The sequence below is a fragment of the Microbacterium neimengense genome (assembly GCF_054782995.1).
Genome location: NZ_BAAGRK010000002.1, coordinates 1 through 115,343 on the forward strand (window position 1 = coordinate 1; position 115,343 = coordinate 115,343).

Here is a 115,343-nt window from a genome sequence, read left to right on the forward strand (position 1 = left end):
TCGGCCGCGTAATGCACCACCGCATCCACCTGGGAGAACAACTCATCGACCAGCGCCGCGTCGGCGATATCGCCCACGACCAGACGCACCCGATCCTCGGGAAGCCCCGCGAGAGATGCCTCGTTACCCGCGTAGGTGAGCTTGTCGAGCACGATCACCTCGTGATCCGTGTTCCCCACCACATGGTGCACGAAATTCGAACCAATGAACCCGGCACCACCGGTCACGAGGAGCTTGGACATCAACGTCCCCTTTCCAGGGTTTCGAGCAGGTAGGCGCCGTAGCCGGATTTGACGAGCTTTTCGGCTCGCTCCCGGAGTTCATCGTCGGTGAGAAAGCCTTGACGCCATGCCACCTCCTCGGGAACTCCGATGCGCAACCCGGTGCGACGTTCCATCGTGCGGACGTAATCGGCGGCGTCGGTCATCTGGTCGAATGTGCCGGTGTCGAGCCAGGCAGTGCCGCGGGGAAGGACTTCGACCTGCAGTTTGCCGCGTTCGAGGTACTCGCGGTTCACGTCGGTGATCTCATACTCGCCCCGTGGCGAGGGAACGAGGGAGCGCGCGATTTCGATCACGTCGTTGTCGTAGAAGTAGAGTCCGGGAACCGCGTAGTTGCTCTTCGGTTCGGCAGGCTTCTCTTCCAGTGATACGGCTTTGCCTTCAGAGTCGAATTCCACGACGCCGTACGCACGGGGCTCCGCGACCCAGTATGCGAACACAGCCCCGCCGTCGACATTCGTGTAGCGCTTCAACTGTGTGCCGAGACCCGGTCCGTAGAGCAGGTTGTCACCGAGGACGAGAGCAACCTTGTCGTCACCGATGAAGTCGGCGCCGATCGTGAACGCCTGTGCCAACCCGTCAGGAGACGGCTGCACGGCGAAGGTGATCGACACACCGAACTGCGACCCATCGCCCAGCAAGCGCTCGAAGAATGGAGCGTCATGCGGGGTCGTGACGATGAGAATGTCCGTGATACCAGCGAGCATCAACGTCGACAGCGGGTAATAGACCATCGGCTTGTCGTACACCGGGATCAACTGCTTGGACACTCCCAGCGTGATCGGGTGCAACCGCGTCCCCGATCCTCCGGCAAGGACTATTCCGCGCATGTGCTTACCCTCCCTGTCTGGGCCGCTGTGTCTCTCATCGGACGGAGCGGCCCAAACCGCTCTCCGAGTGCTGGCGTTTGCGTGAGCAGCTTTGGTCAGTCGAGAGAATTCCTCACGGGCGCCCCATACCCAGGTAGGTCCACCCGGCGGCTCGCCACGCAGCGGCGTCGAGGCCGTTGCGGCCATCAACAACGACCCGGCCTGCGGCGAGCGTCGACGCGTGCTCCGGGTCGAGCTCGCGGCGGTACTCGTCCCACTCGGTCACCATGATGACCGCATCGGCGCCGCGCAAGGCCTCGTCGCGGTCTTCGACGTAGTTCAGTTGCGGGTGTACACGACGTGCGTTCTCGATCGCCGCCGGGTCGGTCACCGTCACCCAGGCTCCGAGGCCGTGCAGGCGGACCGCGACGTCGAGGGCAGGAGAGTCGCGGATGTCGTCGGAATGCGGCTTGAAAGCCGCGCCCAGCACGGTGACGTTCTTCTTGAAGACGGAGCCGCCGAGACCCTCGACGACGAGCTGGACAGCACGCTCACGGCGGCGCAGGTTGATCTCATCCACCTGGCGGAGGAACGCCACCGATTCACCGCGGCCGAGTTCTTCGGCACGCGCGCTGAACGCGCGGATGTCCTTCGGGAGGCAGCCGCCGCCGAAGCCGATGCCGGCACCGAGGAAGCGACGTCCGATTCGGGCGTCGTGTCCGATGGCGTCCGCAAGCTGGGTCACGTCGGCACCTGTCACCTCGGCGATCTCCGCCATGGCGTTGATGAAGCTGATCTTGGTGGCGAGGAACGCGTTCGCCGACACCTTCACCAACTCGGCCGTCGCGTAATCGGTGACGATGAACGGCGTCCCCTTGGCGACGGAGGGGTGGTAGACCTCGCGCAGGACGGAAGCGGCGCGCTCGCCTTCGTCACCGGCCGGCACGCCTGCGACGAGGCGGTCGGGGTCGACCGTGTCCTGCACTGCGAAGCCCTCGCGGAGAAACTCGGGGTTCCACACCAGCGTCGCGCCCGTGGCTGTCACCCGCGGCGCGAGCCCAGTGGCCGTGCCTACCGGCACTGTGGACTTGCCCGCCACGATGTCGCCTTCGGAGAGATAGGGCAGCAGGCCGTCGACGGCGGCATTCACGTATGTGAGGTCGGCCGCGTAGCCGTCCTTCTGCTGAGGAGTTCCCACGCCGACGAAGTGAACCTTCGCCCCGTGCGCGGCCGCCATGTCTGTCGTGAAGCTCAGGTTTCCGGAGGCGATGCCCTCGGAGAGGATCTCTTGCAGTCCGGGCTCGAAGAACGGCGCCTCTCCCTTCGACAACGCGTCGATCTTGCGCTGGTCGACGTCGATTCCGACCACTTCGTGGCCGATCGACGCCATCGCCGCCGCATGAACGGCGCCGAGGTATCCACATCCGATGACAGACAGCTTCACGGTTCTCCCCAACTGAGCTCGTCGTTCTGGCTCATTGATGCTTACCAGATGCGTGTGTCACGCACATGACGCTCATGACAGTTCTCCGTAATCTCCGTTCGAGCCACGCGCTCTCCGGCTATTCGGTGTCAGGACCGGTGCGCAACCACGGAATGCTGTCGGGTAACATGCGTGCTACTGGCTCGGGCGCCGCTGCCCAGGAATGTAGGGGGAGTGGCATGCGAGTACTTGTTCTGTGGGCGGATGGGCGTTCGGCGAACCTGGGAGTGCGTGTTCTCGCCGAGGGTGCTGAGGCTCTGGCGCGCAATGTCTTTGGCCCCGGGACGGAGGTCGTCTTCCAGGATCTCGGCCCGAACCCAGAGGGATTCCGCGTTTCGTTGGACCTCGTGAAGAAGGACATCGGTAGACCGCGCGGGCCGATCAAGCAGTGGCTCCGCCAGTTCGATGCCGTCTTCGATACCGGCGCCGGGGATTCCTTCACGGACATCTACGGCCGCAATCGGCTGGCACGTATCACCTACACGCAGCTCACGGCGCGGCGGCTGGGGATCCCGCTCGTTCTCCTCCCACAGACCATTGGCCCCTTCACCGGGCGAGCTCACCGGATGCTGGCGAGCCGAGTGCTGCGCCGAGCGGACATTGTCATGTCACGTGACGGAGTGAGTACCAATCACGCTGCCGAGCTTGGGCGCCGCGATGTCGTGCGCGCCACCGATCTCGTCTTCTCGCTCCCTGTGGTCCAAGCGCAGAAGACGCGCGACGTGATGGTGAACGTCTCCGGGCTGTTGTGGCGCGAGAACTCGCATCTGGATGCGGCGAGCTACCGGCAGTCGGTCATCGATCTGATCGAAGGGCTCCGAGAGCGCGGCCGGACGGTATCGCTCCTGCCCCACGTCCTGGAGAACTCGACAGCGGACAACGACATGGTCCCGCTCGACGAGCTGACCCGGCGATTTTCCGATATCGAAACGATCGTGCCCCAGAGTCTCTCAGACGCCAGAACGGCGGTCGCGAGCGCTCACTGGGTGCTGGGCTCCCGGATGCATGCGTGTTTGAACGCATTGTCGGTGGGAACCCCGGCGATCCCGTGGGCGTACTCCCGCAAGTTCCAGCCGCTCCTGGAGGATGTCAAGTGGAGCGAGACCGTTGACCTTCGCACCGCCCCGCGGCCTGCGCAGTCAACGATCGAGCGGATTGCCGGCGGAGACCTCCCCCTCGATGAGTTGCAGAAGACACTTGGCGTCGCGGCGGACAAGCGAGCCACAGCCACCGAGGCGCTGAGATCGCTTCTGAAGGCGAGTTGACGTGAGCTCCCAGCGGCCGGCTGCGTTGATCGTGGTGAGTTACAACTCGGGGTCTCTCCTGGAAGAGAATCTCGCGGGCTCGGGTCTGTCGGGATTGGCTTCGATCGTCGTGGTGGACAACTCGACGGATCCTGAGGAGGCTGCACACATCAGTCGGCTCGCCGACGCCGAGGGATGGCGATTGATCGTCAGCGGGGCGAACATCGGGTTCGGCGCGGCTGTCAACAGGGGAGCCGAATTCGCGCTCGAAAACGGCGCCGAGGTGCTTCTGCTTCTCAATCCCGACGCTCTGCTTTCGCCGGACAGTGCACGCACGCTCATCGCGAGCGCATCACCGGATCGGATCATCGCCCCCAAGGTGCTCGACTCGCGGGGCGGAATCTGGTTCGGGGGTGGCTATCTGGACCCGGCGCGCGGGATCGTCCGCCACGCATTGGGTGCTCGTGACTGGCTGACTGGCGCCTGCTTGGCCATCGATGCGGATGCCTGGCGTTCACTCGGAGGCTTCGACGAGACGTACTTCCTCTATTGGGAGGACGTCGATCTGAGCGATCGGTGGAAGAAGCTCGGTGGACGGCTCGAGGTGCTCGACGATGCGGTCGCGGTCCATGCCGTCGGTGGGACGCAAACCGGAGCGCATGCCGGCAAGTCGCAGGCGTACCTCTACTACAACAGTCGCAATCGGCTCATCTTCGCGCTCAGCGGCCAACCGCCGCGGCGCTGGGCGACTGTCCTACTTCGTACCCCCGCGTACTCGTGGCGGCTGTGTCGGCGGTCCAACCCGCGGAGCGTCAGGGACTGGGCTCGGGCGACGAGCTCGGTGGTGAGGGGCGCCGTATCCGGCCTTCGCATCGCGAGGAGGCGTCGTTCAGCGGTGGGGAGCACGGGTGGCTGATCAGCTGGAGAACGCCGTTCGCCGCGTTGTCGACAACGACAACTGCAGCGGATGCGGTGGCTGCGCACTGGTGTCCGCGCGCGTGAGCATGCGAATCGACGGCGGATACGCGCGGCCGGTGGTGGGGCAGCGCGCCGACACGTCGCCCCGTGCCGAAGCGAAGCTCTTCGAGAAGGTGTGCCCGGGGGCACGTCTCGCGGCCCCGTCGTCTCGCGGCCTGCGGACGCATCCCACCTTCGGCGTGTACGTCGAGGCGTACGAGGGATTCGCGCTCGATCCCGAGATGCGTGATCGGGGCAGCAGCGGCGGTGTCCTGACCGCATTGTCGGCCTACCTCCTCGAAACGGGAGAGGTGAGGGCCGTGTCGGCGGTGCGCGCATCTGCCTCCAGCCCGTCGAGAGCCGTGCCTGTTCAGATCATGCGGCGCGAAGACGTCCTGTCTGCGGCGGGTTCGCGCTATTCGCCCGTGGCCGCCCTGGCGGGGCAGGCGCGGTTGGACCCCGCCACCGCGCTCGTGGGCAAGCCATGCGAGGTGTCGGCGGCCTCCCAGTGGCTGGATGCCAGCGGAGTCGAGGAACGGCCGGTGCTGCTGTCCTTCTTCTGTGCCGGCGTTCCCTCTCAGGACGCGACGACGGCGCTCATCGAGAAGCTCGGCGTCAACGTCGACCGCCTCGAGTCCCTTCGCTATCGCGGTGAGGGATGGCCCGGCAACTTCGTGGCCACCGACCGCGACGGCAACGTGGGAAGACTCTCGTACGAACAGTCCTGGGGTGCCCACTTGGGCAAGACCGTCCAATGGCGGTGCAAGCTATGCCCGGACGGTACCGGTGGGCACGCAGATATCGCCGTCGGCGACTACTGGAATGCCGATGAACGAGGCTTTCCTGTGTTCGAGAACGCGGACGGGAACAGCGTCGTGATTGCGCGGACCCCAAGGGGCGCGAAACTGCTGGAGGAGGCGGCGTTGGCGGGGATCGTCGCGCTCGCCCGACTGGATCTGGACCGCGTCGCCGCAATCCAGCCGCTGCAGGTCAAACGTAAGCAGCAACTCGCGGGGCGACTTCTGGGTCGTCTTCTCGCGGGCAAGAGGATCCCGACCTACCGGGGCTATCGGCTGCTCCGGCTTGCGGCGCCCTTCTGGCGTCAGAACCTCGCGGGCGCCGTCGGCGCTGCCAAGCGCAGCGCTCCGGCATGGGCGAAGAGGATCGCACGAGTTCGGCGCTCGGCAGTCAAACGATGACGACAGAGAGCCTGGGCGGCAGCGCATCACGCGGCGCGGCGGTCACCGCAGCCGGGCAGATCCTGCGGGTCGTTATCCAGATGGTCAGCCTTGTGGTCTTGGCGCGGCTGCTGGGACCCGCTGATTTCGGGTTGGTCGCCATGGTCACGGCCATCGTGGGTATCGGCGAGGTGTTCCGGGATTTCGGTCTTTCTTCCGCGTCGATCCAGGCCAAGAACATCTCGCTCGGCCAGCGCAGCAATCTGTTCTGGATCAACTCCTCGATCGGCCTCATCCTCGCTCTCGTCGCGGTCGCGTGCAGCCCTCTGGTCGCGAGCCTGTACGGAGACCCGGCGGTGTCCGCGGTGATGGCCGCGTGTGCTTCGACGTTCGTCATCAACGGCTTGGCGACGCAACACCGCGCGGATTTGAACCGCCGTCTCAAGTTCGGCGTCCTCGCCGTGGTGGATACGGCCGCGCAGGTCATCTCGGTCGCGGCGGCGATCGGCATCGCGGCCATCGGTGGAGGATATTGGGCGCTCGTCGTGATGACGGTGTCGCAGACCGTGTTGGGGCTCGTGGGTGTCGTGGCTGCTGGGCGATGGGTACCACGCTGGTACAGCAGGCATGTAGCGATGCGACAGTTCTTCCGATTCGGAGTCGGAGTCGCCGGCTCGCAGCTGCTCGGATACGCGAGCAAGAACGTCGATTCGGTCGTGCTGGGAGTGACGCTCGGGCCGGTCGCCGTCGGCTACTACAACCGCGCTTACCAGGTGTTGATGCTGCCCCTCAATCAGTTCCAGGCGCCGTCCACTCGAGTGGCGTTGCCGGTGCTGTCCCGCCTGAATGACGACGCGGATCGATACACGGCCTTCCTGCTTCGCGGTCAGACCATCCTCCTTCACGCCGTGGCGATCATTCTCTCGCTCACTGCTGCCCAGGCGATGCCCCTCTTCGAGCTCGTGCTGGGCCCGCAGTGGACGGATTCCGTCCCGATCTTCCAGTCGCTTGCAGCGGGTGGACTCGCCTCGATGGCAAACTACGCCTGCTACTGGGTCTTCCTGTCCAAGGGGCTCACAGTGAGCTACCTGTGGTTCTCGCTGATCACACGCCCGCTCGTCGTCGTCGCAGTGATCATCGGCGCACTCGTTGGCGGACCCACAGGCGTGGGGCTCGCATTCTCCGTGGTGAGCTTGCTCCTTTGGCCTGCGACTCTGTGGTGGCTTGCGCGAGTGTCGGATGCACCGGTGCTGGCCATGCTCACGAATGGTGCGCGCGCCTTCGCCATCTACGCCGTCGCAGGTGTGGTGTCCTGGCTGGGTGCCCTCCTTGTGCCGCAGGATGTGGCCCCCATCGTCCCGCTCGCTCTGGGCGTGCTCGCATTCGCTGCGGCAATGGCTGCCTGTTTCGTGCTCATACCGGCCTACCGGCGCGATGTCCGCGCCATCCTTGACACCGCGCGGTTCTTTCGTGGCGGGCGATCATGAGCGAGCTGCAGGCTACCGCGAGCCGCGAATCGCGAAATCGTAGGGTGGGGCTATGAGCGCATCGGTCACACGGACGCCCGTCGGCGCATGGGTGCTGGTGGGTGCGGTGCTTTCGCTGATCGTGGTCGCCCTGACGCTGCCAACGATGGCTGCCACTCCAACCCGCTACCTCATCGTGGTGCCGTTCGCGGCGCTGCTGGTGTTCGCGCTGCTGCGGATGCCGGTCCACGTCCTTCCCGCATTCGCCTTCGCGCTCTACGGCATCGGTATCGCGCAGTTCGTTCCGACGGGATTGCCGATCGGGACGGCGAGCATCATTCTCATCGTCTGGCTGCTCCGACGTGCGGCGAGCGGCCTGGGACACATTCAGCGAAGTGCCCGTCAGTCGGGAGTCGGCGAGCGTCCCGCTCGGGCTGCGCCGAGCGTTCCCGTGCTTGCGATCGCGCTGGCGATCTGGCTTCTCCTGCTGACGCAGATCGGCGACCTCGGAGTCAGCAGCACGGGGTGGCTGCTTGCGTTCCTTCCCGTCGTCGTCGTTCCGCTCCTCGTGTCAGACGTATCGAAAGAAGCGAAGACGCTCGAGGTGACCTGGATCGTCCTCGCCGGGGTGTTGGGTGTTTACGCCATCATCGAGTTCATTCTGCGTGCGAACTTCCTTTACTGGGCCCTGGGAGCGCAGTCTTCTCAGCACTGGTCGGTCTACCGATCCGAAGGCCCCTTCGGGCACCCGCTGCTGTTCGGTACCTTCCTCGCGGTCGGCACTCTCCTCGCGTTCGGCAGGTGGTTGGAAGGGCACCGATTGGCGACCTTGCTGACAGCGTTCATCGCCCTCGGCGGAGTGCTCGTCACGTCATCGCGAAGCTCACTCGTCGCGGTGGTCGTGGGGATCCTGCTCGCGTTGGCGATGGTCGTCATGCGTCCCGGGCGATCCCGTCGAGGGCGAGCATTGGGACTTGCGCTTCTGCTTTCCGCGGGAGCAGCGCTCCTCACGCTCACTCCGCTTCTCGATCGATGGGCATCCGATGAGGCCGATGGCTCCTCCGCCGCGAGGACTCAGGGGTTCGAGCTCGCATTTTCGCTTGCGGAGAAGTCCGGATTCCTGGGGAATGGTGCCGGTACGTCGTCCCTCGCCGCAACGCTCGCGGGCTCGACGCTGCCGATCGAGCTCTCCCCGCTTCAGGCGCTGGTAAGTGTGGGCGTCCCTGGCCTCGTGCTGATCGTGGCGCTCTTCGCAGTTGGGTTTGCGCGGGCGATCGCGTCGTACCGGGTGGCGGCTGTTGCCGGGCTCGCCGCTTTCCTGGTTGCGGTCAGCGGTTACAACTACTTCGACGACCGGCGGTCTGCGCTGATTCTGTGCGGCATGGTGCTGGTGATTGCGATCGGTAGCGGCGCTGCACGGGTCGGTAGCGGGACCACGGTCACGGCGGAGGAGAGGCAGCGGAAATGAGCCGCAAGGGGGGCGCGGTCATCGCGCACGTCGGAGTGCTCGGGGACAGACCCGGCGGAATCGCGCAGGTCGTCAACCAGTATCTGGGATGGCGGATCGAAGGGCACCAGACGATCGGCATCCTGTCGACGCGTGGTCGGAGGGACTGGGCGGCGCCGCTTCTGTGGGTGACGGCCGCCCTCCGACTGCTCCTTGTTCGAATGAGGTTCGGTCGGTCGGCCGTACTTGTGCACATGTCGGCGAAGGGCTCGTTCGTTCGTGAAGGCTCGCTGGTGGTCTGGTCCCGGTGGCTCGGGCACGGTGTGGGAATTCACCTTCACGGAAGCCAGTTCCCTGACTTCAGTCGCGGCTACCCGCGTCTCGTGAGAGCTGTGTGCGGGCGGGCCGATGTGATCTTCGTACTCACCGACGAGACCCGGCGAATTCTGCAGTCCGCGCTCGCAACAGCGTCCACGCGGATCGTTCAGCTTTCCAACGTTGTCGACCTGCCCCCGGCGTTCGGCCCGAAAGAGCGGACGGTGCTCTTCGGTGGCGAAATTGGCGAGCGCAAGGGCGCCGATGTTCTTCTCGCCGCCTGGGCGCAACTCGGTGAGGGGCGGGCTGACTGGGCGTTGGTTCTCGCTGGACCCCTTCACCCCGGATTCGCGCGTAGCGACATAGAGATCCCAGGTGTCGTCAGCATGGGTGCCATCCCTCACGCAGAACTACTCTCCTTGCAATCGCGAGCGGCAATCGCGGTGTTACCTTCGCGCAACGAAGCAATGCCAATGTTCCTCCTGGAGAGCATGGCGCGTGGTTGCGCGGTCGTCGCCACTCCGGTCGGCCAGATCGAAGAGCTCGTGGGGGGTGTGGGCACGTTGGTGGAGGTAGGAAACGTCGATGCGCTTGCCGCGGCGATTCAGGGGTTGATCGCGCAGCCGACCGTGCTGGAGGAGTCGGGGACGGCATCTCGCCGTCGCATCGAACAGAACTACTCGCCCGACAAGGTTCGGGAGCTCCTCGAGATCGAGTGGAGCCGCCTCGCGGGAAAGGTGCCCGGAAATGGCTGATTCGCCTCTGATTCCCGAGATCCACGGGGCACGAGCGATCCTCGTGGCGTCGACGGGAGGGCACCTCGCGCAACTTCACCGGCTCGCGCCGCAGCTCGGCCTGGCCGCCGACCCGTTGTGGGTGACCTTTGAATCGGAGCAGTCCAAGTCGCTGCTCAAGGGGCAGCGTGTCGTCTACCTGCCGTACATCGCTCCTCGCGACTTCCGCGCGGTCGCACGGTCAGGTCGCATCGCGCGCAGACTGCTCCGTGAGGAGGAGTTTGATGTCGCCATCAGCACCGGGGCGGCTGCCGCTTTGCCGATTCTGCCCCGTGCTCTCGTTCGCCGTAAGAAGGTCGTTTACATCGAGAGCGTGTCACGGTTCGAAGGTCCTTCACTCACGGGGCGCCTGATGTCGGCTCTGCCGGGAGTGCGGCTGTTCACGCAGCATCCGCAGTGGGCTTCTTCCCGATGGAAGCACGCGTTCTCCGTCCTCGACGACTTCGGGGCTGCGGCCGCCGAACGCACGTCCTCGGAGCCGTTGCGGGTGTTCGTCACCTTGGGGACGATCAAGCCCTATCGCTTCGATCAGCTGGTCGATCAGATGAAGCGAGTCGCGCCGGATGCGGAGTTCCACTGGCAGTTGGGTGAGACGACACGCGACGATCTGCCCGGTGACGTGCGCACGTACATGTCGGCGGACGACTTCGAGGCGGAAGCCGCAGCCGCAGACGTGGTCGTGACCCATGCCGGTGTGGGGACTGCCCTCAAACTCCTCGATATGGGCATCTTCCCGGTGCTCGTGCCTCGTCGTGCGCACCGCGGAGAGCACGTCGACGATCATCAGCTCCAGATCGCTCGAAACCTCGAGGAGAGGGGACTCGCCTTGGCCCCCGCGGCGGACCAGCTGAGCCAACAGGACCTCCTCGTCGCCGCCTCGCGTCGTGTCGAGCGGGCCGTGAGTACATGAGCGGCACGGCGAGCGCCCTGAGCGTGATCGCGCCGGTGCACAACTCGCGGGCGCATCTCTCTGAACTGCTTCAGAGAATCGCTCCGCTGGTGGACAGAGGATGCGAGGTGATCCTTGTCGACGACGGCTCCTCCGACGGCACGACAGATGTGCTCGCCGCCTTCGTGGCAGACTACCCGGCGCTTGTCTTCATCCCGTGCCCCACGGCGGGAGGCGTCGCCCGTGCGCGAAACCTGGGGCTGGCCGCCGCAACGCGCGACTACGTCTGGTTCGTCGATGATGACGATCTCTGGGATCCCGGGATCGTCGATCGTTTCCTCGAAGCGGTAGACCGCTCAGGCGCGGACATCGTGATCTGTCGAGCCGATCTGCGTTACGCGAAGGACAAGCCCGGCCGGATCATCGACGGCCTCGACGAGGAGCGCGTCGTCGATCGTGAGTCGGCATGGGATCTTCTGCTCGAGGGCGGGCTCAACGGCTATCTCTGGAACAAGCTGTTCCGCCGCACGGTGCTCGGCGAGGATCCCTTCGATCTGCTGTCTTCGCAGTCGGATTTCACGGGAGTGGCGCGGGCCGTTAGCCGCAGCCGAAGCATCCAGTTCATCCCCGACGTGCTCTACTTCCACGTGGTTCGAGAGGGGTCGATCACCAGGAAGAAAGATCCTAAGCTCGGCAACCTTGGAGACGCGCACGCGCTCGCACGCCGGATCCACTCCTCGGAGCTGGGCCGCGATCCCCGCTCCGCGCAGTTCGAACACTTCACCGCGTGGTTCCTTGTCGTCCCATCCGGACGCACTCCGACCCGTGTCCGCGCGGACTGGGCCGTTCGGGTCGACGGCATCAGGCGCGCTCGAGAAGCTGCGGGTGGGCTCGATCTCGCTGCGCTGCGCTCTCGTTCGCCGCGACTCCACCGTGATGTCTGGCTGATCACGAGGGTGGGCATCCCCTATCTTGTCGCACTGCACCTTGGCCAGATCGGTCGACGATGGATTCGGAAAGTTGGTTCCCGGTGAGAGTTCTCGTTCTCAGCGCCGCGCTGCATGGCGGTGGCGCGGAATACGTCGCCCGCACGTGGGCGGTCGGACTGGCGGCGCGGGGCCACGAGGTCACGATCGCCACGACGGGTCGCGACGGCGGCAGCATCCCCGACATCGAGGTCGAGACTCTCTCAGTGGCCGGTGGAGGCCTGGTCGCGACGATCGGCCGGCTCCGCAAGCTCGTTCGCAAGCGCCGATTCGACGTGGTGCTCTCCCTTCAGACTTTTCCTAACCTCGTCGCGATCCTGGCCACCATGACGCTCGCGAAGACCGTCAGACCCCGGGTGTTCGTCAGCGAGAGGAACCTGGTCTCCCTGGGAATCCCGGGCTCGAGCCTCTCGCATCGAGCCAAGATCAGGCTCGCGAGAACCGTCTACCGCAGGGCCTATGGGGTCATCGCAATCTCGCATCCCGTCGCAGCCGAGCTGGTGAGCTGGTTCGGTGTTCCCGGTGAGCGTTGCACGGTTGTCCCGAATCCCGCCACCGCGAAGGTTGCAGGGATGGAGCGACCCGTCATGCGCACGCTCGACATGGACAGCGAGATCACCGTCGTCATGCCGGCGCGTCAGGTCGTGCAGAAGCAGCCGTGGCTCGCCGTCGAGGCTGCTGCGGTGCTGCGCGATCGTGGCTACCGTGTGAACGTCGTCTCGTTCGGCAGCGGGCCTCTCTCTGATCAGACGACCGCGTTGGCAGCGAAGCTCGGAGTCGGCTACCGGCCTGCAGGCTGGGTGGAGAACTGGTGCGCGGATCTTCCGCAGAACTCGGTGGTGGTCCTGAGCTCGCTCCGCGAGGGGTTCGGAAACGTCCTCGTCGAGTGCGCGGCGGTGGGCGTTCCCGCGGTCGCCCTCTCCAGCGCTCTGGGCGTTGCGGACGCGATCGTGCCGGGAATCACGGGTGCGCTCGCCCTCACCGATTCGCCGCATGCGGTCGCGGATGCCGTGGAGAAGTGTCGCCACATCCTGCCCGTGGACGTCACGCCGTGGCTCGACAGGTTCGGTCCCTCGAACAGTCTCGACAGTCTGGAGCAGGTCTTGGCGGGTCGCGCGTGAAGAAGAGACTGAGAGTCATGCATTCCATGGCTCCTCGGGAGCCGGGGAAGACGCGCTTCATCGATCATCTCGTCGAGGGCGCGCCCAATGACGTCGAGGTGCAAACGTTCACATGGAAGGGCGCGTTGCGGGCGGACTTCGATGTCTTCCACATCCACTGGCCGGAACGGCTCCTGCGCAAGGGATGGGGCAAGACGCTCACCCTCCTCGCCGTCCTGTGGGTGCGGGGGATCCCCATCGCCCGCACTCTGCATAACATCGATCCGCACGAAGCGGGCTCGCGGCTGGAGTCGCGGCTGCTGCGGCTCATCGACCGTCGCACGGCCCTGTTCATCAGGTTGAACGATCACACGCCCGTCCCCGGACGCGCCCCTGCCGTGACGGTGCCGCATCCGCATTATCTTCCGAGGACCGGTCATCGCACAGACATCGATGCGGTGAAGGGTCGTGTTCTCTACTTCGGCATCGTGCGCCCGTACAAGGGTGTGCAGACCCTCCTCGACGCGTTCCTCAGCGCACCAGAAGCGGACGCGACATTACGCATTGTCGGGAGCGCGACGGGTGATCGCGGTGATGGAGTGCGTGCGGCGGTCGCGTCGGACGATCGAATCAGCGCACGACTTCAGTACGTCACCGATGCCGAGCTCGACGACGAGATCCTCGCGGCGGAGATCATCGTTCTCCCGTACCGGCGCATGCACAATTCCGGAGCCCTCTTCTTGGCTCTGAGCCACAACCGCCCGGTGCTGGTGCCCAGGAGTGCGGTCAACGAGGACATATCGCGCGAGGTGGGAGCGGGGTGGGTGTATCAGTTCGACGGAGACCTCGACGGCCCACAGCTGATCCAGACGCTTCACGACGTCCAGCGGTCGGCGCCTTCCGGGCCCCCCGACCTCGGGGCACGCGATTGGGATGTGATCGGCAAACAGCTGCACGAGGCCTACCGCCTCGTGGTCAGCCGCGGGTAGCTGCCGCTTCCGCAGCCGACTTCTCCAGCATCTCGCCGACGTCCGCCACGTAGCGCGAGTACGGCCGCTGGCGCGCGAACTCCCGGACTTCGCGCATCCGCGCTTCGAGCGCAGCGGGATCCGACATCAGCGCGTTCACGGATGCCCGGAGCGCCGCAGGATTCGCGGGTGCGACGAGCGATGCGGCGAGCGATTCGTAACCGCGGACCCCCTTGATGGCGGACAGCACCACGGGAGTACCATGCGTCGCCGCAGTCATGAGCCGGACATGGCCGGCGCTGACGGACTTCTCCTTGAGCGCCACGATGAGCAACGCGGAGGTGGCCAGCATCTCGTCGTGCTCACCCCTGGGAACATCGGCCCGGACCGCGACTCCGGCGCTCGCGGCCCGCTCCTCGATGGCATCCGCCTCCGCCCGCTTCGACACGATCGTCAGCGGCCAGTGTTGATCTGCTGCCGCCTCGATCAGCGTCGTCCAGTCACAGGCGTTCTTTCCCGTGGAGAGGTACCCGCTTCGGTGGGACGGTCGCCACTCGGCAGGCTCGTCCACGACGCGGTCGTCGAAGTAGTAGAACGGGATAACGTGGAGACGCTCGAGGGGGATGCGATAGCGCGCAGCGTAGTCGTCCCGCTCCCAGTCGGTCATCACCTGTGCAGCGAGCAGGACGCGGGGGAGCAGGAATCCGTATACCGCTGTCACGACTCCTCCCTTGACCCCGCCGCGCGTTCCTGGGAGGAACTCTGATAATACGAGCTTCCGCTGCCGGGTCAACCACAGCAGGAGCGCCAGGAGGACGAGGCCCGGCGGAGTCTGTTTGCCTTCATTTGTAAAGACGACGTCCGCCAAGCGTGCGCGCCGAAACAGCTGCCACGACCGAACGAGAGGTGAGCGAGACTCTCCCGAACTCGCGTCGACAGCTCCGAAGAGCTTCCCGTAGGCGATGTCGCTCACTAGTTGCACCGTCGTCTCCTCTTTCTCCGGCAGTATCGCGGCCCGCAGATTCTGCACCGGGCCGCGGCGCCCTGCGTGTTGTGCCTAGCTGTCGTGCAGGGAGGAGGCCATCTCTGGGCGATGCTGCGTCTCGGCGATGGAATCGATCCGTGCTCGGAGCGAGGCGCCCTTTTGATCATCGCGAGCCGGCCATTGCAGGACGCGTGCGTCGAACACCGCCCGAGTCGAGATGACGCGAGCCGGGTTGCCCGCGACCACGGTGCCCGCGGGGACGGACCGCGTCAGGACGGAGCCCGCCCCGACGATCGCGCCGTCTCCGATACGCACGCCGGGCAGGATCACAGTGTTCTGTCCGACGAAAACGTCGTTTCCGATGGTGATCGGCGCGTAACGATAGCGTCGACCGCGGTCGTCGCGCACGTGGTAGCCACTGCCGTCGTGTGTCGCGAACACGACTCCACCCGTGATCGTCACACGGTCACCGATACTCACGAGCCACGGCTCGCTCGTCGCGATGCTCGAGAGGATTCGACACTCCTTGCCGATCACGACGCCTGCCGCGCGCGCGGCTTCCTCGGGGCCCCGCAGCAGCTCGAACAGCCGGTGTCGCACTCGTCGAAGCTTCATGAGTCTTCCTTCACGGACGGCCCCGGGTGCCCGGGCGTACTGGCAGATGTAGGTGTTCTCAGTGCGCCGTCTCGCCGGGGGCGAGTGCGGCCTTGGCGGTCTTGGTGAGGATGACGAAGTCGCCGAGCAGCGACCAGTTCTCGACGTAGGAGAGGTCGAGACGCACGGTCTCCTCCCACGAGAGACTGGAGCGCCCGCTCACCTGCCAGAGGCCCGTGATGCCGGGCTTCACGAGGAAGCGGCGGTGCACGTGCGTGGAGTACTGCTCGACCTCGTTCGGCAGCGGCGGGCGGGGGCCGACCAGCGACATCGAGCCGCCGATCACGTTGAACAGCTGCGGCAGTTCGTCGAGGCTGAACTTGCGCATGATGCGCCCGGTGGGCGTCACGCGCGGGTCGTTCTTCATCTTGAACAGCACTTCGTTGCCCGAGTCCATGCCCTCCTCGCGCCGCTGGCGCTGCAGATTCTCGAGCAGCTCCTCGGCGTTGGTGACCATCGAACGGAACTTGAGCATCGTGAACTCGCGACCCCCGCGTCCGATGCGCGTCTGACGGAAGAGCACGGGCCCCTCCGACGACAGGCGGATGCTCATGGCGAGGAAGGCGAGAACAGGACTGAGCAGGACCACGCCGATCGTGCTCGCGAGGATGTCGACCGCGCGCTTCAGGAAGAGCTGGCCCTTGCTGAAGCGCGGCGTCTCGACGTGGATCAGGGGGAGTCCGGCGACGGGGCGGGTGTGCAGGCGCGGGCCTGCGATATCGACGATGCTCGGCGCGAGCACCAGGTGCTGGCGGCCGGCTTGCAGCCCCCAGGAGATCTCTTTGACTTTCGTGGGCGGCAGCTCATCGGTGCTGGTGACCGCGACCGTGTCGGCGCCGGCGCGCTCCATCGCTCGATCGACCGCGTTGACGCTGCCCATCATCGGGATTTCGGTTCCCGGCACGAGGGCCCCGACCTTGCCTGTGGGCGTGCACGCGCCGACCACCTTGTAGCCGGCGCTCGGCGTGCGAGCGAGCTCACGAGCGATGTTCGCCACGGACTCGACCGAGCCGACCAGCAGCACCCGGGCCGCGTACTCGCCCACAGACCGCTGCGCGATCAGCCACTGCCGCCAGAGCCAGCGCACCGTGAGCAGCACGAGGATGCCGAGCGGAAGGCTGATGAGCAGGAATCCGCGCGCCAGGTCGATCTGGAAGAGGAAGGCCACGATCGCGACCGCGCCGAACAGGCGCAGGCTCGAATCCGCGACGCGCACGTACTCGGCCGAGCCCGTGCCGAACACGCGGGGGCTGCGGGAATCGCTCCACGAGAGGGCTCCCATCCACGCGATGACGAGGACCGCCGAGAACACCCAGTAGGAGAGGTCGCTCCAGCGGTGGTCGAGCGCGATGGTGACCTGGGCGTTGCCGAGGCCGAACCACGCGATCTGAGTGCCGTAGACCACCCAGATGACCGCGAGCAGATCGCTGACCCAGAGGCGGCGCTGATAGCCGCGGCGCCAGTTCTTCGGCGTGCGGTCGTGGGTCTGAACCGGGCCGGTTGTGAGGGCTCGGCGATCGGCATCCGAAATGATTGGCTGAGGTGAGGTGGCAGGAGTCTTGGGCTGCAGGAAATGGTCGGGAAGAGACGGTGACGCGTTCTTCGCTATCCGCGACTCCGTCGTCGCGTCGACCTCGAAATCGGTCGACACATCTTCCCCCTTCATCAGTCGTGCCTTGCTGACGGGCCGCACGTTATCAGGTGAATGTGACGGTGATGTGTCGGGTGATTCATCTGGATTCATGGGGCGCGTCTCTGCGTGCGATGTTACGGTGATCGGTTCGTTGGACACAGTCCACCGAATGGGGGACAAGCACATACTGTCCTGATCCCGCGCGGAATGGGGACGTGTTGCAATCTGGCGCGGGGTGAGTAGTTCTGCGTGCTTCAGGGGGCGTTGGGGGGCGTTGCGGGGCGGTGGGGGCGTTTCGTCTCGCTGCGCTCGCTCAACGAACGTTGGGGGCGTTTCGTCTCGCTGCGCTCGCTCAACGAACGGCGGGTTGGGGCTCGCTCAACGAACGGGGGGTGGGAGGGACTCGGCGAGGTGGGTGAGTTGAGTGGTGATCCACGCCGCGTACTGCTCGTCGGACCATCCGCGTGCGTGCGTGAAGTGGAGGTACGTCGCCGGCCCCGTCAGGTGCCCCAGCACATCCGCGGCCACATCCATCGACGCCTCCGGGACGCGGCCGCGGGACGCGAACCAGCCCGCGCTCAACCGCATGTCGCGTTGGCGGCGTTCCTCGAGCTCGAGGTACGCCGCGCGGGCCGCTGCATCCGCATCCGCCGCCGCCATCATCGCCTGCACGATCGCGGCCGAGCGCCGGTTCGCCTCGGTGAGGAACGCGACATAGCGCTCGAGTGCGGTCTCGAACTCCGGCTCTGCCATGATTTCGGCGATGAGGGGACGCTCGGTGAGCGAGTGCGCCCCCTCGTCGCCGGCGAATGAGGTCTCGAACGCAGCGACGAGCAGGGCGTGCTTGGGGCCGTGCAGCTGCACTGTCTGCGCCGAGACGCCCGCCTCCGCGGCGATCGCCTTCATCGACGTCGCCGCGTAGCCGTCACGGATGAACAGCCTCGCCGCCGCCGCCACGATGCCGGCCCGCGTCGCCGCCGCCTCGGCCTCGCGGCGGGGGGAGTGGTACGCGCGGGGCATCCTCAGACCGTACCGCCGCTCGCGGCCGGACGCGCAGCGAGGAACACCACGCCGACGACGATCTGCGCCACGCACGACGACAGAAGCGCGATCGTGACGGTCGCCACGTCGTCGCTCGCCGCCGCGAGCCCGCCCGCCACCGCGACGACCGCGGCCAGCGCCAGCAGCGCCCACCGCGCAGCTCCCGTCGCGATCCCGGCGCGCACGGCACCCACGGCGCCGACGATCAGCAGCACGAGCTGCACGATCCCGAGCGCGAGCGGAAGCCATCCGAGGGATGCGTCCGCGCCGCCCGGCGTGCCGTAGCTCATCACGTAGTAGACGAGCTGGTTCGCGAAGAACACGGCGCCGAAGCCGAGCAGCGCGAAGGTTCCCCGCACCCGGCTCCCCGTGATGCCGTTCGCCGCCATCGTGCCCAGCGCGAGGGGCAGCATCGCCGCGGCGAGGATCGCCGCGCTCGACAGGAACAGCACCGCGAACAGAGGGAGGGTCGGGCCGGTCGACTCGGTGCGGAGTGCGACTTCCACCACGGTCGCCGCAGCCAGGAGCGCGCCGCCCGCCGCGATCAGGCCGCCGCCCCATCGAGCCCACGCCCTCGCATCCGTCTCGGCGAACGCGGGGTGCTTCGTGGCGGCCTGCGTGGTTACTGTGCTCATGATCGGTCCTCCCCGGATCTATTGGTGTGCCTCAATATCCATTAGTGTGGCGAACATGTCAATTACGAATCGGTCCGCGCTGCTCTGCGCGATGCCCGCCGTGGGCCACGTCGACCCGATGCTCGTCGTCGGACGGGAACTGTTGCGGCGCGGGTGGCGCGTGCGGATGCTGACCGGTTCGCGCTACGCAGACCGCGTGCGGGCCGCGGGCGTCGACTTCGTCGCCCTCCCCGCCGAGGCGGACACGCTCGACTCCGTCGGTGCCTCCGGGCGCAACCGCGGCATCGCGACCATCAACGCCGGCGTGGAGGAGGCCTTCGTGCGCCCGGCGCTGTCCGCCGCGCAGAAGCTCGACGCCCTCCTCGCGGAAGATCCCGTCGACGTCGTCTTCCACGACATGACGTTCCTCGGCGTGCAGGGGTTGCTCGCGCGCCCCGCATCCGAACGGCCGCTCGTCGTCATGTGCGGCGTCGGCCCCGCCGGCTTCTCCAGCCGCGACTGCCCGCCCTACGGGCTCGGCATCGTCCCGGCGCGCTGGCGCGCCCTCGGACGGATGCGGGATGCGGTGCTCAACCGCTCCGCCCGCTGGGTGCTGTCGGGTGCCCACCGCGCGCTCGACGACCTGCTCGCCCGGCTCGACGCCCCGGGGCTCGACGGCGCCTTCTTCATGGACGTGCTCGCGCGTAGCGACCTGCTCGCCCAGTTCACCGTCGCCGAGTTCGAGTACCCGCGCAGCGATGCTCCCGCGCACCTCCGCTTCTACGGGCCGATGGCGGCGCCCGCCGCATCCAGCGGATCAGCCGGGGAGCTCATCGACCGGCTCGACCCCGACCTGCCGGTCGTGCACGTGACACAGGGGACCGTCGCGAACACCGACTTCTCCGAGCTCATCGGCCCCTCGCTGCGCGCCCTCGCCGACCGTCCCGTGCAGGTGGTGCTCACCGCCGGCGGACGGGCCGCATCCGAGCTTCCGCCGCTACCGCGCAACGCGTTCGCCGCCGACTACCTGCCCTACGACCGCCTGCTGCCGCGCACGAACGCCTTCGTCACGAACGGCGGATACGGGGGCCTGCACCACGCCATGCGCCACGGAGTACCGATCGTCGTAGCCGGAGACAGCGAGGACAAGGCGGAGACGTCGGCGCGCGTGCAGTTCTCCGGCGCCGGAATCAGCGTCGGCACCGGTCGGCCGTCGCCGTCGCAGATCGCCCGCGCCGTGGACCGTGTGCTGGCCGATCCACGGTACGCCGCCGCATCCCGTCGGATCGGGGAGCGGATCGCGATGGCGGGCGGTGCGCCGGCGCTCGTGGACGACGTGGAGGCGATGCTCTGGGGGTGAGGGCGCGTTTCGTCTCGCCTTCGGCTCGCTCAACGACCGGGGGGAGTGGGCTCGCGGGGCGACCGGGGGCGGGGTGTGGATGGGGTCGAGGCGCGGCGGCGATGTTGGTTAGGCTGTGCTTACCTGCATGTCGCCACGCGACGGCGGGGTCCCGAACGCACCACCCGAAAGGCGGCCGCATGCCCGCTCGCTCCCGTTCCCTCGCAGCCCTGGCGCTCGCCGCCGTCGCGGCCCTCGGCCTGGCCGGCTGTTCGGCCGCATCCGCCGAGCCCGCCGCATCCACGCCGGCCGCCGCCTCCAGCCACGAGGTGACGCACGCCCGGGGCACGACCGAGGTCCCCGCCGACCCGCAGCGGGTCGTGACCCTCGAGCCGCTCGAGCTCGACACCGCCGTCGCCCTCGGCATCACCCCCGTCGGAGCGGCCGTCGCGAGCAACGTCTCGGGCATCCCCGCCTACCTCGACGCGTCCGGCGTGGAGCCGGTCGGCACCGTACCCGAGCCCGACCTCGAGGCGATCGCCGCCCTCAAGCCCGACCTCATCCTGGGCACCGAGGCGCGTCACTCGAAGCTGTACGACCAGCTCAGCGCCATCGCACCGACCGTCTTCATCGCGACGCAGGCCGACCCGTGGCGCGACAACGCGTTGCTCATCGGCGATGCACTCGGCCACAAGGACGAGGTGCAGACGCTCCTGGGCGACGTGGACGCGCGCTGCGACGAGATCGGCAAGGAGCATGCCGTCGACGGACAGACGGCCCAGCTGATCCGTCCCCGCGACGAGACGACGCTGAGCCTGTACGGCCCCACATCCTTCGCCGGCAGCCTGCTCGAGTGCGTCGGCTTCACCATTCCCGACCAGGACTGGGCAGACGGTATCCAGGCCGACATCTCGCCGGAGAACATCCTGCAGGCGAAGGCCGACCACGTGTTCGTGACCGCGACCGATGTCGACGACGCCTCCCTCATCCCCGCCGCCATCGCGCAGAACGCCGCGGAGTTCCCGAACGTCACCCTCGTCGACACCAGCTACTGGGTCTCCGGGGTCGGTCCCAAGGGCGCGATGAAGGTGCTCGACGACATCGAGAAGTACCTCTCGAACGCTCGGTGACCCTCACTCTCGCAGCCCGCTCACGGCGGCGCGCGCGGCCTCGAAGCCTGCGCGTCGCCGTGGGCGCGTTCGCGCTCGTGGGCGCCCTCGTCGTCGCCATCGGGCTGTCGCTGGCACTCGGGGCGAACCCGCTGTCGCCCCGCGCCGTCATCGACACCCTCGCCGGCGGCGGCACCCCCGAATCGCAGTACATCGTGTGGCAGCTGCGGATACCCCGCACGCTCGCCGGCATCGCCGCAGGCGCGGCTCTCGGCGTGGCAGGTGCCCTGATCCAGGCATTCACGCGCAACCCGCTCGCCGACCCCGGCATCCTCGGGGTCAACGCGGGAGCGGCCTTCGCCGTCGCACTCGGCGTCGCGTTCCTCGGGATGCGGGATCCCGCATCCTTCGTCTGGCTCGCCTTCGCCGGGGCGCTCGTCGTGACGCTCGGCGTGTACCTCATCGGGTCGTCGGGGCGCGGGGGCGCCGACCCCATCCGCCTCACCCTCGCCGGCGTCGCGCTCGGCGCCGTGTTCTCGGGACTGGTGACCGGGATGACGCTCAGCAACCCCGACGCCTTCGACGCCATGCGCAGCTGGCACGCCGGGAGCCTGCTGGGCGCCGGTGTCGACGCGCTCGTCGCGATCGTCCCGTTCATCGGTGTGGGCCTGATCATCGCGTTCGCCGTCGCGCCGGGACTCAACGCGCTGGCCCTCGGTGATGACGTGGCCCGATCGCACGGGGCGAACGTGCGCCTCATCCGCATCTTCGTCGTGGTCGCGGTCACCCTCCTCGCGGGCGCGGCCACGGCGCTCGTCGGCCCGATCGCGTTCGTCGGGCTCATGGTGCCGCACGTCGCACGGTGGGTGTTCGGCGTCGACCAGCGCGTCATCCTCGGCGTCTCGGTCGTGCTCGCCCCGGTCGTCGTTCTGGCCGCCGACGTGCTCGGGCGCGTGCTGATCGCCCCTGCCGAGATGCCCGCCGGCATCGTCACCGCCTTCGTCGGTGCGCCCGTGCTCATCGCTCTGGCGATGCGCCGTCGCGTGAGCGGGCTCGGATGAGTGCGCTCGTGGATGCCGGCTACCGCCGGCTCGACGTCGGGTTCGGCGGATACCGCATCCGCCTGCGCGCGCGGAGTCTGGTCGTGGGGATCGCGCTCGCCGCGGCCGTGGCCGTGCTCGCCGTCGTCTCGCTCGGTCTCGGCTCGTACGCGCTCGATCCCGCGCAGGTGCTCACCGCGTTCGCCGGCGGCGGGACCGACCTCGATCGCACCGTCGTGCTCGAGTGGCGCCTGCCGCGCACGCTCGCGGCCGTGGCCCTGGGCGCTCTGCTCGCCGTCAGCGGCGCGCTCTTCCAGACCGTCACGCGCAACCCGCTCGCGAGCCCCGACATCCTGGGTCTGTCCAACGGCGCCTTCGCCGGCATGCTGCTCACCCTCACGCTCGTCTCGAGCAGCTGGCCCGCTCTGACGATCGGGGCCGTCGTCGGCGGTGTGAGCGTCGCCCTCGTGATCGGCGCGCTCGCCCGACGCGGCGGCGTGCAGGGTTTCCGGCTCATCGTGATCGGCATCGGCATCTCCGCCATGCTCGCCTCGCTCAACACGTGGATGCTGCTGCAGGTCGAGCTCGAGACCGCGATGTTCGCCTCCGCCTGGGGTGCCGGGTCGCTCAACGGCATCACGGCCGCGCCGCTCGGCGGTGCGCTCGCCTGCGCCCTGCCGCTGCTCATCGGCGTCGCGGTGCTCGTGCCGCGCCTGCGCCAGCTCGACCTCGGCGACGACGTCGCCGCCGCGACCGGGGCCCGCCCCGCCCTCGTGCGCAGTGCGGCACTGCTGCTCGGTGTCGGCCTCGTCTCGATCGCCACCGCCGTGGTCGGTCCCATCGCCTTCGTCGCGCTCGCGGCGCCGCAGATCGCGCGGCGTCTCGCACGCACGCCGTACCTCTCTCTTATGCTCGCCGCCCTCGTCGGTGCGTTGCTGCTGCTCGCCTCCGACGTGATCGCGCAGCATCTGCTTCCCGTCGTGCTGCCCGCCGGTGTCGTCACCGTCACCCTCGGCGGCATCTACCTCGTCGTCACGATCATCCAGGAGATCCGTCGCCGTGCCTGAGTTCCCGCATCCGTCCGCCCCGCGCCTCGCCGCCGACGGGGTGAGCCTCGCGTACGACCGCCGGATGGTGGTGTCCGATCTCACGGTGAGCGTGCCCGACGGCTCGTTCACGGTGATCATCGGCCCCAACGCGTGCGGCAAGTCGACGCTGCTGCGGGGGCTGTCACGCCTGCTCGCGCCGCAGTCCGGAAGCGTCGTGCTCGACGGGCGCGCGATCTCCGCCTACCCCGCGAAGGAAGTCGCCCGGCGGCTGGGGCTGCTGCCGCAGACCGCGATCGCCCCGGAGGGGATCACGGTCGCCGACCTCGTCGCCCGCGGACGCTACCCGCATCAGGGCCTCATCCGGCGGTGGTCGGATGCGGACGAGCGCGCGGTCGACGAGGCGCTCGACGCGACGGGCACCCGCGAGCTCGCGTCGCGTCCGGTCGACGAGCTCTCGGGCGGGCAGCGGCAGCGCGTCTGGGTGGCGATGGTGCTCGCTCAGCAGACCGACCTGCTGCTGCTCGACGAGCCGACCACCTTCCTCGACATCGCGCACCAGGTGGAGCTCATGGAGCTCTTCGGCAGGCTCAACCGCGCAGGGCGCACCATCGTCGCCGTGCTGCACGACCTGAACCACGCCGCCAGATACGCCAGCCACATCATCGCGATGCGCGACGGCGCGATCGTCGCCGAGGGGACACCCGCCGATGTCGTCACCAGCGAGCGGGTGGAGCAGGTCTTCGGCCTGCCCAACATGGTGATCGCAGACCCGGTGACCGGCGGCCCCCTCGTCGTGCCGCTCGGGGGTGCATGATGCGGCCCTGGGAGTACAGCGCCTTCGCTGTGACCGTGGCCGACGCGCGCGCCATCGCACCGGGATGGCGACGGCTCACCCTCGCCGCGCCCGAGCTTCGCGACTTCGCGCCGTGGGGCCTGGACCAACGGATCAAGCTCGTGCTGCCGCTTCCGGACGGGGGCCTCGCCGACTTCGGACTCATGGCGGAGCCCACCCCGCATCCGTCCGAGTGGTACGCACGGTGGAAGGCGCTGCCGGAGACCGAGCGCAACGTGCTGCGCACGTACACGCCGTCGGCGATCCGGCCCGAGCAGGGCGAGATCGACGTGGACGTGCTGCTGCACGACCCGCCCGGCCCCGCATCCGCGTGGGCTGCGGGAGCGACGCCGGGGGAGCGTCTGTGGATCACCGGACCCGACCGGCGCAACGGATGGACCGGCTACGGGCTGCACTGGCAGGCGCCTGCCGGGGCCACACGGTGGCTGCTCGTGGGCGACGAGACCGCCTTCCCGGCGATCGCCAACATCCTGCGCACCCTGCCGGAGGGCGGCCGTGCGGAGGTGCTGCTGGAGGCGGGGGACGCGCGCGACGACATCGTGAGCCCCGAGGCGCCGGCGGGCGCACGCGTGCGGCTCGTGGCGCGCGCGGCCGTCGCCGGGGAGGCGCTCGAGGCGGCCGTGCGCGAGTTGCCCGTGGCGGATGCCGAATACGTGTGGCTGGCGGGCGAGGCGGGGGCTGTCACCCGCATCCGTCGCCACCTGACCGCCGAGCGCGGGGTGTCGAAGGACCGCGTGTCGTTCCTCGGGTACTGGAAGCTCGGCGGCCCCCTCGTCGGGTGAGTCCGCGGCCTCTGGCACGGCCGGGTGCCCGAGTCGCGTCGGGGTGTTGCGTGCCGTGTTCGGGTGGGCGCGTTGGGGTGGAGTTGCGTGCGACGTCTGCACGATCCTTGGGGCTGGTGTCACGGGATGTGGCTGGCGGGTCGACCGGCGGGCGACCGGTCGTGCAGACGTCGCGCCGGGTGCCGCGGTCGCCGTCGCGCCGGGTGCCGGGTGCCTCGGTGAATGCCGGGGTGCCCGAGTCGCGTCGCGCGGGTGCGCAGATGCGACACCTCTGCGCAGCTGCGCCAGGAGATGACTGCGGCGGATGCGGAAAGGTGTGGCGCTTCGAGGGCGCCGTGCGCTGTCCGGTGTTCGGATTCGTCTGGATCTTCCGAATCCGGAAGCTCGGACGGCCGTTGTGCTGCCGCGCGATTCCGGGCGTCGTCAGGATTCCCGGGCCGGTGAGGGTGCGCGGCGCGCCGTGTCGCCGAGTTGACGCGTCTTCGCCGCGTACAGGATCATGCTCGCGAGGGCTGCCGGGGGGTTGCCCGAAGGGGGAGAGATGACCCGTCGTCATCGTTCATCGTCGCGCCTGCAGGCAACGCTCGCGGCCATCGGCGTCAGTGTGTGCCTGGTGCTGTCAGGGTCTTCGCTCGCCTGGGGTGCGACTGCGGCTCCGGAGCCCGTGGTCAGCGCGCCGCCCGTCACCGAGACGGCACCCGCCGACACGGTGAGCCCGGATGCGGCGCCGAGCCAGGCCGCACCGTCGCCGGATGTGGCCCCCGTGGATGAGACGCCCGACGCCTCCGCGCCCCCGCAGCCGACCGACCCGCCGTCCGCCGGCGACGTCACGGACCCCGTTCCCGGAACGGAGCAGCCGCCCGCATCCGACGCGCCGCCGCAGGGCGGCGAGGACTCCGGGCCCGCACCGCAGGAGGGTTCGTCGGCACGTGCCGACACCGACACCTCGGATCTCCCCGGCACCGGCACGGGCGACCACCTCAGCATCTGGTGGGGAGGTTCACCCCAGGACGTGCCCGCGACGCCCGGCGTCGAGGGGATCATCACCCTCACGGGCGTGCTGACCGATTCCGTGAGCGCCCAACCGATCCCCGGGTTCCGGATCGCCGCTGCCGGCGGGTCCGGCGACGGCGAGGAGGTGCTGGCCGACACGACCACATCCTCCGACGGCTCGTTCTCCCTCGCCGTCTCGACGTCGGATTCGTTCTTCCGCCTGCTGCTCGAGTCGGGGGCGTCGCAGCTGTATGTGACCTCGACGGCGGAAGTGGACGGCGCACGCGAGGGCTTCGCCTACGACCTGGGCGCGGTCACGCTCGATCCGGGTGCCGCCGTGTCGGGTGTGGTGACGCTCCCGACGGCGCCGGCAGGGATGTTCCCTGTGAGCGTGCAGGTGGTCGGCGTCGGGGAACCGTACGGGTTCAGTACCTACGAGTTCGCCGCGCCCGGGAGCACGGTGCCCTGGCGCGTCGTCGTGCCGGCCGGGACGTACGACATCGGCTTCTCCGACGGCTCCGCCTTCCTCGAGCAGTGGTGGCAGGGGGCGGCGACCCGGGATGCGGCGACCGCCGTCACCCTGACGGCCGGTCAGAGCGTCGATGGCCTCGACGCGATTCTCGCCCTCGGCACGAACTCCATCTCCGGGCGCGTGGTCACCGCGCAGGGCGCGCCGTTGTCCGGCGTCGGCGTCTCCGCGACACCGGTCTCGACGGTCCCGGGCGCTCCGACGCGGTACTACTCGACCGTCACCGACAGCACCGGACGCTATACGTTCGGCAACGTCCAGCCCGGCGCGTACCGGCTGCAGTTCTCCCCGGCGCGCGGACAGGGGTTGTCCACCTTCTACGGAGGCGCCACCTACGACACGGCGACCATCCTCTCGATCGCGAACGAGGGGTCGACGAACCTCACCGGGATCGACGTCACCATCGTGGCCGGAGCGACCGTCATCGGCACGCTGCCGCAGGCCGCCGCATCCCGCGTGACCAACGTCGCCGCCCGGGCGAACGGGGCCATGGGGTCGACGTACGGCTGGTCGACGGTCGCCCGGGACGGCACGTTCCGACTCACCGATCTTCCGGCCGGTACCTATCGGCTGCAGTTGACGGCCGGATCCTTCAACGAGGTGTGGGGAGATCCTTTCACCGTCGCGGCCGGCGACCAGCTGACGCTCGACGTCTCGGCGTACAGCCTCGAGCTCGGCACCATCGCGGTGACGCTGGACGAGGCGCTCTCGGCCCGGCCCGGCTACATCGACGTCCTCGATGCCCAGACGCGCACCGTCGCGGCCACGATGGGCACGTACACCTCGACGCTCGATGTGCGGGTGCGCCCCGGCGACTACCTCGTGCGCTACACCTCGTACACGGGCGGCCAGCCGGTGTACTACGGCGGCGATTCGCCGGCCACCGCCACGGTGCTGACCGTGCGCGCCGACGACCGAGTGCCCGTGTTCTTGAGCGGTGGCACCGGCACGATCTCCGGCATCATCACGGATGCGGACACCGGCGCTCCGCTCGATGACCTCACCGTTCGCCTCTACCGGGCGAACGACACCGGCGCGCCCGAATCCGCCATCGGCACAGCGAAGACGGATGAGGACGGCGTCTACACGTTCGCTGCACTGAGCGTCGACAACTACGCCGTGCAGGCCGTCGGAGACACGCAGCTCTACGTGAACCGTTGGTTCGGTCCGGCGGGCTCGCGCGAGGACGCCACCGCGATCTCGCTCGGCGCGGGTGACGCGTACGACGGCGCGGATCTCGCCCTGACCCTCGGCGGCTCCATCGCAGGGACCTTCCCCGAGGCGGTCGGTGCGGGATACACCTACCTGTCGTTGTGGGTACAGCCCACACAGGGCGGCTCCAGCCTAAGTTTCTCGGGCAGTGCGTCGACCATGCTCGATGACGGCGCCTTCGACCTGCGGGGCATCCCCGCCGGCGAATACACGATCTCGGGGAGCCTCGGCGGCAACAGCATCGCTCCCACATCGGCGATCGTGGTGATCGCCGGTCAGACGACGTCGGGGATCACCCTCGCCCTGCCTCCCGCGCAGATCACCGGCACCGTCACCTCGGCGCTCACCGGGCAGCCGGTCGGTGCGTACGTGAGGGCGACCTGGCAGTACGAGACCGAGTGGGGCACCTGGCAGAACTCCCAGAGCGCCACCGCCGACGTCACGACCGGGGTCTACCGGCTCTCCGGGATTCCCGCCGGGGCATCCGTCATCCTCAAGTTCGAGCGGAACTATGCGTCCGGCACGCTCTCATCCCAGTGGTGGCAGGGTGCGCAGACGGAGGATGCCGCGACACCGATCGAGATCGGTCCGGACGGGTCCGACCCGTTCGTCGCCAATGCGGTCCTTCAGCCCGGTCTGCGGGTGACGGGTCGGCTCGTCGACGCGCTGACGGGGGCGGGGGTCGCGGGCGTCTCCGTCGGCGACGGCAGCACCAGCGGCACGAGCGGCTCCGACGGTCGGTTCACGGCGGTGTTCGACCGCGTCGGCAGCACCGTGCTGCACACCTGGGCCACGCAGGACTACGTCCCCTCGACGACACCGCTCGTCATCCCGGACGCAGGCCTCGACGGCGTCGAGATCTCGCTGCAGCGCGGATACGGCATCTCGGGCACGGTGGTCGCCGCCAACAACGGCGTGCCTCTCTCCGACGTCTCCGTCTCGATCACCGGTGCGGACGATGAGTACGACTACCGGCAGAGCGTGCGAACGAACTCCGACGGCACCTTCACGGTTCCCGCCCTCATTCCCGGTCGATACAAGGTGGAGCTCGTCAACTACGACGGTCTGTACGTGTCGCAGTGGTACGACGGATCCGCCTCGTTCGACGGTGCCCGAGTGATCGACATCGTCGACGCATCCGTGACGGACATCGACGCGCGTCTGGGCCTCGGCGGCACGGTCTCCGGCCGCATCGTCGACACGAACGGTCAGCCGCTCGCCGGTGCCACGGTGGGCGTGGCGACGGCACCCACGAATGGCATCGCCGGGTTCTTCCAGCGCGTCGTGTCCTTCTTCGCCGGTCCCGCCACGACGAGTCCGATCCTGGGGATCGAGACGACGACGGATGCGGACGGGCACTTCGTCCTCCCGCCGCTGGAGCCCGGGGACTACACGCTCTACGTCTACTCTCCGAGCACCGGTACGACGTGGTACGACGGCAAGTCGACGCGGGCGGAAGCCGACGTCATCCACGTCGGTGCCGGCCAGCGCGTCGCGCTCACGAACGACGTCGAGATCCTGCCGATCGATGAGGGCGAGACGCCGCGTTCGCCGGAGGAGACGCTGAGCGACGCCTTCGACATCGTCGCCGGCCCGAGCTCGCAGAGCGTCGAAGAGGGGCAGACCGTGACGTTCTCGGCGCTCGCATCCGGCACCCCCGTCCCATCGGTCCAGTGGCAGCGGCGCGCCGCCGACAGCGACAGCTGGGTGAACATGGAGGGCGAGAGCTCCCGCAGTCTCACGTTCTCCGCCGCCCTCGCCGACGACGGTGCCGCCTTCCGCGCCGTGTTCACCCTCGGCGACCAGACGCGTGAGACGGATGCGGCCACCCTGACGGTCGTCCCGGCGCCGACCGCGCCCGCGGCGCCGGCAGCCCCGACGGTGAGCCAGGTGAGCACCGCGAGTGCGACGGTGACCTGGGGTGCGCCGGCGGATGGAGGTCGTGCGATCGAGGGGTACGAGGTGGCGGTCTACGCGGCCGGTGCCCAGGTGCCGCTGCGCACGATCACGCTCGGTACCGTCACCACGGCGACCCTCGGGCTGGACGCCGGAACCTCCTACGAGGTCGCGGTCGCCGCGAGGAACGCGGTCGGGACCGGCGCGTGGTCACCCCGAGCGGCCGTGACCACAGCATCCTTCACCGCACCCGCGGCACCCACCGACATCGTGGCGACCTCCGTGACGGCGAGCTCGTTCGTCGTCCAATGGAAGGGCGCTTCCGCGACGCCGAGCGCGCCGGTCACCGGACACCGCGTCGTCGTCACCCACGGCGGCGATGTGGTGAAGGACGTGACCCTGGCGACGGGCACGACGAGTCTGCTGGTCGACGAGCTGCAGCCGCAGACCCTCTACGTGGTCAGCGTCGCCTCCGTGAACGGCGTCGGCCAGACGATCGGTGCCTTCATCGACGCAACGACGGCGGCACTGCCGCCGGCGGCGACCGTGCCCGGTGCGCCCACGGCCCTCGCGCAGCGCTCGGCCACGCCCACCGGCATCTCGATCGGGTGGTTGGCTCTCGCATCCGACGGCGGCGCACAGCTGACGGGGTACCTGGTGCGGGTGGCTCTGGGCGACGCGGTGACCACGTTCACCGTCGGCGCATCGGTCACGGAGATCTCGGTGGGTGATCTCGCGCCGGCGACCGACTACTCGATCACGGTCACGGCGGTGAACAGCGTCGGTGCCGGCCCCGCCTCCTCGGCGTTGATCGCCCGGACGGCGGACGCTCCGGTGGTGCTGCCGGGAGTCCCGCGGCAGGTGAGCGCGGTCGCCACATCCGCGACCGCCGCGCAGGTGAGCTGGCTGGCGCCCGCATCCGACGGCGGCGCGGCGATCAGCTCGTACGACGTCGTGATCACACGCGGCGGCCAGTCGGCTCCCGCGCAGGTCGTCGTCACCGGCACGACGGCGGTCGTCTCCGGCCTGCTGCCCGACACGTCGTACGCCGTCACGGTCGCCGCGCGCAACAGCGCGGGGGCGGGTGAGGCCTCCCCGCAGGTGGCCTTCACGACCCCGGCCACGGTTCCCGCGGCGACCGCGCCGTCGGCACCGTCCGCGCCGCGGCTGGTCGCGAGCACGGCACGCACGGTCTCGTTGACCTGGGACGCACCGAGTTCCGACGGCGGTTCACCGGTCACCGGGTACCGGGTCCGCGTGTTCGGAGGGACGCAGGAGGGTGCGGTCGTGTCCGCCGACTCGACCGCGCTGACCGTGACCAACCTCATCCCGGACACGGAGTACGTGTTCACCGTCGAGGCGATCAATGGCGTGGGCGTGTCGCCCGCATCCGGATTCAGCGAGGTCATCACGACCGCCGCCGACGATGTCGCCGTTCCCCCGACGGAGGGCAACCCCGGTGCGGGTGGAGCGTCCGCGCCCGCGGAGAGCTCCCTGACCGCACAGAACCGGGGCTCCGTCACGCTCGCCGCGGATCGCGTGGCCGCCGGAAGTCGCGTGGGAGTGGCGGGGCTCGAAGCAGGCGGCACGTACGAGGTGTGGTTCTTCTCCACGCCGGCGTCCGGAGGATCCGTGACGGCGGATGCGGCGGGGCAAGCGACGGTGACCGTGCCGGCATCGCTGCCCGCCGGAGCCCACCGCGTGGTGTTCGTCGACTCGCAGAGCGGATCCATCGTCGGATGGGCGTCGTTCACCGTGGCGGGCCTGCCCGCGACGGGGGCGTCGGCGCCCACGATGCTGGCGACGACGGCGGGCGCTCTGATGCTGCTGGGCGCGCTGCTGGTGGTCGACGCCCGCCGCCGACGCCGCACCACGACGCGCTGACTCGCGGAGGCCGGGCGGCGGCGCCGTCGCCCGGCCGCGCCCGGCTGCCCGAGGTGCGGGGATGCGGAACTCCTGCAGAAGTGGGGGTGGAGCGGCTGGTGCGTGGGGGTAGTGGCTGACGTGCAGGAGTTCGGCCGCGCCTCAGCCAGAACCGGGCGTGGGAGGGTGAGGGTGCGGCCCGTGCGGCACGGCCGGTCAGGGGAGGGAACGGACGGTGTCGCCGGCCCAGAGCCACAGTGCGTCGGGTGCCACGGCGAGGGCGGCGGGTCCGGCGGGGGCGTCCGCGAGGCAGGCGTCGCCGACGATCAGGCCGGGGCAGGAGGGGTCCGTGCGCGCCGCGCGCGCACCGTCGGCGGTCCAAGCGACGGCGACTGCGCGCTCCGCGACGGCTTGCCACGCGCCCCCGTTCCACTGCTGCGCGACGCCCTCACAGACGAGGGTCAGCGCGTCGGCATCTCCCTGAGCGCCCCACGGTGACGGGCACGGCGCCTCGACGCGGCCCGAGGGGGTCACGACAACGGCGGGCGCCGCAGGGTCGACATAGGTCGCCGCGGCGAGGGTCGCCGCATCCTGTTCCCAGAATCGTCCCTGCGTGAAGGTGCGCAGTCCCTGCGTCGCGCAGGTGTCGCCCACGCGTGCGACGATGCGCGCCTCCGTCCCGACGAACGCCTCCACGTGCAGGATCTCGCCGATGCCGAGATAGCGCGGCGTGACGTCGCTCCAGGTCTGACCGCCGTCGGTGGATCGCTCCAGCAGGGGTGCAACCGTCCCGCAGTCGCCGGCGGACGCCCGCCACATCGCCTGTGCACCCACAGCGAGGAACCGCTCCTGGGCGCCGGGTGCCGCGACCGGCGCGATCGGCGGGGACGAGGAGGATGCGGTCGGGGACGGTGAGGGGGATGGGGAAGCGGACGGCGTGAAGGAGGGCGCTGTCGTGTGAGGCGGACGAGTCTCGGGCGGGGTGCGCGGGGTCAGCGCCAACACCGCGAGCGCGATGGCGGCGACCGCCAGGACGGAAACGAGAACCCCCGTCAGCGCGCGTCTGACGGGGGTGGAGCGATGAATCGGGCGACGACGTGAGGACATCGCACGAACGCCTCTCTGCTCAGGAGCCCTTCACGAGCTCGTCGAGGCCGGCGTCATCCTCCGGCGCCCGCTTGCGTGAGTTCTTCTTCGGCGCCGGCTCCGGCGGGGTGCCGTACGTGCCATAGCCGCCGTACCCGTAGCCATAGCCGTACCCGTAAGCATCCGGTCCGCGGGTCGGGACCATGCTCATGACGATGCCGCCCACCTTCGCGTCGACCGTCTCGAGAGCCGTGAGGGCCGCGGTGAGCTGACCCGTCGTCGTGCGACCGGCGGCGACGACGAGAATGGCCGCGGTGGTCTCACGCGAGAGGATCGCCGCATCCGTCACGGGCAGCAGCGGCGGAGCATCGAGCAGGACGACGTCGAAGTCGCGGCTGATCGCCTCGAGCAGCTGCGCCATCTGACGCGAGCCGAGCAGCTCGCTGGGGTTCGGCGGCACCTTGCCGGCAGGCAGGACGAACAGTGGACGCTTGCCCCAGGGGAGCATCACGTCGCCGACCTTCGCGCGGCCGATCAGTACATCCGTGAGACCCGCGCCGCCCTCGATGCCGAGGTACTCGGCCACCTTCGGCTTTCGGAGGTCGGTGTCGATGAGGGCGACGCGCTTTCCCGCATCCGCCAGTGCGATCGCGAGGTTCACGGTCGTGGTGGACTTGCCCTCGCTCGGGATGGAGGAGGTGATCACGAAGGAGTGACCGCCGTCCATCTCGATGAACTGCAGGTTCGTGCGCAGGGCCCGGAAGGACTCCGACCGCGTGTTGTACGGATCGGCCTGGATGATGATGGGTCGCTCCGCCGCCTTCGCGTCGAAGGGGATCGCACCGAGGATCGGGCGGTCGGTGATCTGGTTGACGTCGCGGATGGTGCGGATGCGGGTGTCGAGGACGGTCCGCAGCACCGCGATGCCGATGCCGACCGCCAGGCCGATGAGCGCCCCGAGCGCGAGGTTCAGGGGGACGTTCGGACTGACCGGCACGTTCGTGGGGATCGCCGTGCTCGCCGTCGTGAGGCGGACCGGGCTCTCGCCGCCGGTGGACGGCTCGATCTCCTCAACCGCGAGCGGTAGCTGCGCCGCCACGGCATTGGCGATGTCGGCGGCCTGGACGGGGTCGGCGTCGGTCACGGCGATCGTGATGAAGGTGGTGTTGAGCACGCTGCTGACGCTGACGCTCTTGGCGAGGGTGCCCGCACTCACGTCGAGTCCGAGATCGCGGATCACGGGATCGAGCACGAGCTGCTTCGTGGCGACGTTGACGTAGGTCGCCACGCGCTGCTGGGTGAAGTTCGAGCCCTGCGAGATCTCCTGCACGCTGCCGCTGGACTGGGTCGAGACGACCACCGAGGCCTGCGACTCATAGAGGGGCGTGCGGGTCAGCGAGTATCCGGCGGCCGCCCCCAGCCCGACGAGAGTTGCGACGACGATGATCAGCCAGTTCTTCCGCAGAACCCGGATGTAGTCGCTGAGTTCCATGGTGCCTCTCAGATCGGGAGTATCGCGCACCATCCTGCCACAGCCCTTATTTCGGGCCGGTGAACGATAACGCTCATCGGACTTCCCGGCCGTCGGCGGCGCCGGGGGAAACTACTCAGTCTCACGAGTGCGGCGACCACGCCGGGGCTAGGTTCGTCACGGCGGTCTCCTGGGGGAGCCGCCTGTCTGGGGAAGGGCGTGCGATGTCTCTCGCGAATGCTGCCGCGTGGGCGGCGACGGCGACACAGGGTCTGCCGTGGGTGTGGGGGGCGTTGGGTCTGGTCGGATTCGCCGCCCTGGTGACCATCGTCGTGCGCGGGCGTCGCGAACGAGAGTGATCGCCCCCACCTCCGACCGATGGATCCGCCGTGCCCGCCGCGCCGGATCGATGACCGTCTCCCCGGTGGCACGGGCGGCCGCATCCGAGGAGCGCGCGCTCTCGCGCATCATGGTCGGGGCCACCGCGCTGGTGGCGGGTCTGGGTGCGGTGCTCGCGAGCGTGCAGGCCGTGCTCGTGCTCGGAGTGGTCTCCGACGACATGCGCCAGCTCGCCCCCGACCCGTTCTCCGAGATCGTGCTGCGCTGGGCGTACAACTTCAGCGCCGTCGCGATCGTGGTCGGCGGTGCGTCGCTGCTGCGCCCCGAGCGGCGGGGGACGCGCGCGCGAATAGCCGTCGTGCTCTCGCTCGCCGTCACAGCCGCTGTCATCCGATCTCTCTTGCAGGTGCTCAGCGGAGTGGTGGATGCGGCGTCGGCGGGCGCCGTGCGCGTGGTCTGCCTGGAGACGGCGATGACCTTCCTGCTGGCTCTGCTCGCGCTCGGCAGCGGACTCCAGTTCGCCGACGTCTGGCGTCGCGCCAGAGAGGCGGATCTGACCCGCATCGAGGCGCAGGAGCGGGCGCTGACCCTCATGGACGATGTGCGCGCCGAGGAGCTGCGGGTGCGCAAGGACGTGGCCGCCACGATCCACGGGTCCGTGCAGGGGACGTTCGTCGTGCTCGAGGCGGAGCTGCGCGACATCGCCGCGGGGAGCCCGACGTCGCAGCGCATCACCGAGGTGGCAGACACGCTCGCCCGCCTGCGCGAGCACGAACTGCGCGCCCTGAGTGAGCGGCTGTACCCCGTCGATCTCGACCGGGGCCTGGCGCCCGCGGTGCGTGCGCTCGCGGCCCGTACTCCTGCGCACGTCGAGATCGTCGACGACGCGTCGCCGCTGCTCGCCGTGCTCGGCGCCCGCATCGACAAACGGATGCGGATCGTCGTGGTCCGGGTGTTGGAGGAGGGGCAGACGAACGCGCTGCGCCACGGCGGCGCGCGCCGCATCCGACTCGCCGCGCGTGTGAGCCGTGGCGTGCTGCTGCTCGAGGTCGTCAGCGACGGAGCCTCGCCCGCCGGCGACGTCCGGATGTCGGGACTGGCTCGTCTGCGCCAGCAGCTCGATGTCGTCGGGGGGACCCTCGAACTCGCCGCGGGTACTGCAGGCGGTGCGGTTCTGCGCGCGCGACTGCCGCTGATCTGAGCGGGGCGACACCCTATCCGATCTGATCGGACGGATGCGCGGCGTCTTCCCAGATGGGAAGACGCTATGCGATCCCTAAGCTGAGGATGTGCGTCGTCGCATCGGCGCCGGTGATCCTATGGGGGAATCATGGTTCGTTCACGCCTGCTCGCCATCGCGCCGCTCACCGTCGTGGCGGCACTCGCCCTGGCCGCGTGCTCGCCGGCCGACGCAGACAAGGGCGATGACCGCCCCGAGTCGCCGCTGTCGGCCTATCTCTCCTCGATCTGGGGCGGTGACCTGTCGACCGAGGAGCAGGAGGCGCGCTTCACCGAGCAGCAGAAGAAATCCGAGGAGCTCGTGGCGCAGTGCATGTCGGAGGAAGGCTTCGACTACACGCCCAACATCCAGTCGGTGTCCTTCAGCAGCAGCAGCGACATCGAGTGGAAGCCGGACGACCGCGACTGGGTGACCCAGTACGGCTACGGGATGGTCAACTACCCCGGCCGCGATGAGACGCCCACCGACCAGCAGGAGTACGTCGACCCGAACCAGGACTACGTCTCGAGCCTGTCGGAGTCGGAGCAGGCCGCGTTCTACGAGGCGCTGTACGGTCCGTCACCCTCCGAGGAGGAGCTCGGCGAGGACGGCTCGTACGAGTACGACTGGACGAAGGCCGGCTGCCAGGGCTGGGCGCAGCACGAGTCCGGCGCCAACCCGATGATGGACGAGGAGTTCCAGGCCATCAACGACGCCATCAACGACTTCTACACGAAGATGGCCGAGGACCCGGGCTTCGCGAAGATCGACGCCGAATGGGCCTCCTGCATGGCCGACGCCGGCCAGTCCGGCTTCGCCAAGCAGGGCGATGCACAGACGAGCATGTCCGACAAGCTGAACGAGTACTACAGCGGACAGACCGCGTATGTCGAGGACGACCCGAAGCTCAAGGAGCTCGGCGAAGAGGAGATCACCCTCGCCCTCGCCGACCTGGATTGCCGCGAGAAGACGAACTATCGCGACCAGTACGAGAAGGTGCAGTTCGCGCTCGAGGAGCAGTTCATCGCCGACAACAAGGCCGACCTCGACGCCCTCAAGGCGGCCGCCGAGCAGGCGAGCTGACCGAGGTGGCACGAAAGGACCTCGATCCCGCCCCCGATGACCCCTCGGGCGATTCCGCGCTCACGCGCGAGCTGCTCGGCGAGGACGCGGCTGCTGCCGCGACCGACGCGGAGGATGCGGGAGCACCCCGCGGACGCTTCGCCGCCCTGCGCGGGTGGGGACGCGTGTTCCACGGCAACCGCCCACTGTGGATCACCTCCGCGATCGCGGTGGCGAGCCTCGTGATCGGGCTGCTCGTGGGGACGTTCGTCGTCTCGCCGGTGGAGGCGGCATCCCGCGCCGACGCGCCGGAGCCGGGACTCATCACGGTTCCGGTGGAGTTCGGCGAGCTCAGCAACGACGTGACGATCCGCGCCGATGTCGGCTACGCGGATGCGGTCGAGGTGACGATCGACACGGCCACCCTGTCGGGGCCGGCTGTGGTCACCGGTCAGGTGCCCGAGGTCGGCGCCGAGCTGAACACGCTGTCGATCGCGCTGGAGGTCGCCGGACGCCCCGTGATCGTGCTGCCGGGCGATCTGCCCGCGTACCGGAGCCTGCGCTTCGGCGTCTCCGGGCCGGATGTGGTGCAGCTCAAGAACGCGCTGCGCAGCGTCGGCATCGACGGGGGAGACCCCGCCTCGAACGTGTTCGACGCCCAGACGGCCGCGGGGATCACGGCGCTCTACGCCGCCGTCGGCTATCCCGCACCCTCCGGGGACGAGGGGGCCGCCCAGGCCGTGACCGCCGCCGAGGCCGGCGTGCGTTCGGCCCAGCAGGCGGTCGCCGCGGCCCGGGCCGACCTGGACAAGGCGCGGTCGGGAGCCGACGTCGTCGCCGTCAAGGCCGCCGACAACGCGGTCGCGGCAGCCCAGCGCGCGGTGAACGATGCGATCTCGGCGAACCGACCCGCATCCGAGATCGCCGATCTGCAGGACACCCTCGCGCTCCGCCAGCTCGAGCGTCAGCAGTTGGACGCGCCCGCCGACACCTCCGCGCAGCGTGCCGCCGTCGACGCCGCCAACGCGCAGGTCCAGCAGGCTCAGCAGGACCTGCAGCGTGCCCGCGAGGGGTCCATGGCCTTCCTGCCCTCATCCGAGGTGCTGTACCTGACGGGCCTGCCGCGCCGCGTCGACACCGTCAACGTCACCCGCGGCGCGGTGCTGCAGGGTGCCGCCATGACGGTCTCGGGAGCCACCGTGCGCCTCACCGGATCGGCGGGCGAAGCGGATGCGGCCCTGCTGCAGGTGGGCGGCGAGGCGAGCTTCGAGCTGCCCGACGGGACGCCCCATCGCGCCGTCATCACCGCGCTCGCTCCCAGCACGAGCAAGGATTCGACGGGACGGTGGTCGATCGAGCTGGAGCCCGACCCGCTGACGCCCGAACAGATCCAGCAGATGCAGGGATCCAACGTGCGCGTCGCCATCCCCGTGGGCGCGACCCAGGGCGAGGTCCTGTCGGTCCCGGTCGCCGCGCTCACCGCGGGTCCCGGCGGCGAGGCGCGGGTCGAGATCGTCGAGGGCGACCCCCGCGATCCCGACGCGAAGACCCGCCTGGTCACGGTGAAGACGGGACTCGCCGCCAGCGGCGCGGTGGAGATCACCCCGCTCGAAGGCGCCGTCGACGAGGGCGACCTGGTCGTGGTCGGACGATGACGCAGACCGCGGCCGTGACGGATGCGGCCGGGATCGATGCGGTGCCGGCGGCGCCGCTCGTGCAGCTGCGCGATGTCACCCGGTCCTTCCCCGGACCTCCCGAGGTGCAGGCGCTCAAGGGGATCAACCTCACGGTCGAGCGGGGCGACTACGTCTCCATCGTCGGTCCCAGCGGTTCCGGCAAGTCCACGATGCTGAGCATCCTGGGTCTGCTCGACCGACCGAGCGTCGGGGAATATCACCTCGACGGCGTTCTCACCTCATCCCTCGACGAGGACAGCAGGGCCGCCGTCCGGGCACGCCGCATCGGGTTCGTGTTCCAGGCCTTCCACCTCATGTCGCGACGCACCGTGCTCGACAACGTGCTGATGCCGATGCTCTACAGCGGCGTGCCGCGCAGCGAGCGCGAGGACCGTGCGCGCGCGGCGCTCGAACGGGTGGGGCTCGGCGGACGCACCGGCTTCCTGCCGGGGCTGCTCTCCGGCGGTGAGCGCCAGCGCGTCGCCGTGGCGCGCGCGGTCGTCAGCCGGCCGAGCCTGCTGCTCGCCGACGAGCCCACGGGCAACCTCGACCGCCGCACCTCCGACGAGGTCATGGACCTGTTCGATGAGCTGCGCGCCGACGGGCTCACCCTCATCGTCATCACGCACGACGACGCCGTCGCCGCGCGAGCGAGCCGCCGCGTGCGGATCGCCGACGGCCGCCTGAGCGAGGTGGCATGAGACGCCGCCGTGCCGCCGCCCGCGAGGGCGTGGACCTCAGCGCACTGGTGCCGCCGACGCCCCGCGCCGACCGGTTCACCTCGCAGGACCTCGTCGCCGAGGCGACCGCCGACATCGGTTCGCGGCCCGCGCGGCTGATCATGACCATCGCCGGAACCGTGCTCGGCATCGGTGCCCTCGTCGCGACTCTCGGATTCGCGCAGACGGCCGCGGGTCAGATCGCCCGTCAGTTCGATCAGGCGGCGGCCACACGCGTCGAGATCACGCCGGCCGAGGCGCGCACGCAGTCCGGCGCCTCCGTCGCCACCGCGCGCCTGCCCTGGGACGGCGCCGAGCGCGTCGAGCGGCTCGCGGGCGTGGTCGCCGCGGCGACCCTCGCCGAGGTGACGCTGCCCACAGGCTCCGCGATCACCGCGGTGCCCGTGTACGACCCCTCGGCCGCATCCGCAGCTCCCGCTCCGGTCGTTGCCTCATCCGAGGGTCTGCTCGACGCGCTCGGCGGACGGGTCACCCAGGGGCGGATGTTCGATGCCGGGCACGATGCACGCGGCGACCGCGTCGCGGTGCTCGGAGCCCGCGAGGCCGATCGGCTCGCCATCAATCGCGTCGACAGCCAACCCTCGATCTTCATCGACGGACTGGCGTACGCGGTCATCGGCATCGTGGACTCCTTCGAGAGGCGCGCCGACCTGCAGGATGCGGTCATCATCCCGGTGGGCACCGCGCGCGCCGACTTCGCGTTGGCCGCTCCCGGCAGCATCCAGGCACGCGTCGACGTGGGGGCGGGGCCGCAGATCGGCGAGCAGGCTCCTCTCGCGCTGGCGCCCGATGCTCCGGATCAGATCAAGGTCGCCGCTCCCCGTGGACGCAGCGACCTGAGCCAGAACGTGCAGGCCGACGTCAACGTCGTGTTCATCGCGCTCGGTGTGATCGTGCTGCTGGCAGGAGGACTCGGCATCGCCAACGTCACCCTGCTCTCGGTGATGGAGCGCACACCCGAGATCGGGCTGCGTCGGGCGCTCGGGGCGACACCGCGGCAGATCGCGGGCCAGTTCATCGCGGAGTCGGCGATCATCGGGATGCTCGGCGGCATCATGGGTTCGGCGGTGGCCGTGCTCTCGGTCGTCCTCGTGTCGGTGATCGCGGGGTGGAGCCCGGTGATCAACCCGCTGGTCGCCGTGGGGGGAGCCTTCCTCGGCGCCGTCGTGGGACTCGCGGCCGGATGGCTGCCCGCACGGCGCGCCGCCCGCATCGAACCCATCGCCGCCCTCCGGGGATGAGCCGGGCGGCCGGGCTGGGGCGCGCGGTCAGCGCTGTGGCGGCCGTGCCCCAGCCGTCGCCGGATCCCACGGTGCCGCCGCCGCTCACCGCAGACGCGGCTCGCGCCGAGATACGGTCGCTCATCGAACGCAGCGTTGCGGCGGCGGGCGGAACACCCCTGGACGCCGACGGCGCGGAGCTCGCCGCATCCGACATCCCGTTCGACGCGGCGCCCTGCGGAGACACCGGTACGCGGTTGAGCGCACAGTTCTCGATCCGCGCCGACGATCCCGACGACGCCGTGGCGCGGCTGCTGTGCGTCTGGGACGATGCGGGGTACGCCCCCGACCGGGCGATGCAGCAGGACATCCGCTACAGCGACACCCTGCCGGTGGAACGCCTCGTCGTGCGGGCCGCGAATCCCATCCGCGTGTGGGTCGAGAGCGCCTGCGCCATCCCCTGACCGGGTGGCCGCGAAACCGGGGCGACACACGCGCGGCGTAGCCTCCGGACATGCCCGCAGACACGTACCTCGCTCAGGTCGGCAGCCAGCAGATCACGCTGCCGATCATCCCCGTCTCCGACGACCTGTCGATCGCGCTGATGATGGTGATCGATCACGGGGTGCGCTTCGCCGAGACGGCCGGGCGCGAACTGGCGGAGCGCTTCGCGGATGCGGGCGTCGACGTCGTCGTGGCGCCGGCGACGCTCGGCATCCCCGTCGCCATCGAGGTCACTCGCGCCCTCGGCCTCGACGACTATGTGATCCTGCAGAAGACCCGCAAGGTGCACCTCGGGGACGCGCTGGAGGAATCCGTGCACGCCATCACCAGCACCACGGGCGCAGCTCTGCTGCTGGATCGGGCGCGTCTGTCGGCGGTCGCCGGCAAACGCGTGCTGTTCGTCGACGACGTGATCTCCAGCGGCTCGTCGTCCGGTGCCGCGCTGCGCCTGCTCGAGAGGGCCGGCGCCGACATCGTCGGGATCGGTGCGCTGCTGGCGGAGGGGGAGGGGTGGCCGGCGGCGCTCGCACCGTACGCGGATCGCGTCGCGGTGCTGGGGCGCATCCCGGTGTTCCCGCGCGCGTGAGCGTCGTCGACCTCGTCATCGACGACGCCGTCGTCGTCACGATGGACGCGGCACGTCGTGTCGTGCGGGGATGGATCGCGATCCGTGACGGCGCCGTGGCGGCCGTGGGCGAGGGGCCCGCGCCCGCAGCGAACGAGCGGATCGACGCGCGCGGGGGCATCGTGCACCCGGGATTCGTGAGCGCGCACACCCACTCCATGGATGCGGCCGCCGCAGGCTCGTTGGATGAGTCCGTGCCGTTCTTCGACTGGCTCTTCGGCACGTACTACCGCACCGTCCTGGCCCTCACCCCGGCGGATGCGGCGCAGGCGGTGCGCAGCCTCGCGACGGATGCGGCGCGTGCCGGCATCACGACGGTGCTCGACTGCTGGGGAGTCGGCGACGTCGGCACGCGTCGCGCCGACGAGGCCTTCTCCGCGAGCGCGACGGCCGCGCGGACGTCAGGGATCCGGTGGATCCTCGCGCCGATGGTCTCCGATCGCCTGCCCGGGCAGTGGAGCCCATGGCTCGACGCTGCCGAACGTGCGGGCGGCTTCCGGCGCGAGGCTCTCACCGCTCCCACCGGGACCGCTCTGCGTTTTGCCGCGTCCGCGCTGGATGCCGCCGCGGGCCGGCTGTCGGTGTTCGCCTGCACGGAGCTTCCCGAGATGGCGTCGGACGAGCTCTTCGTGGGGCTGGGCGCTCTCGACGCCCCGGGCATGACGACCCATCTGTGCGCCTCCGACGCCGGGGCCGCCGGCATCCTCGGTCCCGACGGGCGCCCCGAGCGGGCAGTGGCCCGCCTGGAGCGGCTCGGAGTGCTCAGCCCGCGTCTGGTGGGCGCGCATCTGAGCGCGACCGACGCGGACGACAGGGAGCGGCTCGCGGCCCACGGATGCGGCGGGGTGCACTGCGCGGCGTCGTCGATGTTCGCCGGCTCTGGCCGGAGCGCCTTGGGGGAGTTGCGGGAGTCCGGCATCGGTATCGGACTCGGCCTCGACAACCGCAGCCTGAACACCCCCGCGGACATGGTCGCCGAGATGCGCCACGCGCTCGCCTTCGATCGTGCTGTCGGCACCGGGGCCCGGCGGGTGACCGCATCCGATCTGCTGGCGCATGCCACGATCGACGCGGCGCGGGTGCTGGGGATGGCGGAGGTCATCGGCTCCCTCGAGCCGGGCAAGCATGCCGACCTGGTGCTCCGAGCCGCACCGGACTCTGCGTCGATGCCGCCGGAGGCGCAGATCGTGCTGGCCTCTCGTCCGGACGACGTGCGACTGGTGCTCGTGGACGGGGCGCCCGTCTTCACCCGGTGATCGCGCCCGGACCGCCGAAGGCCCGGGCGCGAGGCGTCAGAGCTCGACGGTCTCGTTCTCACCCTCGACGCGGTGGCCGGTGAGGGCGGCGACGGCGCGGACGATCTTGCCGCCGGGCGCGGTCCAGTACTCCGCGCTGTCGGCGTGGAAACGCAGCAGGCCCGCGGCGGGGTCCTCCGGGCCGCCCTCGAACCAGGCGTCGACGGCCGGGCTCCACAGCTGTTCGAGCTTGGCGTGGTCGTCGACCATCGTCGCCGTCCCCGACAACGACACCCAGGCGTCGTCGCCGCTGAGCGACACGTTCACGCGGGGTTCGCGCGCGACGTTGACGGCAGCGGAGGTCCCCGTGCCGACGATGAACCACAGGTCGCCGTCGAACTCCGCCTCCTGCACGGTGAGCGGGTGCGCGACGAGCTTGCCGTCCGCCTCGACGGTGGTGACCATGGCGAACCGGAACTTCTTGATCAGACCGGCGAGCTCTTCGTGTGTGTTCTCGGACATGTCCGTTCCTCCTCTGCGGATGCGTGCCGCCATCGTCGCTCTGTGGCAGAGCCGGGTCGAGCACCCCCCTCCCGTCACGCGGATGTGCTACACACGTGAGCGGATGCGGCGGGGCCGCGTTTGCGGCAGAATCCAGATGACGCGTACCCGACGCCTCGATCCGACGAGCGATGAACTGATCGACGTCCCGATGGGAGCCGACATCTCCGAGCCCGATTCCTCCGCCGCGCCGTCGTCCGAGGAGACGCCGGTCGCCGCCGCGCCCGCATCCGGCGTCGGACTGCCGATTCCTGTCGGCGCCGTTCCGGCAGACGCCCCGACGGGCGCGCTCGTGCAGGATTGGACCGCGCAGGTGACCTCGGTGGCCATCGTGCACCTCGACATCGAGGGTCGGGTCGTGGGGTGGAACCCGGGCGCCGCGAAGCTGAAGGGCTACGCCGCCGACGAGATCCTCGGCTCTTCCTTCACACGCTTCTACCGGGAGGAGGACCGGCTGCGCGGTCTCCCGCTGCGGCTGCTCGCGATCGCCGCGACGCGAGGGTCGGTCGAGGACAACGGATGGCGGGTGCGCGCCGACGGTTCGCTGTTCTGGGCGCACGTGATCATCACGGCGTTGCGTGACGACGCCGGCGAGGTCTCCGGGTTCGTGAAGATCGTGTCGGATCTCACCGCCTCCAAGCAGCGAGAGGATGCGGAGCTCGACTTCCTGCGCGCCTTCGCCCATGACTTCCTCTCGCCCATCACCGCGCTGCGCGGCTACGTCGACCTGATGGCCGAGCCCGGCGGCAACACGACCGCCGCCGTCGAACGCATCTCCGCCGTCACCGATCACCTCGCCACGATGATCCAGGACCTCTCCGCGCGCCTCGTGCCCACCCGTGCGCGCCAGGCGCGGAGCCGGGCGGATGCCTCCGCCACGGTGCGCGAGGCGGCCGAGCTCGTGCTCCCCGGCGACGCGTACGGGCGCATCCGCTATCGCTCACCGCGTTCGGTCGCGGTGCAGGCGGACCCGGTGGCCCTGCGACGGGCGATCGCGAATCTCGTCGACAACGCGGCGAAGTACAGCGAGGGGCCCATCGATATCTCGGTCGAGGTCGACGGAGCCCAGGCGCGCATCGCGATCTCCGACCGAGGTCGCGGCATCGCGCCCGAGGACCTCGAGCGCATCTTCGACCCCCTCGAGCGCGGGCGGCTGTCGAACCCGGACGACGGTGGAACCGGAATCGGGCTGGCGAGCACGAAGGCGCTCATCGAACGACAGGGCGGCGAGGTGCTGCTGTGCAGCACGGTCGGGAAAGGAACGACCGTGACGATCACACTCCCCGTCGACGACGACGGCGGGCTCGCGTCGGACGACGCATCCAGTTCGGCCGTTCGCGACATCCGAGCAGCCGGCGACCGGCGTGCCCCCGACGGTGGCACCGTGCGCGACTGCGTGACGCGTCCCGCTGCGTAACGATAGCTGTCGGTAATCGACTGATCGCCGTCAGGCATCTTCACTCCCGCGTAAAGCCCGCGTAACACCGGCTTCGTAGCGTGGCGGTGCACCCGCGGACTGCGCTGACGGGTGCGAAGGAGAGCCGCAATGACCTGGAACCACCCGTGGGCCGAGATCGTCCCCGGCCCCGACGGGATCGCCCGTACCGTCCTGCCCGCCGCTCCGACGGACGCGGATGCGGTGCGCGACATGTTCGCGCAGCATCCCACGGGCATCGCGGCGATCTGCGCGCTCACGCCGGAGGGGCCGCAGGCGATGGTGGCGACCTCGTTCGCGCTCGGCATCTCGTTCGCCCCGCCGCTCGTGCTCTTCTCGGCGCAGCAGTCGTCTCGCACGTGGCCGCTGATCGCCGGCGCCTCACGCATCGGCGTCTCGGTGCTCGGGGAGGAGAACGCGGCGGCGGTGCGTACGCTCGCGTCGCGCTCGGGCGACCGGTTCGCCGGTCTCGTCACCGCGCAGACCGACGGCGGCGCCATCCTCATCGACGGCGCGCGCATGTGGCTCGAGTGCCGGGTGCACAGCGACGAGCCGCTCGGCGATCACCGTCTGGTCGTGCTGGAGGTGCTCGGCGGATCGAGTCATCGCGGCACGGCGCCGCTGATCTACCACGACGGGGGAGTGGGGAGCCTGGCCGCATCCTGAGGCGGCCTGCGGGCCGGCCGTCTCGCGGTGAGGGGGGCGATCGGCATCCCGAGCCCCGCCCGCCCCACCGCGACACGACCGGCTCGACGTCGAACCACTCGGACCGCTGCGCCAGCGTCGAAACGCGGCGCAGCGGTCCGAGTGCGGCCGCAGATCGTGGTCGGCCCCGACGTCTGCGCTTGTGCGGGAACCGACGAACACGTCACGACACGGAAGGCGTGTCGGGGAGAGAGACCGCCAACCCACCGCAGGGGTCTGTCTCCACCGGCACCCGTGTCGCATTCTCTGCGTCCACGTGCTTACTCAACTCCCTTTCGACCCGGAGATCCGCGCCCGAGACCGTGAATAACACACGACGGATGCGGGCATCCTCCGCCGCTGGGCGCGAACGACGAGGGGCCGCATCCGACCGGATGCGGCCCCTCGCCTCGCGGGATCTCAGTAGCTGTTCATGTTCACCGCGGCGACGCCGGCAGCGATGGCGATGATCCAGATGATGACACCCAAGGCGAACAACACGGCGCCGATGATGATGCCGACGAGGGCGGGCGTGTTCTTGTAGCCGGCCTTCTTCGACTGGTTGAAGGCGATGGCCGAGATGATGAGGCCGATGACGTTGAAGAAGATCGCGACGACCAGGCCGACGACCCCGAGAGTCTTGCCCGGGTAGTCGACGCCGGGAGCGGGCTGCTGAGTCATGAGGAGTCCTTTTGCTCGAGACGGGTTGACCGCCCCACTCTGGCAGAAGTCTGGGAGTGAGCGCAGAGCTCTTGACGCAAACGGTTGAAAACTCTAATGAAGCGTCACGGGCGCGCGGCGATGGCGAGCAGCCGGACCGTCTCGCCCAGAGCGGGCATCAGCTCGGACGCCATCTGCTCGTACACGTCCCATTCCCGGCGATACGGGTCGACCACGTCGTCGAGCGAGGGATCGACCGGCGCCTCGATCTCGCCGCGCACCGAGACGAGGTGTGCCAGCAGCGCGTCCAGCCGGGCGCGCGGATCGGAGCCCGCCGCGCCGGCCACCGATCGGGCATCGTCGTCAGACACGTGGGCGGCCAGGCGAGCGAGCTCGCGCACGGTGAAGGTGCGCCGTGTCGCCGCGGGCGCGAGTTCGACGACCGCGCGACGGTGCTCGCGCGTCATCGCCAGCACGAGCGCGGGCGTGCGCAGATGGTTCTCGTCGAGCCATCGCGCGCGGTGCGCGCCGATCAGGTCGTCCGGAACGCCGTAGGCGTGCGCGAGCGCAGCCGCCTCGGGGGTCATGGGCTGGTCGACGAGTGCCTTCACCCCGGCGCTCCCCGCCGTGACGCCCTTCCGGCCGAGTTCGTCTCGGAGGATCACCTCGGCGAACGGTGAGCGGCAGATGTTGCCGGTGCACACCGTCAGAACCTCGAGCATCGCCGGTGTCTCCTGTCCGCCGGGCCCTGCCCGGTAACCTGGCCCCTGTGAGCGAGTCTACCGAGCCCGGCAGCGGCGAGTCCGGCGCCTACCGTTCCTCGCGCTTCGAGCGCTCCGAGGACGGAGCCTGGACCGCTCGCCGGCAGGACGCGGCGGCCTCCGCGGAACGCTTCGGGAATCTCGGCCTCGTCGAGGCGGAGATCGACGAGCAGTCGGAGCCCGAGCGCCGCCGCCGCCGGCGTCCGCGCGCACCGCGCGTCTGGCTGCAGGGCGGCAGTACGACGCAGCGGTGGAGCTGGCTGCTGGTGGGCGGCGCGCTCATGAGCCTCGGAGCCGGTCTGCTGATCGCGACGGCGGCGTCGGCTCTGATCGGCGGCGCACTGGGCGGATGGGTCGGGAGCCTCGTGCTGTGGGCCTCGATGATCGTCCCTGTCGTGTTCGCCTACTCGCGTTCGGTGCCGCGCGGCCTCCTGCGATTCCGGGCGACGGACCTGCTCTTCGGGCTCTTCCTCGGACTCGGCCTGCGCGTCGTCAGCGGCCTGTTCGAACAGGCGGAGCGGGGCTCGGCGTTCTGGCCCGCGCTGTCCACGACCGACGGTCGCCTCTCTGGCGTGGATTGGCTCGCAGATGCGGTCGTACCCGTCGTCGTCTCACCCGTCGTGGAGGAGTTCTTCTTCCGCGGGTTCCTGCTCGTCGCGTTGTTCACCGTGTTCCGGCGCCTCACGCGGTCGCCGTCGGTCGCCGGCGCGGGGGCTGCCCTGATCAGCACGGGCATCTTCCTGCTGCTCCACCAGTTCACGGGGTCGCTGACCGCCGGCGCGGCGGGCGCCGCATCCATCGCGCTGTTCGGACTCGCCACGGCGGCGATCGTGCTGGTCACGGGACGATTCTGGGCGGCGCTCATCGCCCACGTCGTCTTCAACGGATCGTATGTCGTGCTCGCCGTCGTCGGGACCCTCGCGGGGCTCAACGGGGGGATCGTCGCGGCCTGAACCGCGCGGGGTGAAGCGGCGGGTGAAACCCGGCCCTGGGGTGCCCCCGCCTCCGCGCTGCGAGGTTAGCGTCTGTTCACCCGATCCCGTCTGTCGGAGCTCGACGCCGTGTCCTCGAGCTCCGACAGCACCGCACCCTCACCGCCCGGAGGCTCCCTTTGCCCCGCTCGTCCCGCGCCGCTGTGCGCCTGGCCATGCTCGGTCTCACCCTCGTCCTCGCCGCGAGCGTGCTGCTCGGCGCGATCGCCCTCATGCGCGGCACCCTGCCGCTCTGAGTCTCAGCGGCCGAGACTCGCGCCGAGGTCGCCGTCCGTGCGCCCCGGGACGATGAGGAAGGAGGCGGATGCGGTCGGTGTGGCGAACGTCATCAGATCGTCCGTCTCGTCGAGGCGATGCTGCGTGCGCACGAAATCGTCGAGCTCGCGCTGGAAGCACATGAACAGCAGCCCGTCGTCGGGAGCCTGGCCGGGACCTGCGGCATTGCTGTACGCGTAGCCCCGTCGGAGCATGAGCCGGCTGCCCGTGAACGAGGGGTGGGCCGCGCGCACATGGGAGCGGGAGGGCACGAGATAACTGCCGTCGGGACTTTTGGCCGTCAGATCCGCCTCGGCCGTGGGGCCGCCGCCCGACAGGGGATCGCCCGTGGCGCGCACGCGACCGACGACCGCATCCTGGCGCTCGCCGGGCAGCGCCTGGAACCCGGCGGTGTCGAGTCGGAGACGCCGGATCACCGCGATGGTTCCGCCCGCCGCGGGGCCGTCCGCGATCCAGACGTTCTCGTCGAGCTCGTCCTCGCCGTGGGGCACGATGATCCCGTCGTGGTAGCCGAGAGGATTGCGCACGACGGTGCCCTCGCCGGCGCCTCGCACACAGGGCTGCGTCCACCGGCGGACGGCGCCGCCGGCGGCGGCGAGGACGTCGGCGATGCTCGGGTGCAGCGCGGCCGCATCCGACGCGTACGCCGAGATCAGCAGGTCTCCGCCGCGCATGTCGTCGGCGAGCGACGCGTCGCTGGTGAAGCGCGGAAGCTCCGCTGCTCCAGGAAGCGAGGGGTCGATGACGGCCACGAGTCGAGGCCCGATGCCGACGGTGATCGTGAGGTCGCCGGGGCCGTCGGGCAGCACGATCCGCGCGGTCGCTGCGGGGTCGGTGAGCGCGTCGATACGCTCGCCGAGCGCCGCCAGCATCGCGATCACCGCCGCCGCCGTGGTGATCTCGGGTGTGTCTGCGACGACCACCAGCCCGTTGCGCTGCGGCGTGGCCGGACGAGCGATGCCCGCCTGCGTGCGCCCCCGCGAGGGAACGGTCGCAGTTCCGGTCGTCGGAGCAGTATCGGGAACGGACGCCGCGCCCTGCGCGAGCGCCCACCCGCCCGCGGCGCCGAGCGCTGCCCCGCCGAGTCCGATGCCGCCGCCCAGCAGCAGTGCGCGGCGGCTGATCCCGGATGCCGGTGTCTCGCTCACTGTGCCGCCCCTGTCGCCGCGGTGAACACGTCGGGGAGCGAGACGCCGTCGGCATCCGCGAACGTGACCGTGGTCCACTCCGCTCCGCCGCCCAGACGCACGTCGAGCCTGCGCAGGAGCGATGTGTCGTCGAGCCAGTAACGCACGGTCGCCGACGCGGGGTCGGGGGCGGGCGTCGCGGCGACCTCGTCGCTCTCGGGACCTGCGTACACCGTCAGCGTCTCGCCGTCGACGTCACGGGTTCCGAGCCAGAGCGCTCCGCTCTGCTGCAGCAGCAGCGGGTTGTCGGGGCGATCCGCCCCCAGCTGCGCGATGACCGACAACACCGCATCCCGGCGCGAACCGGCGGGGTTGAGCGCGTCACCCGCCCACGCCGTGTCGAGTTGATCGGCGTCGGGGATGGGGAGCGGCGCGGGGCCATCGCCGGCCTCCGGGGTCGCGGTCGAAGCCGGATGCGTGCCCGCGACCTGCGTGTTCCACAGCAGCAGCTGCGGATCGACGCTCTGCCACCGCCCATAGCCGATGACCGTGGCGTAGTCGTACCAGCCGTCGAAGTGCGACTCGCTGCCCTTCTCTGTGAGCGAGAACGAGATCGCGCGCGCGCCGGTGTCCTGGTTGCGCAGCCGCATCGTCGCGAGCTCCTGCGCCTCCTCGCTCGTGAGCGGGCGCGCATCGCCCGGGGCGAAGTCGTCGGAGGACGCCGCAGCACATCCGGTCAGGGCTGCGATCGCGACGGCGACGACCGCCAGCGAGGCGGCGACGCGGCGTCTCATCCGCGAGCACCGGCGGCGAGCAGGTCGGGCGCCGGAAGACGATAGCGGCTGAGGTCGGGGGCGCCGAGGGAGGCGGGGAGCGAGCGCGCGGGGGCGTCGGGGTCGGGAAGCTGAGGCTGCGGCGGGGGCGGCGGCACGGCGCGGAAGCTGACGCCGGGCGGAGCGACGGACGAGGGAAGCTCCGCCGACTCCGCGGCTGGCTGGTCGACGCCGGTCGCGCAGTCCGCGGCGAGGGTCGCGGGCAGCACTGTGACAGCGGCGGGATCCACGCAGTTTCCCTGCGCGGGCGCGCGCGGACCCGAGATGTTGGCGGTGTCGACGCCGTTGCCCTCGAAGGCGTTGCCTGTGAAGACGTTGCCCTGCGCGCGCAGATCCTCGGTGCCCGCCAGCAGGATGCCCGCGCGCGCGTTGCCGGTGATGCGGTTGTCGCGGATGTCGTTGTCCGTGCCGCCGCTGATGCCGATGCCGATCCCGAACCCGCCGTCCGCCTGCACGGGGGAGCTCGGTTCGACGTTGTCCGAGACGAGGTTGCCGACGACGGTGTTGCCGGACTGCGGGACGAAGGCCTCCTGGTAGTTGGAGATCAGCGTCAGACCCACGCGGTTGCGGCTGAAGCGATTGCCCACGATGTACACACTGTCGGAGGCGTTCGCGTTCTCGAACCCGACGGCGTTGTTCTCGGCGATGTTGTCTCTGACGGTGATGTCGCAGTCGCGGCACTGCCCGACGTAGATCCCGCTGTCGGCGGAGCCGGAGGCGTAGGAGTTCGCGATGACCCCGTGCTGGGCGTCGAAGGCGTAGAGCCCGTACAGGCCGTTGTTGTAGGCGGTGACGTGATCGATCGAGAAGCGCTGCACCGGCGGGAACTTCGCGGGGTCGAGATGCGTGTATCCGCCGCCGCCGTGCGCCGTGGGGCCGTTCTCGTCGTGGAGTCCTGTCACCAGCACGCCGTAGAAGGTCGCGCCCGTGACGGTGAGGTTCTCGACGCTCACCCCGTCGGCGATCGCGACGATCCCGTAGGGACGCTGCCCCTCGCCGTCGACGACGGTCTCGTTGCGATCGAGACCGCGCACGGTCACGCCCGGCTTGTCGACGAGGACCTGTTCCGGGTAGACGCCCGGCGAGACGAGGATGAGCCCGCCTTCGGCCACGCGAGCCACGGCCTCGGAGATCGTGGGCGCATCCGCCGGTACGGCGACCGTCTCGAGCGTCGCGGGTTCGGCGGCGCAGGCGGCGAGAGCGGACGCGGCCACGGCAAGGGCGGCGAGAGCAGCCGCGAGACGGCCCCTCGAGGAAGCAGGCATGACCGGATCCTAACCGCGGTCGGCGCGCCGGCACGTCACGGTGTCAGGCGAGGGTGAAACGGCGGGTGAAATATCCCTTTGTCGCGGCTCGGCGCGGGGCGCGGACGAGAGCCTGAACTGTCCTCCCTGCCCGACGGAGGACCACTCGCCCTGTTCTCGCGCGCTCGCCCGAGACTCTGCCGGAGGATCGTCATGCCCATTGCCCCTGCCCGCCCCAGACATGCCCGCCGGCGCCTGCTCGGCGCGGCGATGGCGTGGACGCTCGCCCTGACCGGCGCAGGTCTCGCTGCCGCGGCACCCGCATCCGCCGCGCCCGAGGACGAGGTGCGCGGCACCGTCTTCCGCGACTTCAACGGCAACGGCTTCTTCGACACGGGCAACGCGGCAGGAACCGGTCAGGCCAACGACCGTGGCCTCGCGGGCGTCACCGTCACGGTCGTCGACGGCGCCGGCACTCTGCTGGGGACGACGACCTCCGCTGCCGACGGCACCTACGCGATCGACGCCTCGGATGCACTGAGCTCCGACGTGCGCGTCGAGTTCTCCGACTGGCCCACGGCGTACGAGCCGAGCGGCACGAGCGCCGCGGGTTCTAACGGAACGAGCGTGCAGTTCGCGAAGGTCGGCCAGTCCGGTATCGACTTCGCCCTCAACCAGCCTGCCGACTACTCCCAGGCGCAAGCACCGATCGTCACCTCCATCCAGCGGGCGGGCGCCCCGACGGCGGCGCAGGGCGGCTCGCCGGCGGCGATCAACGGAGCGGCGATCACGGCACTGCCGTACGAGGCGAGCTACCGGGGCGCGCAGCCGTCCGGGTTCGCGAACCTGACCACGCTCGCCACGTTCGGCGAGGTCGGTGCCGTCTCGAGCGTGGTCTATCAGGCTCAGTCCAACAGCGTCTTCGCCTTCGCGACGTACAAGCGCCAGAGCGGACTCGGATCGCTCGGCATCGGCGGTGTCTACCGGGTCAGCGACGTGCTCGGCTCCGACGGCAAGCCCTCCGCTGCCGGCTCTGTCACGCCGTGGCTCGATCTGACCGACCTGGGGATCGATCTCGGCACGGCCGCGACGAACGCCTCCCGTGGGCTCACCTCGGGGACGACGGCGACCCACGACGTGGACGGTTTCGAGAAGGCCGGCAAGATCGGCGTCGGCGGCGTCACCCTCTCCGCCGACGGGTCGACCCTGTTCTTCATCAACCTCCACGACAAGAAGCTGTACTCGATCGACGTCTCCGACCCCTCCGTCACGCCGACCGGCTACACGTCCTGGGATCTGGGGCTCGGCGACGGCCAGCGTCCCTGGGCCGTCACGGTGCACAACGGCTCGATCTACGTCGGCTACGTCGACTCCGGTGAGACCGCAGCCGGCCCGCGACCGGGGCTCTCCGCCGCCGCCGCAGACATGTCGCTGCACGTGCTCTCCACGCCCGTCAATGCACCCGGCGCGTGGACCGAGGTGCTCTCCTCTTCGCTCGGTTACGCCAAGGGCGACGTCGCGCTCGGCGCGCTCAGCACCCAGGCCAAGCGCTGGAACAGCTGGACCGACACATGGACGTGGTCGGGCGGCTCGGTCAGCGAGACCAACGGCGGCTGGCACATCTACCCCCAGCCCATCCTGTCGAGCCTGTACTTCGACGACGAGGGCTACCTCAACCTCGGGCTGCTCGATCGCACGGCGGTCCAGGGCGGTAACCGCAACTGGGGCACCGTCAGCACCGGCTCCTACGAGACCGCATCCGGCGGTGACCTGCTGATCGCCGCTCCCAACGGCGCGGGCTTCGTCATGGAGAACAACGGTGTCGTGGGCACCCGCACCGCCGCCGTGGGCGCGACGCCCGAAGGGCCCGGCGGGCGCGAGTTCTACGACGACCGCCAGAACCTCGGCAGCGGAACCTATCACCGGGAGAACACCCTCGGTTCGGTCATCGGCATGCGGGGCACGGGTGAGGTCGTCGCGACGACCTATGACCCGCTCGGCGGCATCCGATTGGGCGGTCTGCAGTGGTTCAACCAGAACAACGGCCGCTCGCTCTCCGGCTATGAGCAGACGGCCGACGGCGGCGGCTCGCCCTCGGCCGACGGGACGTTCCAGAAAGGCGGCGGCCTCGGTGCCGTCGCGCTGGTCGCACGGGAGGCGCCGGTCGAGATCGGCAACCGCGTGTGGTTCGACGCCGACCAGGACGGCATCCAGGATGCCGATGAGCCTTCGATCGCGGGTGTGACGGTCGAACTGCGGGACAGCACCGGAACTGTGGTCGCCACCAAGGTGACCGACGAGAACGGCGAGTACTACTTCCGCTCCGACGCCGACGGCTTCGCGACCTCCGGCTCCTACACGGTGACGTTCGTGAAGCCCGCCTCGGGCACCATGGACCTGCGCGGACCCAACGCGACGAGCTTCGGTGCCGTGCGCTGGCAGGACGCGTCGTTCACGAAGACCGCCCAGGGCGGTGACCGGGCGATCGACTCCAACGCCGACGCATCCGGCCAAGCCTCGGTGACGATCGCAGGAGCCGGCTTCAACGACCACACGATCGACGCCGGATTCGTCGCGAACGTGCCGTTCACGGTCGAGAAGGACATCGACGCCTCGGGCGGTGCTGCCATCGACGGACAGGAGTTCACGATCGATCTCGCCGCACGCGACTTCCGCGGCGGATCCCTCTCGCCCCCGCTCACTCAGAACAGCGTGACCCTTGAAGCGGGTGAGGTCTCGGGCACGTTCACCGTGCCCGTCGGAACCCGCATCAAGCTCTCCGAGAGCGACGCCAAGGTCAAGTCCTACGTGGTGACCGGGGCCGGCGCGGCGGATGCCGACGGCTACCGTGCGCTCACGGGCACCGGGACGACCCTCGCGCTCGTCGTGACGAACACCCTGTTCGCGCCGGGAACGATCACGGTGACCAAGCAGGTCACGGGCGACTTCACGCTGGCCTCGGACCAGCTCGAGGACGCCGTCTTCACGGTCGCCTACTCCTCGGCCGCCGGCAGCGGAACGCTCGAGCTGAAGAGTGCAGCCTGGAAGGCGACGAGCCTTCCGCTGCCCTACGGCACGGTGGTGACACTGAGCGAGCCCACCATCACGGGCGCCGACCCGAGCGTCTCCTTCGCGACGCCCGTGTGGAGCTCCGGCGACAACGGCGACGGCACGGCCACCGTGACCGTCGGTGACGGCACCGACACCGCACTCACGCTCACCAACCCCTCGACACTGCTGACCGGTACGTTCTCGGTCACGAAGGACGTCACGGGGCCCGGACAATCGCGGGTGCCCGCGGCGACGGCGTTCGTCGCGCAATACTCCACCGACGGCGGCACGACCTGGATCGACCTCGCCGAGGTCACCGACGGCGAGACCGTCACGGGACCCGCGGCGCTGCCCACCGGATCGACGGTTCTGGTGCGCGAGAAGACACCGCCGACCCTGCCCGACGTGGCCTGGGGCGCGGTCGCCTTCTCCGGAACGGGTGTCGTGGACAACGGCGACGGCACCGCGACGGTGACCATCGGCAACGGCACGACCGTGCAGGTGACCATGCAGAACCCGACCACGCCGCTCAACGGCCAGTTCTCGGTGACGAAGGACGTGACGGGACCGGGTGCGACGCTCCTCGACCCCGACACCACGTTCGACATCGACTACACGTGGTCGGGCGGCGACGGAACTCTCACGGTGCGCAACGGTGAGACGGCCACCTCGCCGGCCCTGCCGACCGGGACCGTCGTGACCGTGACCGAGGTCGCGCCGACGACCGGACTGCCCTCGGGCGCCGCCTGGGGCACGCCCACGCTGACGATCGGCGGCGCCCCCGCTGCGAACGGGGCCACCCTCACGATCGGCGACGCCACGACGATCGCCGTCGGGGTCACCAACCCCACCACCGTCGCGCCCTCCGTCGAGATCCGCAAGGGTGACGGCGACCGGGCGACCGGCGCCATCGCCCACGAAGCCGACAGCGTCACGGACGGCCAGGTGTACAGCCCCGACGAGTCGCGCAGCGTCGTCTTCCGCGTCGTCAACACCGGTCCGGAGCCGCTGCGCAAGGTGGCACTCACCGACGCCACGGTCGCCGGAGGCGCCGTGACACAGCTGAGCTTCGCCTTCCCCGACGGATCGACGACGGCGGCGGACTACGACGCCGCCTCGGGAGTCTGGACGGCTGAGTGGGCGAACACGTTCGCGCCGGGAACCACCGAGTGGGCCGTCGGCGATGTGATCGTCGGAACGGCCGTGCTCACGCCCGGCGTCGGCGACGGCGCGCACCAGGACGTCGCCACGGTCTCGGCCGAGGGCGCGCTCTCCGGCCAGCCGGTCGACGACGAGAACGGGTACAACGCCTTCACGGGCGCGATCCAGGTGATCAAGTACGACGGCAACCTGCCCGACCCCGCTGTCAAGGACGCGACCGGCGAGTGGATCGTGCCCGGGAAGCCGCTGCTCTCGCCGGCGCAGGACGCGAACACCGAGGACACCGCGGTGACCTACCCGGTGCTCACGCCGCAGAAGGTGCGGTGGGTCGTGACCAACACGGGCGACACCTGGCTGACCGACCTCTCGCTGGTCGATCTCACCCAGAACGGCCCCGCCGTGGGCGACGACTGGACGGCGGATCTGTCCGGCGTCGGGGGCCCTGCGGACTATTCGTTCACGAAGGACGGCAACTGGCAGGGGCTCCTCGCGCCCGGCGCCTCGTTCTTCGCCGAGGGCACGCTGACGCTGCCGGCGTCGACCACGCACGCCGACCAGGTCACTGTCGTGGGTACCGTCGTGGTGCCGGCGACGGATGCGGACGGCACGCCGATCGATGAGCCCGCCACCTCCGGCGGCAGCCCGGTCACGGCGAAGCGCGATGACGGCACCCCCTTCACCGTGACCGACGAGGACCCGTTCCACGCCGAGACCGGTGTCGGTCCCATCGTCGACATCCAGAAGGGTGACGGATCGGGGACGACCATCGCCCACGAGGCCGACACGATGACCGACGGCGAGGCCTACACGCCCGGCGAGACGCGCACGATCGTGTTCCGTTCCACCAACACCGGCGACGAGCCGCTCGTCGAGGTGGAGCTCGGGGATGTCACCATCGCCGGCGGCGCCGTGGTCTCGATGAGCTGGACCCTGCCCGACGGCACGCCGCTGCCTGCGACGCAGGATCCCGCCACCGGTGCCTGGTCGGCGTCGTGGGCAGGGCCGTGGCAGCCCGGTGACGTGATCACCGGTACGGCGTCGCTCACCCTCGGCACGGCCTCAGAGGCCCATGTCGACCGTGCGAGCGTCGACGCGGTCGGTCAGCTCTCCGGCATCCCGGTCGCGGACTCGAACGACTACAACGCCTTCACGGGTGCCATCCAGGTGATCAAGTACGACGGCAACAAGCCCGACCCTGCCATCACCGACGACTCGGGGGCGTGGATCACTCCCGCCAAGCCGCTCGCGGATGCTGCGCAGGATGCGAACGACGCCGACCACGCCGTCGAGTATCCCGTCGGTGTGGCCGAGCCGGTGCGCTGGGTGGTCACCAACGCCGGGATGACGTGGATGACCGACATCACGTTGACGGACACGACGGATGCGGGGCCCGCGATCGGTGCCGACTGGACGGCCGATCTGTCGGCCTTCGGCGGCCCGGCCGACTACTCCTTCGCCGAGAGCGGACCGTGGCGCGGACTGCTGCCGCCCGGTGCGTCGTTCTTCGCGCAGGGAACGCTGACGCTGCCGGCCGAGCAGTCGCACGCGGACACGGTCGACATCGCCGGCACTGTCGTGGTGCCGGCGGTCGGAACCGACGGCGTGACCCCGAACGGTCAGCCGCTGACCGTGAACGGCGATGCCGTGCGCGCGACCGTGCCCGATGCGTCCGACCCGACCCAGCGCGTACCGTTCGTGCTGACCGACGACGACCCCTTCCACGCGCGTACCGGTGTCGGCCCCTACGTCGACATCGAGAAGGGCGACGGCGAGGGTACGACGATCGCGAACGACGCCGACACCATGGCCGACGGCCAGAACTACGAGAACGGCGAGACCCGCACGATCGTGCTGACGGTGACCAACACCGGTGACGAGGACCTGCATCGCGTCGTGCTGCATGACGAGAACCTCTCGGGTGCAGCCATCCGGTCGCTCGTGTGGACGCTGCCCGACGGTTCGACACTGCCGGCCACGCAGCAGGACTCCGTCTGGAGCGCGCGCTGGGAGCAGACGTTCTCCGGCGACGCCGTGTGGCGTCCGGGCGAGGTCATCACCGGATCCGCGACCCTCACGCTCGACGGGGGAGAGCCCCACGTCGACCGCGCGGTCGTCGAGGCTGAGGGCATCGCCAGCGGCATCCCGGTGACCGATCGCGACGACTACAACGCGTTCACGTCCGGCATCCAGGTGATCAAGTACGACGGCGACAAGGCCGACCCCGCGGTGACGGACGCCTCGGGCGCCTGGGTCGTTCCCACGAAGCCGCTCGTCGAGGCGGCCCAGGACGCCAACGACCGCGACCATGCCGTGAAGTACGAGGCGGGCAGCGTGCACAAGGTGCGCTGGGTCGTCACGAACACCGGCTCGACGTGGCTCACGGCGATCGACCTGACAGACGCCACCGCGAACGGGCCCGACGTGGAGCGCTGGAATGCCGACCTGTCGGCGTTCGGGGGACCTGCGGCGTACGACTTCGTCGCCAGCGGAACCTGGCACGGAATGATCCCGCCCGGTGCGTCCTTCTTCGCGGAGGGCACGCTGCGCCTCGGCGAGGGCATCAGCCATGCAGACACGGTCAGCGTCGGCGGCACCCCCGTCGTGCCGGCCACCGACAGCGACGGTGTGCCCACCGGGCAGCCGCAGGTCGACGGTTCGGGCACGCCCGTCCCGGTGACCGACGCGTCGGGAGCACCCGTGCGACTCACCGACAGCGACCCCTTCCACGCGTATGCGCCGGGAGCGCTGGCGGTCACCGGAATGACCCTGTCGATCACCGGAGCGGTGCTGGGTGCGCTCCTGCTGATGACGATCGGTCTGATGGCGTTGCTCGTGGCTCGTAGGCGGCGCACCGCCCGAGCCTGACCCGGTCGCCACCCCGCCCCGCGCGGGGTGGCGACGCCGAGCCGACATGTCACACCCGGTGAGTGAACGCCCGCCCCTGTCCGCTGACGCGGACGGGGGCGTCGGCGTGTGTTCGTCGCCCGCATCCGCCCTGCGCGCCCGCGTCGCCGTAGGGTGGAGCTGGAGGCGGGATGTCCGATACCCGGAACCGTCGCCGGAGACGACCCGATGAGCCTGTCCGCTGTGCCGCGTGCCGGCGTCGGCGTCCTTGCGCGATCCCGCCTGGCGGCCGTGCTCGATGACGCGGCGCCGCTGGTCGTCCTGCACGCCCCCATGGGCTATGGCAAGACCGTCGCGATGGCGCAGTGGGCGCGCAGCACCGGAAGCCGCGGCGTCTGGATGCGGGTGCGCGACGGCGGCGGGGAACCGCGCCCCTTCGTGCAGCAGCTCGCCGCGCAGCTCGCGGATGCGGGTCTGCTCGATGAGGGCAATCCGCTGCGCACCGCGGCGGAGACCCTCGCCGTCGACGACGACCCGTGGGGGCTGCTCGCCCGAGGACTCCGGCGTCAGCCGGGCCCCCTCGCGGTCGCCCTCGACGACGGCGACCGGCTCTCCGAGGCCACCGTGCGGGGCCTGCTCGAGGTCCTTGCCGACGTCCCCGAGCTCCTCGTGCGCGTGACGGTCCGTCGTGCGTCCCTCTTCACGGAACCGAGCCTCGCGGTCCTCGTCGACGCGGTCACGGTGGGCAGAGAGCAGCTCGCGCTCACCGCATCCGAGGCGCTCGAACTGGCCGGCGACCCCGCGGCCGCGGACCAGATCGTCGCGGCCGGCGGCGTGCCCGCCCTCGCCCGCATGGTCACGCTCGGCGACGTCGGCGCCTCGACGGGTGCGAGCGTGGAGCAGGCCGCCCGATCCCTGCTGCGACTGCGCGGCGGGAACTGGGACGACGCGTTCGTGAGGTTCCTCGAGACGGTGGCCATCGCCGACGCACTCGATGTCCGTCTGGCCGAGGCGATCTCGGGTCGATCCGATGCGCTGCGGTTCCTCGAGACGGCGGAGGCCGAGGGGCTCGGCTCCTGGGAGGCGCCGGGCGAGCGCGACTCGTCCGCCGTCTTCGTCTTCTCCCCCTTCCTGCGCCTCGCCGCGGAGGAGAGTCTGCGCCGCGAGCGCTCGCGGCCCGAGGTGCGCGAGATCATCCGCCGCGTGGCCCGCTGGGAACTCGAGCGGGGTCTGGCGTTCTCGGCGTTGCGGCGCGCCGCGGAGATCGACGACGCCCCCCTCGTCGACGAGGTCCTTCGCCGACACTGGAACGAGCTGCTCACCTACCGCGGTCGTCTGATGGAGCTGTTCGCCCATGTGCCGCTCCTGTCGCTGCGCACCCGGCCGCTCGTCGCCATGGTGCTCGCGATCGTCGCGAACGCCAGCGGCACCCAGCGGCTGCGCGCCCTCGAGTACTTCGGCCTCGCCGTCTACGGCGCCAGGATGCAGCGCGCCACCGCGTCCCCCGCCGACCGCGTGCTGCTGCGCGCGATCGAGACCACCTCCTACCGCGTCTCCGGTCGCTCCGGAGCGCTGGCCGCGGCGCGCGACGGCTACCGCGCACTGCAGGAGATGGATGCCGCCGAGCGCGATGGGCTCGGCCGCAACGAGCCGACCGTCTACAACCAGATCGGCACCTCGCTGTTCTACGGCGGACTCACGGCGGAAGCGCTCGACTGCTTCCGCCGCTCGACGGCGGTCAGTGACACGAAAGGTCTGTTCGCGGGTCTGCAGGGGCTCGCCCTCACGGCGGGCACGCTCGCCGTCGCGGGCGAGGTCGAGGAGGCGCGCGAGACCATCGAGGAGGCGCTCTCACGCACCTGGCCCGAGCGCTGGATCGACGGCTACCCGGGGAGCTTCCTTCAGCTCGCACGCGGCTTCTCGGCGCTCGAGGAGGGCGACCCGTATGCGGCGGACGCCGCCATCCGCCTTCTCGATCCGCATCGTGCGACGATCGAGCACTGGCCGCTGCTGACGCACGTCGACGTTCTCATCGCCCTCGCGCGCGGGCGGGTCGGCGCGGCCCATGCCCTCCTGGCCAATGCGTTGCGCACACAGCAGGCGCGCCACGCGACGAGCGAGCTGACTCTGAGCCGGCTGCGCCACACGCGCGCGCTCGTGCTGCTCGCGGCGGGAGATGCTGCCGGGGCCGAGCGGGCCGTGACGAAGGAGAAGGACCCCGTGCGGCGTGGGGTGAGCCTCGGGCGCATCGCGCTGGCCGCCGGCGACGTGGAGGGCGCCGTGCGCCTGCTGCAGGCGTCGGCGGGCATGGCCGCATCCCCGCGTATCGAGACCGAGCACCTCGCCCTCACCGTGGGCGCACTCGCTCTGGCGGGCGGCGACACGGACGCGACCAGGCGGATGCTGGAGCGCCTGACCGCGGTACTCGATCAGCGCGGTCTGCGGGTGCCGCTGGACATGGTGCCGACCAACGCGCTCGAGGCGATGGCCGAGATCGCGGTCGATCCGCACGCCCAGGAGCTGATCGCACGCGCGCAGCGGATCGGCATGATCCCGGCCACTCGTCGGCGTGTGCAGCTGACTCCTCGCGAGATCGCGGTGGCCGACGAACTGACCCGCAGCGAGTCGGTGGCCGAGATCGCGGCCGCACTGGTCGTCTCCCCGAACACCGTGAAGTCGCAGCTGCGCAGTCTCTACCGCAAGCTCGGTGTCAGCTCGCGCGCCGATGCCCTTCGTGCTCTCGCGGCGCTGGATCTTCTGGGCTCGCAGCAGTGAGCGGACGGCGGGCGTAGGGAGCGACGAGCCGCAGCAGCACGAGCGCGAGGACCGCCACCGCCGCGGCGGTCGCGTACAGCGCGACGTAGTCGCCGCCGCGGCCACCGAGCGGGTCGTCGCCCGTGGCCAGGAGCGCTGCGGCCGCGAGGGGACCGACGACCTGCGGGATCGTCTCCGTCGCGTTCAGGACCCCGAGGTAGGCGCCCGTGCGTTCGGCGGGGATCGTGCGCAGTGCGAGCGCTAAGTCGACCGCGAAGAAGGTGCCCATGGCGAGCCCGCCCACGAGCGCACTCGTCCACAGCTGGATCGGCTCCGCGGCGAACGCGCGCAGCAGAGCGGCCGCGATGAGCCCGACGATGGCGGCCGAGAGGAACGGCCGATAATCTCCGCGGCGACCGGCGAGCAGCCCCATCGTGACGGCGGCCACGACGATGGCGCCGCCGCCGAGCACGGTGGACAGCGAGGTCACGCTCGTGGCCGATGCCTGATCGCGCAGCATGCGGTCCATCACGAAGTAGAGGGTGAAGGCGGTGGTGAGCGAGAACGCCGACTGCAGCAGGAGCCGCTGCACCCAGACGACGGCGAAGCCGGGGGCGATGGCGAAGCGCGATGCCCGCATCGGACGCGCCTGCGCGTCGGCGCTGCCGACGACGGCATCCGGGACGAACAGGACGCACAGGACGACAGCGATGACCGCAGCGGCGGGCATGATCGCCGACGCGAGCACCAGCTGGGTCGGCAGGGTCGCGGCGATGACCAGCGGGGGGACCGTGCCGAGGAAGGCTGCAGCCGCGAAGATCCCGGACGCGCCCGCTCTCCAACGCTCCTGGACCGTGTCGGCGAGCTGGGCGGCCGCGGTGGCCAGCACGGCGTTGTAGCACACCTGCATCCCGACCCAGGCGAGCACGAGGGTGACCAGGTCGTTCGCGCTCAGCAGCCACCACGTCGCCAGCGGACCGGTGACCGCGCCCGCCAGCATCCAGGGACGCCGTCTGCCCCACCGGGCACGCGTGCGGTCCGAGAGGAACCCGACGAGCGGGTTCGCCGCGATCGCGGCGACGGCGCCCGCGGCGATGACCACTGCGAGCGTGCCGGCGCGCTCGGCGGCGGGCACGAGCGCGGCCACCCGCACCGGCAGACCGACGACCGCGGGTGCGGTCAGGGCTCCGAGGGCGGCGAGGTTGACGGCGGCGAGAAAGGGGACGGTGCGCAACCCGCGGGCGGGGGCGACGGCGTCGGATATCACAGCCTCACGTTACGGAATGCCCTCGGCCGCGGACCGCATCGGACCGATCTGTGGACGGATGGTCCACGACTCACGCGGGGTCCGCAGCACGCTCCGCCCGCCAGGCGGGCAGGTAGCAGAGTGCGCCGAACACGCTGAAGCCGCCCGCCACGGCGAAGGCGGCGCCGGTGCCGGTGTGCTCCGCCAGTGCGGTCATGACGAGCAGACCCGCGCTGTACACGCCGCCGGAGACCATCGAATTCGCGGAGAGCACGCTGGCGCGCGTGCTCGTGTCGGCCTGCCGGTGCAGCAGCGTGTTGTGCATGGGGCCGGCGGCGCCGTGCGACAGGTATGCGGCACCGTAGGCGGCGAGCAGGCCCACGGGGCCGGCGACGAGACCCATGACCACGACGAACGCCCCGTTCAGGATGCGGGCGAGCGCCGCCGTGACCGCCACGCCCCACCGTCTGGCCGCGCGCCCCGCGAGGAGGGAGCCGAGCGCGAAGAGTCCCCAGGCGGCGGCGGATGCGGGGCCGAACAGTGCGCCTGCCGCATCCTCGCCGCCGGCGAGCTCCGCCAGCCGCACCGGCGTGAGCGTCTCGAACGCGACCATGGCGACGGCCCAGAAGACCTCCACCGCCAGCAGCGCCCGCAGGATCGGGGAACGGCGGATCAGACGCAGTGCGCCACGCAACCCCGACGAGCCGGTTGCGAGAGCGTGCATCCCTCGGCGCGGGCGTGCGGGCTCGACGACCAGGATCGCCGTGATCACGACGCCCACCGCGGACAGCGTCAGGCTCACGAGGAACGGCAGGACCAGCGCCGAGGTGTCCGCCAGCGGTGCCCACGCCACGAGCAGGCCGCCCCCGAGCGCTCCCGCCGCGATCGAGACGCCGAGCACGGTGGCGGCGCGGGCGAGCCCCTGCTCCACGGGGGCGGCGGGGTCGTCGGCGTGGGCCGCGTCGACGTACCAGGCTTCGAGCGGGCCGGAGTCGAGCGTGCGGAACACGCCCTGCAGGAGCATCGCGACGGCGAACGCGGCGACATCCTGTGCGAGCACGAACAGCATGGTCGACGCGAGACCGATCAGGGCCGCGACCAGCAGCACGGGACGGCGCCCCAGAGCGTCCGCCAGCCCACCTGTGGGCAACTCCAGCACGAGCGCGACGATCCCCTGCACCGACAGGATGGCGCCGACCTCGACGAGGCTGAGCCCCCGCTCCAGCGGCAGGAGCGCGGTGAGTCCGAAAGTGACGCCGACCGGCAGCCAGCGCAACGCGGTCAGCCAGAGCAGGCGGCGCTCGGCGGCGGCAGCGGTGATCACGCCTCGTCCAGATCGAGGGGCCTCGCGAAGGCACTGACGTGGATGCGGCGTGCGCGCGGGTCTGCCGCGCCCGCATCGCGGTAGCGCGCCATGAGCTCGGCGAGCTCGGCGGAGAAGGCGGCGGTCTGCTCGGGCGTCACGGTCAGGAATCCGTCGGACAGGCCCAGGACGTCGACCCATTCCGCGGGCCAGTGTTCGGCCGCATCCAGCCAGCGCTCGGCGCCCGCCGCGAACTGGCGCACGTAGTCGCGACTCAGCCACGCCAGTGCCGTGCGGGCGTCCTCGTCGCCGGCGAAGTCGGAATCGACCCACGAGTGGCGCTCGCTCGCCGCACGCCACTCGCGCCGCCGTCCCTCGCCCTCGCCGGTGTCGGTCACGAGCCCCACGTCGCCGAGGGCGCGCAGGTGGTAACTCGTCGCACCCGAGTTCGTGCCGAGCGCGGCGGCGAGCTCGGTCGCGGTCGCCGGGCCGTGGGTGCGCAGGCGGCTGAGGATGCGCGAGCGCAGCGGGTGGGCGAGTGCGCGCACGGCCCGGCTGTCGAGGCGGATGGTGCTGTCGCGGCGGGGCTCTTCCATGCCGCGACTATAGTCATGCACAGTTTCTATGCACAAGTTCTATGCATCGTGATGGCAGTCGGGCTCGGGAAGCGGATGCGGGGTGAGGGGCCCCGGCGTGCTAGGCTTCTCGTTTGGTGCCGCATCCCTGCTGGTCGGTGCCACGAACGTGAGCCCTCCACTGGCGTCTTCTCTCGCGAGAAGCACCCCGGAGCGGGATTCACGAACCTCTCCGTTCGATCAAGAAAGCAGCACTAACGTGACGCGCACTTTCACCCCCAAGGCTGGCGAGATCCAGCGCGAGTGGCTGGTCATCGACGCGACCGACGTCGTCCTCGGACGCCTCGCCTCGCACGCGGCCACCCTTCTCCGCGGCAAGCACAAGCCCACCTTCGCCAACCATGTCGACACCGGTGACTTCGTCATCGTCATCAACGCCGACAAGGTGGCCCTCACCGGGCAGAAGCTCGAGCAGAAGAAGGCGTACCGCCACTCCGGTTACCCGGGCGGCCTCAAGTCGGTCACCTACTCGGAGCTGCTCGAGAAGAACCCCGTCCGCGCAGTGGAGAAGGCCGTCCGCGGCATGCTCCCCAAGAACAGCCTGGGTCGCCAGCAGCTCTCGAAGCTGAAGGTCTACCGCGGTGCGGAGCACCCGCACGCCGCGCAGCAGCCCACGGCTTACGCCTTCGACCAGGTCGCCCAGTAAGCGCCGCTCAGACTAAGGACACTCTCGTGGCGAACATCGAAGAAACCACCAACTACTCGACCGAGACCCCGGCCGACCTCGAGGCTGCGGCCATCGAGCGTCCCGTGCTCTCCGTCCCCGGCGCCGCCGTCGGTCGTCGCAAGCAGGCCATCGCCCGCGTGCGCATCGTCCCCGGCACCGGCAAGATCACGATCAACGGCCGCACGTTCGAGGACTACTTCCCGAACAAGCTGCACCAGCAGCTCGTGACCGACCCCTTCACGATCCTCAACCTCACCGACGCGTACGACGTGATCGCCCGCATCCACGGTGGTGGCCCGTCGGGTCAGGCCGGTGCGCTGCGTCTGGGCATCGCCCGCTCGCTCAACGGCATCGACGAGGAGAACAACCGCCCGACCCTCAAGAAGGCCGGCTTCCTCTCGCGCGACGCTCGCGTGAAGGAGCGCAAGAAGGCTGGTCTCAAGAAGGCCCGCAAGGCTCCTCAGTACTCGAAGCGCTGACACGCCGAATGGCGTTGTTCGGTACGGACGGCGTGCGGGGGCTGGCGAACGGCCCCCTCACCGCCGATCTGGCGCTTTCCCTGGCCCAGGCGACCGCTGTCGTCCTGGGCCAGGGCCGTTCCGCGGAGGCCCGGCGCGCGGCGGGCAAGCGGCCCACCGCGGTCGTCGCGCGCGACCCGCGGATCTCGGGAGAGTTCCTCGCTGCGGCGGTCGCCGCCGGCCTCGCCTCCTCGGGAGTCGACGTTCTGGACGCCGGTGTGCTCCCGACGCCTGCCGCAGCCTTCCTCATCGGCGACACCGACGCCGATTTCGGGGTGATGGTCTCCGCGTCGCACAATCCCGCTCCCGATAACGGGATCAAGATCTTCGCGCGCGGCGGCGTCAAGCTGCCCGACGCCGTCGAGCAGCGCATCGAGTTCGCGCTCGCCGGTCCGAAGCTCCAGCCCACGGGTGCCGAGGTCGGCCGCATCCGTCGCTTCGCCGACGCGGAGGACCGCTACGTCGTCCACCTGCTGCAGTCGCTGCCGCACCGCCTCGACGGCCTGCACGTGGTGCTCGACTGCGCCCACGGCGCGGCTGCCGGCGTCTCTCCCGAGACGTTCCGGGACGCCGGCGCGCGCGTCACCGTGATCGGTGCGGACCCCGACGGGCTCAACATCAACGACGGCGTCGGTTCCACGCATCTCGATCATCTGGCGGCCGAGGTGCTGCGCGTGGGAGCCGACCTCGGCATCGCTCACGACGGCGACGCCGACCGTTGCCTCGCCGTGGATGCGGCCGGGCGCGTGATCGACGGTGATCAGATCATGGCGATCCTGGCCGTGTCGATGCGTGATCGCGGCGTCCTGCGCGATGACACGCTCGTTGCCACGGTCATGAGCAACCTCGGGCTCCACCGGGCGATGGCCGCCAACGGCATCCGCGTTCTGCAGACGGCCGTCGGCGACCGCTATGTGCTGGAGGAGATGAACGCCGGCGGATACACCCTGGGCGGCGAGCAGTCGGGTCATGTGATCATGAGCGACTTCGCGACCACCGGCGACGGGTTGCTGACGGGGCTGCACCTGATGTCCGAGATGGCGCGTCAGGGACGCTCGCTGGCCGAGCTCGCCTCGGTGATGACCGTGTTCCCGCAGGTGCTCATCAACGTCAAGGACGTCGACCGTACCCGCGTCGCCGATTCGGGTGTCGCCGAGGCGGTCTCCGAGGCAGAAGCCGAGCTCGGATCGAGCGGGCGTGTGCTTCTGCGCGCCTCCGGGACGGAACAGCTCGTGCGCGTCATGGTCGAGGCGGAGAACGCCGAACAGGCCGAGCGGATCGCACAGCGACTGGCAGCCGCCGTGCGCGAGCGTCTCGCGCTCTGAGGCGTCTCACTTGCGCGGCACACGCGCGACGAGCTCTGCCCCCGACTCCGTCGGGAGGAGTTCGAGGCGTCCGCCCAGCCCGCCCAACCGGTCGGTGAGGCGGCGCAGTCCGCTGAGAACGGCGCTCGGGTCCACTCCGATGCCGTCGTCACGCACGCTGAGGGCGACCTCGTCGATCCCGACGTGCAGCACGGTGTCGATGCGCGCGGCGAGCCCGTGCCGCAGCGCGTTCGACACGCCCTCCTCCGCGACGCGCACGAGCGCGAGGCGGCGAGCCAGGTCGAGCTCGGGCTCGGCCCCCGAGGGGACCACGACGAAGGATGCGTCGATCGCGGCCGGGATGCGCGAGACCAGCGCCCTGAGCGCTGCGACGAGTCCTCGATCGATGCCTTCCGGGTAGAGGGTGGCGCTCACGGCACGCAGCTCGTTCTCGCGCAAGGCATCGAGCTCCTGGCCGATCCGATCGATTTGGGCGCGCTCGAGTCCGTCGAATCCGCGGGCCAACGCGCGCAGGTCGGCCTGCAGCATGACGACGCGTCCCTGCAAGGTGCCGTGGAGGGTGTCCGCGATCTCCCGCCGCATGTGGAGCTCTTCGTCCTGCAGGGCGGCCAGAGCCGCCGTCGCCTGCGCAGCCTGGGCGAGTCGTGCGCGCTCGGATTCCCGGGCGCGGCGCCGCGAGCCCACGCTCTGCAGGGCGAACACGAAGGTCACCGACATGAGCAGCGTCGCGATGGCCGCATCCGCGAGCGCGAGCATCACGGAGGGATAGATCCCGGCGAGGATCTGCGCGGCGGCACGGCACGCCGCCGCGAACCCCGCGCAGCCGACGACCACCGCGACGCGAACGATCCCCGCGCGGGAGATGAGGCGCGCGCGGGTCGCGAGGAGTGTTGCGATCGCGACGCCGCAGAGGTTGATCGTCACCCGGATGACGAGATCGACGAACGGCGATGCGTCGGTGCCGCGCAGCGACACCGCATTGATTCCGAGCAGGAGCACGGCCTGAGCGCTGATGGCCAGCGAGAGGGTGCCGCCCAGGCTCAGGGCGACGAAGGAGAACTGCCGCTGATCGGCGGCCCGATCCACAAGAGCGAAGTCGCTCGCGGGATCTGCGCTCACGCGCTCTCCTCGAGGAAGATGCGCACGGCGCTCACGCGGGGATTCCGCTCCGCATCCCCGCCGAGTCCGAGTGAGCTGTAGACGGCGTTGACATGGTTGTCGACGGAGCGGTCGGCGAGGTTGAGCCTGCGGGCGATGGCGGTGTTCGTCAGTCCCTCGGCCAGCAATGTCAGCACCTCGAACTGGCGGGCGCTGAGGGCGGCCAGGCGGCCTCGCGGACGTGCCCGGCGACGCTCCACGAGTTCGCGATCGAGCACGCTGCGCCCGCTCGCGCTGGCGCGCAGCGCCGAGACCAGCGAAGGCGCCGACAGCGCGGAGGTCTTGGAAAGGTAGCTCCACCGGCGGCGTTGCTCCTCCGGCACGTCGAGCAGAGTGTTCAGCCGGTCCACGGCCGACAGCAGCACGATCGACAGTGAGCTCTGCCGCTCCTGCAGGCGACGGCCCACCTCGATGCCGTCGCCGTCGGGAAGCGTGATGTCCAGCAGCGCGACGTCGAGATCGCGTGGGAAGCCGATGGTCTCCGCGGCGGAGCTCACGGCGACGACGAGCTCGAAGTCGGGGACGGCGCGCAGCAGACCCACGAGCATGTCACGGTAAAGAGGTTGATCCTCGACGAGTGCGATGCGCAGTCTCGCCACGGGGATTCCTTCGTAGACAGGGTGGATTGCGCGCCCGGATGGTGAGGGATGGGCGCCCCCGTATCCTATCGGCTCGCCCGGGCGGGCTCAGGCTGTGTGACGGGGTTCTCCGGCGGGCTGAGTCAGCCCCATGAGCAGCGACCAGAACGCCAGGGCCGGCAGCTCCCAGGGCACCTCTTCGCCGTCGATCCCTTCGCGCAGCACCACGTCGTCGATGCCTTCGATGCCGACGAGGCGCTTGCTGGCCATGCCCTCGATGAGCGAAGCCCCGGCCGCGGCGATCTGCAGCCAGGTCACGCCGGGGACCGGCTCGCGCTCGACTCGGGCGAGAACCCGCTGGTAGATCTCGGCGATCTCGGCCAGGAACCGCGTCTCGCTCGCCGCCAGCGCGCGACGCACCTCCGACTGCTGGTCGTCGGGGAGCGAACTCACCGACACCGAGAGCGCCATGTAGTTCTTCCACTCGGTGGAGGCCATCGTGTCGAGCACGTTCTGCCCGATGGCTCGGCGCACGGACTCTTGCAGCACCCGCTCGACGCCCACGGGGTCGGGTGCGCCGGCCGCGTCGACCAGATGGTCCGAGTACTGCTCGAAGACCGCGGTCGCGATCTGGATGGTGGCGGCGGAGTAGCCGATCGGATGGGGGCCGCGCGGCTCGAGCAGGCGCAGCATGAGGGCGGAGAGCAGTTGGTCCTTGCCCCCGAACGCCGCGAACGCGGAGCTTCGGGGCACACCGACGCGCCGGATGAGTTCCTCCATGTTGAGCTGGTGCAGCCCCACGCTCACGGCGCCGTCCGCGAGGAGGTCGGCCGCCGCATCCAGGACGCGACGGCGCAGCTCGTCACGAGGGATGCGTCTTGCGCGGCCCGTCTGTGACGAATCGTTATGGACTCTGCGTCCAGAGTCTTGTTGTTCGTCCTGAGTTGGCATATTTTCGTTCCTACCGACGGAAGGCCCTGCTCTCGAGATGGCGGCGGCCGCCAATGGGGGGACGTCGGTACCGTGATCCGCGGGTCGGGTGCAGATGACCCCCCCCGCGGATCACGGCGGTCAGTCTATGTTCGCCCCACCCCTGGGGGCTATGGGTCGTCAGCCCCAGGCCATGGCCTCGATGTAGCGCAGCAGCACGCCCTCACGCAGCGCCCACGGGCTGACCTCGAGCTCGTCGATGTCGAGTGCGCGCATCGCGGTGTGCAGCACGACGGCCCCCGCCACGATCTGGAAGGTGCGGTCGGGGGTGATTCCGGGCAGTTCCTGCCGGGCGCTGGCGGGAAGTCGTGCCAGACGAGGGATCCACGAGCCGAGCGCCTGTCGCGGCAGCAGCAGTCGTTCGCTCTGCGACCATCCCGGCACGGGGTACCCGGCGAGGCGGGCGAGCGAGCGGATGGCCTTCGACGAGCCGGCCACGTGGTCGGGCCGGGGCAGCGCCCCGAACCCGGCTGCCGCGGGGGAGAGCACCTCCTCGGCGTGCGCGCGCAGGCGCTCGACCGCATCCTCCCCGGGAGGATCGTCGGGGAGATAGCCCACCGTCATCCGGCCGGCGCCGAGGGGGACGGATGCAGCGAGCTGGGGCAGCTCGTCCGCGCCCGCGGCGATCTCCAGCGAGCCGCCGCCGATGTCGAAGAGCAGGATCTGGCCGGCCGACCAGCCGAGCCAGCGTCGGACCGCGAGGAAGGTGAAGCGCGCCTCGTCCTCCCCGCCGAGGACCTGGAGCGGCTGGCCAAGCGCCTCCTCGATCCTGGCGATGACGAGCTCCCCGTTGGTGGCATCGCGTACCGCGGAGGTCGCCGTCGCCAGCAGCTCGGCGACACCCTCGCGCCGTGCCGTCTCACGCGCCTCGGCGACCGCATCCTCGAGTGCGCGGACGCCCTCCTCGCTGATCGCACCCGTCGGCGTGAGGTAGCGCATGAGGCGCAGCACGGTGCGGTGGCTCGTCGTCGCGAGCGGCCTTCCGCCGGGGTGTGCATCCGCCACGAGCAGATGCACGGTGTTGGAACCGATGTCGAGAACTCCGAGCCGCACCCGATGAGAGTAGCGGCGCGGACCTTTCCGCGCGCTGCGAAGGGGGAACGCCACGCCGGTGCGCCGCCACTACGATGGGCGGGTGCCAGAGGAGACCACCCTGCCGGCGGCGTCAGCCGAGTCCCTGTACCGCGAGATCGACCGCGCCGACTGGGCCCGATTGGCCCGCGGCATGGATCAGCCGTTGACCGAGGGCGAGGTCGTGCAGCTGCGCGGGCTGGGCGACATGCTCGACGTCGCCGAGGTGCGCGAGGTCTACGTTCCCCTGAGCCGGCTGCTGTCGCTGCGGGCATCCGCCACGAAGCGCCTCGGCGCGGAGGAGAGCACCTTCCTCGGCGAACCCGACGAGACCACTCCGTTCGTGATCGGCGTGGCCGGCTCCGTCGCCGTCGGCAAGTCGACGATCGCCAGGCTGCTGCGCGAACTCCTGAGCCGCTGGCCCGGCACGCCCCGTGTGGAGCTCGTCACGACCGACGGCTTCCTCTACCCGAATACGGAGCTGGAGCGGCGCGGGCTGATGGACCGCAAGGGCTTCCCCGAGTCCTATGACCGCCGCGCGCTGATCGCGTTCCTCACGGCGGTCAAGTCGGGTGCCGCCGAGGTGCGCGCGCCGTACTACTCGCACATGCGGTACGACATCGTCCCCGACGCGCACACGAGCGTGCACCGGCCGGACGTCCTGATCGTCGAAGGTCTCAACGTGCTGCAGCCGCCGCCCGTTCCGCACGACGTCGCGGTGAGCGACCTGTTCGACTTCTCGGTCTACGTGGATGCCGAACCCGAGCACATCCAACGCTGGTACACCGACCGGTTCCTGGCGCTGCGCGATGCCGCGTTCAGCAACCCGAACTCCTTCTTCCGGGTGCTCGCGGACATCTCGGACGAGGAGGCGCGTGAGCGGGCCGCGTACTACTGGAACAGCATCAACCTGCCGAACCTCATCGAGAACGTGCTGCCCACGCGTCATCGCGCCTCGCTCGTGCTGCGCAAGGGAGCCTCCCACGCCGTCGAGACGGTGCTCCTGCGCAAGCTCTGACGCCCCCGCCCGCCCTGGCCGCCGTCGACTCGCGTGGCCCGAGCGGCGCCCACCCTCGCCACCCCCACGGATTGCACGGTCGGGCGTCGGGCGGGTTCACGGCTGCGCCCAACTACGATGGATCGCATGTGTGGCATCGTCGGATATGTCGGCCCTCGGCCGAGCCAGGACATCCTGATCTCGGGTCTGGCCCGTCTCGAGTACCGCGGATATGACTCGGCCGGCATCGCCGTGATCGACGCCGACGGCGACCTGGGGATGCGAAAGCGTGCCGGAAAGCTGAGCGTGCTGCGCGACGACCTCGCGCGCCTCCCCCTCGCGGACGGCACGACGGGGATCGGTCACACGCGGTGGGCGACCCACGGCGGTCCGACCGACGCGAACGCGCACCCGCACCTGGCCGACGACGACAAGCTCGCCGTCATCCACAACGGCATCATCGAGAACTTCGCCGAGCTGAAGGCCGAGCTGGTCAGCGAGGGCTACACCTTCCGCAGCGAGACCGACACCGAGGTCGCCGCTGTCCTGATCGGCCGCGAATACGCCGCATCCGGCGACCTGATCGCCGCCTTCCGCGCGACCGTCGGCCGCTTCGAGGGCGCGTACACGCTGCTGGCGATGCACAAGGACCACCCGGGACTCGTGGTCGCCGCACGCCGCAACTCGCCGCTGGTGATCGGCCTCGGCGAGGGCGAGAACTTCCTCGGTTCGGACGTGGCGGCGTTCGTCGAGCACACCCGCAACGCGCTCGCGATCGGCCAGGACGAGATCGTCGCCATCACCCCCGACGGCGTGGAGGTCACGGACTTCGCCGGCAACGTGGTGGAGCCCGAGCCGTTCGAAGTGACCTGGGATGCTGCCGCCGCCGAGAAGGGCGGATGGTCCTCGTTCATGGCGAAGGAGGTCTCGGAGGAGCCCGAGGCCGTCGCCAACACGATCCGCGGCCGCATCCGTGACGGTGTCGTCGTCGTCCCGGAGCTCGACGGACTCGACGAGCTCTTCGCCGATATCGATCGCGTCGTCATCATCGCGGCCGGCACCGCAGCGTACGCCGGGCAGACCGGCAAGTACGCGCTGGAGCTGTGGACCCGCATCCCGGTCGACGTCGAGCTCGCGCACGAGTTCCGCTACCGCGACCCGGTGATCGGCCCCCGCACGCTCGTCGTCTCGATCAGCCAGTCCGGCGAGACCATGGACACCCTCATGGCGGTCAAGTACGCCCGTGAGCGCGGCGCGCGCACGCTTTCCATCTGCAACACGCAGGGCGCCACCATCCCGCGCGAGTCGGATGCGATCGTCTACACGCACGCCGGCCCCGAGGTCGCTGTGGCCTCGACCAAGGCCTTCGTCGCGCAGATCACCGCGATCTACCTGCTCGCGCTGCACATCGCGCGCGTGCGCGGGTCGCTGACGGCAGCCGAGATCGCCGACCACGTGCGCGAGCTCGAGTCGGTGCCCGGCAAGATCAGCACCATCCTCGAGACGCAGCAGGAGCGCATCACGCAGCTCGCGCACTGGATGGCCGACACCCGGTCGGTGCTGTTCCTCGGCCGACACGTCGGCTACCCGATCGCGCTGGAGGGGGCCCTCAAGCTCAAGGAGATCTCCTACATCCACGCCGAGGGCTTCGCCGCCGGCGAGCTGAAGCACGGACCCATCGCGCTGATCGAGCCCGGCCAGCCCGTCTTCGTCATCGTGCCGTCCCCGCGCGAGTCCTCGGTGCTGCACGACAAGGTGGTCTCCAACATCCAGGAGATCCGTGCGCGCGGTGCCCGCGTCATCGTGATCGCGGAGGAGGGCGACGCGAGCGTCCTGCCGTTCTCCGACGAGGTGCTGCACATCCCGCTCGCCGGCCCCCTGTTCGAGGCGCTGCTCGCGGTCGTCCCGCTGCACATCTTCGCTATGGGTCTCGCCACGGCGAAGGGCCTGGATGTGGACCAGCCGCGCAACCTGGCCAAGTCGGTCACGGTCGAGTAAGGGCCACACTTCTGCGCGAGCGCGCCTGTGATGAACAGGCGCGCTCGCGCATTCCCGCGGCAGGCGGGCATATGCGACGCAACTCGGGCATCCGGGGCGCGGATAGGGTGGCGGATGCGGCGAGCCGCCGCATCCGGGAGGGCACATGATCGTCGGAATCGGCGTCGACCTGGTCGACGTGCCGCGGTTCGCGCGCACGCTCGCGCGCACGCCGGGCCTGCTGACCCGCCTCTTCTCGCCCGCCGAGCGCGTGCTGAAGCCGCGCTCGCTCGCCGCGCGCTACGCCGCCAAGGAGGCGCTGATCAAGGCGCTCGGCGGCTCGGACGGCGTGCACTGGGTGGAGATCGAGGTGGCCTCGGAGCCCTCCGGACGACCGATCTTCGCGCTGACCGGCTCCACGGCCGATGTCGTCGCGGCGCGCGGCATCGTGGCGCTGCACCTGTCGATGAGCCACGATGCGGGCCTTGCGACGGCGTACGTCGTCGCCGAGGCGGCACCCGTATGATCGCGCGCGTCGCCGTCTACACCGGCTCCGCCCTCGGCACCTCGCCGGCCTACGCGGAGGCCGCGGCCGCGGTGGGCCATGCCCTCGCCGGATCCGGCATCGGGCTCGTGTACGGCGGCGGGCGTGCCGGACTCATGGGTGTCGTGGCGGATGCGGCACTCGCCGCCGGCGGTGAGGTGCACGGAGTGATCCCGCAGACCCTGGTGGATGCGGAACTCGCCCATCCCGGCCTCACGCGGCTCGAGATCGTGGCGGACATGCACGAGCGCAAGACGCGGATGGCGGAGCTCGCCGATGCCTTCGTGGCCCTGCCCGGTGGGGCGGGCACCCTCGAGGAGCTCTTCGAAGCGTGGACCTGGCTGCAGCTGGGTCTGCACCGCAAGCCCGTCTCGCTCTACGACGTCGACGGCTACTGGACCCCCCTGGGGGCGATGCTGGACGGCATGGTCGAGGCCGGCTTCCTGACCGCGGCCTTCCGCGACACCCTCGGCGTCGCCGCCGACCCGGCAGCGCTGCTCGCGGGATTCGCGGCATGGGAGCCGCCCGCGCCCAAGTGGCGGCGCTGAGCGTCCTGCGTCACCCGGTACCGTGGATGCGGCGACGGGAGGTCCCATGAGTACGCTGCCGGCCGGGGTCATGCGAGAAGCGATCATCGACGTCGAGGCGATCGCCGACAACGTGCGTCAGCTGCGCCGATTGACGGGCGTCGAGGTCATCGCCGTCGTCAAGGCCGACGGATACGGGCACGGAGCCGCCAGGTCGGCCGCTGCAGCGCTCGCCGGCGGTGCGACGCGCATCGGTGTCGCCGACATCGCCGAGGCGCTGGCCCTGCGGCGCGCCGGGATCGACGCACCCATCCTCGCGTGGTTGCACGCTCCCGGCGCCTCCTTCGGCGAGGCGGTCGAGCGCGGCATCGAGCTGGGCGTGTCGAACATGGATCAGCTGAACGCGGCAGCCGCCGCCGGAAGCGGCGATCGCCCCGCCGTGCTGCACCTCAAGCTCGAGACCGGACTGGGGCGCAACGGCGCCTCGCCCGCCGACTATGCCGCACTGTTCGCGGAGGCGGCTCGCTGGGAGCGGCTGGGTCGGGTGCGTGTGATCGGCATCTTCAGTCACCTCTCCAACGCCTCCGCCGAGGACGACCTGGCGGCGCTCGCGCGCTTCGAGGACGCGGTCGCCGCCGCATCCGCCGCCGGCCTGACGCCGCGTCTGCGCCACATCGCCGCCACCCACGCCGCTATCGCCCTGCCGCAGACCCGCCTGAACTGCGTGCGCATCGGGATCGGCATCTACGGCTTGTCGCCCTTCGACGACCGTTCGTCCGCGGATCTGGGCCTGCGCCCGGCGATGACGCTGCGCGCTGCCGTCGCGGCCGTCAGGCGCGTCGGTGCGGGACAGGGGGTCTCGTACGGGTACGACTACCGCACGGACGGCGACACGACGCTGGCGCTCGTGCCGCTGGGGTACGCCGACGGGGTGCCGCGGCAGGCCTCCGGCGCGGGACCGGTGCGCATCGCGGGCGGGCGTCACACGGTGGCCGGGCGCATCGCGATGGATCAGTTCGTCGTGGACGTCGGCGATGCCGAGGTGCACGTGGGCGACGAGGTCGTCCTCTTCGGCGATCCGACCCTCGGCGTGCCCTCGGCGACCGACTGGGCGGATGCTGCCGGCACCATCAACTACGAGATCGTCACGCGGATCGGCGCGCGCGTGCCCCGGCACGATATCGAGCGATGAGCGGGCATGAATTCAGCACCGCCGATGTTCCACACCACATGACGAACGGTGTCGGTGAGCGGGCGATGGGCGAGTTGCTCGGCGAACGGGAGATCGTCTCGCCGCAGGACATGGAGCAGCTGGGCCGGCAGATCGGACAGCGCCTGCACGCGGGCGACGTCGTCGTGCTGACGGGGGCGCTCGGAGCGGGAAAGACCACCCTGACCCGCGGGATCGCGGCGGGTCTCGGTGTGCGCGGTCCGATCCAGAGCCCGACGTTCGTGATCGCCCGCACGCATCCCTCGCTCACCGGCGGAGCGCCGCTGGTCCACGTCGACGCCTATCGATTGGGTTCGGCGGCAGAGCTCGACGACCTCGACATCGACCTGCCGGGGTCGGTCGTGGTCGTGGAATGGGGCCACGGACTCATCGAGGCGATCGTGGACTCCTGGTGGGAGGTCGAGCTCGACCGCGAGTGGGACGGTCGCGGTGTCGACAGCGCCTGCGGCACGTATCAGCGCCACAACGACGACCTCGATGCCGAGACGCCGCGTCTGGTGACGATCACGCACCACACCGTCTGAGCGCGGCGGCGCCGCCGCATTACCCTGGAGGGGTGTTCCTCGGCATCGACACCTCGCTCGGAACGGCGCTCGCCGTCATCGACCCCGACGGCGTCGTGCGCGCCGAGGTCTCCAGCGACAACCCTCTCGGGCACGCCGAGGTCATCGGCGATCTGCTTCTCACCGTGACGGAGGCCGCGCGCACCACGGCCGCGCACGGCTCGGGACTGGGAGCCGACGACGACGCCCGCATCACGCACGTCGTCGCAGGCATGGGCCCCGGTCCCTTCACCGGGTTGCGGATCGGGATCGCGGCCGCGCGTGCGTTCGCGCTCGCCCGCGGTGTGCCCGTCGTTCCCGTCGCCAGCCACGATGCGGTCGCGTTGGGCGTGCTGCTCGCGTCGGCGATGGAGGATGCGGAGCCCGGCCCGTTCGCCGTCGTCACCGACGCGCGGCGTCGGGAGTTCGCCTACACGGTCTACCGCGGCCTCGACGACGACGGCCTACCCGAGCGGATCACCGGTCCCGCCCTGAGCCCGCGCGACGAGCTGGACGACCGCCTCGCGGCGCTCGGCGCTGCGCGCATGGACGCGAGTGCAATCCCCGCGACGGTCCTCGCGCTGTGCGGTGCCCGCGCCGTCGCTGCCGGCCGCATGATCGCCGCGGACGAACCGCTCTATCTGCGATCGCCCGATGTCACGAGCCCGCACGCGCCCAAGCGGGTGGGGTCGTGATCCGTGCGGCGACACCCGCCGATCTCGACGCCATCATGCGTCTGGAGCGGGCGAGCTTTCCCACGGACGCGTGGAGCGACGCCATGATGCGTGAAGAACTCGCCTCACCGCACGGGCACTACATCGCTCTCGAGCAGGGCGGTCGGCTGATCGGCTACGCAGGCTTGCGTGCGCCCGCGGGAGCGCGCGACGGCGACATCCAGACGATCGCTCTGGACGAGACGGCGCGCGGACGAGGCCTCGGACGGGCCCTGTTGCGCACGCTCCTCTCGAAGGCCCACGAACGTCGCGTGCGCGAAGTGTTCCTCGAGGTGCGCGACGACAACCCCGTCGCCCGCGGCTTGTACGCCTCGGAGGGCTTCGTCGAGGCCGGCCGGCGTCCGCGTTACTACCAGCCCGACGACGTCGACGCGATCGTCATGCGCGTGGACGTACCGGCGTGGGCGGCCGCCCGCGGCGAGGATGCGGCGGCATCCGGTGTGAACGGAGGATGGTGCTCGTGAGCGGACCTCTCGTGCTCGGCATCGAGACAAGTTGCGACGAGACCGGCATCGGCATCGTCCGCGGCCGTGAGCTGCTGACGAACACGATTGCCAGTTCCATGGACGAGCACGCCCGCTACGGCGGTGTCGTCCCCGAGGTCGCCGCGCGTGCGCACCTCGAGGCGCTGCAGCCCGCGATCCACGCGGCGCTCGCCGAGGCCGGGGTCGGCCTTCACGACCTGGACGCGGTCGCCGTCACGTCGGGTCCGGGGCTCGCCGGTGCGCTCATGGTGGGCGTGGGCGCCGCGAAGGCGCTCGCCGTGGGGCTTGGCAAGCCGCTCTATGCCGTCAACCACCTCGTCGGTCATATCGCGGCCGACATCCTCGATGCGGATGCGGCCCCGCTGGAGTACCCGACGGTCGCCCTGCTCGTCAGCGGCGGCCACACGTCGCTGCTGCTCGTGCGCGATCTCACGAGCGACGTGGAGCTGCTCGGTGAGACGGTCGACGACGCCGCGGGGGAGGCGTTCGACAAGGTCGCCCGCATCCTCGGCCTGCCCTACCCGGGAGGCCCGCAGATCGACCGCGCCGCCGCCGAGGGCGACCCCACCGCCATCCGTTTCCCCCGCGGGCTCTCCCGCGCCTCCGACATGGCGGAGCACCGCTACGATTTCTCGTTCTCGGGCCTGAAGACGGCCGTGGCGCGCTACCTCGAGCAGACCCCGGACGCCTCCGTGCCCGACGTCGCCGCATCCTTCCGCGAGGCGGTCGTGGACGTGCTCGTGACGAAGGCGCTGGATGCGTGCGAGCGCCACGGCGTGCCGCGCCTGCTGCTGGGCGGTGGGGTGATCGCCAACCGCAGGCTGCGCGACGTGGCTCTCGAGCGCGGCACCGCGGCCGGCGTCGCGGTCCGCATCCCGCCGCTGAGCCTGTGCACCGACAACGGGGCGATGATCGCGGCGCTGGCCGCCGAGCTGATCTGTGCAGGGCGTGCTCCGTCGACGCTCCGCTTCGGCGCCGACTCCACACTGCCGGTCACTGAGATCCAGGTGGCGGAGCAGCGGTGAATCGCGAACAGGGACATGACGCGCCGGAGGAGCAGGCGCGGCCGGCATTCGCGTACGGGCCGGACGACGCGGCCGCGCAGCCCCTGCTGGCGGCGGCCGCCGCTCTGGAACCTTCGCCGCACGAGCAGCCCGTCGACGACGTGCCGGTCGTCGCCCGCGTCGCGTCGCCCTCCGAAGACGTCATCGTCCCGACGCAGCCCGCCGAGCTCCCGGGCACGCACCGCGGCGGCTTCACCCGCCCGCCGACCGCGCCCGTGGACGTGCGGGAGCAGGTCGCCGAGCACGAGGAGCTCCCCGCGACGACCGCGACCCTGCCGACGACGGATTCCGGCGCACCCGCCAACTTCGCAACGCTCTCCCTCGGCTTCGCCGTGGTGGCCCTCATCGTCGCCATCGTGGTCGGATGGGGCTTCCCGATCGGGGTGGGCGCCGTCGTTCTGGGGGTCATGTCGTTGCGCGGCCGCGTGGAGAGTCGTCCGATCGCCGCGTGGGGGGTGGCGCTCGGTGCGCTCTCGCTGATCTACAGTGCGGGATGGCTCATGTATGCGGGCATCCAATCGGGGTGGATCGGCTGACTTTCCCCCCCGGGGGCGTGCTCCTGCCCGCCGGTGTGCTTGATAGGTTCGCAAGCATGGGGATCGAGTGGGGACGAATCAGCCCTGTCATCGTGGTCGCGGCCGGGGTTCTGGCCTGCATGCTGGTGCCGAGCGCGGTGTTCATCGCCGTCGCGGCCTTTCTCGAGGACAACGCGCTGCTGGGGGCGGCGGCAGCCGTCGCCGCCGGGGTGATCGTCATCGCGGCCGCGGCGGCCTTCGTGTATGCAGCGACCGTGTTCCGACGACGCAGGGTCATCGGCGAGGGCTGATCAGACGCGGTCCGCCAGGATCGCCGTACGCCTGTCGCCGATCCGCGTCAGCAGCAGCGTCGCCGAGGCCTCGCCCTTGAGCTTGAGCCGGGTGCGCAGCTGCGCCGGGTCCACGTCCACGCCGCGCTTCTTGATCTCGAGCGTGCCGATACCGCGTTCGCGAAGGGCGCGGGCGAGCTTCTTCTCGTCGGTGGGGAGCTGCTCCCGCACGCGGAAGCTCTGCACGAACGGGCTCGTCACCGCCTCGTCCGAGGTGAGGTAGGCGATGCGTTCGTCGAGCGTGCCCGCATCCAGCGATCGGGCCACGTCGCCGATCAGGCGGGCGCGGATCACGGCGCCGTCCGGCTCGTGCAGGAATGCGCCGAGCGGGCGCGGCTCGACGTCTTCGGCGTCGTGGGCGGAGGTGAGCTCGTGCACCTGGTCGCCGCGGACGACGAGCGCGGCACGCCGCACCCCGTCGCGAGCCAGCTCCCGGGAGAAGAGGACGAGTTCGATGGTCGATCCGTCCACACTGATCCACTGCGCTTCGACACCGTCGGGGATGCTGTCGCGATCGAAGCCGGGACCGAGCTTGATACCGGTCGGCATGCGTTCAGCGAGCTCGAACGCCCAGCCGAGCGCCGGGCTGTATTCGTCGGCCCTGAGGCGATCGTTGTGCGAGCCGCCGACCGGGCGTCTGGCGGGGTCGAGCCACACCGCATCCCTGTCGCCGAGATCCACATCCTCCGCGCGGGCGTGCGAGACCGTGACGGTATCGCCGAAGGGCGCCAGATTGTAGGCGGCGACGGCCGCGGTCGCCTCATCGGCGTCCACGGCGGCGACCTCGAGCCCGAGGGCTGCGAAGCCCAGCGCGTCGCCTCCGATGCCGCATCCGAGATCGGCGATCTGGCGGCGTCCCGCGTCGCGGAACCGGCCGGCATGGCGGGCGGCCACACTCAGGCGGGTGGCCTGCTCGAGCCCCGCCGGGGTGAAGAGCATCCGGCCGGCGAACGGTCCGAACTTAGCCGCCGCGCGGGAGCGGAGTCGCGCCTGGCCGACGACGGCCGAGACGAGGTCGGGCCCGTGTCCCGCAGCACGAAGCCTGCCCACGGCCGTCGCGACCGCCGCCGTCGACTCGATCGGTCCCGTCTCATCCAGCAGGCGCAGGCCTTCGGGGGTGAGAAGGGCGCGCAGCTCGCTCATCTCCATCGCTCCAGCCTAGGCGCGAGGTTGTGTTGGCACTCGCGTTGCACGAGTGCCAGGACGCCTCTAGACTTGCCATTAGCACTCTCGGTGTGAGGGTGCTAACTGAGTCTTCCGTTTCACGAAGCGAGAAAGAAGAGGTAGACCGTGTCGGTTTCCATCAAGCCGCTCGAGGACCGCATCGTCATCCAGCAGGTCGAGGCCGAGCAGACCACCGCTAGTGGCCTGGTCATCCCCGACACCGCCAAGGAGAAGCCCCAGGAGGGCGAGGTCGTGGCCGTGGGCCCCGGCCGCATCGACGACAACGGCAACCGTGTTCCGCTCGACGTCGCCGTCGGCGACCGCGTGATCTACAGCAAGTACGGCGGCACCGAGGTCAAGTTCGGCGCCGACGAGTACCTCGTGCTCTCCGCGCGCGACGTGCTCGCGGTCGTCGTTCGCTGACATCGACTGCTCGAAGCCCCCGGCCGTTCGGCCGGGGGCTTCGTTCGTTGCGGGCGCGCCCCGGTAGCGCCCGCGGTCCTAGGCTGGATCGGTGAACCCACGCACTTCCCCCGAGCAGGGCCTCGCCGGCGGCCTGTACGCCTTCTCCGCATATCTCCTGTGGGGCGTGTTGCCGCTGTACTTCCTGCTGCTGGCGCCGGTGGGCGCCTTCGAGATCGTGGCGTGGCGGATCCTGCTGTCGCTGGTCTTCTGCGCGCTCCTGATCGCGGTGACACGCTCGTGGCGGCGCCTCGCCGCCATCCTGCGTCAGGGTCGGCTCGTCGCTCTCACTGTGGTCGCGGGCATCCTGATCTACATCAACTGGCAGACCTATCTCATCGGCACCCTGAGCGGTCACGTCATCGAGACGAGCCTCGGCTACTTCATCAATCCGATCGTCACGGTCCTGCTGGGCGTGCTGGTGCTGCGAGAGCGGCTGCGCCCGACCCAGTGGGTGGCGATCGGGCTCGCGACCGCCGCGGTCGTGGTGATCGTGGTCGGCTACGGCGCCATGCCCTGGATCGCCCTCATCCTCGCGTTCTCGTTCGGTTTCTACGGACTCGTGAAGAAGAAGATCGGCCCGTCCGTGGATGCGGTCAGCGGGCTCACGCTGGAATCGCTTTGGCTCACCCCTCTCGCACTCGTGCAGCTCGTCGTCGTGGGTCTGACGACGGGGCTGGGCTTCGCCTCCGCCGGGGTCGGCACCACGGTGGCCCTCGCCCTGGCGGGCGTCGTGACGGCCGTTCCGCTGCTGCTGTTCGCAGCGGGTGCGCGCCGGGCGCCTCTGACGCTGCTCGGCATCATCCAGTTCGTCGCGCCCGTTCTGCAGTTCCTCATCGGATGGTGGGTGCTGGGCGAGCCGATGACGGCCGGACGGTGGGCGGGCTTCGCGCTCGTGTGGGCGGCGCTCATCCTGTTGAGCGCGGATTCGATCGTCGCCTCGCGCCGTGCGCGCAAGGGCGCAGGATTGCAGAACGCTCCGTCCGACGTGGCCGAATTGACGTAATGCGTCGAAAAGCGGCGCGATTCATAACGATTTCGTCGCGAAAGGGTGCGGAGACTGTGCGCGACGCGCGCCTACAACACACTCGTAACAATGCGCGGCTAGCTTCTGGCGCAACGCGGCGTCCAGGTCGCGCATTGAAGAGTGAAAGGACGGAACCAGATGGTTCACTCCAAGAAGGCGTGGTTTGCCGCGACCGCCCTCGCGGGCGTCTCGGCGCTTGCGCTCGTCGGGTGTGCCGGCGGGGGCGAAGCAGCGCCCTCCGGCAGCTCAGACGCAGGTGGCGACTACACGGCGCAGAACTGCGCCGACGGCACCACGAGCGCTGACATCCTGAAGGTCGGCACCCTGCTGCCGACCACCGGAACCCTGGCGTTCCTCGGCCCGCCCGAGATCGCCGGTGTCGGCCTGGCTGTCGACGACATCGTCGCCGCGGGCGACAAGGCATGTACGTTCTGGACCGACTCCGGTGACAGCAACGACATGACCGTCTCGTCCGCCTCGGCCGACGAGCTCATCAACGCGAAGGTCTCGATCGTGATCGGCGCCGCATCCTCCTCGGTGTCGCTGAACGTCGTCGACAAGCTCACCAAGAGCGCGAGCCCGATCGTGCAGATCTCGCCCGCGAACACGGCGGCTTCGCTCTCGGGCTACTCGCCCTTCTACTTCCGCACCGCTCCGCCGGACACGGTGCAGGGCTCCGCACTGGGCCAGCTCATCACGAGCGACGGCAACGCGAACATCGCGTTCCTCGTCTTCAACGACGCGTACGGCACGGGCCTGCGCGACGTGATCGAGGAGACGGTCACCGGTGCGGGCGGATCGGTCACCTACGGCGCCAAGGGCGCGGGCCAGGAGTTCCCTCCCGGTCAGACCACCTTCTCGTCCGAGGTGACGGCGGCTCTGGCCACCAACCCCGACGCGATCGTGATCATCGCCTTCGACGAGACCAAGGCGATCATCCCCGAGCTCGTGTCGCAGGGCTGGGACATGTCCCGCACCTACTACACGGACGGCAACACGTCGGACTTCTCGAAGGACTTCGAGGCCGGAACGCTCGAGGGTGCTCAGGGCACGATCCCCGGCGCGAACCCCGCCGAGGACTTCAAGAAGAAGGCCTCGGCGTGGCACGAGTCGGTCGAGGGTTCGGCCCTGGACGACTACTCCTACTCGGCTGAGTCGTACGACGCCGTCATCCTCTCGGCCCTCGCGGCCCTGAAGGGCGGCGCGACCGACTCCGCCACCATCCAGGCGAACCTGGCCGCTGTGTCGGGTGCGACGGGTGGCGAGGAGTGCTCCACGTACGCGGACTGCAAGGAGCTCATCGCCGGCGGCAAGGACATCCACTACACGGGTGTCGCCGGCACGGGACCGTTCAACGACAAGAACGACCCCTCGAGCGCCTTCATCGGCATCTACAAGTTCGACGGTGACAACAAGCCCGTCTGGCAGAGCGCTGTCGAGGGCAAGTCTTGATCTGACTGCCCATCCCCACGAACGCCCCCGGGTCCGCCCGGGGGCGTTCGTGCGTCCGCGGGCAGGTGCGCTGCGGTCGGCCCCGTCCGCGCTCCGTCCGCCCCCCGACGCTCGTTCCCCCCCTGCTCGCCTGTCACAAATCGAGGTTCTGGGCGCGATCTGTGACAGGCGAGCAGGCGGTGAGCGGGCCGGCGCGAGGCGGAACGCGAGGGGGCGAGGCGGAACGCGTGGGGGCGAGGACGCGGGCGGGGCAGGGGGAGGGGCGCGAGCGCCGCGAGGGCGAGCACAGGGGTGGGGTGGGCCGGCGGACAAGGAAGGGGGCGGATGCGGGTGCATCCGCCCCCTTCGGAGCGCTCAGGCGGCGTGTGGCGCCGCGCGGGTCTCAGGCCTTGCCGGCGTCGGGCTCCACGCCCGGGTCCGACATGGGCTCTGCGCCCGGCGGGAGGTCCTCCGCCGCGCGGGCGCCTGCCGTCACCGACGTGGGGACCTGCTCGTCGGGGGTCACGGCGTCCGCCGGAGCCGGCTCCGGCGTCGCGGCGGCGACCGGAGCGGCAGCGGATGCGGGGGCGGACTTGTCCGCATCCACGTCGGCTGCGAGCGTGCCCAGGTAGAGCTGGATGACCTTCGGGTCGTTGGCGAGCTCGCGCCCCGTACCCGTGTAGGCGTCGCGTCCCTGGTCGAGCACGTACGCGCGGTCGCAGATCTGCAGGCAGCGGCGCGCGTTCTGCTCGACCATGATCACGCTCACGCCCGCCTTGTTGATGCGGCGGGTGCGGATGAAGGTCTCATCCTGACGGACCGGTGACAGGCCCGCCGAGGGCTCGTCGAGCAGCAGCACGGACGGGTCCATCATGAGCGCACGCGCCATCGCAACGGACTGGCGCTCCCCGCCCGAGAGGGAGCCTGCGCGCTGATCACGCCGGTCGGCGAGCACGGGGAAGATCTCGAAGATCTTGTCGAGCTGCTCCCGGAACTTGCGCGGCTTCTGGTAGATGCCCATCTGCAGGTTCTCCTCGATCGTGAGCGAGGGGAACACGTTGTTCGTCTGCGGCACGAAGCCCACGCCGGTGGAGACCAGCTTGTTGGGCTTCCAGCCGGTGATGTCGGTGCCCTTGAGCGTCACGGACCCGCCGCGGATCGACACCTGGCCGAACACCGCCTTCAGGAACGTCGACTTGCCGGCGCCGTTCGGGCCGATGATGCCGATGAGTTCGCCCGGGTGGGCGACGATGTTCACGCCGTTGAGGATGTTGACCCCCGGCAGGTAGCCGGCGTGCAGGTCCTTCGCGACGAGGACCGGTTCGGTCGCGTTCGTCATGAACGGTGCTCCTTTCCGAGCGCCTCGTCGATCTGCCGCTCGGCGGCCGCGTCGGCGGCCTCCGCCTCGGCCTCGAGCTGTTGGATGACCGACGTGTCGAGCAGCGAGTCGTCGCCGAGGTCGGTGTCGTGGTGCGCGCCGAGGTACGCATCGACGACCGCCTGCTGGTTCATGACCTCGCCCGCGGGACCCTCGGCGACGATGGCGCCCTGCGCCATCACGACGACCCAGTCGGAGATGTGACGCACCATGTGCATGTCGTGCTCGACGAACAGGACGGTGGTGCCGTCGTCGCGCAGGGCCTGGATGTGGCCGAGCAACGACTGCGTCAGGGCGGGGTTCACACCGGCCATGGGCTCGTCGAGCATGATCATCTTCGGGTCGCTCATCAGCGCCCGCGCCATCTCGAGCAGCTTCTTCTGCCCGCCCGAGAGGGAGCCCGCGAGGTCCTCCCGCTTCTCGTACAGCTTGAAGCGCTGCAGGAGATCCATCGCCTTCTCGGTGATCTCCTTCTCCCGCTTGCGCCAGAGCGCGGGGATGAGGGCGACGGCCATGTTCTCGCCGGGCTGGTCGCGCGCGCCGAGCAGCATGTTGTCGAGCACCGTCATACGCGAGAGCGCCTTGGTGAGCTGGAAGGTGCGCACCATGCCGCTGCGGGCGACCTTGGACGCGGCGGTGCTGCCGAGCGTGCGCCCGTCGAACGACCACCTGGCTGCCTTGTCGGACGGCGGGCCGCCGAAGGCGCGCTTCGCGCTCGTCGGCTTGTCGAAGCCGGTGATGAGGTTGAAGAAGGTCGTCTTGCCGGCGCCGTTGGGGCCGATGAGCGCCGTGATGGCGCCGCGCTGGACCTCGAGGTGGTCGACGTCGACGGCGGTCATGCCGCCGAAGCGGCGGATGATGTTGTCGACGACGAGGATGGGATCTGGCTTCGGCGCGCCGGGCGCCTGAGCGACGTGCGACAGGCTCTCCTGTGCGGCCGCCTGGGCCGCCGTGATCGGCTCAGACATTGAAGCTCAGCTCCTTCTTGCTGCCGAGGATGCCCTGTGGTCGGAAGATGACCAGGAGCATCAGCGCGATGCCGATCACGATCCACGAGAACTGATCGGTCTGCTGGGTGGACATGATCGAATCGGGCACGACGATGTCGGTGATGCCCTGGATGAAGATGCGCACCGCGAAGAACAGGATCGAGCCCAGCACGGGTCCGAAGATGGTCGCGGCGCCGCCCAGCAGGAGCGCGGTCCAGATGAAGAACGTTGTCGAGCGTCCCAGCGCGTCCGGCTGGACCGAGGAGGGGAGGACGTAGATGATGCCGGCGAACGCGCCGAGCACACCGCCGAGCACCAGCGCCTGCATCTTGTACGAGTAGGCGCTCTTGCCGAGGCTGCGCACCGCATCCTCGTCCTCGCGGATGCCCTTGAGCACACGACCCCACGGGCTGCGCATCAACAGCCACACCAGAACGAGGAAGACCGCGACCAGCGCCCAGGCCACGAGGCGGATCCACCATCCGCTCACGCCGTTGTTCTCGTACGTGAACCAGAGGATGGTGGTGGAGCCGTCCGGCAGGAACGACAGCTCGTTGAACGGGTCGCGGTAGGTCGCACCGGGGAGACCGTTCGAGCCGCCGGTGATGGGGCCCATGATCGAGGAGCGTCCGACCATGCGGACGATCTCGGCGGCCGAGATCGTCACGATCGCGAGGTAGTCGCCGCGCAGCTTCAGTGTGGGGATACCGAGGATGAGGCTGAAGATGACGACCACGATGATCGCGATCAGCAGCGACGGCCAGAATCCCAGGCCCGCGCCGATCGACACGGCGAATCCGTAGGCACCGAGCAGCATGAAGCCGGCCTGGCCCATGTTGAGCAGGCCCGTATAGCCGAAGTGGATGTTCAGACCGATCGCGGCGATGGCGAAGGCGGCCGTCGCGGGCGAGATGGCGCTTGCCGCCATCTGGGTGAGCAGGTTCAGGAATTCCATGTGTCAGCCCACCCGTTCCTTGCGACCGAACAGACCCTGAGGTCGCACCAGCAGCAGCAGGATCAGCAGCAGCAGGGCGGTCGCGTACTTGAAGTCGCCCGGCAGCCAGATGTTCGTCAACTCGACCGTCATACCGATGATGAGGGCGCCGAAGAGGGCGCCGAAGGCGGTCCCGAGACCGCCGAGGGTCACCGCGGAGAAGAGCAGGAGCAGCAGTTGCATGCCCGTCATCCAGTTGATGCCGTTGAGCACGAGGCCGAGCAGGATGCCGGCGAGGCCCGCCAGCGCCGCGGATGCGGTCCAGATCAGGCGGATCACGCCGTCGACGTTGATGCCGGATGCGGCGGCGAGCGCCGGGTTGTCGCTGACGGCGCGGGTCGCGCGTCCGACGCGGGTCTTGACCAGGAAGAGCCCGACCGCGACGAGGACCACGACCGCGATGCCCATGGCGATCAGCGAGTCCTGACTGAGCGAGACCGGGCCGATCTGCACGGGCTTCGGGTTGGCCATGACGATGCGGACCGTCGATGCGCCGATGAAGAACTGGAACACGTACTGCAGTGCCAGCGACATTCCGATCGTGACGATCATGAGCTGCGTCAGCGACAGCCGCTTCTTGCGCAGCGGTTTCCAGATCGCAAGGTCCTGCGTGTAGCCGAACGCGGCGCACAGGACGATGACGATGAGGCCGGCGAGCCAGATGTTCAGTCCCAGCAGGTTCGCGAAGACGAACGCGAGGAGCCCGCCGAGGGTCACGAGCTCGCCGTGGGCGAAGTTCGAGATGCCGGTCGTGCCGTAGATCAGGGAGAGTCCCACGGCGGCGAGTGCCAGGAGCAGTCCGAGCCGGAGGCCGGATGCCGCCTGCTGAGCGAGGCGGTCCCAATTGAATCCGGTGTCTGCGCTCGCGCCGCCGCCGGAGCTACCACCGCCGTTACCCGTGTCGCCACCCGAGCTCTCGAGCGAGAACAGCGCGGCGGTGTTCGCGCCGAGCGTCACGGTCCGCACCTGCGGTTCGTCGCTTCTCAGGGTGACACCGTCGGGCAGCGTGTCGGCGTCGACCGTCACCGAGTACTCACCGGGCTGCTCGACGCTCAGCGACCAGCGGCCGTCGTCGTCGGTCTCGGTGGAGACGGTGCCGCCCGGGCCGGTGGCCGAGACCACGACTCCCGCTCCGGCGTCGCGCAGCGTGCCGGAGAGGCAGCCGACGGTGGCGCTGGGTGCGCAGACCTCGGTCTGCTTGGCGCTCTCATCGGTGGTCTCGGCGTGAGCCGCAGTGGGGATAAAGGTCAGCAGCGCGACGATGAGCGCGGCGAAGAGGAGAAGAATCCCGGGTAGGGATCGTCTCTCGGTCGCAGTGGTGGAAACCACGGAACCTCCAGTCGGGGACACGCACCCAGGATGCGGTCGGCATCGGCAATGACGACGACGCTACGAGCGTATTGTGTCCGTCGTGTTTCAGCGAGGACACGCCCCGGCCACGATCGCCTCGTCGACGGATTCCGTCACCGGATGCCGTTCGAGCCTATGTAATCCGCAATCGACCATCCTGCCGTCGCTCGCCCCTGTGGAGAGGCCGCAGCTCGCGGACGTGCGCACGCGATAGCGGATGCGGGAACAATCCGCATCCGTGGCCGCTTACAATCGACAGACGACGGGAAGCCCTCGCTCTGGCTGTGATCGGCCGGGGTTCGAGGCCGGCTCCCGCGTCTGACGTCTAAGGCGACCCGCCGCATCCGCGAGTGCCGGCGGGGGAGGAGAGCGCGATGGAAAACCACGACCCGTTCGGCTTCGTCGGACTGACCTACGACGACATCCTGCTGCTTCCCGGGCACACAGATGTCATCCCGAGCGAGGCCGACACGTCATCGCGCGTGACCCGCCGCATCACGGTGGCGACGCCGCTGATCTCGGCCGCGATGGACACGGTCACCGAGGCACGCATGGCGATCGCGATCGCCCGTGAAGGCGGCCTCGGCATCCTGCACCGCAACGCCTCCATCGCCGATCAGGCCGCGATGGTCGACCGCGTCAAGCGCAGTGAGTCGGGCATGATCTCCGACCCCGTCACCACCACCCCGGACGCCACGGTGGAGGAGGTCGACGCACTGTGCGCCCAGTACCGCATCTCGGGCCTGCCCGTCGTCGACGAGGAGGGGCGCCTCGTCGGGATCATCACGAACCGCGACATGCGCTTCGTCTCCGGCTTCGAGCGCCGCACGACCTACGTCCGCGACGTGATGACGAGCGAGAGCCTCATCACCGCTCCGGTCGGCGTCAGCGCCGGTGATGTGATCGCGGCGTTCGCGAAGCACCGGGTCGAGAAGCTGCCCCTCATCGACGAGGAGGGCAAGCTCGCCGGCCTGATCACCATCAAGGACTTCGACAAGAGCGAGAAGTACCCGCTCGCCACGAAGGACGACCAGGGGCGCTTGCGCGTCGGTGCCGCCATCGGCTTCTTCGGCGATGCGTGGGAGCGCGCCGAGGCCCTGCGCGACGCCGGCGTCGACGTGCTCGTCGTCGACACCGCCAACGGGCAGTCGGCGGGCGTTATCGACATGGTGCGCCGCATCAAGGCCGACCCGTCGTTTGCGGACATCGACGTGATCGGCGGCAACGTCGCGACGCGCGAAGGCGCGCAGGCGCTCATCGACGCCGGCGTGGATGCGGTCAAGGTCGGAGTGGGGCCGGGCTCGATCTGCACGACCCGTATCGTCGCGGGTGTCGGCGTGCCGCAGGTGACGGCGATCTGGGAGGCCTTCCAGGCCGCCCGCGAGGCCGGCGTGCCGGTGATCGCGGACGGCGGCCTGCAGTACTCGGGCGACATCGCGAAGGCCCTCGTCGCCGGCGCCGACACCGTGATGCTGGGGTCGCTCCTCGCCGGCACCGACGAGTCCCCGGGCGAGATCGTCTTCCAGGGCGGCAAGCAGTTCAAGCTGTACCGCGGCATGGGCTCGCTGGGCGCGCTGCAGACGCGCGGCAAGAAGACCTCCTACTCCAAGGACCGCTACTTCCAGGCCGACGTCCCCAACGACGACAAGCTGATCCCCGAGGGGATCGAGGGTCAGGTCGCCTACCGGGGTCCGTTGTCCGCCGTGGCCTACCAGCTGGTGGGAGGCCTGCGGCAGTCGATGTTCTACGTCGGTGCGCGCACCGTCGAGGAGCTCAAGGCCAAGGGGCGCTTCGTGCGCATCACCCCGGCAGGACTCAAGGAGTCGCACCCGCACGATGTCCAGATCGTGGTCGAGGCGCCCAACTACAAGCGCTGATCGAGTGCGCTCGAAACGCCGCATCCCGACGGGGTGCGGCGTTTCGCGTCCCGGGGCTACGCTGACGCTCGTGATCCGGCGACGTCAGCACCCCGAGGCCACCGTCTCGACGCGGCGGCTCGAGGCCTACACCGACGGCGTGTTCGCGATCGCGGCGACGCTGCTGGTGCTGGATCTGACGGCGCGCACCTTCGACGGGGTGCGAACCGACGCCGACCTCTGGGTGGCGCTCGTCGGCATGGCGCAGCCGTTCTTCACCTTCTTGGTCAGCTTCCTCATCCTGAGCCTGATGTGGCGGGCGCACGTCGAGCAGTTCGAGCACATCTCCCGCATCGACACCCTCGGCACGTGGATCAACTCGGTGCGCCTGTTCTTCATCGTGCTCGTGCCGTTCACCTCCACGATCAACAACGAGTTCGCTGACCTGGTGCTCGGGCGAATGCTCCTGCCGATCAACTTCCTGCTGGCGATCGGATGCAGCTGGGCCCAGTGGGCGTGGGCGATGCGCACCCACGATCGGTCGATGCCCGACTTGCCGCTCTCCGAGGCCCGCATCCAGGGCGGCGGGGCGCTCAGCGCCCTGATCATCTCCGCCGGCGTGGTCGCCCTGAGCCCCCTGGCCGGCTCGGCGGCGTTCCTGCTGTTCCTCGTCGACGGCCCGCTCACGCGCCTGCTTTCGCGCTCCCGTGCCGCAGGAGAAGGCGGCGCGCCGTCACCGGACGATGCCGCCGCGTGACGGCGTGACCGAACTCCTGCAGCCTCGCCTGATTCCCGGTGTCGGAAGCCGGACGGGCGCAGTTTGCAGGAGTTCGGTCCGCGCTCAGGCGCCGACGCCGACCTCGTCGCGAGCGGATGCGGGAGCGGGTGCGGATGCGGCGGTCGCGGTGCTTGCGTGCGCCGAACGTCCCGCTGGCAGCCACAGTGCCGCGACGGCGGCGATGACCAGCACGGCGGCCCCGACGTAGACGGCGGGCCTGGCCGCATCCACGTACGCGTCGGGCAGGAGCTGACCGCCCGCGCCCACGAAGATCGCGGTCATGACGGCGGTTCCCAGTGCGACGCCGATCTCACGGAGGGTCGAATTGACCCCGGACGCCTTCGCGTGATCGACGAGCCCGAGGGTGGCCAGCAACGCCGTCGCGGACGGGGCGAAGACGAGTCCCATACCGATTCCGGCGAGCAGGAACGGCGCGATGAGCGTGGGGTAGTCGAGCGAGGTGGAGAGCATCGCGGCGATCCACGCGAGGGCCACCGCCTGGAAGGCGAGTCCGGCGACCATGAGCGCCCGCGTGCCGATACGTCCCGAGAACACTCCCGCGAGCGGCGCGATGAACATCGGGGCGATGGTCCAGGGTGTCGTCTGCAGTGCGGCCTCGAGCGGGGTGGATCCCTGCACGACCTGCATGTACTGGATGAGCAGGAAGATCGCGCCGAAGGTGCCGAAGCTGAACGCGAAGCCCACGACGTTCGTCAGCGCGAACGAGCGGTCTCGATAGAGCCGGAGGGGCATGAGGGGAGCCTTCGCGCGCCACTGCCAGACGAGGAAGAACGCGATGAGAGCAGCGGCCACGGCGATCTCGCCGACGACGGATGCGGAGCCCCATCCGTCGTCGTTGCCGCGGACGATCGCGTGCACGAGGGCGAGAACTCCCACGCCCGACACGAGCGTGCCGATCACGTCGATGCGGGCGCGCTCGCCGCGATCGTTGCCGAGTGCGAAGAGGGCGAGGGGGATCGCGACGATGGCCACCGGCACGTTCAGCCAGAAGATGGCCTGCCAGTTCCAGCCCTCCATGACGGCGCCGCCCACGAGCGGCCCCACGGCGACGCCGAGGCCGGAGACCCCGCCCCAGATGCCGATGGCGAGCGGGCGGCGCTGCACAGCCACTCCGCCCGAGAGCAGGGCCAGGGAGAGGGGGAGCACGCCCGCGCCGCCGAAGCCTTGGACGGCCCTGGCGACGATGAGCTGTGTCGGATCCGTGCTGAGGGCGGCGAGCACCGATCCGATCCCGAAGATCGCGATGCCGACGAGGAAGACCGACCGTCGGCCCAGTCGATCGCCGAGGGCGGCGGCGAGCAGGATCGTCGAGGCGAACGCGAGGGTGTAGGCGTTGACGAACCACTGCAGCTGCTCGACGGTTGCGCCGAGCTCTGTGTGCAGGACCGGCAACGCGTTGGTCATGACGAGGTTGTCCAGCGTCGCCATGAACATCGGGAGCGATGTCGCAGCGACGACGAGGGCGAACGGGCGTGAGGGACGTGACATGGAGAGTCGTCCTTTCCTGTTGTAATCGAATGATTACTAAGCTGAGGCGACTGTAGTTATCGACTGATAACATGTCAATATGGCCTCCGGAACGATGACGTCGAAGAAGCGCCTGAGTTCCGACGAGCGCCGGGCCCTGATCCTCACGGCGGCGATCGCCGTGTTCGGCGCCAAGGGGTACGTGGGCACGACGACGGATGACATCGCACGCGCGGCCGACGTCTCGCAGCCCTACGTCGTGCGGCTGTTCGGAACGAAGGAGCAGCTGTTCCTCGCCGCGCTGGACGAGACGCTCCGACTGTTGTTCGAGGCCTTCGAGCGCGCGGCCGGACCGGGTCTGGACGACGAGATCGAGGCCCGGATGGGGCATGAGTACATCGGTCTGCTCAGCGTGCGGGGCCTGCACCAGACCCTCTCGCACGCGTTCCTCCTCGGCTCCCACCCGGTCATCGGTCCGCGGGCGCGCGACGGCTTCGCGCGCGTGTGGGCGTACCTGCGCGACCTCGGCTTCCCGGGGGAGCGGGCGCAGGCGTTCCTCGCGCAGGGGATGATGCTGAACACGATGATCGGGCTCCGACTCGCCGATGCGGCCGAGGTCGACCCGCGGATCACGGACCTGTTCGGGGCCTGCTTCCCCACGGAGAAGGCGACCGTGCTCGCCCTCGCCCCGCGCGTGGACGAGCCGTGGTGAGGTCCGCAGTGGCGGCTAGGCTGGAGGGGTGAGCATGGACATCGAGATCGGCCGCGCCAAGCGGGCCCGGCGCGCATTCACCTTCGACGACATCGCCGTGGTGCCGTCGCGCCGCACGCGCAACCCCGAGGACGTCTCGACCTCGTGGACGATCGACGCCTTCTCCTTCGACATCCCGGTGCTCGGTGCTCCCATGGACTCGGTCGTGAGCCCCCGCACCGCGATCATGCTCGGCCAGCTCGGCGGGCTCGGTGTGCTCGATCTCGAAGGTCTGTGGACGCGCTACGACGACCCGGAGCCCCTGCTGGCCGAGATCGCGACGCTCTCCTCCGTCGATGCGACGCGCCGGATGCAGGAGCTGTACGCCGAGCCGATCAAGCCCGAGCTCGTGCGCGACCGCCTGGCGGAGATCCGCGCCGCGGGCGTGACGGTGGCGGGGTCGCTGACTCCGCAGCGCACGCAGGATCTCTACGAGACCGTCGTCGCCGCTGGCGTCGACCTCTTCGTCATCCGCGGCACGACCGTCTCGGCCGAGCACGTCTCCTCCGTGGACCAGCCGCTGAACCTCAAGAAGTTCATCTACGACCTCGACGTCCCTGTCATCGTGGGAGGCGCGGCCACATACACCGCGGCGCTGCACCTCATGCGCACGGGCGCGGCCGGCGTGCTGGTCGGCTTCGGCGGGGGAGCGGCCTCGACAACGCGCGCGACGCTCGGCATCCACGCGCCGATGGCCACCGCGGTCTCCGACGTCGCCGGCGCGCGCCGCGACTACCTGGACGAGTCCGGCGGCCGCTATGTCCACGTGATCGCCGACGGCGGGGTGGGCACGTCGGGCGACATCGTCAAGGCGCTCGCGATGGGTGCCGACGCGGTCATGCTGGGCGTCGCGCTCGCGCGCGCGACCGATGCGCCGGGCCAGGGCTTCCACTGGGGACCGGAGGCCCACCACCCGAAGCTCCCGCGCGGCAACCGCGTGAAGGTCGACCAGGTCGCCTCGCTCGAAGAGGTGCTGTACGGGCCGGCTCCCGTCGCCGACGGCACCGCGAACCTCATCGGGGCCCTCCGCAAGTCGATGGCCACCACGGGATACTCCGACCTCAAGGAGTTCCAGCGCGTCGAGGTCGTCGTCGCTCCCTACGGGCGCTGAGGTCGGCCGTTCCCTCGTGACTTCCCCCGCATCCGACGACCTTCCCGAGGTCTTCCCCCCGACCCTGCGCGAGGTCATGCTGCGCGGCCGGTGGATCGCGATGCTCTTGCTGTGCCTGGCCGTCGCGGCGGTGTTCGCGTGGCTCGGCCAGTGGCAGCTCGCGCGGGCGATCGACACGGCTCCGCGGGAAGAGGGCGCGACCGAGCAGGTCATGCCGATCGCGGACGTCGCGGTTCCGGGGGAGTATCTGACCGATCCGCTCATCGGTCAGCGCGTCGAGGTTAGCGGCACGCTCGTGCCCAGCGACTTCATCGTCGTCGCCTCGCGGTACAACGGCGGAGTCGAGGGGTACTGGGTCACCGCCCACCTGCGCGCGGTCGACCCGGATGCGTCGCTCGCGGTGGCCGTGGGCTGGGCGGCCTCGAGGGACGACGCGGATGCGGCCGCCGATGCGCTGGCGGGGAGCACCGACCCGAACGAGGCCGTGACCCTCACCGGACGCATCGTCGCCGATGAAGGTCCCGTGCCGCCGCCCAAGAGCGATCCGTGGGAGATCACGCGGATGTCGCCCGCCGCGCTGCTGAGCCGGTGGCAGGACATCGGCGACGCCGACGTCTACCGTCAGTTCGTCGTGGCGGACGACCCGATGGGCGGCCTGACCGACATCGATTCGCCCGCGCCGGATGCGGGATCCTCGGTCAACTGGCTCAACATCTTCTACGCCGCCGAATGGGTGATCTTCGCCGGCTTCGCGTTCTACCTCTGGTACCGCCTCGCGAAGGATGCGTGGGAGAAGGAGCTCGAAGAGCTCGCTGACGCCCAGACCGTCGACGCCTGAGCTCCCGCCCGCCGGGCGGCGCCCCTGCCGCACGACTAGACTGGGGTCCATGCCCGCCCCGAAACTCGCCACCTTCCCGGCGATCCGCAAGGCGCTGCGGTTCTACCAGATCTGCTCCGTGATCACCGGTGTCGGCCTGCTGCTGCTGGTCGCCGAGATGATCCTGAAGTACACGCCGTCGCTCGCGGTCGAGCTGTTCCTCGGCGGATCGGGTGGATTCCTCTGGTTCGCGCCGGTCGTGCCGGGCCCCGAGGGCGACCTGATCTCCACCGGCGACGGCGTCAATCTGTCGCTGGGCATCCTCATCGTGCACGGCTGGTTCTACGTCGTCTACCTCATCGCCTGCTTCCGCGTGTGGAGCCTCATGCGGTGGCCGCTCTGGCGTCTGCTGCTGCTCGCCGCGGGCGGTGTCGTGCCCTTCCTCTCCTTCGTCATGGAGGCGATCGTCGCCCGTGACGTCAAGCGCTACCTCGCGGTCCGTGAAGCCGCCGAGGCTCATCCCGCATCCGCCGACGCGACAGAGAGCAGCCGTTGACCGAGCAGACCGATACCTCCCAGCGCCCCGTCCTGGTCGTCGACTTCGGCGCCCAGTACGCGCAGTTGATCGCCCGCCGCGTTCGCGAAGCCGGCGTCTACAGCGAGATCGTGCCGCACACCGCATCCGCCGCCGATATCGCGGCGAAGAACCCGGTGGGCATCATCCTCTCCGGTGGGCCGTCGTCGGTGTACGAGGACGGCGCGCCCGCGCTCGACACGGAGGTCTTCGACCTCGGTGTGCCCACCCTCGGCATCTGCTACGGCTTCCAGGTCATGGCGCAGGCACTCGGCGGCGAGGTCGCGAACACGGGCCTGCGCGAGTACGGCGCCACCGACGCGACGATCGTGACCGAGGGCACACTGCTCGAGGGCACCCCGGCCGAGCAGAACGTGTGGATGAGCCACGGCGACCAGGTCTCCCGTGCGCCCAAGGGCTTCGACGTGCTCGCGCGCACCGCGGCGACGCCGGTCGCCGCCTTCGCGAACGACGCGCGCCGCTTCTACGGCGTGCAGTGGCACCCCGAGGTCAAGCACTCCGACTACGGCCAGACGGTGCTCGAGAACTTCCTCCACAAGGCCGCGGGCCTGGGGGCCGACTGGAACAGCGGCAATGTCATCGCCGAGCAGGTCGAGAAGATCCGCGCGCAGGTCGGCGAGGGCCGCGTGATCTCGGCGCTGTCCGGCGGCGTCGACTCCGCCGTGTCCACGGCGCTCGTGCACAAGGCCGTGGGCGACAAGCTCACGGCGATCTTCGTCGACCACGGACTTCTGCGTAAGGGCGAGCGGGAGCAGGTCGAGAACGACTACGTCGCCTCGACGGGCGTGCGCCTGATCACCATCGATGCGCGCGAGCAGTTCCTCTCCGCCCTCGAGGGCGTGAGCGACCCCGAGCAGAAGCGGAAGATCATCGGACGCGAGTTCATCCGCGCCTTCGAGGCCGCGGAGCGGGACCTCGTCGCCGAGGCCGCCGCCGACGGTGAGCCGATCCGCTTCCTGGTGCAGGGCACGCTCTACCCCGACGTCGTGGAGTCGGGCGGCGGTGCGGGCACGGCGAACATCAAGAGCCACCACAACGTGGGCGGACTGCCGGAAGACCTGCAGTTCGAGCTCATCGAGCCGCTGCGCACCCTGTTCAAGGACGAGGTGCGCCAGATCGGTCGCGATCTCGGACTTCCGGAGGCGATCGTGGCACGCCAGCCCTTTCCGGGCCCCGGCCTCGGCATCCGCATCGTGGGTGAGGTCACCGCTGACCGCCTCGAGATTCTGCGGGACGCCGACGCCATCGCGCGTGCGGAGCTGACCAAGGCGGGCCTCGACGGCGAGATCTGGCAGTGCCCGGTCGTGCTGCTCGCGGATGTGCGCTCGGTCGGTGTGCAGGGCGACGGACGCACGTACGGGCATCCCATCGTGCTGCGCCCCGTCTCCAGTGAGGACGCCATGACGGCGGACTGGACCCGTCTGCCGTACGACGTCCTGTCGAAGATCTCCAACCGGATCACGAACGAGGTGCGCGACGTGAACCGCGTGGTTCTCGACGTCACGTCGAAGCCCCCGGGGACCATCGAGTGGGAGTGAGCTCGGGGGCGGTCTCTCCCTCGAGGTATGGAGAGAAGTGATCGCCTCGTGAGCGACGCGATCGACGGGCGCACCCTCGAGCGGGAGACGCTCGAGGACGTGAGGGTGCTCGTGCTCACCTCGCGGCTCGTCCCGGGACTCGACGGCGGCTACACGGTCGCGACGCTCCAACGGGCGCGCCTGCTCGCCGACGCGGGGGCCCGGGTTCGCCTGCTCAGCGTCGACCCCGGCACTCCGGGTGAGCACGCCGCACACCGCGCGGCCTTCGTCGCCGCCGACGCCGCCGCATCCGTCGATGCGTTCCGCAACCTCTTCGACGACGCGGCGGCCGATCCCCGCTGGCTGATCGCCGCCGCGACACCGGGTGAGGCCACCCCGGGTGTCGCGTACCGCGAGATCCCGGATGCGGTGGGCCGGCCTCTGCTCGCGCTGCCGGTGATCCCCGGCGACCCCGACTGGCACCTGACGAAGGCCGCGGTCGTCGTGCACGCACCCGGCGGCGACCGCATCCTGCCCGGCTTCGGCGGTCTGTACCGCGCGTGGCTCGATCACGTCGTCGCCGCTCTCGCGCAGCCGGTCGTCCTCTTCTGCGAGTCGCGGCAGCTCGGCGAGCTGCTGGCTGAGGACCCGCCGCGCGGCGTGAGGATCGTGCACACGATCCACACCACGCACCTCTCGGCGCCTTATGCGCCGGACGCGCCGGTCAACGATCTCTGGCGCCGATGGTTCGCCGTCGCCGACCGTTTCGATGCGGTCCTGTGGCCAACCGCGCAGCAGCGCGCCGACGCCGAAGACCGGTTCGGTCCGCATCCGGGGGCGACCGTGCTGCCGAACGCTGCGCCCGTCGCCGTCGACGAGGCGGCACCGACCGACCCGCACCGCGTCGTGATGCTCGGGCGCCTCGCACCGGGCAAGCGCATCGATCACGCGATCCGGGCGTGGAGCCGCGTGGTCGCCGCCGTGCCCGATGCGCGGCTCGAGATCTGGGGGGACGGTGCGCTGCGCGACGATCTGCAGCGCCTGATCGACGAGCGCGGGCTCGCCGCATCCGTCTCGCTCGAGGGGCGCAGCGAGGCGGGGCCCGCGCTCTTCGACGGCGCGGCGCTCATGCTGCAGACGACCGCGTTCGAGGGGCAGGGGCTCGCGGCGCTCGAGGCCATGAGCCGCGGTGTTCCGGTCGTCTCGTACGACGTGCGCTACGGTCCCCGTGACCAGCTCGGCACCGGCGGTGGCGTCCTCGTTGTGGACGGCGATGAGGACGCGTTGGCGGATGCGGTCATCCGGTTACTGCGCGATCCCGCGGCGCGCGGGCGCGCGGCGCGGATCGCACTCGATCGCGCCGCCGACTTCGCGCCCTCCCGCATCCGCGACGCCCTCGCCAGCCTCGTCCGCCACATCCTCGCCCCGCGCTGATCGGCCCCGGTCGCGGCGCCCTCCGCGGGCTGCTACGGGTGATCGCCCGTTCCCCTGTCATAGATCGATGCGGGAGACGCGATCTGTGACAGGCGAAGGTTCCCTGGCCGGGGCGGGCCGGGCCGGGCCGGGCCGGGCCAGGCCGGGCCGGGCCGGGAGGGCGGGGGAGCCCCGCCCTCAACGACGAAGGGCCGCCCCGAGGGGCGGCCCTTCGATGCGCGGAAGCGCTAGTTGTTGCCTCGGAGGATCGCGATCATGCGCAGGATCTCCAGGTACAGCCAGACGACCGTCACCATGATGCCGAAGCCGCCCATCCAGGCGAACTGGCGGGGAGCGCCGTTGCGCACGCCCTGCTGGATCGAGTCGAAGTCGAGCACCAGCGAGTACGCGGCGAGGATCACGACGAACACGCCCAGGATCAGGCCGAGCGGCACGCCGAAGATGAGCTGGCTGCGCAGGCCGAACATCTGGCCGGCGGGGAAGACGCCGAAGAGCATCAGCACGACGTTCAGCAGGCTGAACACCAGGTAGCCGACCATCGCGATGAGGAAGATCTTCGTGGCGCGCTTGGAGGCGCGGATCTTGCCGCTCGCGAAGAGAGCGAGGGTGACACCGACGACGGCCACGGTGGCGAGGGTGGCCTGGATGACGATGCCGGGCCACTGCACCTCGAAGAACGCGGAGATGGCGCCGACGAAGATGCCCTCGAACGCGGCGTAGGCGAAGATGAGCGCGGGGCGCACTTTCTTGCGCGAACCGAAGATCACGACGAGCGAGAGCACGAAGCCGACGAGGGCTCCGATGATCATCGGCGCGACGACGAGGGTCGTGGCCTCACGCGGCAGCAGCGTGCCGCCGAGAGTGACGAACCAGCCGGCGACGGCGCCGATCAGGAGCACGGCGAACAGCGCCGCAGTCTTGTGGACGGTGTCCTCGACCGTCATGCGGCCGGTGTCGGCGGCCCCAGCCGGCGGAGCGGCGAATGCGCCCTCGAGGCCGGCCTGCTGACCGGGCGTCACCGTCGACGCGGGCGGCGGCGTGAGGCCGATGCCTGCCGCGTTCGAGCCGCCGGGATAGCTCTTGACGGCGCGGGGGTCTTGGAATGCAGGATTGTTGAACGCGGGGTTGGACGAAGCCATCGGCAGGGTCACACTCCAGAGTCAGGTGGCGGCACGGTGCCGCAGACCCCACGATATCCCAGTGTTTCCGCGGGTGGGGAGGGTATCGCTGTGAGTGAACTTTGAGCCGGTCACGAGCACGCCGCTCGGCGGATGCGCCGACCGGATGCGGTTAGCCTGGGCGCGATGCCTCCTCTCGTGATCGGTCACCGCGGTGCCCCCGGCTATCTGCCGGAGCACACGCGTTCGTCGTACGAACTCGCCATCGCCCAGGGGGTCGACGCGCTGGAGCCGGATGTGGTCGCCACGCGGGACGGCGTGCTCGTGATCCGCCACGAGAACGAGATCTCCGACACGACCGACGTCGCCGATCGGGCGGAGTTCGCGCACCTCAGACGGACGAAGCAGTTCGCCGGGCACACGATGACCGGATGGTTCACGGAGGACTTCACCTGGGCCGAGCTGTCGACCCTGCGCTGCCGGGAGCGGCTGCCCCTCATCCGGCCGCAGAGCGCCACCCATGACGACACCGAGCCGATCCTGCGGCTGGTCGATCTGCTGGAGATCATCGCCGCCGCACCCCGCCGGATCGGTCTCGTGCTCGAGGTGAAGCACGCCGCCTACTTCGCAGCGATCGGGCTCGATCTGGTCCCGTTGCTCGAACAGGATCTGAAGAAGGCGGGGTGGCTGGATGCGGGTGCCCCGCTGACCTTCGAGTCCTTCGAGCCCACCGTGCTCACAACGCTGCGAGAACGCGGCGTTCCCGGCACCTACATCCACCTGATCGAAGCCGAGGGCTCACCCGTCGACCTGCTCGTCGCCCTCGGCGCGGACGCACCGACGTATCGCGAGATCGTCTCGCCGCGAGGCCTCGACGCGCTCGTTGGCAGGTTCGACGGCGTCAGCCTCGACAAGAAGTTGATTCTCGTGCCCAACGCCCTGGGGCGGATCACGCGTCCGGCGCCGGTGGTCGCCGAGGCGCAGCAGCGCGGCCTCCAGGTGTTCACCTGGACCGCCCGACCGGAGAACCGGTTCCTGTCGCGGCAGTTCCGCGTCGGCGGCGAACCGGCGCGTTTCGGTGACTACGAGGGCGAGTGGGAGTTGCTTCGCCAGGCGGGGCTCGACGGGGTCTTCGTCGATCACGCCGATCTCGGAGTCGCCTTCTTTCGCTGACACGCGTGCGTGCGGCACCGCCCGCCGCCTAGTGTCGGAGCATGACCTCGACCGGCATCGTCGCGAGTGACGTCACCCGTTCGTTCGGCTCCGTGCAGGCGGTGAGGGGTGCGACGTTCGTCGCCGAGCCGGGGCGCGTGACCGGGCTCGTAGGGCCCAACGGAGCCGGCAAGACCACGCTTCTGCTCATGCTCGCGTCGCTGTTGCGTCCCGATTCCGGCGCGATCAGCATCCATGGCATCGATCCTGTCGAGGATCCTGCCGCGGCGCGCAGCATCCTCGGCTGGATGCCGGACGCCCTCGGTGCGTGGGGCGCGCTGACAGCGCGGGAGACGCTCGTCATGACCGGGCGCCTCTACGGGATGACCAAGACGGATGCGGGCGCGCGCGCCGACGCGCTCCTGGACCATGTCGGCCTCGGGCCGCTTGCGGGCGCCCCGGCTCGGGTGCTCTCGCGGGGCCAGAAGCAGCGGCTCGGCCTCGCTCGCGCCCTGGTGCACGACCCGCAGGTGCTGCTCCTGGACGAGCCGGCATCCGGACTCGATCCGCAGGCGCGCATCGATTTGCGCCGGCTGCTGCGCGGTTTCGCCGCTGCGGGGCGCACCGTCCTCGTCTCCAGCCACGTGCTCGCCGAACTCGAGGAACTGGTCGACGACGCCGTCTTCCTCCGCGACGGCACGTCCGTCTCTGCTCCGACCGCATCGGCGGCGGTGCGCCCCTGGCGCCTGCGCGTCTGGGGAGAGCCGCCGACCCCCGTCGCCTTCGCCGCGGCACTCGGTCGCCGACCGCAGGACGTCGGCCGGGATCGGGACGCGTTCGTCCTCGGCTTCGCCGGCGAGGAGGACGCCGCCCTGGGGCTCCGGGCGATCCTGGATGCCGGCATCGCCGTGACCGAGTTCGCCCCGGCCGTCGGTCGTCTCGAGCAGGCCTTCATGGATCTCTCCGATCCGGCGAGTGCTCGCTCCGCATCCGAGGAGGAGGGCGCATGAACGCATCGAGACTGTGGACGATCACCGTCCTGGAACTGACCCAGCGAGTGCGGTCGGTGGCCTGGTACGTGCTGCTCGGCGTCTTCGCCGTCATCCTGCTGGGCGTGACGGTGCTCTCCTTCCTCGCCTTCGGGATGTGGTCGGGCACCGAGGGACCCGGAGGTGCGATCTACTCGGTCATCGTCTACATGGTCATGCTCCTGGTGCTCCTGGTCGCCCCGACGGTCGCGGGCAACGCCGTGAACGGCGACCGGGAATCGGCGACCCTCGCGGCCGTCCAGGTGACGCGGGCCACCACGGCCGAGATCGTGTTCGGGAAGCTCCTCGCCGCCTGGATCACCGGTCTCGCATTCCTGGCCGTCGCCGTCCCGTTCCTGATCGCGGCGACGGTTGCCGGCGGTGTCGCACCGGTCTCGCTCGTGGTCTCGCTGCTCGTGCTCATCCTGGAGATCGGCATCTTCGCCGCGATCGGCGTGGGGCTCAGCGCGTTGCTGGCTCGCCCCCTGTTCTCGGTCGCATCGACCTACCTGGTCATGGCCGCCTTCGTGGTGGGCACGCTCATCGTGTTCGGCCTCGGCGGCATCGCGACGCGCACCGAGGTGACGACCTCGTCCCGATGGGGCATGGAGTACGACATGAGCGGCGGGGTCGTCTCGTGCAGCCCGTGGGAGACCTACACGACCGAGGTGCCGCGCTTCGATCGGGTGTGGTGGGCGCTCGCCGCCAACCCGTTCGTCGTGATCGCCGATGCGACCCCGACGGTCTACGACCGCAACGGGTATCCGCAAGACCTCTTCGGGCAGATCGCCTCGGGCGTGCGGCTGGCGCAGATCCCGCCGCGGACCGAGGTGCGAAACGACGGCTGCGAGAACCCGGAGATGTCCTACCCGAGCACCCAGGAGCAGACGGCGGGGCTCGCGCCCAGCTGGTTCGTGGGGCTCGGCGTGCAGCTGGTCGTCGCGGGCTTGCTGTTCTGGGGCGGCTACCGCCGCACACGGACGCCGGCTCGGTCGCTGCCGCCGGGCACGCGCGTCGCCTGAGCTGCGCGCGTGCCAGGGCAAGTGGACACCCCGTGTTCACCGGCTCGTCGCCGACCGTGCGCTCTGGCGCCATCTGCTCTCGATGACCTGGAGTGACCCGCACCCTGCCCCAGGAGAGCCATGTCCCGCCTGTCCCCACTCCTCGCCGCGGCCGCGGTCGGCGCGCTCGCCGCGACCGTCCTGATCGCCGCGCCGTCCGCCGCCGTCGCCGCCGAAGCAGGCATCCGCATCAACGAGGTCGAGTCCGACGGCGGAACGCCGGGCGACTGGATCGAGTTCTTCAACGCCGGTTCGACGGTCGTCGAGCTCGACGGCTGGAGCGTCAAGGACAACAAGGACGAGAACGTCTGGGTGATCCCGACGGGAACGAGCCTGGCGCCCGGAGCATTCCTCGTCATCGACGAGCTCAAGGGCGGCGCCGGCCAGTTCGACTTCGGGCTCGGGAAGGACGACGCGGTGCGTCTGTTCGACGCGACGGGAGCCCTCGTCGACGAACGGGCGTGGAGCAGCCATGCGCCCACGACATACGGGGTCCTCTCGTCGGGGTGGGGCGTCACGGCGCAGCCGACCAAGGGTGCCGCCAACGACGTCGAGGTACCGGTGACCCCCGGCTCCGTTCGGCTGAGCGAGGTGGACTCGTCGCCGGCCGACTGGGTGGAACTCGCCAACGCGGGCGAAAGAGCCCTCGACATCTCCGGCTATGAGCTGCGCGACAACTCCGACGATCACAGCTGGCGTTTCGCACCCGGAACCGTGATCGCGGCCGGACAGTTCGCCGTGGTGGACGCGGACACCGTCGGTGTGGTCGGCGGGGTTGCCGCGGCCTTCGGCACAGCGATCGGGATCGGCAGCACCGACGAGATCCGTCTGTTCGACCCCGCCGGGTCACTCGTCGATCGCACCGGGGCATGGCAGGGACACGCAGCGCTGAACGGCTCGGAGGCGGATGCGACCCTGGCCCGCTGCGCCGGCGGCGACACAGACTTCGTGCTCGCACACCCGACTCCGGGCGCGGCCAACTCCTGCGTCATGCCGGATGTGGCGATCAACGAGATCGAGTCGAACGGCGACGCGACCGACTGGGTCGAGATCATCAACCATGCGGCGTCGCCGGTCGACATCTCGGGCTGGAGTGTCATGGACAACGACCCGGTCGGGCACGCCGGCGAGGCGACGCCGCTGCCGGCGGGCACGGTGCTGGCCGCAGGCGCACGGTTCGTCTTCGACGGTGGCCGCGACTTCGTCTTCGGGCTCGGCAACGGCGACACGGTGACGCTGCGGGACGCCTCCGGGCTCACGGTCGACGAGCACGTGTACACCGCGCACGCCGACGGTGTGCTCGCGCGTTGCCCCGAGGGCACAGGGGACTTCGTCGACGTCTCGACCTCGACCAAGGGGGCGCCCAACGCATGCGGCAACCCGGTGCGCATCAACGAGGTGGAGTCGGACGGCGGCGCGCCGGATGACTGGATCGAGCTCGTCAACCCGACCGATGCACCGCTCGACGTGAGCGGGATCGTCGTGAAGGATGACGACGATGCCCACGCGTATGCGCTGCCTGCAGGACGCTCGATCGCCGCGGGGGGCTACCTCGTGATCGACCGCGAGCAGCTCGGCTTCGGTCTGGGCGGCGGCGACCGGGTGCGCCTGTTCGACGGCGCCGCACTCATCGACGAGACGAGCTGGGGAGCTGGGCACGCCGCGACCACCTGGGGACGCTGCCCCGATGCGACGGGCGCCTTCGCCACCACATCCGAGCCCACGAAGGGGGCGGCGAACCTGTGCCCCGGTGCGCTTCCTGTCGGAGCGTGGCCCGGCTCCACGGAGGTCCGCGTGCTGGATCCCGCCCCGACCTTCCTCGAGGACAGCTCCGGCCTCGACGTCCAGGACACTGCCGACGGGGCGTTCCTCTGGGCCGTCGACAACGGCACCGGCACGTTCTGGAAGCTCGCGATCGCGGCCGACGGCACCACGTCGTTCGCGCCCGGCTGGGATCAGGGCAAGCGGGCACGATTCATCGCGGATGCCGGCTCGCCCGAGAAGGCGGGCCCCGATGCCGAGGGCATCACGGTCGACGGATCGGGACGGGTCTTCCTCGCTTCCGAGCGCGACAACGCGGCCAAGGGCGTCAACCGAAACACGATCCTGCAGGTCGATCCCGCAGCGCCCGGGCCGGATGTGGTCGCGAGTGCGCAGTGGGAGCTCAACGACGTGGTCCCGGGCCTGGGCGCCGTGGCCGCGAACGTCGGGCTCGAGGCCGTGGAGTGGGTGTCGGACGATGACCTCGCGGGCACCCTCGTCAGCACGACAGGTGTCGCCTATGATCCCGCGCTGTACCCCGGGCACGGCGACGGGTTGTTCTTCGTCGCCGTCGAGGACACCGGGCTCGTGCACGCGCTCGCGCTGCTGCCCGGGGGTGAGGCCCGCCTCGTGGCGACGCTCGACCCGGGCCTGCCGGGCGTCATGGCGCTCGACTATGACACCGTGCTCGGCATGCTGTGGGCCGTCTGCGACAACGGCTGTGGCGGCACCGCAGCGCAGATCACGCTCAACGGGACGGCTTCGCCGTCGGTGGCGCACGTGGCCCGCCCTGCGGGCATGCCGGATCTGAACAACGAGGGTTTCGCGACAGCCCCGGCATCCCTCTCTCTCGGCGGCATGCGGCCGGCGTACTGGTTCGCCGACGGATTCGCAGCCGAGGCGCTGCGCATGGGCTCGCTCCCGGGCGGCCTCGACCCGACCGAGCCGGGCAATCCGGGGACCGAGCCGGGTGGCCCGGGCACGCAGCCGGGTCTTCCGGGAACGGGTGGCGGCTCGCCGGGCGTCGGCGTCACGCCTCTCCCCGGTGACGCGCTTTCGCCCGCCAACCGTGGCGGCGTGAGTGCCCCGGAGCGCGTCGAGCGCGGCGCGACGGTGACCGTGTCGGTGGGTGCCCGGCATGCGGGCGCCGCGGTCGAGGTGTGGCTGTACTCCACCCCGCAGCGGATCACCGCGGGCACGGTGGATGCGGCGGGCGCCGTCCGCGCGCGCATCCCCGCCGACACGCCGCTCGGCGACCACCGCCTTGTCGTCTACGCGGCGGACGGCACTCTGATCGGCTGGGCTCCGGTGCGCATCGTGGCAGCGGGCACGCTCGCGGCGACCGGAACCGAAGCGCCGTACGGCGGCCTCGGTGCCGCCGTCGCGCTCACGCTGCTGGGGGCGGCTGCGCTCGCCTTGCGCTCGCGCCGCCGCACAAACTGAGCATGGCGGCGGCCCGCCGCTCGGTCTCTGATCGAGGACGTCGCCGCCATGCGGCAGGCTGGTCTCGTGCGCGGGTGGACTGAGTGGGCGGAACGCCATCAGGTCGCGCTCTATCTCGCGGCGATCGCGGTCGGCACCGTCGTCGGGCTGACCGCGCCCGCGAGCGCGCCGGTGCTCGAAGCGGCCATCACACCCGCACTGGGCGCGCTGCTGTACGCCACGTTCCTCGCGGTGCCCTTCGCGCGCATCGGGCAGGCGCTGCGCGACGGTCGCTTCCTGGCGGCGGTGCTCCTCCTGAACTTCGTGCTCGTACCGATCGTCGTCTTCGTCCTATCTCGCGTCGTGGCGCACGATGCGGCTCTGCTCGCGGGCGTGCTGCTCGTGCTGCTGACGCCGTGCGTGGACTACGTGATCGTGTTCGCCCACCTGGCCGGCGGGGCGCGGGAACGCCTGCTCGCGGCGACACCTCTGCTCATGCTCGCCCAGCTCGTGCTGCTGCCCGGCTATCTCTGGATCATGGCGGGTCCCGAGCTGGTCGGCGGGATCGAGCCGGGGCCGTTCATCGAGGCGTTCGGGCTGCTCATCGTCCTGCCGCTCGCGCTCGCCGCCGTCTCCCAGCTGCTCGCGCGCCGTCTGCGCTCGGTCCGCGTCCTCGAGGCCGGAGTGCTCGGCGCGATGGTCCCGCTGATGATGCTCGTGCTCGCGGTCGTCGTGGGCTCGCAGGTGCATGCCGTGGGGGAGCGCCTCGCCGGCCTCGCGGTCCTCGTGCCCCTGTTCGTCGCGTTCGCCGCCATCGCCGCCGTCCTGGGGCTGCTCGTGGCGAAGATCGCTCGGATGCGGCGCCCCGAACGGATCGCGACGGTGTTCAGCGGGGTGACGCGCAACTCCCTCGTGGTCCTTCCGCTCGCGCTGGCCTTGCCCGCATCCCTCTCGCTCGCGCCGTTGGTCGTTGTGACGCAGACCCTCGTCGAGCTCGTCGTGATGGTCGTGCTCGTCGCGCTGTTGCGGCCGAGGTCGGCTCGCGCACGATGATCGCGACGGATTTCGCACGGTCGTGATGCTGGTGCGAACCCCGCTCCGCATGCTCGGATGAGAGCAGCGGCACGCCGCGTCCCCACCGCCCCGCCCCGCACGAGGAGTCTCCCCATGACCCGCATCGGCATCGTCTCGGAGGGTGACGGTGAGAACCGCGTCGCCGCCACGCCGCAAACCGTCGGCAAGCTGATCGCCCTCGGCTACGAGGTCGTCGTCGAAGCGGATGCCGGCTCGCGCGCGTCGTTCCCCGACACGTCCTACCGCGACGCAGGGGCTGCGATCGGCGATGCGGCCGACGCCTGGGGCGCCGACATCGTGCTCGGTGTGGACGCGCCGAGCGAGGACGAGATCGCCCGGCTGCGTGCGGGTGCGGTGCTCATCACCCAGCTCGCTCCCGCCCTGAACCCCGACCTGGTCGACCGGCTGGCGGCGCAGGGCGTGACGGCGCTCGCGATGGATGCGATCCCCCGCATCTCGCGGGCCCAGTCGATGGACGTCCTCAGCTCCATGGCGAACATCTCCGGCTACCGGGCCGTGGTCGAGGCGGCGAACGAGTTCGGTCGTTTCTTCACCGGTCAGGTGACCGCCGCGGGCAAGGTGCCGCCGGCCAAGGTCCTCGTCGCCGGGGCGGGCGTCGCGGGCCTTGCTGCCATCGGCACCGCATCCAGTCTCGGCGCGATCGTGCGTGCGACCGACCCGCGCCCCGAGGTCGCCGATCAGGTGCGCTCCATCGGCGGCGAGTACCTTCCCGTGACGGTGACCGCCCAGACCGTCTCGAGCGACGGCTACGCGCGCGCGACGAGCGAGGAGTACGACCGCGCCGCGGCGGCGCTGTACAGCGCGCAGACCGCCGAGGTGGACATCGTCATCACCACGGCGCTGATCCCCGGGCGCGCCGCGCCGCGGCTCATCACGGCCGCGGACGTGGCCAGGATGCGGCCCGGCAGCGTGATCGTCGACATGGCGGCAGGGCACGGTGGCAACGTCGAGGGCTCGGTCGCCGATCAGCGGGTGGTGACCGAGAACGGCGTCGTGATCCTCGGGTACACCGACCTGGCGGGGCGCCTGCCCGCACAGTCGTCGCAGCTCTACGGCACGAACGTGCTCAACCTGCTGCGCCTGCTCACGCCCGGCAAGGACGGCGTTCTCGTCCTCGATCTCGACGACGTCGTGCAGCGTTCGGTGACGATCGCTGCGGAAGGCGACGTGCTCTGGCCGCCGCCGCCGGTGGCCGTGTCCGCAGCGCCCTCGGTACCTCCGACTGCCGCCGCATCCGTCGCCGAAGCGCCGCCGCCGCGGCGCGGGCGCAAACTCCTGCTGCTCGCGATCGCCGCGCTCGCCCTGTTCGCGATCGTGACGTTCGCGCCGGCGCCGCTGCCGCAGCACATGACCGTGCTCGCGCTGTCGATCGTCGTGGGCTACTACGTGATCGGCAAGGTGCATCACGCGCTGCACACGCCGCTCATGAGCGTGACGAACGCCATCTCGGGGATCATCGTCGTCGGCGCGCTCACCCAGCTCACGGTCCCCGAGCCGGTCGTGCAGGTGCTCGCCGCTGCCGCCGTGCTGCTGGCCAGTATCAACGTCTTCGGCGGCTTCGCCGTCACCCGTCGCATGCTCGCGATGTTCTCGAAGGGGACGAACCGATGACCGCTGCCGCCGTCGCGGGCGCCGCCTACCTCGTCGCCGCACTCCTCTTCATCCTCAGCCTGGCGGGGCTGAGTCGTCACGAGACCGCGCGCGCCGGCGCCGCATCCGGCATCGCCGGCATGGCGATCGCCCTGGTGGCGACGGTCGTCGTCACCGTCACGGGCGCGTTCGCCTCCGGTGCCGCGGCTCTCGGCCTTCCGCTGCTGGTGGCAGCGGTCGCGGTGGGAGCCGCGATCGGACTCTGGCGGGCCCGCTCGGTCGAGATGACCGGCATGCCCGAGCTGATTGCTCTGCTGCACAGCTTCGTGGGGCTCGCGGCCGTGCTCGTGGGCTGGAACGGGCACCTGCACGACGGCGGGCTCACCGGAGCGCTCCGCGACATCCACCACGGCGAGGTGTTCGTCGGGGTGTTCATCGGCGGGGTGACCTTCACCGGGTCGCTCGTCGCGTACCTCAAGCTCTCGGGCCGGATGCCGTCGAAGCCGCTCATGCTGCCCGGGCGAAACGCGCTCAACCTCGGCGCGCTGCTCGTGTTCGCCGCACTCACCGTCTGGTACATCGTCACCCCGACGCTCGCGCTGCTGATCGCGGTGACCGCCCTCGCCCTGGCGCTCGGCTGGCACCTCGTCGCCTCGATCGGCGGCGGCGACATGCCCGTGGTTGTCTCGATGCTCAACAGCTACTCCGGCTGGGCCGCGGCCGCCGCGGGCTTCCTCCTCGACAACGATCTGCTGATCATCACCGGTGCGCTCGTGGGAGCTTCCGGTGCGTACCTCTCGTTCCTCATGTGCAAGGCGATGAACCGCTCGCTGTTGGCCGTCATTGCGGGCGGCTTCGGTGCCCCGGCCGCATCCGGGCAGGCGGCCGAAGCCGGCGAGCATCGCGAGACGGATGCGGAGGCGGTGGCGGAGATGCTTGCCGACGCCGACAGCGTCGTGATCGTGCCGGGTTACGGCATGGCCGTCGCGCAGGCCCAGTACCCGGTCGCCGAGCTCGTCGAGCGGCTGCGGGCGAAGGAGGTCGAGGTGCGCTTCGGTATCCACCCCGTCGCCGGCCGCCTGCCCGGGCACATGAACGTCCTCCTCGCGGAGGCGAAGGTGCCGTACGACATCGTGCTGGAGATGGACGAGATCAACGACGACCTGGCGCAGACCTCGGTCGTGCTGGTGATCGGCGCCAACGACACCGTGAACCCGTCCGCAGCCGAGGACCCTTCCAGCCCCATCGCGGGGATGCCGGTGATCCGGGCGTGGGAGGCGCGCCAGGTCGTCGTCTTCAAGCGGTCGATGGCGTCGGGCTACGCAGGTGTCGAGAACCCGCTGTTCTTCCGGGAGAACACGCAGATGCTGTTCGGCGACGCGAAGCAGCGCGTGGAGGACATCCTGCGCGCGCTCTGATCAGGCTTCGACGGGCCAGGCCGGCAGCGGGTCGGCGAACCGCTGCCAGGCCTCGGGTCCGGCATCCATCTCCGCATCCGTCAGGGCGGCGTCATCGAGGGCCCGAGCGACCGCCCCCGCGTTCAGATCGAGCCCGGTGACGGCGATCTCCTGCCCGATGCAGCTGAAGGCGTCGCGGGCGTGGAGCGGATCGAGCCACATGGCGGAGCCGACCTGCTCCCAGCGTGCGAGCATGCCCTGGCGGGTCGCCAGGCGGCAGAAGCCGACCGAGCGCAGCACGAGTCCCCACCGGCGCGCGTCGATCTCGTCGTCGAGGGCACGCACGAGGCGCTCGGGGTGGAAGGGGCGGAGCTGCTCGTAACGGAACGTCGTCACGCGGCGATCCGTCATGTGCGGGTCGTGTTCGTCGTTCAGGATCCGCACCCAGCCGGCGCGCTCGCCGACGGGGGTCGAGGTGTCTGTCGCGAGCGCCGCGCGGACGTCCTCGTGCGGGTCTCGAGTGAGACGGATGCGGGCCAGGGGATTCAGATGCGAGGCGAGCGCCATGAGCATCGCGAGCCGCGCCGTCTCGACGCCCTCCCAGTTGACGAACGCGATGACGTGCGCGCTTTCGATGAACGCCGCCGCCTGCCGTGCGCGGGCGCCGTGGTCGCCGCGGTCGTCGTCGGGTGGGGCGTCCGAGCGCAGTGCAGAGCCGTCGCGCAGGTCCTGGACCATGTGCGGAGCGTCGATGACGCACACGAGCGCGGGCGGGGTGTCGAACGCGCCGCTGAAGTGCAGCGGATCGAGGTCGGTCGCGCAGTCGAAGAGGGCGAGTTGATCGCCGCCTCCCGCCCAGAATCCCTGCGGACGGTGCGAGGTCGTGTGACGCGGGCCGCCGTAGGCCCAGATCAGACGGCGGCCGAGACTCGCGGCGGCGCGTTCGGCGAAAAGGTGGCGTTCGGGTGCGCACACCCCGGTGATGGCGACAGGGATCGATTCCATGCCGGTCCTCTCCAGTTGCTCGGGCGGAGCACCCAGCATACCCTGTTGTTGAGAACCGTTATCAATAAGGAGTCGCTGTGAAAGTTCGTGCCTCGCTCAAATCGCTGAAGAACCAGCCCGGCGCCCAGGTCGTGCGCCGTCGAGGCAAGGTGTTCGTCATCAACAAGCTGAACCCGCGCTTCAAGGGGCGGCAGGGCTGACGCGCCGGCGGGCCGCATCCGTGCCGGGCGGGAAGTGGACGCGACGGCGGGAGTCGAACCCGCAACGCTTCCGGGTATGAACCGGAGCCCGGGACCACCCGGATCGCCGCGATGCCTCGACGCTAACCCGGGGTTCCGACCCGCGCCAGTGCATGTCGCAAGATGACCCTGTGCGTCACCGCGTCACGAGCTTGCGCGGCTCGGCTCGGCCCGTGCGCCGCCTCCGCGCTGCGACATCTGCACGATCGGTGGGGCTGCTGTGAGCTTGTGAGGCGGATGTGGCGACCCGCCCGCGATCGGCCGTGCAGATGTCGCGGCGCCGACGCGGGTGACCAATGCCGAAGGAGCAGGCGCGACCGCCGACCCGGGCGGGTGTCGGCGGTCGCGCCTAGACTTGGGGAGACATGACCGACGCCTCCACGCCCCTCATCATCGGCGGTGACGGCGCTCGCCCCGCCGGCGATTCCGCACGTCCCGACGCCGACCTTCTCGCGGGCCTCAACGGCCCCCAGCGGGAGGCCGTCATCTACCGCGGGCCGGCGCTGCTCATCGTGGCCGGCGCCGGGTCCGGCAAGACCCGCGTGCTGACCCATCGGATCGCCTCGCTGCTGCGCTCGCGCGAGGCGTGGCCGAGCCAGATTCTCGCGATCACCTTCACCAACAAGGCCGCCGGCGAGATGCGCGAGCGCGTCGAGCAGCTCGTGGGCGACAGCGCGCGCGGCATGTGGATCTCGACCTTCCACTCCGCGTGCGTCCGCATCCTCCGCCGCGAGGCGCAGCAGTTCGGATTCACGAGCTCGTTCACGATCTACGACTCCGGCGACTCGCGGGCACTTATCAAGCGACTCGTGAAGGAGCACGAGGCCGACGCATTCGGTCTCACGCCCGCGGCCGTCCAGAGCCGCATCTCCAAGCTCAAGAACGAGCTGCAGGATGCGGAGGGCTACGCGCGACAGGCGAACATGAGCGACCCCGCCGAGCGGGTGTTCGTGGAGGTCTTCGGGGACTACCAGCGGGCGCTGCGCCGGGCCAACGCGTTCGACTTCGACGACCTGATCGCCCAGACGGTCTTCCTCTTCCGCGCCTTCCCGCAGGTGGCCGACACCTACCGTCGCCGATTCCGCCACATCCTCGTCGACGAATACCAGGACACCAACCACGCCCAGTACTCGCTCATCCGCGAGCTCACCCGTCCCGTCTCGGGCGAGGGGGAGTCGTATTCCGCGGGCGGCATGATGATCTTCGAGCCCGACAAGGCGCCCGAGGTGGAGGCCGCATCCCTCACCGTCGTCGGCGACTCCGACCAGTCGATCTATGCCTTCCGCGGCGCCGACATCCGCAACATCAGCGAGTTCGAGCGCGACTTCCCCGGTGCGAAGGTCGTCCTGCTCGAGCAGAACTATCGCTCGACCCAGAACATCCTGTCGGCGGCGAACGCGGTCATCCGCAACAACTTCGACCGGCAGGACAAGAAGCTCTGGACGGATGTGGGCGCGGGCGAGCTCATCGTCGGGTTCACCGGCTACTCGCAGCACGACGAGGCCCAGTTCGTCGCCGACGAGATCGAGAAGATCCACCGGGCCGGCACCGCCTATTCCGACATCGCCGTCTTCTACCGCACCAACTCGCAGTCCCGTGCGCTGGAGGAGATCTTCATCCGCTCCGCCCTGCCCTACAAGATCATGGGCGGCACGAAGTTCTACGAGCGCGCGGAGATCAAGGACGCGCTGGCCTACCTGATCGCCGTCGCCAATCCCGCCGACGAGATGGCGGTGCGCCGCATCCTGAACAAGCCGCGTCGCGGCATCGGCGACGTCACGGAGACGGCCATCGCCCGTTTCGCGGAAGACAACCAGATCACCTTCCGTGAGGCGCTCGCCTCGCCCGAGGCGCTGGGCGTCGGGCCCAAGATCCAGGCAGCGATCACGCAGCTCGACCGGGTGCTCACCGAGGCGACGGCGCTCCTGCTCCCGGAGGGGCAGGATGCGCCGCCTACCGCGGTCGCCGAGGCGCTGTCGCTGCTGCTGAGCAAGAGCGGCTACTCGGACGCGCTGCGCGCCAGCCGTGATCCGCAGGACGAGGCGCGGCTCGAGAACCTCGACGAGTTCGTCGCCGTGGCGCGAGAGTTCGCCCGCAACAACCCGCAGGGCACCATCAGCGACTTCCTCACCGAGGTCGCGCTCGTCGCCGACGCGGACGACCTCGACGACGCATCGGGCTCCGTTTCGCTCATGACCCTGCACACCGCGAAGGGCCTCGAGTTCGACGCCGTCTTCCTCACGGGCGTCGAAGAAGACCTCATTCCGCACCGCATCTCGGCCAACGAGCCCGGCGGTCCCGCCGAAGAGCGCCGTCTCTTCTATGTGGGCGTCACTCGGGCTCGCAAGCTCCTGCACCTGACCCTCGCGATGACCCGCGCGCAGTTCGGCGAGGTCACGGTGGCGATGCCGAGCCGCTTCCTGCAAGAGATTCCCGCCGAGCTCATCGACTGGCGCCAGTCGCCGGGCGACGTCAACTCGCGGGGCGGCTCGCAGTCGCGCGCGCTCAACGCCCGCCGGCCCGGAGGGTGGGGCTCGCGTCGCGACGACACGCCGCCGCTGCTGCCCAAGTCGACCTCGCTCGAGCGCTTCGCGAACAAGATCCCCGCGAAGGTGCGCGACAACAGCGATCTCGAGCTCGCGGCGGGCGACCGCATCCGGCACGAGGACTTCGGTGAGGGGCGTATCGACGCGGTCACGGGCGAAGGTGCCAAGCGCATCGCGCATGTGCGCTTCGACAGTGCCGGAGCAAAGAAGCTGCTGATCAAGATCGCGCCGATCGAGAAGATCTGAGTCACACCCCGGTGAGACCCGCGTCGCGAGGTTAGGCTGGCCCGATGGCACTCTTCTCGCGCCGACCCAAGCCCTCCGAAGAACCCGAACGGGATGCGGCTGTGTCCGCTGCGGCCGAGGCGACCCCGGAGGCGCCGGTCGAGGACGTGCCCCACGTGCCGATCTCGGTCAGCACCTTCGGTGAGAGCCGCACGCCCGACGCCGCCCCGGCCATGCCGGAGGGTGTCTCGGCCATGGCCGCCGCCCGGCCGCCGCACCTCGCCTCGCCCGCCGCGGAGGCGTCGAAAGACCTCGAGACCGTGCCGGGCCTGCGCGACAACGTCCTGCTGCGCGACGCCCTCGCGGCGCTCCCCGAGAAGGCGCAGCCGGTCGAGCTCATGAACGTGGCGCGCCAGCTGCTGCAGGGGCACGTCTACATCCGCGTGCAGGGCGACGCCCGGGAACTCCTCGCCAAGGGCGACAATCTGCCGACCTCGGTCATCACGTACCAGGAGCAGAAGTACATGCTCGTCTATTCCAGCGGCCGCGCGCTGCAGGATGCGGTGCGTGCCGACGGCGACGCGTCCACCTCTGCGCTGGCCCAGCCCGTCATCAGCCTGCTGCGCCAGATCGTCGCGGGTGAGTTCGGCGGCATCGCCGTCGACCACGCGTCGCGCCCCGGCTCCGCCATCCTGCCGAAGCCCCTCATTGAGAAGGCCCTCGCCGACCTCGACCCGCACCTCGCAGTGAAGACGCTTCTCGCCGCCGACCGCACCGACGAGACGGCCGGCGACATCGCCGACGCGTTGACCTACGCGCCGGTCTGGGTCGCCGCCCGCCGGGGCGAAGGCGACCGCATCGGCATCGCCGAGCTCCGCACGACGGACGGTGAGCGCATCCTCGAGCTCTTCTCCCACCCGCTGGAGCTCGTCGCCCTCGGCCGCGGAGACCAGCCGGCGAAGGTCACTCCCGAACAGCTCGCCCGGGCCCTCCGATCCGACGACGGCATCTCGGGCGTCATCGTGAACCCCGCCGG

96 protein-coding genes, 1 tRNA gene and 1 pseudogene (1 of these 98 running past the window's edge) are annotated in these 115,343 nt (G+C 70.1%); 66 read left to right on the forward strand and 32 right to left on the reverse strand.

The annotated features are described in order from the left end of the window. The 3 genes from ACYVJS_RS01510 to ACYVJS_RS01520 form a co-directional block, all read right to left on the reverse strand. Nucleotides 1–242 (reverse strand): NAD-dependent epimerase/dehydratase family protein (locus ACYVJS_RS01510; protein WP_460737098.1); only part of this gene is annotated, 242 nt, incomplete at its 3' end. Next, the gene (gene rfbA / locus ACYVJS_RS01515; protein ID WP_460737100.1) at nt 242–1,111 is read right to left on the reverse strand and encodes a glucose-1-phosphate thymidylyltransferase RfbA; all 870 of its coding nucleotides are present in this window, start codon (nt 1,109–1,111) and stop codon (nt 242–244) included. The genes ACYVJS_RS01510 and rfbA, both read right to left, overlap by 1 nt. A 112-nt stretch (nt 1,112–1,223) precedes the next feature. Continuing rightward, complete coding sequence (locus ACYVJS_RS01520) at nt 1,224–2,534, reverse strand: UDP-glucose dehydrogenase family protein (protein WP_460737102.1); 1,311 nt, start codon at nt 2,532–2,534, stop codon at nt 1,224–1,226. Between the two features lie 266 nt (nt 2,535–2,800). Here ACYVJS_RS01520 and ACYVJS_RS01525 point away from each other — a divergent pair, with 266 nt between their 5' ends. The 10 genes from ACYVJS_RS01525 to ACYVJS_RS01570 are packed head-to-tail and all read left to right on the forward strand — an operon-like array spanning nt 2,801 to nt 13,938. After that, entirely contained in the window at nt 2,801–3,838 is a 1,038-nt protein-coding gene (locus tag ACYVJS_RS01525; RefSeq protein WP_460737104.1) for a polysaccharide pyruvyl transferase family protein, read from the forward strand. A 1-nt stretch (nt 3,839) separates the two neighbouring features. After that, nucleotides 3,840–4,733 carry a glycosyltransferase family 2 protein gene (locus tag ACYVJS_RS01530; protein WP_460737106.1) on the forward strand — a complete coding sequence of 298 codons (894 nt, stop codon included), beginning with the start codon at nt 3,840–3,842 and terminating at the stop codon, nt 4,731–4,733. Further along, entirely contained in the window at nt 4,726–5,973 is a 1,248-nt protein-coding gene (locus ACYVJS_RS01535; RefSeq protein WP_460737108.1) for a Coenzyme F420 hydrogenase/dehydrogenase, beta subunit C-terminal domain, read from the forward strand. Before ACYVJS_RS01530 ends, ACYVJS_RS01535 begins: the two co-directional genes overlap by 8 nt. Then, complete coding sequence (locus ACYVJS_RS01540) at nt 5,970–7,439, forward strand: lipopolysaccharide biosynthesis protein (protein WP_460737110.1); 1,470 nt, start codon at nt 5,970–5,972, stop codon at nt 7,437–7,439. Before ACYVJS_RS01535 ends, ACYVJS_RS01540 begins: the two co-directional genes overlap by 4 nt. A gap of 52 nt (nt 7,440–7,491) precedes the next feature. Then, nucleotides 7,492–8,886 (forward strand): O-antigen ligase family protein, encoded by a 1,395-nt coding sequence (locus ACYVJS_RS01545; protein ID WP_460737112.1) that lies wholly within the window; start codon nt 7,492–7,494, stop codon nt 8,884–8,886. Next, on the forward strand, nt 8,883–9,935 hold the full coding sequence (locus ACYVJS_RS01550; RefSeq protein WP_460737114.1) for a glycosyltransferase family 4 protein: 1,053 nt from the start codon (nt 8,883–8,885) through the stop codon (nt 9,933–9,935). Before ACYVJS_RS01545 ends, ACYVJS_RS01550 begins: the two co-directional genes overlap by 4 nt. Then, the gene (locus ACYVJS_RS01555) at nt 9,928–10,884 is read left to right on the forward strand and encodes a glycosyltransferase (protein ID WP_460737116.1); all 957 of its coding nucleotides are present in this window, start codon (nt 9,928–9,930) and stop codon (nt 10,882–10,884) included. Before ACYVJS_RS01550 ends, ACYVJS_RS01555 begins: the two co-directional genes overlap by 8 nt. Beyond that, nucleotides 10,881–11,897 carry a glycosyltransferase family 2 protein gene (locus ACYVJS_RS01560; protein WP_460737118.1) on the forward strand — a complete coding sequence of 339 codons (1,017 nt, stop codon included), beginning with the start codon at nt 10,881–10,883 and terminating at the stop codon, nt 11,895–11,897. The genes ACYVJS_RS01555 and ACYVJS_RS01560 overlap by 4 nt, the downstream gene beginning before the upstream one ends. After that, a complete protein-coding gene (locus ACYVJS_RS01565) occupies nt 11,894–12,970 on the forward strand; it encodes a glycosyltransferase (protein ID WP_460737120.1) in 1,077 nt (358 codons plus the stop codon). Before ACYVJS_RS01560 ends, ACYVJS_RS01565 begins: the two co-directional genes overlap by 4 nt. A 17-nt stretch (nt 12,971–12,987) precedes the next feature. After that, entirely contained in the window at nt 12,988–13,938 is a 951-nt protein-coding gene (locus tag ACYVJS_RS01570) for a glycosyltransferase (RefSeq protein WP_460737122.1), read from the forward strand. Here ACYVJS_RS01570 and ACYVJS_RS01575 read toward each other — a convergent pair. The 5 genes from ACYVJS_RS01575 to ACYVJS_RS01595 form a co-directional block, all read right to left on the reverse strand. After that, nucleotides 13,925–14,638 (reverse strand): glycosyltransferase family protein, encoded by a 714-nt coding sequence (locus tag ACYVJS_RS01575; RefSeq protein WP_460737124.1) that lies wholly within the window; start codon nt 14,636–14,638, stop codon nt 13,925–13,927. The genes ACYVJS_RS01570 and ACYVJS_RS01575 overlap by 14 nt on opposite strands. Before the next feature lie 336 nt (nt 14,639–14,974). Further along, nucleotides 14,975–15,517, reverse strand: coding sequence for an acyltransferase (locus tag ACYVJS_RS01580; protein ID WP_460737126.1), 543 nt, complete (start codon nt 15,515–15,517; stop codon nt 14,975–14,977). Between the two features lie 58 nt (nt 15,518–15,575). After that, the gene (locus tag ACYVJS_RS01585; RefSeq protein WP_460737128.1) at nt 15,576–17,222 is read right to left on the reverse strand and encodes a sugar transferase; all 1,647 of its coding nucleotides are present in this window, start codon (nt 17,220–17,222) and stop codon (nt 15,576–15,578) included. 345 nt (nt 17,223–17,567) lie between these two features. Then, entirely contained in the window at nt 17,568–18,209 is a 642-nt protein-coding gene (locus ACYVJS_RS01590) for a TetR/AcrR family transcriptional regulator (protein ID WP_460737130.1), read from the reverse strand. Between the two features lie 2 nt (nt 18,210–18,211). Continuing rightward, a complete protein-coding gene (locus ACYVJS_RS01595) occupies nt 18,212–18,865 on the reverse strand; it encodes a hypothetical protein (RefSeq protein ID WP_460737132.1) in 654 nt (217 codons plus the stop codon). 55 nt (nt 18,866–18,920) lie between these two features. On the opposite strand from ACYVJS_RS01595, the gene ACYVJS_RS01600 reads away from it, so the two are divergent. The 7 genes from ACYVJS_RS01600 to ACYVJS_RS01630 all read left to right on the forward strand — a co-directional run bounded on the left by ACYVJS_RS01600 (nt 18,921) and on the right by ACYVJS_RS01630 (nt 31,530). Further along, on the forward strand, nt 18,921–20,204 hold the full coding sequence (locus ACYVJS_RS01600) for a glycosyltransferase (RefSeq protein WP_460737134.1): 1,284 nt from the start codon (nt 18,921–18,923) through the stop codon (nt 20,202–20,204). A gap of 179 nt (nt 20,205–20,383) precedes the next feature. After that, nucleotides 20,384–21,313, forward strand: a complete 930-nt coding sequence (locus ACYVJS_RS01605; protein WP_460737136.1) for an ABC transporter substrate-binding protein — start codon at nt 20,384–20,386, stop codon at nt 21,311–21,313. Beyond that, nucleotides 21,310–22,353, forward strand: coding sequence for a FecCD family ABC transporter permease (locus tag ACYVJS_RS01610; RefSeq protein WP_460737138.1), 1,044 nt, complete (start codon nt 21,310–21,312; stop codon nt 22,351–22,353). Before ACYVJS_RS01605 ends, ACYVJS_RS01610 begins: the two co-directional genes overlap by 4 nt. Next, nucleotides 22,350–23,399, forward strand: coding sequence for a FecCD family ABC transporter permease (locus ACYVJS_RS01615; RefSeq protein ID WP_460737140.1), 1,050 nt, complete (start codon nt 22,350–22,352; stop codon nt 23,397–23,399). The genes ACYVJS_RS01610 and ACYVJS_RS01615 overlap by 4 nt, the downstream gene beginning before the upstream one ends. Nucleotides 23,400–23,463: 64 nt before the next feature. After that, complete coding sequence (locus tag ACYVJS_RS01620; protein ID WP_460737482.1) at nt 23,464–24,195, forward strand: ABC transporter ATP-binding protein; 732 nt, start codon at nt 23,464–23,466, stop codon at nt 24,193–24,195. Further along, nucleotides 24,192–25,016 carry a siderophore-interacting protein gene (locus tag ACYVJS_RS01625; protein WP_460737142.1) on the forward strand — a complete coding sequence of 275 codons (825 nt, stop codon included), beginning with the start codon at nt 24,192–24,194 and terminating at the stop codon, nt 25,014–25,016. The genes ACYVJS_RS01620 and ACYVJS_RS01625 overlap by 4 nt, the downstream gene beginning before the upstream one ends. Nucleotides 25,017–25,557: 541 nt before the next feature. Next, nucleotides 25,558–31,530 (forward strand): fibronectin type III domain-containing protein, encoded by a 5,973-nt coding sequence (locus ACYVJS_RS01630; protein ID WP_460737144.1) that lies wholly within the window; start codon nt 25,558–25,560, stop codon nt 31,528–31,530. A gap of 195 nt (nt 31,531–31,725) precedes the next feature. On the opposite strand, the gene ACYVJS_RS01635 is transcribed toward ACYVJS_RS01630, so the two are convergent. Together ACYVJS_RS01635 and ACYVJS_RS01640 are read right to left on the reverse strand one after the other, a co-directional pair. After that, nucleotides 31,726–32,616, reverse strand: coding sequence for a hypothetical protein (locus ACYVJS_RS01635; protein ID WP_460737146.1), 891 nt, complete (start codon nt 32,614–32,616; stop codon nt 31,726–31,728). A gap of 19 nt (nt 32,617–32,635) precedes the next feature. Continuing rightward, nucleotides 32,636–34,087, reverse strand: coding sequence for a tyrosine-protein kinase domain-containing protein (locus ACYVJS_RS01640; protein ID WP_460737148.1), 1,452 nt, complete (start codon nt 34,085–34,087; stop codon nt 32,636–32,638). A gap of 203 nt (nt 34,088–34,290) precedes the next feature. On the opposite strand from ACYVJS_RS01640, the gene ACYVJS_RS01645 reads away from it, so the two are divergent. From ACYVJS_RS01645 to ACYVJS_RS01685, 9 genes are all read left to right on the forward strand, one after another. Then, nucleotides 34,291–34,425 carry a hypothetical protein gene (locus ACYVJS_RS01645; protein ID WP_460737150.1) on the forward strand — a complete coding sequence of 45 codons (135 nt, stop codon included), beginning with the start codon at nt 34,291–34,293 and terminating at the stop codon, nt 34,423–34,425. Then, nucleotides 34,422–35,606, forward strand: a complete 1,185-nt coding sequence (locus ACYVJS_RS01650; protein ID WP_460737152.1) for a sensor histidine kinase — start codon at nt 34,422–34,424, stop codon at nt 35,604–35,606. The genes ACYVJS_RS01645 and ACYVJS_RS01650 overlap by 4 nt, the downstream gene beginning before the upstream one ends. Nucleotides 35,607–35,735: 129 nt before the next feature. Next, on the forward strand, nt 35,736–36,707 hold the full coding sequence (locus tag ACYVJS_RS01655) for a hypothetical protein (RefSeq protein ID WP_460737154.1): 972 nt from the start codon (nt 35,736–35,738) through the stop codon (nt 36,705–36,707). A 5-nt stretch (nt 36,708–36,712) separates the two neighbouring features. Continuing rightward, nucleotides 36,713–38,341, forward strand: a complete 1,629-nt coding sequence (locus ACYVJS_RS01660) for an efflux RND transporter periplasmic adaptor subunit (RefSeq protein ID WP_460737157.1) — start codon at nt 36,713–36,715, stop codon at nt 38,339–38,341. After that, nucleotides 38,338–39,063: an ABC transporter ATP-binding protein gene (locus ACYVJS_RS01665; RefSeq protein ID WP_460737159.1), complete on the forward strand. Its 726-nt coding sequence runs from the start codon at nt 38,338–38,340 to the stop codon at nt 39,061–39,063. Before ACYVJS_RS01660 ends, ACYVJS_RS01665 begins: the two co-directional genes overlap by 4 nt. Further along, nucleotides 39,060–40,343, forward strand: a complete 1,284-nt coding sequence (locus tag ACYVJS_RS01670) for an ABC transporter permease (protein WP_460737161.1) — start codon at nt 39,060–39,062, stop codon at nt 40,341–40,343. Before ACYVJS_RS01665 ends, ACYVJS_RS01670 begins: the two co-directional genes overlap by 4 nt. Then, nucleotides 40,340–40,786, forward strand: a complete 447-nt coding sequence (locus ACYVJS_RS01675; protein ID WP_460737162.1) for a hypothetical protein — start codon at nt 40,340–40,342, stop codon at nt 40,784–40,786. Before ACYVJS_RS01670 ends, ACYVJS_RS01675 begins: the two co-directional genes overlap by 4 nt. 50 nt (nt 40,787–40,836) lie before the next feature. Continuing rightward, on the forward strand, nt 40,837–41,412 hold the full coding sequence (locus tag ACYVJS_RS01680; protein WP_460737163.1) for a phosphoribosyltransferase family protein: 576 nt from the start codon (nt 40,837–40,839) through the stop codon (nt 41,410–41,412). After that, nucleotides 41,337–42,707: an amidohydrolase family protein gene (locus ACYVJS_RS01685; RefSeq protein ID WP_460737165.1), complete on the forward strand. Its 1,371-nt coding sequence runs from the start codon at nt 41,337–41,339 to the stop codon at nt 42,705–42,707. Before ACYVJS_RS01680 ends, ACYVJS_RS01685 begins: the two co-directional genes overlap by 76 nt. 36 nt (nt 42,708–42,743) lie before the next feature. On the opposite strand, the gene ACYVJS_RS01690 is transcribed toward ACYVJS_RS01685, so the two are convergent. After that, on the reverse strand, nt 42,744–43,208 hold the full coding sequence (locus tag ACYVJS_RS01690) for a pyridoxamine 5'-phosphate oxidase family protein (RefSeq protein WP_460737167.1): 465 nt from the start codon (nt 43,206–43,208) through the stop codon (nt 42,744–42,746). Between the two features lie 136 nt (nt 43,209–43,344). Here ACYVJS_RS01690 and ACYVJS_RS01695 point away from each other — a divergent pair, with 136 nt between their 5' ends. Together ACYVJS_RS01695 and ACYVJS_RS01700 are read left to right on the forward strand one after the other, a co-directional pair. Then, nucleotides 43,345–44,664, forward strand: a complete 1,320-nt coding sequence (locus ACYVJS_RS01695; protein ID WP_460737169.1) for a PAS domain-containing sensor histidine kinase — start codon at nt 43,345–43,347, stop codon at nt 44,662–44,664. Nucleotides 44,665–44,793: 129 nt separating this feature from the next. After that, the gene (locus tag ACYVJS_RS01700; RefSeq protein WP_460737170.1) at nt 44,794–45,348 is read left to right on the forward strand and encodes a flavin reductase family protein; all 555 of its coding nucleotides are present in this window, start codon (nt 44,794–44,796) and stop codon (nt 45,346–45,348) included. Between the two features lie 438 nt (nt 45,349–45,786). Here ACYVJS_RS01700 and ACYVJS_RS01705 read toward each other — a convergent pair whose 3' ends face one another. Both ACYVJS_RS01705 and ACYVJS_RS01710 read right to left on the reverse strand, forming a co-directional pair. Beyond that, complete coding sequence (locus ACYVJS_RS01705; RefSeq protein ID WP_460737172.1) at nt 45,787–46,047, reverse strand: hypothetical protein; 261 nt, start codon at nt 46,045–46,047, stop codon at nt 45,787–45,789. Between the two features lie 104 nt (nt 46,048–46,151). Continuing rightward, the gene (locus ACYVJS_RS01710; RefSeq protein WP_460737174.1) at nt 46,152–46,748 is read right to left on the reverse strand and encodes an arsenate reductase/protein-tyrosine-phosphatase family protein; all 597 of its coding nucleotides are present in this window, start codon (nt 46,746–46,748) and stop codon (nt 46,152–46,154) included. A 47-nt stretch (nt 46,749–46,795) separates the two neighbouring features. On the opposite strand from ACYVJS_RS01710, the gene ACYVJS_RS01715 reads away from it, so the two are divergent. Then, nucleotides 46,796–47,740, forward strand: a complete 945-nt coding sequence (locus ACYVJS_RS01715; protein WP_460737176.1) for a lysostaphin resistance A-like protein — start codon at nt 46,796–46,798, stop codon at nt 47,738–47,740. A gap of 278 nt (nt 47,741–48,018) precedes the next feature. Here ACYVJS_RS01715 and ACYVJS_RS01720 read toward each other — a convergent pair whose 3' ends face one another. Genes ACYVJS_RS01720 through ACYVJS_RS01730 form a run of 3 tightly spaced genes read right to left on the reverse strand, consistent with a single transcriptional unit; the run spans nt 48,019 to nt 51,280 of the window. After that, nucleotides 48,019–49,203, reverse strand: coding sequence for a Dyp-type peroxidase (locus ACYVJS_RS01720; protein ID WP_460737178.1), 1,185 nt, complete (start codon nt 49,201–49,203; stop codon nt 48,019–48,021). Next, complete coding sequence (locus ACYVJS_RS01725; RefSeq protein ID WP_460737180.1) at nt 49,200–49,976, reverse strand: hypothetical protein; 777 nt, start codon at nt 49,974–49,976, stop codon at nt 49,200–49,202. Before ACYVJS_RS01725 ends, ACYVJS_RS01720 begins: the two co-directional genes overlap by 4 nt. Beyond that, a complete protein-coding gene (locus ACYVJS_RS01730; RefSeq protein ID WP_460737182.1) occupies nt 49,973–51,280 on the reverse strand; it encodes a right-handed parallel beta-helix repeat-containing protein in 1,308 nt (435 codons plus the stop codon). Before ACYVJS_RS01730 ends, ACYVJS_RS01725 begins: the two co-directional genes overlap by 4 nt. A gap of 192 nt (nt 51,281–51,472) precedes the next feature. Here ACYVJS_RS01730 and ACYVJS_RS01735 point away from each other — a divergent pair, with 192 nt between their 5' ends. Beyond that, nucleotides 51,473–58,336, forward strand: a complete 6,864-nt coding sequence (locus ACYVJS_RS01735) for an SdrD B-like domain-containing protein (RefSeq protein ID WP_460737184.1) — start codon at nt 51,473–51,475, stop codon at nt 58,334–58,336. Between the two features lie 207 nt (nt 58,337–58,543). Further along, complete coding sequence (locus ACYVJS_RS01740; RefSeq protein WP_460737186.1) at nt 58,544–61,090, forward strand: LuxR C-terminal-related transcriptional regulator; 2,547 nt, start codon at nt 58,544–58,546, stop codon at nt 61,088–61,090. Here ACYVJS_RS01740 and ACYVJS_RS01745 read toward each other — a convergent pair. The 3 genes from ACYVJS_RS01745 to ACYVJS_RS01755 all read right to left on the reverse strand — a co-directional run bounded on the left by ACYVJS_RS01745 (nt 61,026) and on the right by ACYVJS_RS01755 (nt 64,214). After that, on the reverse strand, nt 61,026–62,336 hold the full coding sequence (locus ACYVJS_RS01745) for an MFS transporter (RefSeq protein ID WP_460737188.1): 1,311 nt from the start codon (nt 62,334–62,336) through the stop codon (nt 61,026–61,028). The genes ACYVJS_RS01740 and ACYVJS_RS01745 overlap by 65 nt on opposite strands. Nucleotides 62,337–62,406: 70 nt before the next feature. Beyond that, nucleotides 62,407–63,639 carry an MFS transporter gene (locus tag ACYVJS_RS01750; protein ID WP_460737190.1) on the reverse strand — a complete coding sequence of 411 codons (1,233 nt, stop codon included), beginning with the start codon at nt 63,637–63,639 and terminating at the stop codon, nt 62,407–62,409. After that, the gene (locus ACYVJS_RS01755) at nt 63,636–64,214 is read right to left on the reverse strand and encodes an ArsR/SmtB family transcription factor (RefSeq protein WP_460737192.1); all 579 of its coding nucleotides are present in this window, start codon (nt 64,212–64,214) and stop codon (nt 63,636–63,638) included. The genes ACYVJS_RS01750 and ACYVJS_RS01755 overlap by 4 nt, the downstream gene beginning before the upstream one ends. A gap of 238 nt (nt 64,215–64,452) precedes the next feature. Here ACYVJS_RS01755 and rplM point away from each other — a divergent pair, with 238 nt between their 5' ends. From rplM to glmM, 3 genes are read left to right on the forward strand one after another with little or no spacing between them, the layout of a single operon-like run. Continuing rightward, a complete protein-coding gene (rplM, locus tag ACYVJS_RS01760) occupies nt 64,453–64,899 on the forward strand; it encodes a 50S ribosomal protein L13 (RefSeq protein WP_243226823.1) in 447 nt (148 codons plus the stop codon). 26 nt (nt 64,900–64,925) lie between these two features. Then, nucleotides 64,926–65,399 carry a 30S ribosomal protein S9 gene (gene rpsI, locus ACYVJS_RS01765; protein WP_460737194.1) on the forward strand — a complete coding sequence of 158 codons (474 nt, stop codon included), beginning with the start codon at nt 64,926–64,928 and terminating at the stop codon, nt 65,397–65,399. A gap of 8 nt (nt 65,400–65,407) precedes the next feature. After that, nucleotides 65,408–66,763 (forward strand): phosphoglucosamine mutase, encoded by a 1,356-nt coding sequence (gene glmM / locus ACYVJS_RS01770; protein ID WP_460737196.1) that lies wholly within the window; start codon nt 65,408–65,410, stop codon nt 66,761–66,763. A 6-nt stretch (nt 66,764–66,769) separates the two neighbouring features. On the opposite strand, the gene ACYVJS_RS01775 is transcribed toward glmM, so the two are convergent. The 4 genes from ACYVJS_RS01775 to ACYVJS_RS01790 all read right to left on the reverse strand — a co-directional run bounded on the left by ACYVJS_RS01775 (nt 66,770) and on the right by ACYVJS_RS01790 (nt 70,542). After that, on the reverse strand, nt 66,770–67,882 hold the full coding sequence (locus ACYVJS_RS01775; RefSeq protein WP_460737198.1) for a sensor histidine kinase: 1,113 nt from the start codon (nt 67,880–67,882) through the stop codon (nt 66,770–66,772). After that, nucleotides 67,879–68,520, reverse strand: a complete 642-nt coding sequence (locus ACYVJS_RS01780; RefSeq protein WP_460737200.1) for a response regulator transcription factor — start codon at nt 68,518–68,520, stop codon at nt 67,879–67,881. The genes ACYVJS_RS01775 and ACYVJS_RS01780 overlap by 4 nt, the downstream gene beginning before the upstream one ends. A gap of 87 nt (nt 68,521–68,607) precedes the next feature. Next, nucleotides 68,608–69,450, reverse strand: coding sequence for a TetR family transcriptional regulator (locus ACYVJS_RS01785; RefSeq protein ID WP_460737202.1), 843 nt, complete (start codon nt 69,448–69,450; stop codon nt 68,608–68,610). 159 nt (nt 69,451–69,609) lie between these two features. Next, on the reverse strand, nt 69,610–70,542 hold the full coding sequence (locus ACYVJS_RS01790) for a Ppx/GppA phosphatase family protein (RefSeq protein WP_460737204.1): 933 nt from the start codon (nt 70,540–70,542) through the stop codon (nt 69,610–69,612). Nucleotides 70,543–70,624: 82 nt separating this feature from the next. Between ACYVJS_RS01790 and coaA the strand changes: the two genes are divergently transcribed. The 11 genes from coaA to ACYVJS_RS01845 all read left to right on the forward strand — a co-directional run bounded on the left by coaA (nt 70,625) and on the right by ACYVJS_RS01845 (nt 79,487). Next, nucleotides 70,625–71,578: a type I pantothenate kinase gene (gene coaA / locus ACYVJS_RS01795; protein ID WP_460737206.1), complete on the forward strand. Its 954-nt coding sequence runs from the start codon at nt 70,625–70,627 to the stop codon at nt 71,576–71,578. Nucleotides 71,579–71,704: 126 nt separating this feature from the next. After that, nucleotides 71,705–73,555: a glutamine--fructose-6-phosphate transaminase (isomerizing) gene (gene glmS / locus ACYVJS_RS01800; protein ID WP_460737208.1), complete on the forward strand. Its 1,851-nt coding sequence runs from the start codon at nt 71,705–71,707 to the stop codon at nt 73,553–73,555. Between the two features lie 145 nt (nt 73,556–73,700). Next, complete coding sequence (locus ACYVJS_RS01805) at nt 73,701–74,060, forward strand: holo-ACP synthase (RefSeq protein ID WP_460737210.1); 360 nt, start codon at nt 73,701–73,703, stop codon at nt 74,058–74,060. Further along, nucleotides 74,057–74,626: an LOG family protein gene (locus ACYVJS_RS01810; RefSeq protein ID WP_460737212.1), complete on the forward strand. Its 570-nt coding sequence runs from the start codon at nt 74,057–74,059 to the stop codon at nt 74,624–74,626. The genes ACYVJS_RS01805 and ACYVJS_RS01810 overlap by 4 nt, the downstream gene beginning before the upstream one ends. A 46-nt stretch (nt 74,627–74,672) precedes the next feature. Then, complete coding sequence (gene alr / locus ACYVJS_RS01815) at nt 74,673–75,797, forward strand: alanine racemase (RefSeq protein ID WP_460737214.1); 1,125 nt, start codon at nt 74,673–74,675, stop codon at nt 75,795–75,797. 65 nt (nt 75,798–75,862) lie between these two features. Then, nucleotides 75,863–76,360, forward strand: a complete 498-nt coding sequence (tsaE, locus tag ACYVJS_RS01820) for a tRNA (adenosine(37)-N6)-threonylcarbamoyltransferase complex ATPase subunit type 1 TsaE (protein WP_460737484.1) — start codon at nt 75,863–75,865, stop codon at nt 76,358–76,360. A 32-nt stretch (nt 76,361–76,392) separates the two neighbouring features. Next, nucleotides 76,393–77,073, forward strand: a complete 681-nt coding sequence (tsaB, locus tag ACYVJS_RS01825) for a tRNA (adenosine(37)-N6)-threonylcarbamoyltransferase complex dimerization subunit type 1 TsaB (protein WP_460737216.1) — start codon at nt 76,393–76,395, stop codon at nt 77,071–77,073. Beyond that, entirely contained in the window at nt 77,070–77,576 is a 507-nt protein-coding gene (rimI, locus tag ACYVJS_RS01830) for a ribosomal protein S18-alanine N-acetyltransferase (protein WP_460737218.1), read from the forward strand. The genes tsaB and rimI overlap by 4 nt, the downstream gene beginning before the upstream one ends. Then, a complete protein-coding gene (gene tsaD, locus ACYVJS_RS01835; RefSeq protein ID WP_460737220.1) occupies nt 77,564–78,622 on the forward strand; it encodes a tRNA (adenosine(37)-N6)-threonylcarbamoyltransferase complex transferase subunit TsaD in 1,059 nt (352 codons plus the stop codon). Before rimI ends, tsaD begins: the two co-directional genes overlap by 13 nt. After that, nucleotides 78,619–79,197, forward strand: a complete 579-nt coding sequence (locus tag ACYVJS_RS01840; protein ID WP_460737222.1) for a hypothetical protein — start codon at nt 78,619–78,621, stop codon at nt 79,195–79,197. Before tsaD ends, ACYVJS_RS01840 begins: the two co-directional genes overlap by 4 nt. A 56-nt stretch (nt 79,198–79,253) precedes the next feature. Further along, nucleotides 79,254–79,487, forward strand: a complete 234-nt coding sequence (locus tag ACYVJS_RS01845) for a hypothetical protein (RefSeq protein WP_460737224.1) — start codon at nt 79,254–79,256, stop codon at nt 79,485–79,487. Here ACYVJS_RS01845 and ACYVJS_RS01850 read toward each other — a convergent pair whose 3' ends face one another. Continuing rightward, nucleotides 79,488–80,675: a class I SAM-dependent methyltransferase gene (locus ACYVJS_RS01850; RefSeq protein WP_460737226.1), complete on the reverse strand. Its 1,188-nt coding sequence runs from the start codon at nt 80,673–80,675 to the stop codon at nt 79,488–79,490. 141 nt (nt 80,676–80,816) lie between these two features. Here ACYVJS_RS01850 and groES point away from each other — a divergent pair, with 141 nt between their 5' ends. The 3 genes from groES (at nt 80,817) to ACYVJS_RS01865 (ending at nt 83,631) form a co-directional block, all read left to right on the forward strand. Next, nucleotides 80,817–81,113 (forward strand): co-chaperone GroES, encoded by a 297-nt coding sequence (gene groES, locus ACYVJS_RS01855; RefSeq protein WP_047543013.1) that lies wholly within the window; start codon nt 80,817–80,819, stop codon nt 81,111–81,113. A 91-nt stretch (nt 81,114–81,204) separates the two neighbouring features. Next, the gene (gene rarD / locus ACYVJS_RS01860; RefSeq protein ID WP_460737228.1) at nt 81,205–82,158 is read left to right on the forward strand and encodes an EamA family transporter RarD; all 954 of its coding nucleotides are present in this window, start codon (nt 81,205–81,207) and stop codon (nt 82,156–82,158) included. Between the two features lie 159 nt (nt 82,159–82,317). Further along, complete coding sequence (locus tag ACYVJS_RS01865) at nt 82,318–83,631, forward strand: ABC transporter substrate-binding protein (protein WP_460737230.1); 1,314 nt, start codon at nt 82,318–82,320, stop codon at nt 83,629–83,631. A gap of 568 nt (nt 83,632–84,199) precedes the next feature. Here the strand turns inward: ACYVJS_RS01865 and ACYVJS_RS01870 are convergent. The 4 genes and pseudogenes from ACYVJS_RS01870 to ACYVJS_RS01885 form a co-directional block, all read right to left on the reverse strand. After that, nucleotides 84,200–84,949 (reverse strand): annotated as a pseudogene (locus tag ACYVJS_RS01870) (ABC transporter ATP-binding protein); the annotation flags it as partial. Next, the gene (locus tag ACYVJS_RS01875; RefSeq protein ID WP_460737232.1) at nt 84,946–85,956 is read right to left on the reverse strand and encodes an ABC transporter ATP-binding protein; all 1,011 of its coding nucleotides are present in this window, start codon (nt 85,954–85,956) and stop codon (nt 84,946–84,948) included. The pseudogene ACYVJS_RS01870 and the gene ACYVJS_RS01875, both read right to left, overlap by 4 nt. Next, the gene (locus tag ACYVJS_RS01880) at nt 85,949–86,932 is read right to left on the reverse strand and encodes a branched-chain amino acid ABC transporter permease (protein ID WP_460737234.1); all 984 of its coding nucleotides are present in this window, start codon (nt 86,930–86,932) and stop codon (nt 85,949–85,951) included. Before ACYVJS_RS01880 ends, ACYVJS_RS01875 begins: the two co-directional genes overlap by 8 nt. A 3-nt stretch (nt 86,933–86,935) precedes the next feature. Beyond that, on the reverse strand, nt 86,936–88,300 hold the full coding sequence (locus tag ACYVJS_RS01885; RefSeq protein ID WP_460737236.1) for a branched-chain amino acid ABC transporter permease: 1,365 nt from the start codon (nt 88,298–88,300) through the stop codon (nt 86,936–86,938). Nucleotides 88,301–88,695: 395 nt separating this feature from the next. On the opposite strand from ACYVJS_RS01885, the gene guaB reads away from it, so the two are divergent. Together guaB and ACYVJS_RS01895 are read left to right on the forward strand one after the other, a co-directional pair. After that, entirely contained in the window at nt 88,696–90,198 is a 1,503-nt protein-coding gene (guaB, locus tag ACYVJS_RS01890; RefSeq protein WP_460737238.1) for an IMP dehydrogenase, read from the forward strand. Between the two features lie 70 nt (nt 90,199–90,268). After that, nucleotides 90,269–90,934 carry a TMEM175 family protein gene (locus ACYVJS_RS01895; RefSeq protein ID WP_460737240.1) on the forward strand — a complete coding sequence of 222 codons (666 nt, stop codon included), beginning with the start codon at nt 90,269–90,271 and terminating at the stop codon, nt 90,932–90,934. Nucleotides 90,935–91,018: 84 nt separating this feature from the next. Here ACYVJS_RS01895 and ACYVJS_RS01900 read toward each other — a convergent pair whose 3' ends face one another. Beyond that, the gene (locus ACYVJS_RS01900) at nt 91,019–92,464 is read right to left on the reverse strand and encodes a DHA2 family efflux MFS transporter permease subunit (RefSeq protein WP_460737242.1); all 1,446 of its coding nucleotides are present in this window, start codon (nt 92,462–92,464) and stop codon (nt 91,019–91,021) included. 79 nt (nt 92,465–92,543) lie between these two features. Between ACYVJS_RS01900 and ACYVJS_RS01905 the strand changes: the two genes are divergently transcribed. Genes ACYVJS_RS01905 through ACYVJS_RS01930 form a run of 6 tightly spaced genes read left to right on the forward strand, consistent with a single transcriptional unit; the run spans nt 92,544 to nt 98,668 of the window. Further along, nucleotides 92,544–93,155 carry a TetR/AcrR family transcriptional regulator gene (locus tag ACYVJS_RS01905; protein WP_460737244.1) on the forward strand — a complete coding sequence of 204 codons (612 nt, stop codon included), beginning with the start codon at nt 92,544–92,546 and terminating at the stop codon, nt 93,153–93,155. Between the two features lie 34 nt (nt 93,156–93,189). After that, the gene (locus ACYVJS_RS01910; RefSeq protein ID WP_460737486.1) at nt 93,190–94,305 is read left to right on the forward strand and encodes a GuaB3 family IMP dehydrogenase-related protein; all 1,116 of its coding nucleotides are present in this window, start codon (nt 93,190–93,192) and stop codon (nt 94,303–94,305) included. A 16-nt stretch (nt 94,306–94,321) separates the two neighbouring features. Then, the gene (locus ACYVJS_RS01915; protein WP_460737246.1) at nt 94,322–95,143 is read left to right on the forward strand and encodes an SURF1 family protein; all 822 of its coding nucleotides are present in this window, start codon (nt 94,322–94,324) and stop codon (nt 95,141–95,143) included. 49 nt (nt 95,144–95,192) lie between these two features. Further along, the gene (locus tag ACYVJS_RS01920; protein ID WP_460737248.1) at nt 95,193–95,678 is read left to right on the forward strand and encodes a DUF3817 domain-containing protein; all 486 of its coding nucleotides are present in this window, start codon (nt 95,193–95,195) and stop codon (nt 95,676–95,678) included. After that, on the forward strand, nt 95,675–97,255 hold the full coding sequence (gene guaA / locus ACYVJS_RS01925) for a glutamine-hydrolyzing GMP synthase (RefSeq protein WP_460737250.1): 1,581 nt from the start codon (nt 95,675–95,677) through the stop codon (nt 97,253–97,255). Before ACYVJS_RS01920 ends, guaA begins: the two co-directional genes overlap by 4 nt. Nucleotides 97,256–97,303: 48 nt before the next feature. Then, nucleotides 97,304–98,668, forward strand: a complete 1,365-nt coding sequence (locus ACYVJS_RS01930; protein ID WP_460737252.1) for a glycosyltransferase — start codon at nt 97,304–97,306, stop codon at nt 98,666–98,668. Nucleotides 98,669–98,895: 227 nt separating this feature from the next. Here the strand turns inward: ACYVJS_RS01930 and ACYVJS_RS01935 are convergent, their stop codons facing one another. After that, complete coding sequence (locus ACYVJS_RS01935) at nt 98,896–99,807, reverse strand: Bax inhibitor-1/YccA family protein (protein ID WP_137416242.1); 912 nt, start codon at nt 99,805–99,807, stop codon at nt 98,896–98,898. 165 nt (nt 99,808–99,972) lie between these two features. Between ACYVJS_RS01935 and ACYVJS_RS01940 the strand changes: the two genes are divergently transcribed. From ACYVJS_RS01940 to pntB, 7 genes are all read left to right on the forward strand, one after another. Further along, nucleotides 99,973–100,959, forward strand: coding sequence for a glycerophosphodiester phosphodiesterase family protein (locus ACYVJS_RS01940; protein ID WP_460737255.1), 987 nt, complete (start codon nt 99,973–99,975; stop codon nt 100,957–100,959). Between the two features lie 41 nt (nt 100,960–101,000). Further along, on the forward strand, nt 101,001–101,948 hold the full coding sequence (locus ACYVJS_RS01945; RefSeq protein WP_460737257.1) for an ABC transporter ATP-binding protein: 948 nt from the start codon (nt 101,001–101,003) through the stop codon (nt 101,946–101,948). After that, nucleotides 101,945–102,988, forward strand: a complete 1,044-nt coding sequence (locus tag ACYVJS_RS01950) for an ABC transporter permease (protein ID WP_460737259.1) — start codon at nt 101,945–101,947, stop codon at nt 102,986–102,988. The genes ACYVJS_RS01945 and ACYVJS_RS01950 overlap by 4 nt, the downstream gene beginning before the upstream one ends. A gap of 120 nt (nt 102,989–103,108) precedes the next feature. Next, on the forward strand, nt 103,109–106,231 hold the full coding sequence (locus ACYVJS_RS01955) for a lamin tail domain-containing protein (protein ID WP_460737261.1): 3,123 nt from the start codon (nt 103,109–103,111) through the stop codon (nt 106,229–106,231). 66 nt (nt 106,232–106,297) lie between these two features. Further along, nucleotides 106,298–107,263 carry an arsenic resistance protein gene (locus ACYVJS_RS01960; RefSeq protein ID WP_460737263.1) on the forward strand — a complete coding sequence of 322 codons (966 nt, stop codon included), beginning with the start codon at nt 106,298–106,300 and terminating at the stop codon, nt 107,261–107,263. A gap of 114 nt (nt 107,264–107,377) precedes the next feature. Beyond that, the gene (locus ACYVJS_RS01965; RefSeq protein ID WP_460737265.1) at nt 107,378–108,916 is read left to right on the forward strand and encodes a Re/Si-specific NAD(P)(+) transhydrogenase subunit alpha; all 1,539 of its coding nucleotides are present in this window, start codon (nt 107,378–107,380) and stop codon (nt 108,914–108,916) included. After that, nucleotides 108,913–110,313 carry a Re/Si-specific NAD(P)(+) transhydrogenase subunit beta gene (pntB, locus tag ACYVJS_RS01970; RefSeq protein WP_460737267.1) on the forward strand — a complete coding sequence of 467 codons (1,401 nt, stop codon included), beginning with the start codon at nt 108,913–108,915 and terminating at the stop codon, nt 110,311–110,313. The genes ACYVJS_RS01965 and pntB overlap by 4 nt, the downstream gene beginning before the upstream one ends. Here the strand turns inward: pntB and ACYVJS_RS01975 are convergent, their stop codons facing one another. Next, complete coding sequence (locus ACYVJS_RS01975; RefSeq protein WP_460737269.1) at nt 110,314–111,297, reverse strand: GTP-binding protein; 984 nt, start codon at nt 111,295–111,297, stop codon at nt 110,314–110,316. 77 nt (nt 111,298–111,374) lie between these two features. Between ACYVJS_RS01975 and ykgO the strand changes: the two genes are divergently transcribed. Beyond that, nucleotides 111,375–111,497 carry a type B 50S ribosomal protein L36 gene (ykgO, locus tag ACYVJS_RS01980; RefSeq protein ID WP_137416250.1) on the forward strand — a complete coding sequence of 41 codons (123 nt, stop codon included), beginning with the start codon at nt 111,375–111,377 and terminating at the stop codon, nt 111,495–111,497. A gap of 35 nt (nt 111,498–111,532) precedes the next feature. Here the strand turns inward: ykgO and ACYVJS_RS01985 are convergent. Then, nucleotides 111,533–111,608, reverse strand: a tRNA-Met gene (locus ACYVJS_RS01985). A gap of 293 nt (nt 111,609–111,901) precedes the next feature. Here ACYVJS_RS01985 and ACYVJS_RS01990 point away from each other — a divergent pair. Then, the gene (locus tag ACYVJS_RS01990; protein WP_460737272.1) at nt 111,902–114,328 is read left to right on the forward strand and encodes an ATP-dependent helicase; all 2,427 of its coding nucleotides are present in this window, start codon (nt 111,902–111,904) and stop codon (nt 114,326–114,328) included. Between the two features lie 44 nt (nt 114,329–114,372). Further along, nucleotides 114,373–115,343 carry the 5' portion of an SseB family protein gene (locus ACYVJS_RS01995; protein ID WP_460737274.1) on the forward strand. The gene runs 58 nt beyond the window's last position, so 971 of the gene's 1,029 nt are visible here — the first part of the coding sequence; it begins with the start codon at nt 114,373–114,375; its stop codon lies beyond the right edge, outside the window.

What these genes read in the sequence shown, in the direction of transcription:
- ACYVJS_RS01540 (WP_460737110.1), top strand. Translation starts at nt 5,970, where the DNA reads ATGACGACAGAGAGCCTGGGCGGCAGCGCATCACGCGGCGCGGCGGTC.
- ACYVJS_RS01640 (WP_460737148.1), bottom strand. Translation starts at nt 34,087, where the DNA reads ATGGAACTCAGCGACTACATCCGGGTTCTGCGGAAGAACTGGCTGATC.
- ACYVJS_RS01690 (WP_460737167.1), bottom strand. Translation starts at nt 43,208, where the DNA reads ATGTCCGAGAACACACACGAAGAGCTCGCCGGTCTGATCAAGAAGTTC.
- ACYVJS_RS01615 (WP_460737140.1), top strand. Translation starts at nt 22,350, where the DNA reads ATGAGTGCGCTCGTGGATGCCGGCTACCGCCGGCTCGACGTCGGGTTC.
- ACYVJS_RS01900 (WP_460737242.1), bottom strand. Translation starts at nt 92,464, where the DNA reads ATGTCACGTCCCTCACGCCCGTTCGCCCTCGTCGTCGCTGCGACATCG.
- ACYVJS_RS01850 (WP_460737226.1), bottom strand. Translation starts at nt 80,675, where the DNA reads ATGGAGATGAGCGAGCTGCGCGCCCTTCTCACCCCCGAAGGCCTGCGC.
- glmS (WP_460737208.1), top strand. Translation starts at nt 71,705, where the DNA reads ATGTGTGGCATCGTCGGATATGTCGGCCCTCGGCCGAGCCAGGACATC.
- ACYVJS_RS01785 (WP_460737202.1), bottom strand. Translation starts at nt 69,450, where the DNA reads ATGCCAACTCAGGACGAACAACAAGACTCTGGACGCAGAGTCCATAAC.
- ACYVJS_RS01940 (WP_460737255.1), top strand. Translation starts at nt 99,973, where the DNA reads ATGCCTCCTCTCGTGATCGGTCACCGCGGTGCCCCCGGCTATCTGCCG.
- glmM (WP_460737196.1), top strand. Translation starts at nt 65,408, where the DNA reads ATGGCGTTGTTCGGTACGGACGGCGTGCGGGGGCTGGCGAACGGCCCC.
- ACYVJS_RS01635 (WP_460737146.1), bottom strand. Translation starts at nt 32,616, where the DNA reads ATGTCCTCACGTCGTCGCCCGATTCATCGCTCCACCCCCGTCAGACGC.
- ACYVJS_RS01605 (WP_460737136.1), top strand. Translation starts at nt 20,384, where the DNA reads ATGCCCGCTCGCTCCCGTTCCCTCGCAGCCCTGGCGCTCGCCGCCGTC.
- ACYVJS_RS01805 (WP_460737210.1), top strand. Translation starts at nt 73,701, where the DNA reads ATGATCGTCGGAATCGGCGTCGACCTGGTCGACGTGCCGCGGTTCGCG.
- ACYVJS_RS01675 (WP_460737162.1), top strand. Translation starts at nt 40,340, where the DNA reads ATGAGCCGGGCGGCCGGGCTGGGGCGCGCGGTCAGCGCTGTGGCGGCC.
- ACYVJS_RS01550 (WP_460737114.1), top strand. Translation starts at nt 8,883, where the DNA reads ATGAGCCGCAAGGGGGGCGCGGTCATCGCGCACGTCGGAGTGCTCGGG.
- ACYVJS_RS01965 (WP_460737265.1), top strand. Translation starts at nt 107,378, where the DNA reads ATGACCCGCATCGGCATCGTCTCGGAGGGTGACGGTGAGAACCGCGTC.
- tsaE (WP_460737484.1), top strand. Translation starts at nt 75,863, where the DNA reads ATGGGCGAGTTGCTCGGCGAACGGGAGATCGTCTCGCCGCAGGACATG.
- ACYVJS_RS01740 (WP_460737186.1), top strand. Translation starts at nt 58,544, where the DNA reads ATGAGCCTGTCCGCTGTGCCGCGTGCCGGCGTCGGCGTCCTTGCGCGA.
- ACYVJS_RS01595 (WP_460737132.1), bottom strand. Translation starts at nt 18,865, where the DNA reads ATGAGCACAGTAACCACGCAGGCCGCCACGAAGCACCCCGCGTTCGCC.
- ACYVJS_RS01865 (WP_460737230.1), top strand. Translation starts at nt 82,318, where the DNA reads ATGGTTCACTCCAAGAAGGCGTGGTTTGCCGCGACCGCCCTCGCGGGC.
- ACYVJS_RS01725 (WP_460737180.1), bottom strand. Translation starts at nt 49,976, where the DNA reads ATGAGACGCCGCGTCGCCGCCTCGCTGGCGGTCGTCGCCGTCGCGATC.
- ACYVJS_RS01920 (WP_460737248.1), top strand. Translation starts at nt 95,193, where the DNA reads ATGCCCGCCCCGAAACTCGCCACCTTCCCGGCGATCCGCAAGGCGCTG.
- ACYVJS_RS01730 (WP_460737182.1), bottom strand. Translation starts at nt 51,280, where the DNA reads ATGCCTGCTTCCTCGAGGGGCCGTCTCGCGGCTGCTCTCGCCGCCCTT.
- ACYVJS_RS01875 (WP_460737232.1), bottom strand. Translation starts at nt 85,956, where the DNA reads ATGTCTGAGCCGATCACGGCGGCCCAGGCGGCCGCACAGGAGAGCCTG.
- ACYVJS_RS01755 (WP_460737192.1), bottom strand. Translation starts at nt 64,214, where the DNA reads ATGGAAGAGCCCCGCCGCGACAGCACCATCCGCCTCGACAGCCGGGCC.
- ACYVJS_RS01955 (WP_460737261.1), top strand. Translation starts at nt 103,109, where the DNA reads ATGTCCCGCCTGTCCCCACTCCTCGCCGCGGCCGCGGTCGGCGCGCTC.
- ACYVJS_RS01655 (WP_460737154.1), top strand. Translation starts at nt 35,736, where the DNA reads ATGGTTCGTTCACGCCTGCTCGCCATCGCGCCGCTCACCGTCGTGGCG.
- ACYVJS_RS01810 (WP_460737212.1), top strand. Translation starts at nt 74,057, where the DNA reads ATGATCGCGCGCGTCGCCGTCTACACCGGCTCCGCCCTCGGCACCTCG.
- ACYVJS_RS01645 (WP_460737150.1), top strand. Translation starts at nt 34,291, where the DNA reads ATGTCTCTCGCGAATGCTGCCGCGTGGGCGGCGACGGCGACACAGGGT.
- ACYVJS_RS01935 (WP_137416242.1), bottom strand. Translation starts at nt 99,807, where the DNA reads ATGGCTTCGTCCAACCCCGCGTTCAACAATCCTGCATTCCAAGACCCC.
- ACYVJS_RS01585 (WP_460737128.1), bottom strand. Translation starts at nt 17,222, where the DNA reads ATGAAGGGGGAAGATGTGTCGACCGATTTCGAGGTCGACGCGACGACG.
- ACYVJS_RS01700 (WP_460737170.1), top strand. Translation starts at nt 44,794, where the DNA reads ATGACCTGGAACCACCCGTGGGCCGAGATCGTCCCCGGCCCCGACGGG.
- ACYVJS_RS01620 (WP_460737482.1), top strand. Translation starts at nt 23,464, where the DNA reads ATGGTGGTGTCCGATCTCACGGTGAGCGTGCCCGACGGCTCGTTCACG.
- ACYVJS_RS01630 (WP_460737144.1), top strand. Translation starts at nt 25,558, where the DNA reads ATGACCCGTCGTCATCGTTCATCGTCGCGCCTGCAGGCAACGCTCGCG.
- ACYVJS_RS01570 (WP_460737122.1), top strand. Translation starts at nt 12,988, where the DNA reads ATGCATTCCATGGCTCCTCGGGAGCCGGGGAAGACGCGCTTCATCGAT.
- rfbA (WP_460737100.1), bottom strand. Translation starts at nt 1,111, where the DNA reads ATGCGCGGAATAGTCCTTGCCGGAGGATCGGGGACGCGGTTGCACCCG.
- alr (WP_460737214.1), top strand. Translation starts at nt 74,673, where the DNA reads ATGAGTACGCTGCCGGCCGGGGTCATGCGAGAAGCGATCATCGACGTC.
- ACYVJS_RS01905 (WP_460737244.1), top strand. Translation starts at nt 92,544, where the DNA reads ATGGCCTCCGGAACGATGACGTCGAAGAAGCGCCTGAGTTCCGACGAG.
- ACYVJS_RS01945 (WP_460737257.1), top strand. Translation starts at nt 101,001, where the DNA reads ATGACCTCGACCGGCATCGTCGCGAGTGACGTCACCCGTTCGTTCGGC.
- ACYVJS_RS01735 (WP_460737184.1), top strand. Translation starts at nt 51,473, where the DNA reads ATGCCCATTGCCCCTGCCCGCCCCAGACATGCCCGCCGGCGCCTGCTC.
- ACYVJS_RS01665 (WP_460737159.1), top strand. Translation starts at nt 38,338, where the DNA reads ATGACGCAGACCGCGGCCGTGACGGATGCGGCCGGGATCGATGCGGTG.
- ACYVJS_RS01680 (WP_460737163.1), top strand. Translation starts at nt 40,837, where the DNA reads ATGCCCGCAGACACGTACCTCGCTCAGGTCGGCAGCCAGCAGATCACG.
- ACYVJS_RS01625 (WP_460737142.1), top strand. Translation starts at nt 24,192, where the DNA reads ATGATGCGGCCCTGGGAGTACAGCGCCTTCGCTGTGACCGTGGCCGAC.
- ACYVJS_RS01910 (WP_460737486.1), top strand. Translation starts at nt 93,190, where the DNA reads ATGGACATCGAGATCGGCCGCGCCAAGCGGGCCCGGCGCGCATTCACC.
- ACYVJS_RS01600 (WP_460737134.1), top strand. Translation starts at nt 18,921, where the DNA reads ATGTCAATTACGAATCGGTCCGCGCTGCTCTGCGCGATGCCCGCCGTG.
- ACYVJS_RS01950 (WP_460737259.1), top strand. Translation starts at nt 101,945, where the DNA reads ATGAACGCATCGAGACTGTGGACGATCACCGTCCTGGAACTGACCCAG.
- ACYVJS_RS01975 (WP_460737269.1), bottom strand. Translation starts at nt 111,297, where the DNA reads ATGGAATCGATCCCTGTCGCCATCACCGGGGTGTGCGCACCCGAACGC.
- ACYVJS_RS01555 (WP_460737116.1), top strand. Translation starts at nt 9,928, where the DNA reads ATGGCTGATTCGCCTCTGATTCCCGAGATCCACGGGGCACGAGCGATC.
- ACYVJS_RS01670 (WP_460737161.1), top strand. Translation starts at nt 39,060, where the DNA reads ATGAGACGCCGCCGTGCCGCCGCCCGCGAGGGCGTGGACCTCAGCGCA.
- ACYVJS_RS01845 (WP_460737224.1), top strand. Translation starts at nt 79,254, where the DNA reads ATGGGGATCGAGTGGGGACGAATCAGCCCTGTCATCGTGGTCGCGGCC.
- ACYVJS_RS01580 (WP_460737126.1), bottom strand. Translation starts at nt 15,517, where the DNA reads ATGAAGCTTCGACGAGTGCGACACCGGCTGTTCGAGCTGCTGCGGGGC.
- ACYVJS_RS01990 (WP_460737272.1), top strand. Translation starts at nt 111,902, where the DNA reads ATGACCGACGCCTCCACGCCCCTCATCATCGGCGGTGACGGCGCTCGC.
- ACYVJS_RS01695 (WP_460737169.1), top strand. Translation starts at nt 43,345, where the DNA reads ATGACGCGTACCCGACGCCTCGATCCGACGAGCGATGAACTGATCGAC.
- ACYVJS_RS01545 (WP_460737112.1), top strand. Translation starts at nt 7,492, where the DNA reads ATGAGCGCATCGGTCACACGGACGCCCGTCGGCGCATGGGTGCTGGTG.
- ACYVJS_RS01590 (WP_460737130.1), bottom strand. Translation starts at nt 18,209, where the DNA reads ATGCCCCGCGCGTACCACTCCCCCCGCCGCGAGGCCGAGGCGGCGGCG.
- ACYVJS_RS01880 (WP_460737234.1), bottom strand. Translation starts at nt 86,932, where the DNA reads ATGGAATTCCTGAACCTGCTCACCCAGATGGCGGCAAGCGCCATCTCG.
- guaB (WP_460737238.1), top strand. Translation starts at nt 88,696, where the DNA reads ATGGAAAACCACGACCCGTTCGGCTTCGTCGGACTGACCTACGACGAC.
- tsaD (WP_460737220.1), top strand. Translation starts at nt 77,564, where the DNA reads ATGGTGCTCGTGAGCGGACCTCTCGTGCTCGGCATCGAGACAAGTTGC.
- pntB (WP_460737267.1), top strand. Translation starts at nt 108,913, where the DNA reads ATGACCGCTGCCGCCGTCGCGGGCGCCGCCTACCTCGTCGCCGCACTC.
- ACYVJS_RS01705 (WP_460737172.1), bottom strand. Translation starts at nt 46,047, where the DNA reads ATGACTCAGCAGCCCGCTCCCGGCGTCGACTACCCGGGCAAGACTCTC.
- ACYVJS_RS01710 (WP_460737174.1), bottom strand. Translation starts at nt 46,748, where the DNA reads ATGCTCGAGGTTCTGACGGTGTGCACCGGCAACATCTGCCGCTCACCG.
- ACYVJS_RS01560 (WP_460737118.1), top strand. Translation starts at nt 10,881, where the DNA reads ATGAGCGGCACGGCGAGCGCCCTGAGCGTGATCGCGCCGGTGCACAAC.